Annotated in this window: 104 protein-coding genes, 1 tRNA gene, 3 pseudogenes and 1 riboswitch (1 of these 109 running past the window's edge); of the genes and pseudogenes, 49 read left to right on the top strand and 59 right to left on the bottom strand. The window is 62.6% G+C overall.

The features are described 5' to 3' along the window. A protein-coding gene (locus tag GGR38_RS13940) for a 50S ribosomal protein L11 methyltransferase (RefSeq protein ID WP_183626531.1) crosses the window boundary here: on the top strand, positions 1-791 show its 3' portion. 193 nt of this gene lie to the left of the window's left edge; 791 of the gene's 984 nt are visible here — the last part of the coding sequence; its start codon lies off the left edge, out of view; the stop codon is at positions 789-791. Positions 792-1,027: 236 nt separating this feature from the next. Here the strand turns inward: GGR38_RS13940 and GGR38_RS13935 are convergent, their stop codons facing one another. The 11 genes and pseudogenes from GGR38_RS13935 to dapA all read right to left on the bottom strand — a co-directional run bounded on the left by GGR38_RS13935 (position 1,028) and on the right by dapA (position 11,416). Further along, a complete protein-coding gene (locus GGR38_RS13935) occupies positions 1,028-1,747 on the bottom strand; it encodes a class I SAM-dependent methyltransferase (protein WP_183626529.1) in 720 nt (239 codons plus the stop codon). 96 nt (positions 1,748-1,843) lie between these two features. After that, positions 1,844-3,952, bottom strand: a complete 2,109-nt coding sequence (gene ligA / locus GGR38_RS13930) for an NAD-dependent DNA ligase LigA (protein WP_183626528.1) — start codon at positions 3,950-3,952, stop codon at positions 1,844-1,846. Between the two features lie 9 nt (positions 3,953-3,961). After that, positions 3,962-4,636 carry a GNAT family N-acetyltransferase gene (locus GGR38_RS13925; protein WP_183626526.1) on the bottom strand — a complete coding sequence of 225 codons (675 nt, stop codon included), beginning with the start codon at positions 4,634-4,636 and terminating at the stop codon, positions 3,962-3,964. Positions 4,637-4,887: 251 nt separating this feature from the next. Further along, a complete protein-coding gene (gene recN / locus GGR38_RS13920; RefSeq protein ID WP_183626524.1) occupies positions 4,888-6,552 on the bottom strand; it encodes a DNA repair protein RecN in 1,665 nt (554 codons plus the stop codon). Between the two features lie 45 nt (positions 6,553-6,597). Then, positions 6,598-6,843, bottom strand: coding sequence for a hypothetical protein (locus tag GGR38_RS13915; RefSeq protein ID WP_183626522.1), 246 nt, complete (start codon positions 6,841-6,843; stop codon positions 6,598-6,600). A 64-nt stretch (positions 6,844-6,907) separates the two neighbouring features. After that, positions 6,908-7,372, bottom strand: coding sequence for an RrF2 family transcriptional regulator (locus tag GGR38_RS13910; protein ID WP_183626520.1), 465 nt, complete (start codon positions 7,370-7,372; stop codon positions 6,908-6,910). A 157-nt stretch (positions 7,373-7,529) separates the two neighbouring features. Further along, positions 7,530-8,336 (bottom strand): outer membrane protein assembly factor BamD, encoded by an 807-nt coding sequence (locus GGR38_RS13905; protein ID WP_183626518.1) that lies wholly within the window; start codon positions 8,334-8,336, stop codon positions 7,530-7,532. An 82-nt stretch (positions 8,337-8,418) separates the two neighbouring features. After that, positions 8,419-8,805: a hypothetical protein gene (locus GGR38_RS13900; protein WP_246404675.1), complete on the bottom strand. Its 387-nt coding sequence runs from the start codon at positions 8,803-8,805 to the stop codon at positions 8,419-8,421. A 42-nt stretch (positions 8,806-8,847) separates the two neighbouring features. Then, positions 8,848-9,042: pseudogene (locus GGR38_RS24625) on the bottom strand (TetR/AcrR family transcriptional regulator); the annotation flags it as partial. A 243-nt stretch (positions 9,043-9,285) separates the two neighbouring features. Then, complete coding sequence (locus tag GGR38_RS13895; protein ID WP_183626514.1) at positions 9,286-10,194, bottom strand: CmcJ/NvfI family oxidoreductase; 909 nt, start codon at positions 10,192-10,194, stop codon at positions 9,286-9,288. Positions 10,195-10,531: 337 nt separating this feature from the next. Next, positions 10,532-11,416 (bottom strand): 4-hydroxy-tetrahydrodipicolinate synthase, encoded by an 885-nt coding sequence (gene dapA, locus GGR38_RS13890; protein ID WP_183626512.1) that lies wholly within the window; start codon positions 11,414-11,416, stop codon positions 10,532-10,534. 109 nt (positions 11,417-11,525) lie between these two features. Between dapA and GGR38_RS24550 the strand changes: the two genes are divergently transcribed. Continuing rightward, the gene (locus GGR38_RS24550) at positions 11,526-13,817 is read left to right on the top strand and encodes a transglycosylase SLT domain-containing protein (RefSeq protein ID WP_183626510.1); all 2,292 of its coding nucleotides are present in this window, start codon (positions 11,526-11,528) and stop codon (positions 13,815-13,817) included. Here the strand turns inward: GGR38_RS24550 and GGR38_RS13880 are convergent. Together GGR38_RS13880 and GGR38_RS13875 are read right to left on the bottom strand one after the other, a co-directional pair. Then, on the bottom strand, positions 13,801-14,286 hold the full coding sequence (locus GGR38_RS13880) for a DinB family protein (protein WP_183626508.1): 486 nt from the start codon (positions 14,284-14,286) through the stop codon (positions 13,801-13,803). The genes GGR38_RS24550 and GGR38_RS13880 overlap by 17 nt on opposite strands. Positions 14,287-14,326: 40 nt before the next feature. Next, the gene (locus GGR38_RS13875) at positions 14,327-15,034 is read right to left on the bottom strand and encodes a DUF2490 domain-containing protein (protein ID WP_343059104.1); all 708 of its coding nucleotides are present in this window, start codon (positions 15,032-15,034) and stop codon (positions 14,327-14,329) included. Positions 15,035-15,223: 189 nt separating this feature from the next. Between GGR38_RS13875 and GGR38_RS13870 the strand changes: the two genes are divergently transcribed. From GGR38_RS13870 to GGR38_RS13845, 6 genes are all read left to right on the top strand, one after another. Next, positions 15,224-15,664: a hypothetical protein gene (locus GGR38_RS13870; RefSeq protein WP_425497060.1), complete on the top strand. Its 441-nt coding sequence runs from the start codon at positions 15,224-15,226 to the stop codon at positions 15,662-15,664. A gap of 49 nt (positions 15,665-15,713) precedes the next feature. Further along, on the top strand, positions 15,714-16,235 hold the full coding sequence (locus tag GGR38_RS13865) for a GreA/GreB family elongation factor (RefSeq protein WP_183626679.1): 522 nt from the start codon (positions 15,714-15,716) through the stop codon (positions 16,233-16,235). 121 nt (positions 16,236-16,356) lie between these two features. Continuing rightward, positions 16,357-17,676 carry an ammonium transporter gene (locus GGR38_RS13860; RefSeq protein ID WP_425497059.1) on the top strand — a complete coding sequence of 440 codons (1,320 nt, stop codon included), beginning with the start codon at positions 16,357-16,359 and terminating at the stop codon, positions 17,674-17,676. A gap of 49 nt (positions 17,677-17,725) precedes the next feature. After that, complete coding sequence (locus tag GGR38_RS13855) at positions 17,726-18,211, top strand: hypothetical protein (protein ID WP_183626506.1); 486 nt, start codon at positions 17,726-17,728, stop codon at positions 18,209-18,211. A 46-nt stretch (positions 18,212-18,257) separates the two neighbouring features. After that, complete coding sequence (gene rlmN / locus GGR38_RS13850) at positions 18,258-19,541, top strand: dual-specificity RNA methyltransferase RlmN (protein ID WP_246404672.1); 1,284 nt, start codon at positions 18,258-18,260, stop codon at positions 19,539-19,541. Positions 19,542-19,572: 31 nt separating this feature from the next. Further along, a complete protein-coding gene (locus GGR38_RS13845) occupies positions 19,573-20,130 on the top strand; it encodes a hypothetical protein (protein WP_183626496.1) in 558 nt (185 codons plus the stop codon). A 39-nt stretch (positions 20,131-20,169) separates the two neighbouring features. Here GGR38_RS13845 and GGR38_RS13840 read toward each other — a convergent pair whose 3' ends face one another. Together GGR38_RS13840 and GGR38_RS13835 are read right to left on the bottom strand one after the other, a co-directional pair. Continuing rightward, positions 20,170-21,213, bottom strand: coding sequence for a hypothetical protein (locus tag GGR38_RS13840; protein WP_183626494.1), 1,044 nt, complete (start codon positions 21,211-21,213; stop codon positions 20,170-20,172). A gap of 73 nt (positions 21,214-21,286) precedes the next feature. Beyond that, positions 21,287-22,117 (bottom strand): PhzF family phenazine biosynthesis protein, encoded by an 831-nt coding sequence (locus GGR38_RS13835; RefSeq protein ID WP_221227105.1) that lies wholly within the window; start codon positions 22,115-22,117, stop codon positions 21,287-21,289. Positions 22,118-22,207: 90 nt separating this feature from the next. Between GGR38_RS13835 and GGR38_RS13830 the strand changes: the two genes are divergently transcribed. Beyond that, positions 22,208-22,963: an SDR family oxidoreductase gene (locus GGR38_RS13830; RefSeq protein WP_183626490.1), complete on the top strand. Its 756-nt coding sequence runs from the start codon at positions 22,208-22,210 to the stop codon at positions 22,961-22,963. Positions 22,964-23,039: 76 nt separating this feature from the next. After that, positions 23,040-24,251, top strand: coding sequence for an argininosuccinate synthase (locus GGR38_RS13825; RefSeq protein WP_172341337.1), 1,212 nt, complete (start codon positions 23,040-23,042; stop codon positions 24,249-24,251). A 283-nt stretch (positions 24,252-24,534) separates the two neighbouring features. Here the strand turns inward: GGR38_RS13825 and GGR38_RS13820 are convergent, their stop codons facing one another. From GGR38_RS13820 to GGR38_RS13785, 8 genes are all read right to left on the bottom strand, one after another. Next, positions 24,535-25,242 carry a phosphatase PAP2 family protein gene (locus GGR38_RS13820; protein ID WP_183626488.1) on the bottom strand — a complete coding sequence of 236 codons (708 nt, stop codon included), beginning with the start codon at positions 25,240-25,242 and terminating at the stop codon, positions 24,535-24,537. A 117-nt stretch (positions 25,243-25,359) separates the two neighbouring features. Then, entirely contained in the window at positions 25,360-25,635 is a 276-nt protein-coding gene (locus tag GGR38_RS13815) for a hypothetical protein (RefSeq protein ID WP_183626486.1), read from the bottom strand. Then, on the bottom strand, positions 25,632-28,544 hold the full coding sequence (gene uvrA / locus GGR38_RS13810; RefSeq protein WP_183626484.1) for an excinuclease ABC subunit UvrA: 2,913 nt from the start codon (positions 28,542-28,544) through the stop codon (positions 25,632-25,634). The genes GGR38_RS13815 and uvrA overlap by 4 nt, the downstream gene beginning before the upstream one ends. A gap of 70 nt (positions 28,545-28,614) precedes the next feature. Then, on the bottom strand, positions 28,615-29,931 hold the full coding sequence (locus GGR38_RS13805; RefSeq protein ID WP_183626482.1) for a DUF3857 domain-containing protein: 1,317 nt from the start codon (positions 29,929-29,931) through the stop codon (positions 28,615-28,617). A 79-nt stretch (positions 29,932-30,010) separates the two neighbouring features. After that, positions 30,011-30,766 carry an ABC transporter ATP-binding protein gene (locus GGR38_RS13800; RefSeq protein WP_183626675.1) on the bottom strand — a complete coding sequence of 252 codons (756 nt, stop codon included), beginning with the start codon at positions 30,764-30,766 and terminating at the stop codon, positions 30,011-30,013. Beyond that, positions 30,763-31,740 carry a FecCD family ABC transporter permease gene (locus tag GGR38_RS13795; protein ID WP_183626480.1) on the bottom strand — a complete coding sequence of 326 codons (978 nt, stop codon included), beginning with the start codon at positions 31,738-31,740 and terminating at the stop codon, positions 30,763-30,765. Before GGR38_RS13795 ends, GGR38_RS13800 begins: the two co-directional genes overlap by 4 nt. Next, complete coding sequence (locus tag GGR38_RS13790) at positions 31,740-32,576, bottom strand: ABC transporter substrate-binding protein (protein WP_183626478.1); 837 nt, start codon at positions 32,574-32,576, stop codon at positions 31,740-31,742. Before GGR38_RS13790 ends, GGR38_RS13795 begins: the two co-directional genes overlap by 1 nt. 3 nt (positions 32,577-32,579) lie before the next feature. Continuing rightward, the gene (locus GGR38_RS13785) at positions 32,580-34,427 is read right to left on the bottom strand and encodes a TonB-dependent receptor plug domain-containing protein (RefSeq protein WP_183626476.1); all 1,848 of its coding nucleotides are present in this window, start codon (positions 34,425-34,427) and stop codon (positions 32,580-32,582) included. 114 nt (positions 34,428-34,541) lie between these two features. After that, positions 34,542-34,754: riboswitch (cobalamin riboswitch) on the bottom strand. Positions 34,755-34,967: 213 nt separating this feature from the next. Between GGR38_RS13785 and GGR38_RS13780 the strand changes: the two genes are divergently transcribed. The 8 genes from GGR38_RS13780 (at position 34,968) to lpdA (ending at position 46,819) form a co-directional block, all read left to right on the top strand. Next, positions 34,968-36,236, top strand: a complete 1,269-nt coding sequence (locus GGR38_RS13780) for a cell wall hydrolase (RefSeq protein WP_246404669.1) — start codon at positions 34,968-34,970, stop codon at positions 36,234-36,236. A 203-nt stretch (positions 36,237-36,439) separates the two neighbouring features. Beyond that, positions 36,440-36,775 (top strand): hypothetical protein, encoded by a 336-nt coding sequence (locus tag GGR38_RS13775; RefSeq protein WP_183626474.1) that lies wholly within the window; start codon positions 36,440-36,442, stop codon positions 36,773-36,775. A 140-nt stretch (positions 36,776-36,915) separates the two neighbouring features. Then, entirely contained in the window at positions 36,916-38,880 is a 1,965-nt protein-coding gene (locus GGR38_RS13770) for a putative bifunctional diguanylate cyclase/phosphodiesterase (protein ID WP_183626472.1), read from the top strand. Between the two features lie 305 nt (positions 38,881-39,185). Beyond that, complete coding sequence (gene mdh / locus GGR38_RS13765) at positions 39,186-40,148, top strand: malate dehydrogenase (RefSeq protein WP_183626470.1); 963 nt, start codon at positions 39,186-39,188, stop codon at positions 40,146-40,148. A gap of 76 nt (positions 40,149-40,224) precedes the next feature. Then, positions 40,225-41,115: a succinate--CoA ligase subunit alpha gene (gene sucD / locus GGR38_RS13760; RefSeq protein WP_183626468.1), complete on the top strand. Its 891-nt coding sequence runs from the start codon at positions 40,225-40,227 to the stop codon at positions 41,113-41,115. 173 nt (positions 41,116-41,288) lie between these two features. Then, a complete protein-coding gene (locus tag GGR38_RS13755) occupies positions 41,289-44,141 on the top strand; it encodes a 2-oxoglutarate dehydrogenase E1 component (protein WP_183626466.1) in 2,853 nt (950 codons plus the stop codon). A 39-nt stretch (positions 44,142-44,180) separates the two neighbouring features. Then, positions 44,181-45,398 (top strand): 2-oxoglutarate dehydrogenase complex dihydrolipoyllysine-residue succinyltransferase, encoded by a 1,218-nt coding sequence (gene odhB / locus GGR38_RS13750; protein ID WP_183626464.1) that lies wholly within the window; start codon positions 44,181-44,183, stop codon positions 45,396-45,398. 20 nt (positions 45,399-45,418) lie between these two features. Then, positions 45,419-46,819, top strand: coding sequence for a dihydrolipoyl dehydrogenase (gene lpdA / locus GGR38_RS13745; protein WP_183626462.1), 1,401 nt, complete (start codon positions 45,419-45,421; stop codon positions 46,817-46,819). A 64-nt stretch (positions 46,820-46,883) separates the two neighbouring features. On the opposite strand, the gene GGR38_RS13740 is transcribed toward lpdA, so the two are convergent. Both GGR38_RS13740 and GGR38_RS13735 read right to left on the bottom strand, forming a co-directional pair. Next, positions 46,884-47,933, bottom strand: a complete 1,050-nt coding sequence (locus GGR38_RS13740) for a LacI family DNA-binding transcriptional regulator (RefSeq protein ID WP_183626460.1) — start codon at positions 47,931-47,933, stop codon at positions 46,884-46,886. A gap of 90 nt (positions 47,934-48,023) precedes the next feature. Beyond that, positions 48,024-48,542 carry a sterol desaturase family protein gene (locus GGR38_RS13735; protein ID WP_183626458.1) on the bottom strand — a complete coding sequence of 173 codons (519 nt, stop codon included), beginning with the start codon at positions 48,540-48,542 and terminating at the stop codon, positions 48,024-48,026. Between the two features lie 122 nt (positions 48,543-48,664). Between GGR38_RS13735 and leuC the strand changes: the two genes are divergently transcribed. From leuC to GGR38_RS13700, 7 genes are all read left to right on the top strand, one after another. Next, on the top strand, positions 48,665-50,095 hold the full coding sequence (gene leuC, locus GGR38_RS13730) for a 3-isopropylmalate dehydratase large subunit (protein WP_183626456.1): 1,431 nt from the start codon (positions 48,665-48,667) through the stop codon (positions 50,093-50,095). A 37-nt stretch (positions 50,096-50,132) separates the two neighbouring features. Continuing rightward, positions 50,133-50,318, top strand: a complete 186-nt coding sequence (locus tag GGR38_RS13725; RefSeq protein WP_172341320.1) for a hypothetical protein — start codon at positions 50,133-50,135, stop codon at positions 50,316-50,318. Between the two features lie 18 nt (positions 50,319-50,336). Beyond that, entirely contained in the window at positions 50,337-50,933 is a 597-nt protein-coding gene (gene leuD, locus GGR38_RS13720) for a 3-isopropylmalate dehydratase small subunit (protein ID WP_183626454.1), read from the top strand. Positions 50,934-51,211: 278 nt separating this feature from the next. Beyond that, on the top strand, positions 51,212-51,535 hold the full coding sequence (locus tag GGR38_RS13715) for a DUF1476 domain-containing protein (RefSeq protein ID WP_183626452.1): 324 nt from the start codon (positions 51,212-51,214) through the stop codon (positions 51,533-51,535). A gap of 58 nt (positions 51,536-51,593) precedes the next feature. After that, complete coding sequence (locus GGR38_RS13710; protein WP_168604485.1) at positions 51,594-51,827, top strand: BolA/IbaG family iron-sulfur metabolism protein; 234 nt, start codon at positions 51,594-51,596, stop codon at positions 51,825-51,827. 71 nt (positions 51,828-51,898) lie between these two features. Continuing rightward, positions 51,899-52,222: a Grx4 family monothiol glutaredoxin gene (gene grxD / locus GGR38_RS13705; protein ID WP_183626450.1), complete on the top strand. Its 324-nt coding sequence runs from the start codon at positions 51,899-51,901 to the stop codon at positions 52,220-52,222. Positions 52,223-52,549: 327 nt separating this feature from the next. Further along, positions 52,550-53,314, top strand: a complete 765-nt coding sequence (locus GGR38_RS13700) for an NUDIX hydrolase (protein WP_183626448.1) — start codon at positions 52,550-52,552, stop codon at positions 53,312-53,314. A 3-nt stretch (positions 53,315-53,317) separates the two neighbouring features. On the opposite strand, the gene GGR38_RS13695 is transcribed toward GGR38_RS13700, so the two are convergent. After that, positions 53,318-53,674: a PilZ domain-containing protein gene (locus GGR38_RS13695; RefSeq protein ID WP_281379420.1), complete on the bottom strand. Its 357-nt coding sequence runs from the start codon at positions 53,672-53,674 to the stop codon at positions 53,318-53,320. Between the two features lie 209 nt (positions 53,675-53,883). Between GGR38_RS13695 and GGR38_RS13690 the strand changes: the two genes are divergently transcribed. Next, a complete protein-coding gene (locus GGR38_RS13690; protein ID WP_183626671.1) occupies positions 53,884-55,623 on the top strand; it encodes a gamma-glutamyltransferase family protein in 1,740 nt (579 codons plus the stop codon). Positions 55,624-55,659: 36 nt separating this feature from the next. Here the strand turns inward: GGR38_RS13690 and GGR38_RS13685 are convergent, their stop codons facing one another. Beyond that, the gene (locus GGR38_RS13685) at positions 55,660-56,193 is read right to left on the bottom strand and encodes a GNAT family N-acetyltransferase (protein WP_183626444.1); all 534 of its coding nucleotides are present in this window, start codon (positions 56,191-56,193) and stop codon (positions 55,660-55,662) included. 189 nt (positions 56,194-56,382) lie between these two features. On the opposite strand from GGR38_RS13685, the gene GGR38_RS13680 reads away from it, so the two are divergent. From GGR38_RS13680 to GGR38_RS13670, 3 genes are all read left to right on the top strand, one after another. Continuing rightward, positions 56,383-58,263: a methyl-accepting chemotaxis protein gene (locus GGR38_RS13680; RefSeq protein WP_246404686.1), complete on the top strand. Its 1,881-nt coding sequence runs from the start codon at positions 56,383-56,385 to the stop codon at positions 58,261-58,263. Positions 58,264-58,389: 126 nt separating this feature from the next. Next, on the top strand, positions 58,390-58,737 hold the full coding sequence (locus tag GGR38_RS13675) for an energy transducer TonB family protein (RefSeq protein WP_183626440.1): 348 nt from the start codon (positions 58,390-58,392) through the stop codon (positions 58,735-58,737). 330 nt (positions 58,738-59,067) lie between these two features. Further along, a complete protein-coding gene (locus GGR38_RS13670; RefSeq protein WP_183626438.1) occupies positions 59,068-60,582 on the top strand; it encodes a DEAD/DEAH box helicase in 1,515 nt (504 codons plus the stop codon). A 243-nt stretch (positions 60,583-60,825) separates the two neighbouring features. On the opposite strand, the gene GGR38_RS13665 is transcribed toward GGR38_RS13670, so the two are convergent. Together GGR38_RS13665 and GGR38_RS13660 are read right to left on the bottom strand one after the other, a co-directional pair. Beyond that, on the bottom strand, positions 60,826-62,340 hold the full coding sequence (locus tag GGR38_RS13665; protein WP_183626436.1) for a helicase HerA domain-containing protein: 1,515 nt from the start codon (positions 62,338-62,340) through the stop codon (positions 60,826-60,828). Positions 62,341-62,629: 289 nt separating this feature from the next. Next, the gene (locus GGR38_RS13660) at positions 62,630-64,264 is read right to left on the bottom strand and encodes an NAD(P)/FAD-dependent oxidoreductase (protein ID WP_183626434.1); all 1,635 of its coding nucleotides are present in this window, start codon (positions 64,262-64,264) and stop codon (positions 62,630-62,632) included. Positions 64,265-64,360: 96 nt separating this feature from the next. Here GGR38_RS13660 and GGR38_RS13655 point away from each other — a divergent pair, with 96 nt between their 5' ends. Further along, positions 64,361-64,822: a DUF3237 domain-containing protein gene (locus GGR38_RS13655; RefSeq protein WP_183626432.1), complete on the top strand. Its 462-nt coding sequence runs from the start codon at positions 64,361-64,363 to the stop codon at positions 64,820-64,822. Here GGR38_RS13655 and GGR38_RS13650 read toward each other — a convergent pair. From GGR38_RS13650 to GGR38_RS13600, 11 genes are all read right to left on the bottom strand, one after another. Further along, positions 64,819-66,447 (bottom strand): MFS transporter, encoded by a 1,629-nt coding sequence (locus tag GGR38_RS13650; protein ID WP_246404659.1) that lies wholly within the window; start codon positions 66,445-66,447, stop codon positions 64,819-64,821. The two genes, GGR38_RS13655 and GGR38_RS13650, sit on opposite strands and share 4 nt — an antisense overlap. A gap of 138 nt (positions 66,448-66,585) precedes the next feature. Next, a complete protein-coding gene (locus tag GGR38_RS13645) occupies positions 66,586-66,957 on the bottom strand; it encodes a GtrA family protein (RefSeq protein ID WP_183626430.1) in 372 nt (123 codons plus the stop codon). Next, entirely contained in the window at positions 66,954-67,901 is a 948-nt protein-coding gene (locus GGR38_RS13640; RefSeq protein ID WP_183626428.1) for a glycosyltransferase family 2 protein, read from the bottom strand. The genes GGR38_RS13645 and GGR38_RS13640 overlap by 4 nt, the downstream gene beginning before the upstream one ends. Before the next feature lie 15 nt (positions 67,902-67,916). Then, complete coding sequence (locus tag GGR38_RS13635) at positions 67,917-68,861, bottom strand: NAD-dependent epimerase/dehydratase family protein (protein ID WP_183626426.1); 945 nt, start codon at positions 68,859-68,861, stop codon at positions 67,917-67,919. After that, positions 68,854-69,507: an HAD family hydrolase gene (locus GGR38_RS13630; protein ID WP_183626424.1), complete on the bottom strand. Its 654-nt coding sequence runs from the start codon at positions 69,505-69,507 to the stop codon at positions 68,854-68,856. The genes GGR38_RS13635 and GGR38_RS13630 overlap by 8 nt, the downstream gene beginning before the upstream one ends. Positions 69,508-69,513: 6 nt before the next feature. After that, complete coding sequence (locus tag GGR38_RS13625; protein ID WP_183626422.1) at positions 69,514-71,382, bottom strand: thiamine pyrophosphate-binding protein; 1,869 nt, start codon at positions 71,380-71,382, stop codon at positions 69,514-69,516. 6 nt (positions 71,383-71,388) lie between these two features. Beyond that, the gene (locus tag GGR38_RS13620; protein WP_183626420.1) at positions 71,389-72,192 is read right to left on the bottom strand and encodes an aldolase/citrate lyase family protein; all 804 of its coding nucleotides are present in this window, start codon (positions 72,190-72,192) and stop codon (positions 71,389-71,391) included. A 59-nt stretch (positions 72,193-72,251) separates the two neighbouring features. After that, the gene (gene rfbH, locus GGR38_RS13615) at positions 72,252-73,643 is read right to left on the bottom strand and encodes a lipopolysaccharide biosynthesis protein RfbH (RefSeq protein WP_246404657.1); all 1,392 of its coding nucleotides are present in this window, start codon (positions 73,641-73,643) and stop codon (positions 72,252-72,254) included. A 56-nt stretch (positions 73,644-73,699) separates the two neighbouring features. Next, positions 73,700-74,776, bottom strand: coding sequence for a CDP-glucose 4,6-dehydratase (gene rfbG / locus GGR38_RS13610; protein ID WP_183626417.1), 1,077 nt, complete (start codon positions 74,774-74,776; stop codon positions 73,700-73,702). 6 nt (positions 74,777-74,782) lie between these two features. Further along, positions 74,783-75,568 (bottom strand): glucose-1-phosphate cytidylyltransferase, encoded by a 786-nt coding sequence (gene rfbF / locus GGR38_RS13605; RefSeq protein ID WP_183626415.1) that lies wholly within the window; start codon positions 75,566-75,568, stop codon positions 74,783-74,785. Between the two features lie 143 nt (positions 75,569-75,711). Next, complete coding sequence (locus tag GGR38_RS13600) at positions 75,712-77,148, bottom strand: MFS transporter (RefSeq protein WP_183626413.1); 1,437 nt, start codon at positions 77,146-77,148, stop codon at positions 75,712-75,714. Positions 77,149-77,249: 101 nt separating this feature from the next. On the opposite strand from GGR38_RS13600, the gene GGR38_RS13595 reads away from it, so the two are divergent. Next, positions 77,250-78,029 (top strand): SDR family oxidoreductase, encoded by a 780-nt coding sequence (locus tag GGR38_RS13595; RefSeq protein WP_183626411.1) that lies wholly within the window; start codon positions 77,250-77,252, stop codon positions 78,027-78,029. A gap of 34 nt (positions 78,030-78,063) precedes the next feature. Here GGR38_RS13595 and GGR38_RS13590 read toward each other — a convergent pair whose 3' ends face one another. Further along, on the bottom strand, positions 78,064-79,974 hold the full coding sequence (locus tag GGR38_RS13590; protein WP_183626409.1) for a CocE/NonD family hydrolase: 1,911 nt from the start codon (positions 79,972-79,974) through the stop codon (positions 78,064-78,066). 378 nt (positions 79,975-80,352) lie between these two features. Between GGR38_RS13590 and GGR38_RS13585 the strand changes: the two genes are divergently transcribed. From GGR38_RS13585 to GGR38_RS13565, 5 genes are all read left to right on the top strand, one after another. Beyond that, positions 80,353-81,060, top strand: a complete 708-nt coding sequence (locus GGR38_RS13585; RefSeq protein ID WP_168604467.1) for a response regulator transcription factor — start codon at positions 80,353-80,355, stop codon at positions 81,058-81,060. Then, positions 81,057-82,370, top strand: coding sequence for an ATP-binding protein (locus tag GGR38_RS13580; protein WP_246404655.1), 1,314 nt, complete (start codon positions 81,057-81,059; stop codon positions 82,368-82,370). Before GGR38_RS13585 ends, GGR38_RS13580 begins: the two co-directional genes overlap by 4 nt. A 132-nt stretch (positions 82,371-82,502) precedes the next feature. Then, on the top strand, positions 82,503-83,198 hold the full coding sequence (locus tag GGR38_RS13575; protein ID WP_183626407.1) for a carbonic anhydrase: 696 nt from the start codon (positions 82,503-82,505) through the stop codon (positions 83,196-83,198). Beyond that, a complete protein-coding gene (locus tag GGR38_RS13570) occupies positions 83,195-84,709 on the top strand; it encodes a SulP family inorganic anion transporter (RefSeq protein WP_183626405.1) in 1,515 nt (504 codons plus the stop codon). Before GGR38_RS13575 ends, GGR38_RS13570 begins: the two co-directional genes overlap by 4 nt. A 186-nt stretch (positions 84,710-84,895) precedes the next feature. Beyond that, on the top strand, positions 84,896-88,246 hold the full coding sequence (locus tag GGR38_RS13565) for a trifunctional glycoside hydrolase family 18/polysaccharide deacetylase/glycosyltransferase family 2 protein (protein ID WP_183626403.1): 3,351 nt from the start codon (positions 84,896-84,898) through the stop codon (positions 88,244-88,246). A 1-nt stretch (position 88,247) separates the two neighbouring features. Here GGR38_RS13565 and GGR38_RS13560 read toward each other — a convergent pair whose 3' ends face one another. The 4 genes from GGR38_RS13560 to GGR38_RS13545 form a co-directional block, all read right to left on the bottom strand. Beyond that, positions 88,248-88,439, bottom strand: coding sequence for a hypothetical protein (locus GGR38_RS13560; protein WP_183626401.1), 192 nt, complete (start codon positions 88,437-88,439; stop codon positions 88,248-88,250). 21 nt (positions 88,440-88,460) lie between these two features. Next, the gene (locus tag GGR38_RS13555; RefSeq protein WP_168604462.1) at positions 88,461-88,709 is read right to left on the bottom strand and encodes an accessory factor UbiK family protein; all 249 of its coding nucleotides are present in this window, start codon (positions 88,707-88,709) and stop codon (positions 88,461-88,463) included. 127 nt (positions 88,710-88,836) lie between these two features. Next, positions 88,837-89,388 (bottom strand): TspO/MBR family protein, encoded by a 552-nt coding sequence (locus GGR38_RS13550; RefSeq protein ID WP_183626399.1) that lies wholly within the window; start codon positions 89,386-89,388, stop codon positions 88,837-88,839. Positions 89,389-89,640: 252 nt separating this feature from the next. Continuing rightward, entirely contained in the window at positions 89,641-90,468 is an 828-nt protein-coding gene (locus tag GGR38_RS13545) for a TlyA family RNA methyltransferase (protein ID WP_183626397.1), read from the bottom strand. A gap of 60 nt (positions 90,469-90,528) precedes the next feature. Here GGR38_RS13545 and GGR38_RS13540 point away from each other — a divergent pair, with 60 nt between their 5' ends. Then, positions 90,529-91,092: a hypothetical protein gene (locus GGR38_RS13540; protein WP_183626395.1), complete on the top strand. Its 564-nt coding sequence runs from the start codon at positions 90,529-90,531 to the stop codon at positions 91,090-91,092. Positions 91,093-91,609: 517 nt separating this feature from the next. On the opposite strand, the gene GGR38_RS13535 is transcribed toward GGR38_RS13540, so the two are convergent. Then, positions 91,610-92,137 carry a rhodanese-like domain-containing protein gene (locus tag GGR38_RS13535; protein ID WP_246404653.1) on the bottom strand — a complete coding sequence of 176 codons (528 nt, stop codon included), beginning with the start codon at positions 92,135-92,137 and terminating at the stop codon, positions 91,610-91,612. 67 nt (positions 92,138-92,204) lie between these two features. On the opposite strand from GGR38_RS13535, the gene GGR38_RS13530 reads away from it, so the two are divergent. The 6 genes from GGR38_RS13530 (at position 92,205) to GGR38_RS13505 (ending at position 97,918) form a co-directional block, all read left to right on the top strand. Beyond that, entirely contained in the window at positions 92,205-92,987 is a 783-nt protein-coding gene (locus tag GGR38_RS13530; RefSeq protein WP_183626660.1) for a quinoprotein dehydrogenase-associated SoxYZ-like carrier, read from the top strand. Further along, positions 92,980-93,921 (top strand): quinoprotein relay system zinc metallohydrolase 1, encoded by a 942-nt coding sequence (locus tag GGR38_RS13525; protein ID WP_183626393.1) that lies wholly within the window; start codon positions 92,980-92,982, stop codon positions 93,919-93,921. Before GGR38_RS13530 ends, GGR38_RS13525 begins: the two co-directional genes overlap by 8 nt. A gap of 147 nt (positions 93,922-94,068) precedes the next feature. Continuing rightward, positions 94,069-95,172, top strand: a complete 1,104-nt coding sequence (locus tag GGR38_RS13520) for a branched-chain amino acid aminotransferase (RefSeq protein ID WP_183626391.1) — start codon at positions 94,069-94,071, stop codon at positions 95,170-95,172. A gap of 156 nt (positions 95,173-95,328) precedes the next feature. After that, complete coding sequence (yghU, locus tag GGR38_RS13515; protein ID WP_183626389.1) at positions 95,329-96,174, top strand: glutathione-dependent disulfide-bond oxidoreductase; 846 nt, start codon at positions 95,329-95,331, stop codon at positions 96,172-96,174. Between the two features lie 108 nt (positions 96,175-96,282). Then, positions 96,283-96,357: transfer RNA gene (locus tag GGR38_RS13510), tRNA-Gln, on the top strand. A gap of 160 nt (positions 96,358-96,517) precedes the next feature. Then, positions 96,518-97,918 (top strand): tyrosine-type recombinase/integrase, encoded by a 1,401-nt coding sequence (locus GGR38_RS13505; protein ID WP_183626387.1) that lies wholly within the window; start codon positions 96,518-96,520, stop codon positions 97,916-97,918. A gap of 99 nt (positions 97,919-98,017) precedes the next feature. On the opposite strand, the gene GGR38_RS13500 is transcribed toward GGR38_RS13505, so the two are convergent. From GGR38_RS13500 to GGR38_RS13470, 7 genes are all read right to left on the bottom strand, one after another. After that, positions 98,018-99,343, bottom strand: coding sequence for a HipA domain-containing protein (locus GGR38_RS13500; RefSeq protein WP_183626385.1), 1,326 nt, complete (start codon positions 99,341-99,343; stop codon positions 98,018-98,020). A gap of 1 nt (position 99,344) precedes the next feature. Beyond that, a complete protein-coding gene (locus GGR38_RS13495; protein ID WP_183626383.1) occupies positions 99,345-99,593 on the bottom strand; it encodes a helix-turn-helix transcriptional regulator in 249 nt (82 codons plus the stop codon). 448 nt (positions 99,594-100,041) lie between these two features. Continuing rightward, positions 100,042-100,278 (bottom strand): hypothetical protein, encoded by a 237-nt coding sequence (locus GGR38_RS13490; protein WP_183626381.1) that lies wholly within the window; start codon positions 100,276-100,278, stop codon positions 100,042-100,044. Positions 100,279-100,626: 348 nt separating this feature from the next. After that, positions 100,627-101,652 carry a cation diffusion facilitator family transporter gene (locus GGR38_RS13485; protein WP_246404651.1) on the bottom strand — a complete coding sequence of 342 codons (1,026 nt, stop codon included), beginning with the start codon at positions 101,650-101,652 and terminating at the stop codon, positions 100,627-100,629. Between the two features lie 25 nt (positions 101,653-101,677). Beyond that, a complete protein-coding gene (locus GGR38_RS13480; RefSeq protein WP_183626380.1) occupies positions 101,678-102,181 on the bottom strand; it encodes a helix-turn-helix transcriptional regulator in 504 nt (167 codons plus the stop codon). A gap of 9 nt (positions 102,182-102,190) precedes the next feature. Next, a complete protein-coding gene (locus GGR38_RS13475; RefSeq protein WP_183626378.1) occupies positions 102,191-102,781 on the bottom strand; it encodes a cytochrome b/b6 domain-containing protein in 591 nt (196 codons plus the stop codon). Between the two features lie 413 nt (positions 102,782-103,194). Beyond that, complete coding sequence (locus GGR38_RS13470) at positions 103,195-103,803, bottom strand: glutathione S-transferase family protein (RefSeq protein WP_183626376.1); 609 nt, start codon at positions 103,801-103,803, stop codon at positions 103,195-103,197. Positions 103,804-103,913: 110 nt separating this feature from the next. On the opposite strand from GGR38_RS13470, the gene ftrA reads away from it, so the two are divergent. Then, a complete protein-coding gene (gene ftrA, locus GGR38_RS13465) occupies positions 103,914-104,921 on the top strand; it encodes a transcriptional regulator FtrA (RefSeq protein WP_183626656.1) in 1,008 nt (335 codons plus the stop codon). 209 nt (positions 104,922-105,130) lie between these two features. On the opposite strand, the gene GGR38_RS13460 is transcribed toward ftrA, so the two are convergent. Further along, on the bottom strand, positions 105,131-106,183 hold the full coding sequence (locus GGR38_RS13460) for an alpha/beta hydrolase (protein ID WP_183626374.1): 1,053 nt from the start codon (positions 106,181-106,183) through the stop codon (positions 105,131-105,133). Positions 106,184-107,100: 917 nt separating this feature from the next. On the opposite strand from GGR38_RS13460, the gene GGR38_RS13455 reads away from it, so the two are divergent. From GGR38_RS13455 to GGR38_RS13445, 3 genes are all read left to right on the top strand, one after another. Then, complete coding sequence (locus GGR38_RS13455) at positions 107,101-107,238, top strand: hypothetical protein (protein WP_183626372.1); 138 nt, start codon at positions 107,101-107,103, stop codon at positions 107,236-107,238. Positions 107,239-107,337: 99 nt separating this feature from the next. Further along, the gene (locus tag GGR38_RS13450; protein WP_343059111.1) at positions 107,338-109,536 is read left to right on the top strand and encodes a glycosyltransferase family 4 protein; all 2,199 of its coding nucleotides are present in this window, start codon (positions 107,338-107,340) and stop codon (positions 109,534-109,536) included. 96 nt (positions 109,537-109,632) lie between these two features. Further along, complete coding sequence (locus GGR38_RS13445; RefSeq protein ID WP_183626370.1) at positions 109,633-110,445, top strand: transglutaminase-like domain-containing protein; 813 nt, start codon at positions 109,633-109,635, stop codon at positions 110,443-110,445. Between the two features lie 147 nt (positions 110,446-110,592). Here the strand turns inward: GGR38_RS13445 and GGR38_RS13440 are convergent, their stop codons facing one another. The 5 genes and pseudogenes from GGR38_RS13440 to infA form a co-directional block, all read right to left on the bottom strand. Beyond that, complete coding sequence (locus GGR38_RS13440) at positions 110,593-110,814, bottom strand: hypothetical protein (RefSeq protein ID WP_183626368.1); 222 nt, start codon at positions 110,812-110,814, stop codon at positions 110,593-110,595. Between the two features lie 414 nt (positions 110,815-111,228). After that, a complete protein-coding gene (locus tag GGR38_RS13435; protein ID WP_183626366.1) occupies positions 111,229-111,435 on the bottom strand; it encodes a cold-shock protein in 207 nt (68 codons plus the stop codon). A gap of 195 nt (positions 111,436-111,630) precedes the next feature. Continuing rightward, the gene (locus GGR38_RS13430; RefSeq protein ID WP_168604009.1) at positions 111,631-111,831 is read right to left on the bottom strand and encodes a hypothetical protein; all 201 of its coding nucleotides are present in this window, start codon (positions 111,829-111,831) and stop codon (positions 111,631-111,633) included. Between the two features lie 73 nt (positions 111,832-111,904). After that, a complete protein-coding gene (locus tag GGR38_RS13425; RefSeq protein ID WP_183626364.1) occupies positions 111,905-112,093 on the bottom strand; it encodes a hypothetical protein in 189 nt (62 codons plus the stop codon). Positions 112,094-112,102: 9 nt separating this feature from the next. Beyond that, positions 112,103-112,346: pseudogene (gene infA / locus GGR38_RS13420) on the bottom strand (translation initiation factor IF-1). A gap of 111 nt (positions 112,347-112,457) precedes the next feature. Between infA and istA the strand changes: the two are divergent. Continuing rightward, a complete protein-coding gene (istA, locus tag GGR38_RS13415; protein ID WP_183626652.1) occupies positions 112,458-113,981 on the top strand; it encodes an IS21 family transposase in 1,524 nt (507 codons plus the stop codon). Further along, a pseudogene (gene istB, locus GGR38_RS13410) lies at positions 113,971-114,630 on the top strand (IS21-like element helper ATPase IstB); the annotation flags it as partial. The gene istA and the pseudogene istB, both read left to right, overlap by 11 nt. Positions 114,631-114,710 lie beyond the last annotated feature (80 nt).

Raw genomic sequence — 114,710 nt, 5'->3', positions numbered from 1 at the left:
GTGAACCGGACGAGGCAGATAAAAATGCCGTCGTCGCGCTATTTGCCGATACGACTCCGGAACTGATCCTCGAACGTCTGCCGGACATCGACTGGATCACGGCCAGCCAGGAAGGTCTCGAACCGATCGTGGCGGGGCGATTCTGCGTCCACACGCCCGACCATGCACCTGTGCCGGGGCTGATCCCCTTTGAAATTCCCGCCAGTCGCGCCTTTGGCACCGGCCATCATGAAACCACGGCCGGCTGTTTGACCATGCTGGGCCATATGAAGGATCAGGGTGTGATCGCGCGCAATGTCGCCGATATCGGCACCGGCACAGGCCTTTTGGCCTTTGCCGCGCTGGAATTGTGGCCGCGCGCTTATGCCACGGCCAGCGATATTGACGCTGCCTGCGTCGGCGTGGTCGAGCATAATTGCGCGGTCAACGGCTTTCCCATGGGCGCCCGCGCGGGCGAGGTCACAATGGTCGTGGCCGATGGCATGGACGATCCGGTGCTGCAGGCGCGCGGGCCTTATGACCTGCTGATCGCCAATATTCTTGCCGGGCCGCTGATCTCGCTGGCGCCCGATTTCGCCAAATCGCTGGTGCCGGGGGGGCATCTGCTGCTGGCGGGCCTGCTGGAAACGCAGGAGGCGCAGGTGCGCGCGGCCTGTCGCCGCGCAGGGATGCGCCTTGCCGCGCGGATGGTTTCGGGTGACTGGTCAAGCCTGTGGCTGCGCAAGCGGAGCTTTGCGCGGGTGCATGCTTCGCAGGTCGGGGCTTTGGCGGAGTGGTCGAAGAAGTGGTGAAAGGATGATGCGAGGGACTCGTCCCTCGCGCTCCCATGACTTTATGCGTTGCGCCATGGGTTTGGCCAATGGGTGTCGGACGCCCCGTTAGAAATTGAAAGCCTGCGGCGCTATCCGGCATAAGGCCTCCGCGCCGCAGGCTTTCCAAAATCATTACGCAATCTGGCAAATCTCTCGCCACCCCAAAACGGGATTGCCAAGGGGCGAGTCCCTTGGCCCGCCGGAGGCAAAATCCTTTACCTGGTAAACTTCAGCAAAAACTGATCCGTCTTGTCATGCAGATCGAACACCTTCTTGGTGTGATCGTCCTCTGCATTGGCCAGAGCCTTGCTTTCCCCGGCAAATTTGAACCCTGCCTTGACCACCTCGGCCTTGACCAGTTCCGGGTCGATGCGATGCAGCGCGTCCGTATCCGTGGTGCCCGAACCCGATTTCGCCGCGTGATCGCTCACCAGATAGGTCCCGCCCGGCTTCAGCGCTGCCAGCGCCGCCGCATTGGTCGGCTCAGGGCTTTTGCCGGTGTGGTGCAGGTCGTGATAGTTCTGCGTGGTCCAGATCAGATCGACCTTTTCGGGCGGCGCGATCTGCTCGCCCAACACCAGTTTCACATTGGCGAAGGCCGGGTTTTTCAGGATCGGATCGAGTCGCGCCAGACGATCAGGCGGCGTACCGGCGGGCATCCAGATATAGACCACACCCTTGGGCCCCACCGCCTTGGACAGCAGGCGCGTGAAATAGCCGCCGCCGGGCAGCAATTCGCCCACCTTCATCCCCGGCTTCACCCCGGCAAAGGCCAGCAATTCGCCCGGCTTGCGCCCGGCATCGCGCGACACATCGGCCTCGGGGCGATCCTTGTCGGCCAGAGCCGCCGCGATGGCCGCCTTGTTGCCCTGCGCCAAAACGACGCCCGGCGCCATCAGCGCCAGAGCGCCCGCGATCATCCACGCCTTCGACATATCTGATACTCCCCACCTGTTATGAGACGGGTGGGAACCTATCCTAACGCCGGGGAATGCCAAAGCTTTCGTGTGTAAGATTTTGTAAGCGGAGCTTTACCCCGCCCGCGCGACAATTTCGGCCCATTCCGCCTCGGTAATAACGGCAATGCCCAGCTTCTCGGCCTGCGCCAGCTTGGACCCCGCCCCCGGCCCGGCCACGACCAGATCGGTTTTCGCACTGACCGACCCCGCCGCACGCGCACCAAGCCGTTCAGCCTGCGCCTTGGCCTCGTCCCGGCTCATGGTTTCCAGCTTGCCGGTGAACACCACCGTCTTGCCGCCAACCTCGCTGGCCTTGGTTTCCACGACATAATCGGGCGGGCTGACCTCGCTGAGCAGATCCTCCCACACGGCCACGTTATGCGCCTCGTGGAAGAAATCGCCCAGCGCCTCGACCACAGCGGGGCCGATGCCGTCGATCCCCACCAGTTCGGCCCGCGCATCGGCCACTTCGGGCAAATCAGCCGCGCCCGCATCTTCGTCGGTGCGCAACTGGTTGGCCTTTTGCGCCACCTCGCGCAGCGCAGGCAAGGTCACGAAACGCTTGCACAAATCGCGCGCCGTTACTGCACCGACATGGCGAATGCCGAGACCAAACAACAGCCGAGCCGCATCGGGCTGCCGCTTGGCCTCAATGGCTGCCAACAGGTTATCCACAGACTTATCCTGCCACCCCTCGCGCCCAACAATATCGGCACGGCGGCGACGGAGGCGGAAAATATCCGCCGGACTTTCCAGCCAGCCAAGGTTGAAGAATTCTTGAATCGTTTTTTCACCCAATCCTTCAATATCTAACGCGCCTCTACTGACAAAATGCTTGAGGCGTTCGGTCCGCTGAGCTGGGCAGATCAGACCCCCGGTGCAACGCACATCGACCTCGCCTTCCTCGGCCACAGCTTCGCTGCCGCATTCCGGGCAATGATCGGGGAAGTCGAAGGCAGGGCGTTCAACCTCACGGGTCAGGTTTTCCACCACCTGCGGGATCACATCGCCCGCCCGCTGCAACACCACACGGTCGCCGATCCGCACGCCCAGACGCGCGATCTCATCCCGGTTGTGCAGCGTCACATTCGTCACCGTCACGCCGCCCACCAGCACCGGCGCCAGACGCCCCACCGGAGTCAGCTTGCCCGTGCGGCCCACCTGAATGTCGATGGCCTCCAGCGTGGTCTCGGCCTGCTCGGCGGGGAATTTTCGGGCGATGGCCCAGCGCGGCGCCTTGGCCACGAAACCGAGGCGGTCCTGAAGGCCGAAGTCATCGACCTTATAAACCACGCCGTCAATTTCATAAGGTAAATCAGGTCGCTGTACCTGAATATTGCGATAATGCTCGAACATCTGTGCCAGATCCTCGCAGCGCCGCAGCCATGGCGAAACCGGCACGCCCCATGCCGCGATCTGCTCCATCATCGCCCATTGGCTGCTCGCCGGAATGCTGCTGGCCGCGCCCCAGCCATGGGCAAGGAAGCGCAGAGGCCGTGAGGCCGTGACCCGCGCATCCTTTTGCCGCAAAGACCCCGCCGCCGCATTGCGCGGGTTGGCAAAGGTCTTGTCGCCCGCCAGTTCCTGCCGCTCGTTCAGTGCGGCAAAGGCGGCGCGCTCCATATAGACTTCGCCGCGTATCTCGAAAACCTCGGGCGCCTCGCCGTGCAATTCCTGAGGAATATCCAGGATATGCGCGACATTGGCCGTCACATCCTCGCCCACCTGCCCATCGCCGCGCGTGGCCGCACGCACCAACTTGCCCTGCTCATAGCGCAGCGAGAGCGAGAGACCATCGATTTTGTCCTCGGCCGTAAAGGCCACTGGCACGTCCTCGGCAAGGTTCAAAAACCGCCGCACGCGCGCAGTAAATTCGCCCACTTCCTCATCAGAAAACGCATTATCGAGGCTCATCATCCGCACCTCATGCGCCACCTTGCCCAGCGGCGAGGCGGCGACCTCATGGCCCACCTTGTTGGTCGGGCTGTCGGGGCGGATCAGATGCGGAAAGGCCGCCTCAAGCTCGGCATTGCGACGCACCAGCGCGTCATATTCCGGATCAGAAATATCGGGCGCGTCATTGAGGTGATAGGCCTTGTTCGCCCGGTTGATCTTGCGGGCAAGGCGCATCAGTTCATTGGCGGCTTCAGCTTCATTCGGCAAGGATGGGGACGTAGTCATGCCCACCTCTTAGCCCAGCGTCAGCACGCTCGCCACCATCGGGCGCCGAATGGCGAAACCGAGTTGTTCATAAAGTGCGATTGCCCCCGCGTTGCCCGCCCATGAATGCAGATAGGCCCGGTCTCCCCGCTCCGCCAGACCGGCCATCACCCGCAGGATCAACCGACGCGCCAGCCCTCGCCCGCGATAGTCGGGATCGGTGCAAACTCCGCTGACCTCGGCCCAGCCATCGCCGGGGCGCGCGCGTTCGCCCGCCATAGCGATCAGGCGCTCGCCATCGAAAAGGCCGTAAAATTGCCCGTAAAGGCGGGTCTTCGGCCCCCAAGGGCCGGGTTTCGTCGCGATGGCCAACGCGGCCATCTGATCGGCATGGGTTTCATCAAGCGGGACAATCCCGGTGAAGTCAGCCTCTGGCGGCGGGTCTTGCGATACCATCTGCACCAAAGGCGCGGTCAGTTTGGCGATCAGGCCGGGGGCAGATACTTCCCCCGGTTCGACCAGCCAGATTTCATCCTCAGGCCCGGTGAGCAGATCGGCCAGCGCGGCATTATGCCCCGGCGCGGCATTGGCGAAGGGGCCGTAATCGGGGTCGATTCGCGCCGCCATCCGCTCCGGGTTCCAGCGGGCGAGATGCGATTGGCGGGTGTTGAGGGCGGTCCAGAAGGGGCGGTCGAGGGGATGCATGGAAAGGTAGATAGTGTTGAAAATGCGAGGGTCTAGACCCTCGCGCTCCCATTACTGCCTTTGTTGCGCCATGGGTTCAGCGGATGAGGTCGGACGCAGCGTTTGAAATTAAAAACCTGCGGCGCTTTTGGCGTAAGCTCTCCGCGCCGCAGGCTTGCCAACCTCCTAGCGCCACCCCGCAAACCAAGCACCCCAAAAACGGGATTGCAAAGGGTCCAAGACCCTTTGCCCGCCGGAGGCATAAAACCCTTCTAAACCCGCTCCAACAACCGATCCGCCTGCGCTCTGGCCTCAGGCGTAATCTCCGCGCCCGACAGCATCCGCGCGATTTCCTCCTGCCGCCCGCCGCCATCAAGCAGAACAACCCCCGTCCGCGTCACCAACCCATCGGAGGATTTGGCGATAAAGTAATGCTGCCCCCCGCGCGCCGCGACCTGCGGGCTGTGAGTCACGGCCAGCAACTGCCCCGTGGAGGCAAGCCGCGCCAGACGCTCGCCAATGGCCTGCGCCACCGCGCCGCCTACGCCCCGGTCGATTTCGTCGAAGATCATCGTGGCCGCCCCACCCTCTTCGGCAAGAGCGACCTTTAACGCGAGGATAAAACGCGACAATTCACCGCCCGAAGCAATCTTGGCCAGCGGTGCGAAATCCGCGCCGGGATTGGTGGCGATCATGAATTCGACGCGATCCATGCCCGATGCCCCCCACTGGGCTTCATCAAGCCGGGCCACATCGGTGCGAAACCGCGCCGCATCCAGCTTCAGCGGCGCGAGTTCGGCCTTGACCGCCGCATCCAGCCTCAGCGCCGCTTCGCTGCGCGCCTTGCTCGCCGCCTCGGCCAGTTTCAGCCATGCCGCGCGCGCCTTGGCCGCCGCCTGCTCCAGCGCGGCGACCTCTGCCTCGCCGCCCTCAATCGCGCTCAAGGCGCTGCGCATTTCCTCCAGCTTGGCGGGTAATTCCTCGACCGCGCAGCTATGCTTGCGCCCCGCCGCGCGCAGGTCGAACAGGCGCGTTTCCACCCGGTCCAGCGCCAGCGGATCAAACGCCAGCGCATCGAGCGCCCGGTTCAGCTTGTCCTCGGCGTCGTCGGCCTCGATCATCGCCCGGTCGAGCGCCGCCAGCACTTCTTCGAGCAAGGCATGTTCACCCGCGATCCGATCAAGCCGCCGCGCCGCAACGCGCAATTCGGCCAGCGGGGAATGCGATCCGGCAAACACCTGCTGCACCGCGGCCAGATCGCCCGCCAGACGCTCGCCCTTCTGCATCGTCGCGCGTTCGCCGGCCAGTTCCTCTTCCTCGCCCGCCTGAGGCGAAAGAGCTTCCAGTTCGGCCACATGCGCCTGATAAAGTTCGCGATCTTCAGCCGCCTTGGCGATGCCGGCGCGCGTCTTGGCCAGCTTGGCCTCGGCATGCCCCCAGGCCTTCCACGCCCCCTCCATCGCGGCGGTATCCACCCGCGCATAACGGTCGAGCAAGGCCCGATGCCCGCGCGGATTGACCAGCCCGCGATCATCATGCTGCCCATGAATTTCGACCAGATAGGGCGCCACCTCGCGCAGCAGGGCCACGCTGGCAGGCTGATCGTTGATGAAGGCCTTGGAGCCGCCATCGGCCTTGATCTGACGCCGGATCAGGATCGGCTCGCCCGGCTCCACCTCCACGCCCGCATCGGCCAGCGTTTGCGCCACCGCGTCATGCAGCGCACCGGGCTCGAACGAGGCGGTCACGCTGGCCAGATCGGCGCCCGCGCGCACCAACCCGCTATCGGCCCTCATACCCAGAATCAGGCCAAGAGCATCGAGCAGGATCGACTTGCCCGCCCCCGTCTCGCCCGTAAGCACGCCAAGGCCCGGCGCGAAAGCCAGATCAAGCGCCTCGATCAACACGATGTTGCGAATGGAAAGATGGCTAAGCATGTTCGCTAGGCGTTCTAGCCGAAGCAAAGCGGCGCGTCTATGCTTTCAAAGCAGGAACCGCCAGAGCGAGACCACAATCGTGGTCAGCCAGACGCCCATGATGAGCCAGTGTTCGATATGGATGGCGCGGTCGTCCTGATGGACGTCCAGCAACTCGGGCCCATCAGGATGCAGCAGCAGCCGGGGCGCCGCGCTCTGCGCTTCCAGCACATCACGCGCCAATTGGGCGTTGGCGGCTTCATCAAACCGCTCACCTTGATCCTGCGCGGTAATCTTGCGCAATTCGCTCATATCGGACCAGCCCTTCGCCGTCGGTATGAACCATCGCGGCTTGGGCTCCAATTAGGGTAAGTCCCTATTCCGCAGCCTCGGCCGGGGATTCTTCGGGCGGGTCGGCAAAGGGCGGTTCGACCAAAATCGGGTCAGCCAAAGTCAGCCGGTCGAGCATCGCGGCCATTTCGTCGCGCACGGCTAGCATCAGCCCGCGCAAGCGGCAATCAACCTCGGGCAGGCAATTGGCGCAGTGTTCGTGGGCAAACCGGCTCGCACAGGGCACCAGCGCCAGACTGCCCCGCGTAATTCGGATGATGTCGCCATAGCGGATATCGCATGGCGCCAGCGCCAGTTCATAGCCGCCCTCGCGGCCGCGATGGCTGATCACCAGCCCTTCGCGCACCATTTCCGACAGGATCACGGTGAGGAACTTGCGCGGGATATTCTGCGCCTCGGCAATCGCGTCGAGCCGAATCGGACCCTGCTGCCATAGGTCAGCCAGGTGCTGAAGCGCGCGGATCGTATAGCGGGTTTTCTGCGATAGCATGGCGGCGGCATAACAGCGCTCATCCGAAGAAAATGTCAATCACCGGGTTAGACATTCCACGGTGTCTTACACAGATATGCCCCTCCCCCGGCGTTTCAACGCAAAAGGCCCGCGCCTTTGCGGGCGCGGGCCTTTGCAAAACCGTCGTTTCAAACGATCAGCTGACCTTGGTGCCGGGGGCATATTTGCCCATCATCGCATAGGCCTTCTCATACCACTCGCTGCCCGGATAGTTCGCGCCCAGCACGGCGGCGTATTTCTGCGCCTCAGCCGGAATGCCCAGCGCCAGATTGGTTTCCACCAGACGGAACAGCGCCTCGGCGGTGTGGCTGGTCGTCTGATATTTGTCGATCACATTGCGGAAACGGATGTCGGCGGCCAGCCAGCGGCCCGAACGCTCGTAAAAGCGGCCAATATCCATTTCCTTGCCGGCCAGATGGTCGTTCACCAGATCGACCTTGAGCCGCGCATCGGTGGCATAGCGCGTATTGGGATAGCGGCGCACCACGTCATTAAGCGCCGAGAGCGCCTGAAGCGTGATCTTCTGATCGCGGCTGACGTCGCTGATCTGCTCGTAATAGCTCATCGCGATCAGGTAATAGGCGTAAGGCGCGTCCTTGTTGCCCGGATGGATCGAAAGGAAGCGCTGCGCCGACTGCACCGACTTGGCGTAATCGCGCGCCGAATAATAGGAAAACGCGCTCATCAACTGTGCGCGGCGTGCCCAGGGGCTGTAGGGGTGCTGACGCTCCACCTCGTCGAACAGGGCCGCAGCGGTCTTGTCCTCGCCCTGATCCAGACGCTTCTTCGCCTCCAGATAGAGCGAATCGACGTCGCGCGCGACATAGGCGGTATCCTTGGGCTTCTTGCCCCGCCCGGCGCAACCGCCGGTGATCGCCATCGCGCCAACGGCACAGGCAAGGAGGACAACACGCGGCGACAGGCTGATGCTGGGCTTAGACATGGATTGGCCTATAACCAGCGTCTGGCTGAACGCCAAGTGAAAGCGCAAGGCAATCTGTCGCAATTCATGGCGCACCCATCCCTTATCTTGCGGCACGCGGGGTCGACTGCAACATCCTGCGCAGCAATTGCGCATAATGGCGCGACACCAGCTCGACTTCCTGATCGGGGCGGACCGCCACGCGGAACACGCGCGGCGCCATCACCACGCTGGCCAGCAGCATCGTGGCCCAGATCTCGGCGTCCTGAGGCAGAGCGGCGGAAGGCCCGCCCTTGCCATCCTCATGGCGCACCACTTGGGGCGAGCGCGAAGCCAGTTCAACCAGATCGTCCCAGCGGGGAAAATTGCGATGGATCGGCGTGTCATTGACCAGATCCATAACCCATTCATGCATCAATTCGGGGTTGCTCAGCGAAGAATGAACGGCCTTTTCCAGCCATGTTTGCGAATCGCCGGGCGCGACCATCATTTCGCCCAATCTTGCCCCGAACCATTCCTTGGCGGCCGCCAACAATGATTCGCGACTGTCAAAATGATAATATACCGTCGAACGGTTCATTCGGGCATCACGCGCAAGCGTTGCCACGGTTAAGGATTCGACACCATCGCGCCCTATCAGTCCCACCGCCCGCTCTACTAGCTGGCGGTGTGTTTCCTCATAATTGCGATTGCGACGCTGTTCTAAAGTCTGGCGCGTTTCCGACATGCCCCTTGGCAATTCCACATTCGTTGGGAAATCAAGCTGTTTAACCTGTTTTCCCTCTATAAGGGGTAATTTATTCAGGAACCGTTCGGATTTTTCGCACAATAGTTGAGAATTCGTCGTAAAACCAAATTTACCCCATCGCTACCATGTGATCCACTAAGGCCCGATCAAAAGCCCAGATTCGCCAATAGTTAGCGATGAGTTTATTGCCCTTTTGGGCATCGCGAAGAGCAAGATCGACCATCAATCCCAATAGGCAACCGCGCGCAATTCGATGCTCGCACGAATTTGGACACCGGGCAGACTGGTGTCGTGAAAGGCCGTGTGCGGACAGCGCCAGGTGCAGGCGTGATCGCTGTCGTGAAATTTGAACAAGAGCACATCATCGCGGCTCATATTCGAAAAATACCACCAGCGATGCGCCGGATTTTGGCGGAAAATATAGGCCGCGATCATCTGATCCTCGCCCTCCACCGGCGCGGTAAGAGCATCGCCCACCGGGAACTCATCGACCACGAAGAGCGTATTTGAGACGCCCTCGGAATCAGCCACCGAACGCCCGTCACACACCGCCAGCGGCCAATCCTGCGGCCCGGGCGAAAAGGTACGCCACAGCGAGACACAGCAGAAGCGGCGATAGCCATCGCGCGATCCGAAATGCTGTTCATGCATCCGGGCCGCTGCCTTTTGGCCAGTCAGCGTATTGTAATCGACATGGGCTTCGCCCGCGGGGGGCTGAATGCCACCGGCATGTTGATAATTTTCGGTCTTTTCTTGCGCACGAGTCGAAAGATCAGCGCTGGTGCGGATCATCCAACCCTGCGTGGCCACCCGGTCGGCCCCGGTCAGGTTGCGAATGATCTGCGCGGCCTCGGCGTGATATTTTTCGTTCACCTCGTCGCGGTTCCAGAAATCCTCGACCGCGCTGGCCCCCTTGCCGATCATGAAGCCATGCGTGTCAAAGGCGAAGTGATCGCGGATCGGCATGCCATCTCGCACCACCGCCTCGTAATCGCGATATTCGCCGGTGTTGATCTCTGCCCCCGCGCGAACATAGCGGCGGGTGACGAAATCCCCCGGCGCCAGATAGCGGATCAGGGCAGGCGCCTGCCGCTGCTGGTCCTCCAGCGCGTCATGGGTGATGGTGGCCATTATCTGCTCCTCTCTCTTGGATTCGCGCTCTTTGGCGGCGTGAGGGAGATGATAACGAATGTTAGTGAATTACACAAGTGTGTAAGAAAGGGGTAAAGATGCGAGGGTCTAGACCTCGCGCTCCCATTACTGTCTGCGTTGCGCCATGGGTTCGACGACAAAGTGTCGGACGCAGCGTTTCAAATAAAAAGCCTGCGGCCCGATCATCCCCGCGCCGCAGGCCAAAAAAGACGGCCCCGCTGCACACGCAACGAAGCCGCCCAAACCCATTCATGGGATTGCAAAGGGTCAAGACCCTTTGCCCGCCGGAGGCGCCTTAAACGCCCGCCGGATTAAATCACCTCACCAACCCGGCATGCACCAAAGCCGCATCCACCGCCTTGCGCGCACCTTCATTGCAAGGCACCAGCGGCAAGCGCAGCTCCGCGCCAAAGCCTTCGAACACCTTGGACAAGGCATACTTCACCGGTCCCGGCGAGGCATCCTCGAACATGGCATAGTGCAGCGGATAGAGCAGATCGTTCAACCGGCGCGCCTCGGCCAGATTGCCCGCCGCGCAGGCCGCCTGAAAATCGGCGCACAGGCGCGGCGCGACATTGGCCGTCACCGAAATGCAGCCGACCCCGCCCGCCGCGCTGAAGGGCAGCGCCAGCTCATCGTCGCCCGAAAGCTGGCAGAAGTCCTTGCTGATGCCCATGCGGTGATCGGTCACGCGCGACAGATCGCCGCTGGCGTCCTTGATGCCGATGATCCGCTGCGGGAATCGACGCGCCAGTTCGATCACGGTTTCCGGCTTGATATCGGTGACGGTGCGCGCCGGCACATTGTACAGCACGATCGGCAGGTCGATATGTTCGGCCAGATAGGAGAAATGGGCGAGCAACCCTTCCTGCGAAGGACGGTTATAATAGGGCGCGACGAGCAGCGCGGCGGCGGCCCCGCATTTCTTGGAAAAAGTCATGTGCAACAAGGCGTTTTGCGTATCATTGCTGCCGCAACCGGCGATCACCGGCACGCGCCCTGCGGCCTGCTCGATGCAGACCTCGATCACGCGGTGGTGTTCGGCATTCGACAGGGTGGAATTTTCCCCCGTCGTCCCGCAAGGCACCAAAGCGCTCGAACCGTTCTCGATCTGCCAGTCCACCAAACGGCGGAAAGTCGGCTCGTCAAACGCTCCATCGCGAAAAGGTGTCACCAGAGCGGGTATGGAACCGGAAAACATCGACTTTATCCTCTTTCATCGCCCACCTATAGGCGGCATGGCATTACGCCTGCCGCGCCATGGGCCGGCGCCTACTATCGCAACGCCTGATAAGGAGCCATAGGCCATCGTGTCCAGCACCATGATGCCCCGTTCGAAATCCACCTCTGCGCGCCGTCGGCGCCGGATAGCCTCGCTGGCTCTGCTGGCGATGGCGGTTCTGTCCGTGCCTGCGCAATGTCAGGAGGGCGCCGAATGGGACCGCGCCCGCGCCGAATTGAAAGCCAGCGCGCCGGGCGCTGTGGCTCCGGCCATTGCCCGGTGGAAATCGCTGATCGGCACGGAAAATCAGGGCTTTGACGCCTATGCGGGCTTTGTGCTGGCATGGCCGGGCTTTCCTCTGGAGGAGAGCTTGCGCCGCGCGGCGGAAAAATCGCTGGCGATCCAGAACGTATCCTCGGCCCGGATCGTGGCACTGTTCGATCGCTTTCCCCCGCTGACAAATCCGGCGCGCGCGCAATATGCGCTGGCGCTGGCGGCCGAGGGCCGGGCGCGCGATGCGGCCGATATGGCCCGCGCGGCATGGCGCGGCGGGGCGATGAGCGATGCGGCTGAGGCGGCGATTCTCTCGCGCTGGGGCGACAGATTCGCCCAGACCGATCATGATTCGCGGCTTGAGGCTCTGCTCTGGGACGGATCGACCGCGCAGGCCGCGCGCGCGTTGACCCGCGCATCGCAGACCCGCTGGGCCGTGGCGCAGGCCCGTCTGGCCATACAGCAGGGCGCGGGGGTGGAAACCCCGATGGTCGGCCCCGATGCGATTGAACAGGTTGCCGCCACCGCGCGCACTGCCGATGAACAGGCCGAAATGGCCCGTATCACCGCCGAGGCCAATCCCGGCCTTGTTGCTCCCTCAGCCCCAACTCCGGCCTCTGCTCCGGCGCTGATGGCCGCCACGCCCGAAATGCTCTCCGATCCGGGCTATCTGGTGGACCGGGCGCGCTATCTGATCCGGCGCGGGCGCGGGGCCGAGGCCGCCAGCCTGCTGGCCACCCGCCCGCCGCTGGCGCGCCCGGCGCTCGATCCGCGCCGCTGGACGGGGGTGCTGCTGGCCGCAGCGCGCGCGGGCGGGCCTTCCGATTCGCTGCGCATCGCGCAAGGCGCCACCGAAGGCTTCCCCGAGGGCAGCGAGATCGCGCAAATGGCCTTTGGCGTGCGCGACGATTACACCTCGCTGATGTGGCTGGGGGGCACCACCGCGCTCTGGCAATTGCGCAACCCGGAAGGGGCGGCGCAACTGTTCTATAATTACGCCCATGCGGCACGCACCCCCATGACCCGCGCCAAGGGCTATTACTGGGCAGGCCGAGCGCTGGACAGCGTGGGGCAGACCAATGGCGCGTTTGAATATTACCGCTGGGCCGCGCAATTCCCCGATCAGTTCCACGGGCTTTTGGCGCTGGAGCGTCTGGGCCTGCCGATCCCGCCGTTGCACGACGGACGCCGAGCCGCGCCCACCCATGCGCAGGCCCGCGACTTTGCCGCCCGCCCGATCACTCAGGCCGTGCGCGAAGTGGCCCGTGATGCCGAATGGCAAACCACGATCCGTTTTTTCCGCGAAATCGCCAATCAGGCCAAGGTCGAGGCCGATTTCACACTGGTGGCCGACCTGGCTCGCGCCTTGGGTCGGCGCGATCTGGCGGTGATCGTGGGACAGGCGGCGGAGAACGCAGGTTTTAACAATTTCCGCGATTCCGCTTTCCCCATCACCCCAACGCCTCCGGGCAGCGACTGGACATGGATCCACGCCATCTCGCGCCAGGAAAGCCAGTTCAGCCAGAACGCCATGTCGCGCACGGGCGCGCGCGGCTTGATGCAATTGATGCCGGGAACGGCGGCCGAGCAGGCGCGGCGGCTTGGCCTGCCTTCATCGACACAGGCGCTGATCGACGATCCTTTGTATAACACCACGCTGGGCAATGCCTATTTCCAGCGGCTGGTGTCCTCCTATCGCGGGTCCTATCCGCTGGCGGTGGCGGCCTATAATGCCGGACCGGGCAATGTGAACAAATGGATCGCATCACGCGGTGATCCGCGTATGCCGGGCGGGCCGGAATGGGTCGAATGGATCGAGAAGATCCCATTCAGCGAAACCCGATCCTATGTCGCCCATGTGCTGGAAAACGCCGTCACTTACGAGGCAATGTATCCCGACCATGCGGCCTATAAGGGCGCCAATCCGCTCAGCCATTATCTGAAGGACCCGCGCCCTGCCCCGCCTCCGCCACCTGCGGTCATGCCTGCGCCGATGGGGGTGCCTGCTCCGTCAGGGATGCCGGTGGGGACGCCCGCGCCCAGCTATGGGCCGCAGCCGAGCTTTACCTCATCGCCGGTGGTCCAGCCGGTCAGGCCGGGGCAGTAAGGAAAACCGGCATATCACTGTTCGCCATGCTGATCCCCGCCCCGTTCAGCATGGCAACGATATGGCCCCGGTGATAGGTAGCGTGATTGACGATATGGGTCAGGATGGCCTCTTGCGTCATCGCGCCATCCCCGCCGCCGATGAAAGTGAAATGGACCACCTGCGTGCGCGCCTCGGGTTTCAGCCCAGCGCCGTAATCAAGGAACCATGCATCCAGTTCCGCCAGCGCCGCGCCGATCTGCGCCATGGGCGGCGGATGGCCGGGATCGCGGCTGGTATAGCCATGGGGGCGGCCCAGCAGATGCGCCTGCCAGACCTGCGCGATCACCAGCAGATGGTGATAGGTGCGCCGGATTGAGCCGAACACGACCGGCTGCGGCGCATCCAGCACCGCGTCCGGCAGGTCGGTCAGGCGATCAATGAGGATCCGGTTGGCCCATTGGCCATAGGCAAGATAGGTTTGCAGCATGGCGTCCGGTTTGCCCGCCCCGGACGCCTTGAGCAAGTCGTCAGAAATTCGCCTTGATCTCCAGCGTCGCGGCATTGTCATTGGTATCCTTGCCGCCCGGCACAAAGCCGTGCTGGTTCAGATAGCCCAGTTCGAGATTGACCCGGCGATTGAGCGGCATGTTGAACCCCAGCGAATTGCGCATCCGCTCCTCTCCACCCAAGCGCTGAAATCCGTTGCGGTTGGCGTCGATGAAGCTCTCATGCGCGGCCACCAGCATGACCTTGCCCACCACCGGCATCGTGGCCTTGATATAGGGGCGCAAACGCCATGCCGTACCGGTGATCCCCTCGCGCCAGCGCTGTTCCACCCGCATACGGCCTGAAATCCGCACCGGGCCCAGCGTCAGCAGACGGTCAAAGCTCAATTGCTGGCGGAAACGATGCTCCATGATGGTAAAATTGCCATGGGCATATTGCGGATCATGGGTATAGCCGAGGTAGAACACCATTCCCAGCGGCCCGCCCTTGTCGCCGATCTCATGGCCCAGCATCAGGTTCTGTTCGAGTTCGTAAAAGCCGCGCGTCTGGCTGAAACGGGTGATGTTTTCCGCCGACGCGCGCCAGCCATCACCCAGATTGGCGGTCGCCGTGGCGATTTCCCAATGCTGGGCATCGCTGGCCATGGCGGCGGCGGGCGTGATCGACGCCAGGGCCAGAAGCGCCTTGGCCGCCCCCACGGCCACGGCATGAAATGTGTTGCGCTGCACTTTTGCGATTCCCGTATGTGACAATTCGGCGTCAACTATGACGCTATGATGACACTTTTATGTCAGCCGATTGTCACAAATAGGCGGCACAGGGCCGGCCGGCGGCCAAGTATCGGAAGGATTATGACAAAATATCTGTCATAATCCCCATTTTTTGACGCAGTCGAGCCGCAATGCCATGCCTGTGCCATGAACGAATCGAGCGCCCTTAACGACGAAAGTATTGAGGCCATCGCGCGCGGCATGGTCGAACGCCGCCTGCCCAAGGAGCAATGGACCCATGGCGCGCATTGGGCCGCCGCGCTCTGGCTTTTGCGCTATCGTCCTGAAATTGCTGAACCGCGGGCGATGGGGGCAGCGATCCGCGCCTATAATGAATCAGTGGGCGGGGTGAATGATGACACCTCGGGCTATCATGAAACGATCACCATTGCCTCGCTACGTGCTGCGCGCTCCGAGATGGCGCGTCATGAGAATGACACGCCTTTGTCACAAATTCTCGCCGCCCTGCTGGCAGGCGATCTGGGCAAAAGCGACTGGCCACTGGCCTATTGGCGGCGGGAGACACTGTTCAGCGTGGCGGCGCGGCGCGGATGGGTCGCGCCCGATCTGGGGGAATTGCCGTTCTGAACCCTTGCCTTGGGCGCAGGCCTGACCCTATGCCCCGCCCATGAGAAACATGCGCCCCGCCCCCAAGCCTGCCGCCCCCAAAGCCCCCGGCGAAGGCCCGCCGATCACGCCTGCGGGCATGGCGGCGCTGCGTGCGCGTTACGATCATCTGTTGGGCTCCGAACGCCCTGCGATTGTCGAAATCGTCAGTTGGGCCGCAGGCAATGGCGACCGGTCGGAAAATGGCGACTATCTCTATGGCCGCAAGCGGATGCGCGAGATCGACCGCGAACTGGCCCATCTGGCCCGCCGCATGAAGGCCTGCCGCGTGGTCGACCCTGCGCGGCAGGAGGATCGCGGCCGCGTCTGGTTCGGTGCCACCGTGGAAATTGCCGATGAAGATGACAATCGCAAGCATCTGACCTTTGTCGGCGATGATGAGCAGGATGCCAGCAAGGGGCTGATCGGATGGTCGGCGCCGATTTCGCGGGCGCTGCGCGGGGCGGGGTTGGGCGATTTGCGCCGCGTGGCCCTGCCGGGGGGCGAAAAAGAGTGGGAAGTGATGGTGATAACCTATCCCCCCGCCCCCTGAAGCGCCCGACAGGTAATAAATACTCTCCATTTTCGCTCTTGCGCGCAGGAAACTTTCGCATCTAAGGCGCCTGACGGAGGAAAGCGCCGGGATCGGATGGCGCTGGCTTAGGAGACATACCATGCGCCATCGGCCGACCGGCCTTTGGGCAAAGCATCGTCGCAGCCTTATGGCGGCTGCCTTGCTGTGCCCCACACCTGCTTTGGCCCAGACCGCAACCGGCGCAAATGCCGCCGATACGGTATGGATCCTGATCTCCAGCGCGCTGGTGCTGTTGATGTGTCTGCCGGGCCTGTCGCTGTTCTATGGCGGTCTGGTGCGGGCCAAGAATTTCCTGTCGGTGATGGTGCAGGTGGGCGTCATCACGGCGGTGGCCTCGCTGGTCTGGGTGCTGGTGGGCTATGCGCTGGCGTTTGGACCGGTGACGAATGGCTGGATCGGGGGCCTGTCGGGTCTGGGTCTGGCCCATCTGGCGCCGGTGCGCGCCGGCACGACGCTGCCGGAAAACACCTTTGCGCTGTTCCAGCTTTGCTTTGCCGCGATCACGCCTGCGCTGATGGCGGGCGCCTGGGTGGACCGCGCACGCTTTGGCTGGGTCGTGGCTTTTTGCGGGGCTTGGGGCCTGCTGGTCTATGCGCCGGTTGCGCATTGGATCTGGGGCGGCGGCTGGATGAGCACCGGCTATGGCACGCTCGATTTTGCAGGCGGCATTGTCGTCCATACCACGGCGGGCGTTTCGGCGCTGGTGGCCGCTTGGGTGCTGGGCGCGCGGACAGGTTTTCCCAAGACGCTGATGCTGCCCCATTCGCCCGCGCTGACCATGCTGGGCGCGGGTCTGCTCTGGGTCGGCTGGTTCGGCTTTAACGGCGGCAGCGCGCTGACGGGCAGCGCAGCGGCGGCCAGCGCGATCCTCAACACCCATACAGCGGCCTGCGCAGCGGCGCTGGTATGGATCGGCATCGAAGCGGCCCATGTGGGCAAGCCGACCAGCGTTGGCTTTGCCACGGGCGCCGTGGCAGGTCTGGCCACCGTCACCCCGGCGGCGGGCATGATCGCGCCCGGCGCGGCGGCGGTGTTTGGTCTGGCGGGCGCCTGCGTGTGCTATGCGATGATCCAGTTGGTCAAGCAGCGTTGGAAGATCGACGATTCGCTCGACGTGTTCGCCGTTCATGGCGTGGGCGGGATGATCGGCTCGCTCGGTCTTGCCGTGGCGATGAGCCCGGCGCTGGGCGGCACGGGATATGCCGCAGGCGGGTCGATGGGCCATCAGTTCGTGGCTCAGGCCGTGGGCGTGGGCGTGACGGCGGCATGGTCGGCGGTGATTTCCTATGTTCTGGCCATGGTGCTGGGCAAGATCATGCCGATGCGCGCCACCGAGGATGACGAGCGCGAAGGCCTCGACATCACCTCGCATGGCGAGCGGGCCTGGGAACTGGACTGACGTAACTGGATTGATCCGGTATCGCCGCATGATTAAAGGAGGCCGGGTGATGAAACGCCCGGCCTTTTTTCTTTGCCTCTTCGCCTTGGGCGCCGCGCCTGCCGATGCCCGTGATGCCTTGGGCATGTTTGGCGCATGGGGGGCGTTTCGCGATGCGGGCATTCCGCGCTGCTATGCCATCGCCATGCCGGAAAAGACCACCAAAGCCGAAGTCGACGCCTATGCCGATGTTGGCCTGTGGCCCAAAAAGGGCGTGCGCGGACAGGTCCATTTCCGCCTCTCGCGCCGGATGCAGCCGGGCGCGGGCGCGCAATTGTCGCTGGGGGGCCAGCATTACCGGCTGACCGGCGGCGGGATCGACGCATGGGCCGCCGATGCGCGGATGGAGGCCGCCATCGTGGCCGCAATGCGTTCGGGCGAGATCATGACCGTTTCATCGCGCGACGGCGCGGGGCGGCTCTTCGCCGATCAATACACATTGCCCGGCGCGGCCACCGCGATTGATGCGGCTGCGCTGGGCTGTGCAGGGCGATAAGGCGTCAGGGTAGCATTTTGACCGATTCGCCGCTATGGGCGCGGCTATGGACACCCCCCTTCCCAATTCTCCCCTGCCCACGTCGATGCCGATTGCGGGCCATATCGACCCCGTTGTGACCGCGCGCGACATTACCGCGCGCGCCGATGGCCGCGTCGATCTGCTGGGCCTGCCGCGCCCGCGCATCGCCGAAATCTTTGCCGAGGCGGGGCTTGAGCCCAAGCAGGCCAAGCTGCGCGCCAAGCAGGTCTATCACTGGATCTATCATCGCGGCGTCACCGATTTTGACGCGATGACCGATATTGCCAAGACCATGCGCCCTTGGATGGCCGAGCGTTTCGTGATCGGTCGTCCGGAAATCGTCGTCTCGCAGCACAGCGAGGACGGCACCCGCAAATGGCTGCTGCGCACCGATGACGGGCATGAATTCGAAATGGTGTTCATCCCCGATGCTGATCGCGGGACTTTGTGCGTTTCTTCGCAGGTCGGCTGCACGCTCAATTGCCGCTTCTGCCACACCGGCACGATGCGCCTGGTGCGCAATCTGACGCCGGGCGAGATCGTGGGACAGGTCATGCTGGCGCGCGATGCTCTGGGCGAATGGCCCAAGGCGGGTCAGGCCGACCTTGCCGCGCTGACCGACGAACTGGTCGATGATGAGGGCGGCTATTCGCCCGATGGTCGTTTGCTGACCAACATCGTGATGATGGGCATGGGCGAACCGCTGTATAATTTCGACAATGTGAAGGGCGCGCTGAAGCTGGTGATGGATGGCGATGGGCTGGCTTTGTCCAAGCGGCGCATCACCCTGTCCACCAGCGGCGTTGTGCCGATGATGGCCCAGTGCGGCGAGGAAATCGGCGTCAATCTGGCCGTTTCGCTCCATGCCGTCACCAAGGAGGTGCGCGACGAGATCGTGCCGATCAACCGCAAATATGGCATTGAAGAGCTGCTTCAGGCCTGTGCGGATTATCCCGGTGCGTCCAATTCGCGCCGCATCACGTTTGAATATGTGATGCTGAAGGACAAGAACGACACCGACGAGCATGCCCGCGAACTGGTGCGCCTGCTGCGTCAGTACAATCTGCCCGCCAAGGTGAACCTGATCCCGTTCAACCCATGGCCGGGCGCGATTTACGAATGCAGCACGCCCGAACGCATCCGCCAGTTTTCGAACATCATCTTCGAAGCCGGCATTTCGGCCCCCGTGCGCACCCCGCGCGGGCGCGACATTGATGCGGCCTGCGGGCAATTGAAGACCTCGGCGCAGAAAATGTCGCGCGCCGAACTCGATCGTCTGGCTGAGGAAAAGCAGGCTGCTCTGGGATAATTCCGTGGGGGTGATCCCGGTTGGGGGCTGGATGACCCCGCCCGATATGCTGGCTCTGGCCAGTCGGGTGGGGCATCATCTGGCCAGCGAGTGCGAGATCCGCAGCCAGCGCGGCAAGACCTTTCGCGAGGCCTTCATGGCCGCCAGTTTTGCCCAGCATCGCCATGCCGAGGCGGTGCGTCTCTTGCCCGAAACAGGCAAGCCCACGCCCGATTTCGAGATCCGACTGCATGGGCAAGAACTGGTCTTTGAAAATACCGAGGCGGACAATCCGCTGGTCCACCGCAACACCGCCTATGAAACCACCTGTCGGCAATTCGAGCTGGGGGCGCCCTATGTTTCGCCCACGCCGGTGATGATTGCGCCCGATGCCTATGCCGCCGAGATCGCGCGGCTGATCGCCAAGAAATGCGCGAAACGTTATGAACGCTGCGATGGTTTGCTGATCCGGTCGAACACGACATGGATCGAGGGGCTGGCCGATCCTCCGCTCGATTGGTGGCAGGAGGCCTGCGCGCAGGCAAACAACCATTTCGATGAAGTTTGGGTGTTTCACCATCGCCGCTTTTTCGCGGTGTTTGGTGGATAGAGCCCGCCCCGGCGCGATACCAGAGCGGGCCGACGGCCATTACGCCGTGGTATAGACCGAGGAAAGCCGCAGCAGCGTCTGCGCCGCCGCGCCATTGACGCATCGCACCCGAAACTGGTTCGCGCTGCCAAAGGCCCCGGTGATGGCAACGTTCAGGTCAAGCGCCGTCCCCGCCGCCATCGCCCCGCTGGCCACCACCTGCCATGTCGAACCACTGTCGAGTGACTGGTCGATATAAAGCGCGCCTGCAGCATCCGCATAGGCGCGTGCCTTGAACCGCGTGGCATAAACGAGCCCGGTGGTGGCCCGACCCGTGCCGGTATAGGTGGCGCTGGCGGCAAGAGCGGCGGTGCTGTCGGTATAGCCGGTGTTGTTGAGCGTATAGCCGACTTGCGCGCTCGACGTCGTCAGGACGGCGGCGGCGATCTGGTCAGCGACGGCGCGATTGCGCTTTTGGGTCGCGGCGATGGCAACCGTGCCGCTGCCATAGGTCGATACGCGCGCGCGGACATAGGCGGCGGTGGCGATGAAATTGAACAGGCCGGTGGCCGTAGCGGTGGTGACGGGGGCCGCCGTGGTGGCGCTGGCCGGATTGACCGGCAGGGCGATCCATGTGGCATTGTCGTTCGATTGTTCAAAAGACACGGTATTGCTGGTGCCGATGCCTGTGATCTGGAAGCTGCCCCCGCCAAAACCGGCGGTGTTCAGCGTGACGACGGTGGCCGCGCTGGTGGCGCTGCCGTTGGTGGTCGCGCCATCGCTGACCGCATCGACCAGCGCGGGGATCGCGCCCTGATCGCTGGCCAACACAACGGGCAGGCTGGCGGCGGCGGGTTTCTGACCGATGCCGGCGGGCAGTTTGCCCAGCAGGCGCTTGAACAGCGCGATCAGCCCGACGCTGGCCGTATCGGAAGAAGCTGCCGCATCGCCCATCGCCCCCAGCCCCGCCAGCGCCCCGTCGCCCAGCGCCACCGGCAGCGGATTGCCTGCGGAAACGGTGGCGGCGGTGTTGTCGGCACTGGCAAAGGCCATGGCATGGGCGGGGGTGAAGGTGGCGGGATAGCTGATTTTGGGATTGGCCATGGGAAACTCCATCATTCCGGGTGAGGATGACGGAAATTTATCCATATAGGTTATTGTAGGAAAGCCCTACATCCTAAAGAGCCAGACCCGCCCCCACGCCCACCGCGCGAACCTGCCCGCCAATCCACACGCCATCGTCATCGCGTGAGACATAAACCCGGCCATCCGCCCCGGTCATGCGCCCCTGCGCCGCGACATAATCGCCCGTGGCCAGACCGCTTTCATACAGATGGAGCGCGGCCCCGGCGTTAAAGCTGCCCGTCACGGGATCTTCAGCCAGAATGCCGCCTGGCGCGGTAAAAAAGGCGCGGACTTCCCAATCAACACCCGGTTCGTCCGAGGGACCGATCACGCCCAGATCGACCACGCCATCCGCCGCGATCACGGGCGAAACCGCCAGAACGGCCTGCGCGCTGCGCAGACGGATCAATTGCCACGGCGGGCCGTTTTCGACATGCACGGCCTCAATCACATCCTCGGGCGACAGGCGCAATTGCGCCAGAGCGGCGGCAAGTTCAGCCTTGGACAAAGGCCCGCTGCGCCGCAGCGGCGGGGCGCGAAAGGCCAGCCCGTCATCCGTCACACGCACCGGCACCAGCCCGACCCCGCATTCCTGCATGATCTGCGCGCCCTTGGCCACGCCGCCCGCCGCGCGCCAGGCATAGGCGCTGCCCAGCGTGGGATGCCCGGCAAAGGGCAGTTCGAGTGTGGGGGTAAAGATCCGCACCCGATAATCGGCCTCGGGATGCGTGGGGGTCAGTAGGAAGGTGGTCTCGGAAAAGCCGATCCAACGGGCCAGCGACTGCATCGTGGCATCCGTCATGCCATCGGCCCCATGCACCACCGCCAGAGGATTGCCCGAAAGCGCTCCATTCACAAAGACATCGACCAGATCCAACCGCATCGCCATTTCCTTTCAGAGGCATAGCATAGCGGTTCTGGCATTCCCCTCAAGCCGGGTTCCCACATCGCGCGCTTTGTGCTTGATGGGGGCATGACCCGGCCTACCCTGCTTATCACCGGCGGCGCCAAGCGTATTGGCGCGCGCATTGCTCATCGTTTTGGCGCGGCGGGATGGCATGTCGTGATCCACTATGGCCAAAGCCGAGCCGATGCCGAGGCATTGGCCGCGCAATTGCCCAGCGCCGAATGCGTGGGCTGCGATCTGGCCGATCCCGATGCGGGCGTGGCGATGGTGGAGGCGCTGGCGCAACGGCTGGAAGACTGGCGTATATTGGTCAATTCGGCCGCGGTGTTTCGCTATGACGATGCCCGCGCCATGGACCCGGATGTGTTTGCCGAGGCGATGACCGTCAATGCGCAAACCCCCACCCGCATGGCACAGGCCTTTTTGCGCCATGCCCGCGCCCGCGCAGGCCGCCGCGTGATCGCCATTACCGACATGAAACTGGCCAATCCCAACCCGGATTTCTTCAGTTACACGATGGCCAAGCACGCCTTGTCCGCCACGGTGCGGATGCTGGCCATGGGCGCGGCAAAGGCGGATGACCGCATCTATGCCATCGCGCCGGGCGCCATGCTGCCCAGTTTCGATCAGAAGCCGCAGGAGCATGAGACTTCGGGCCGGATGAACCTGCTGGGCCGCCTGACCGATCCGGCCGAGATTGCCGATGCCGCGCTTTTCCTTGCCGATGGCTGGCTGGCCAGCGGTGAAACGCTGTTTGTGGATTCGGGCCAGCATCTGCTCGCCCAGCCGCGCGATGTTCTCTATCTGGCGCGGGGCGGATAGGCCCCAAACCCTTGCCCCCCGGCCAAGGCCCTGCTAGGCGCGGCGCCAATCTCTTTCTTCCTATGCGGAGCGCCCCATGTCAGACATCAAGCGCGTCGTTCTCGCCTATTCGGGCGGGCTTGACACCTCGGTCATCCTCAAGTGGCTGCAAGTCACCTATAATTGCGAAGTGGTGACCTTCACCGCCGATCTGGGCCAGGGCGAAGAACTGGCCCCCGCTCGCGCCAAGGCCGAGCTGATGGGCGTGAAGCCCGAGCATATCTATATCGACGACCTGCGCGAGGAATTCGTGCGCGATTTCGTCTTCCCAATGATGCGCGCCAATGCCCGCTATGAAGGCGACTATTTGCTGGGCACCTCGATTGCGCGCCCACTGATTTCCAAGCGCCTGATTGAAATCGCCCGCGAAACCGGCGCGGACGCCGTCTCGCATGGCGCCACCGGCAAGGGCAACGATCAGGTTCGCTTTGAACTGTCGGCCTATGCGCTGGAGCCGGGCATCAAGGTGATTGCGCCGTGGCGCGAATGGGACCTGACCAGCCGCACCGCGCTGATCAAGTGGGCCGAAGAGCACCAGATCCCCGTACCCAAGGACAAGCGCGGCGAAAGCCCGTTCTCGACCGACGCCAACCTGCTGCACACCTCGTCGGAAGGCAAGGTTCTGGAAGATCCGTGGCAGGAAACCCCGGATTACGTCTATTCGCGCACGGTTAACCCCGAGGACGCGCCGGACGCCCCCGAATATATCGAGATCGAATTCGAAAAGGGCGATGGCGTTGCTCTGAACGGCGAAGCGATGTCGCCCGCTACGCTGCTGGCCGCTCTGAACGAGCTGGGCCGCAAGCATGGCATCGGCCGCCTCGATCTGGTCGAAAACCGCTTTGTCGGCATGAAGTCGCGCGGCATGTATGAAACGCCGGGCGGCGAAATCTATGCCCGCGCGCATCGCGGTATCGAATCGATCACGCTGGATCGCGGCGCGGCTCATCTCAAGGATGAGATCATGCCCAAGTATGCCGAGCTGATCTACAACGGCTTCTGGTTCAGCCCCGAGCGCGAGATGCTTCAGGCCGCCATCGACCATTCGCAGGCTAAGGTCTCGGGCACGGTGCGGTTGAAGCTCTATAAGGGCGGCGCCTATGTCGTGGGCCGCAAGTCGCCCCATTCGCTGTACAGCGAGCGCCACGTGACGTTCGAAGATGACGCGGGCGCCTATGACCAGAAGGACGCCGCCGGCTTCATCAAGCTGAACGCGCTGCGTCTGAAGCTGCTGGCGAACCAGAAGTAAGGTTTGCAAGTAAGCTGAATTCAATGATGCCGGGGGCCGCGAGGTCTCCGGCATTTTTGTTTTTGGAGTTTAAGAGAGTTTGCCTCCGGCGGGCAAAGGGCGACGGCACTTTGCAATCCCAATACGGGGTTACGCGAAGTTTGCCCAAAAGCGCTGTTCCGCAAAGCGGTTTACAAGGCCTGCGGCGCAGCAAGATCGGATAACGATGAAGCGATAGCGCGACAAATACATTATCGGGATTGCAAAGGAACCGAGTCCCTTTGCCCGCCGGAGGCAAACCTCTTTAACGTACCCCCGCCAGTTCCCCCCGCGCCGCCGCAACCTGTTCGGCAAGACGCGGATCAGCCAACAAACGCTCGACCACCACCATCGCCACGCCCCGGCTGGCCGAGGTATCGCTGGGGTAATGCACGCCGCAAAACCAGCGACCCATCGCATAATCATCGGCCCGCGCCAGCACCGCCTCGGCCCGCTGCGGCGCCAGACGCGCCAGCGCCCAGCCCATCGAATAGCCCACGCTGGCATGGCCGCTGGGGTAGGAACGCTTGCTCTTGCCCGGCTTCACCGCGTTGCAGGTCCGCATGGTGGAATCGGCCTGATAGGGGCGAGGCCGCGCAAAGGTATCCTTGCCCGCGCCGATCACGGCATTGGCCTCTTCCTCGATGGTAACCAGCAAATTCCATGTTGCAGGCATCTGACGCAGATCACGCCCCAGCGCTGCGCTGTAGATCGCAGGCGTCTCATCCTCACCATCGGCACGGGCACGCGCAATCCGATCCGCAGGCGTCACCGCGATCAGACGATGGAGGAAATCCAGTTCCTGCCGCGTCATCGCTTCACCCGGCGGCGGGCCAAAGATCAGACGCGGCGCGACATCGGCAGGGTTAAGGTAAAGGATCTGCGGCGGATCGGCCATTTCGCGCAAGGGTGCCCCGGCATGGGCCATGCCGCACAATCCCAAAGCCATCAGACCCCATGCCGTCAAACGCATAGCCACCTCTCCACGAAAGGCGCCCTGCTATCGCACGACAATGACAACCTTGGGACAAAACCGGGACAGAAGGAGGTGACGGGCCAACATGGCGCAAATGACATGCCCGCCCCGATGCTAGTCCGTCAGATCGCGATAGACCGCCGCCATCCACCAGACCAGAACAGCCACACCCGCAACCACCACCACCGCCTGTTGCCAATCAGCCTCTGACGCCGGCGCCAAAAACTTGGTTGCAACCACAATCCAGACCCATATCGCCGCCCATGGCATCAACCGCCGACGACGCCAGCGCCACCGGGCCGAAGGAAGAGACAACATGCCATCGATCTTTGACCAGAATGCCCAGTCGATCACAACAATCAGCGGCAATATCAGAACCGCCCAGATCACCGCGCCAGCAACGGCTTCAAATACCCCCCCGTAAAGCTGGCCGGATTGGCGGCCACCTGCTCCGGCGTCCCCTCGGCTACGACCATACCGCCGCGCACGCCGCCCTCCGGCCCCATGTCGATGATCCAGTCGGCGGTCTTGATAACATCGAGATTATGCTCGATCACCACCACCGAATTGCCCTGATCGACAAGGCGATGCAGCACTTCGAGCAGCTTGCGCACGTCCTCAAAATGCAGGCCCGTAGTCGGCTCGTCCAGCACATAGAGCGTCTTACCAGTCGAACGCCGCGCCAGTTCCTTGGCCAGTTTCACCCGCTGCGCCTCCCCGCCTGACAGGGTCGTGGCCTGCTGGCCCACCTTGACATAGCCAAGGCCGACCTCGTTCAACATATGCATCCGGTCGCGGATCGGGGGCACATTGGCAAAGAAACTCTCGGCATCCTCAATGGTCATATCCAGCACGTCGGCAATGGAATGGCCCTTGAATTTCACCTCCAAAGTCTCGCGATTATAACGCTTTCCACCGCATTCCTCACAAGTCACATAGACATCGGGAAGGAAGTGCATCTCGATCTTGATGAGGCCATCGCCCTGACACGCCTCGCATCGCCCGCCCTTGACGTTGAAGCTGAACCGCCCCGCCTTATACCCGCGCGCCTGCGCCTCGGGCAGGCCCGCAAACCAGTCGCGGATTTGCCCGAAGGCCCCGGTATAGGTGGCCGGATTGGATCGCGGCGTGCGGCCGATGGGGCTCTGGTCGATCTCGATCACCTTGTCGCAATGCTCAAGACCGACGATCTTGTCATGCGCCCCGGCAATCACACGCGCCCCGTTCAACACGCGGCTGGCCCCGGCCTGTAACGTATCAAGCGTCAACGTCGATTTGCCCGACCCCGACACACCGGTAACGCAACAGAACGTCCCCAACGGAAACCGCGCCGTCACGCCTTTCAGATTATTCGCCCGCGCATTTTCAACGACAATCGACTTGCCATTGCCCGGCCTGCGCTCGCTCGGTACCTCGATCCGCCGCGCGCCGGTCAGATATTGTCCGGTGATGCTGTCGGGATTGGCCAGAATATCCTCCAGCGTCCCCTCGGCCACGATGCTGCCGCCATGCACGCCCGCGCCCGGCCCCAGATCGACGATATAATCGGCGGTGCGGATCGCATCCTCGTCATGCTCGACCACGATCACCGTATTGCCCAGATCGCGCAGGCGCTTGAGCGTCTCCAGCAACCGATCATTGTCGCGCTGATGCAGGCCAATGGACGGTTCATCGAGCACATAAAGCACGCCCGACAGACCGCTGCCGATCTGCGAGGCCAATCTGATCCGCTGGCTTTCCCCGCCTGACAGCGTGCCGCTGGTGCGGTCGAGGTTCAAATAATCCAGGCCGACATTGTTAAGGAAACCAAGCCTTTCGTTGATTTCCTTCAGGATCGCCTTGGCAATCTGGCGTTGCTGATCGGTCAAATGCTCATTCAGCGTCGAAAACCACTCCAGCGCATCCGAAACACTCAACCGCGTCCGGCTGGAAATATCGCTGTCGGCCACTTTGACGCACAGCGCCTCGGGCTTCAAACGCTTGCCCTCGCACACTTCGCAAGGCTGCGAAGTCTGGAACTTGCCCAGTTCCTCCTTCATCCACGCGCTTTCAGTCTGCAGCATCCGACGGTTCAGATTGCCGATCACGCCCTCAAACGGCTTGGTGACCGTATAGGCCTTCTTGCCGTCGATAAAGGTCAGCGGCACCGGCGCCTTGCCCGTGCCATAGAGGACGACAATCTTCACCTCGGTCGGCAGATCGGCCCAAGGCGTTTCCAGACTGAACCCGTAATGCCCGCCGAGCGAAGCCAGCACCTGCATATAATAGGGCGAAGGCGGGTTCGATTTGGCCCATGGCACCACCGCCCCTTCCTTGATGCTCAACGCCTCGTTGGGCACCACAAGCTGCGGATCGAACAGCAATTTCTCGCCCAGACCATCGCAGGCCGGACATGCCCCCTGCGGCGCGTTGAACGAAAACAGACGCGGTTCGACCGCCTCGAGCGTGAAGCCCGACACCGGACAGGCGAATTTTTCAGAGAACACAATGCGGTTGGCCTGAACCCCAGCCCCCTTCAACTGCGCGCCCTTCTTCTTCGACCCCGCCGCAACCTCGTCCTCGCGCCCCGGCACCACGCCATCGGCCAGATCGACAAAGGCCAGCCCCTCGGCCAGCTTCAACGCCTGCTCAAACGAATCCGCCAAACGCGATTCGATGCCCGGTTTCACAGCGATACGATCGACCACCACCTCGATGTCATGCTTGAGCTTTTTATCCAGCGCCGGGACATCCTCAATCGCCATCAACTCGCCATCGACGCGCAGGCGTGTATAGCCCGCCTTCTGCCACTCGGCGATTTCCTTGCGATATTCGCCCTTTCGCCCGCGCACCGCCGGCGCCAGCAAATACGCCCGCGTCCCTTCGGGCAGAGCCATCACCCGGTCCACCATCTGCGAAACCGTCTGCGCCGCAATCGGCAATCCGGTGGCGGGCGAATAAGGCACCCCCACCCGCGCCCAAAGCAGGCGCATATAGTCGTAAATCTCGGTCACCGTGGCCACGGTCGAACGCGGGTTGCGGCTGGTGGTCTTCTGCTCGATGGAGATGGCAGGCGACAGCCCATCAATATGCTCGACATCGGGTTTTTGCATCATTTCAAGGAATTGGCGCGCATAGGCCGACAGGCTCTCGACATAGCGCCGCTGCCCCTCGGCATAGATCGTATCGAACGCCAAAGACGACTTGCCCGACCCAGACAGGCCGGTGATGACGATCAGACTGTCCCTCGGCAGAGAGATGTCGATGCCTTTGAGATTATGCTCGCGCGCGCCGCGCACAGTGATATGGGTCAGACTCATGGTGGCGGTGTTCCAGATTTGTTCGCGGGATGCAAGCCTCAATCCCCGCTAGACAAACCCTGCCCGCCGATCAAGTTCCCCTGAGGGCGCGGGCCTTACCCCTAGCGCTGCTCGTTGGTGCTCGCGCGTTGCGCATGCCGCCCACCGCCTCCAGCCCCGCCCCCATCCGCAGCGGCAAGGCCCAGCCATAACGCGGCACCGGCATCGCGGCCAGATCCAGCGCCCCGTCTTTCGCGCCCATCTCGGCGGTGGGGTCCAGCCAATAGATGCGCCCATTCACCTGCGCCCGCACGATCACATGGTCAAAGCCCGTCACGCTGGGCAGGCGGCGGTCCATCCCCTCCCCCCCCTGCGTCGCCACCAGCGCGGCCTCGGCCCTGATGCCCAACCCGTCGAGCAGGCCCAGCAACAGCGCCGTCTTGCCCTTGCAATCGGCAAAGCCGCGCAGCCACACCTGATCGGCAGGCATGGGTTTGAGATTGCCCTGCCCCAGCCCGACATAAAGATAGCGCACATCGCGCCGCGCAATGGTCAGCGCCATCCCGGCCTGCGCCAGAGGATCGCTGCTGGCCGCGCGAATATCGGCAATTTGCCCGCGCAGGGGCGAATCAGGCCCCACCCGCCGCGCCGCATCAAACAAAGGCGCAAACACCCCCGCCACATCGGCCCACTGCGCAAAATCGGACAGTTCCAGCACGCGGGCCGCCTTGCTCTCGGCCAAAGCATCGGTGACCATCGCCACGCGCCCCGGCCCCCGCTCCAGCGCGGCGGGGAGGTTCTCGGCCGCCACCCCCATAGGCCGCGCCCCATCCCATCGCGCCGCCAGCGCAAGCCGGTCGATCACCCCATGGCTGCCCGCATCGAGCGACACCTCGTGATGCCCGCCCAGCAATGGCTCGGTGCGGTCGATGGTCCAGGCGATCTCGATCACATCGCCCACCGCCATGCCTGCAATCGGCAGACCCAGCGAACGCTGCCCATCCACCCGCAAACCGCCCAGATTGCTGCCTTTATGCGCCAGCACCTCCTGCACGGCGGGCAACAGGTCATTGCTGCGATTGCCCCGCGTAAGGCGGAAGGCATGGATAGTCAGCCGGTCCGTTTCGGGCCGCCATTGCACCGACAGGCGAGCCATGCCCTGAATGCCTTCGGGTTGGTCAATGCGCAGGATGCGGCGCTGATAGAAGCTGGTCGTGCCCCCGTGAAACCACACCTGCTGATCCTGCATCACCATATGCAGCGGGGCAGCTCCGGCCGGCTGTACCGTGGCGGGCATGGCGACCGGGACGACCCACACAGGCGCGACATCGGCGCGCGGCAGTTCATCGGCGCGCAACGGCACGGCCAGCACGGCCATCAAGGCGAGGAAAGGCAGTCCCTTGTTCATGGCGCCAAGACAACCGCAAACCGCGCGCCATGTCCATTCGGTTAACCCGCAATTTGCCCGGCCGTTCCCATTTGGCACATTAGAGACTAAGCGCCCGCGCGCCCTCCGGCCCCAGCCAGCGCCCCGTTACGCCCCAGACCTGCGCGATCACATCCTCGCTTAATGCATCGCCCGGCGCGCCATCGGTCACCACCCGGCCCCGGTCCATCACCACCACGCGATCCGCATGGTTCATCGCCATCCCCAGATCATGCAGCACAAGGCACACACCAACGCCCTGCACCGCCTGTTGACGCAGAGCCGTCAGCAGGCGCAACCCATGCCCCAGATCGAGGCTGGCCAATGGCTCGTCGGCCAGCACCCAGCGCGGACGCCCGGCCAGCACCCGCGCCAGCAAGGCCCGCGCTCGCTCGCCGCCCGACAGGCGCGAGAGCGGGCGGTCGATCAAATGGTCAAGATCCATGGCAGCAATCGCCTGCGTGACCGCCTCGCGGTCCTGCGCGCCATCGGCATGGGCGCGGTGCAGGGGCGCTGCCTGCCAAGGCAAACGGCCCAGTTCGATCAGCGTGCGAACACACACATCCCACGCCGCCTCGCCCCCCTGCGGCAAGTAGCCCAGCAGGCGCGCCCTTTCGCGCGGTTGCATCGCGGGCAGGTCATGCCCATCGAGCGACAAAGCCCCCGCCACCGGCAAGACCCCAGCCATGGCCGACACCAGGCTGGATTTGCCCGCGCCATTGGGGCCGCAGATCGCCGTCACCCGCCCCGGCGAGAGGTCGAGCGAAACATCGTCCAGCCGCCCGGCCAGCGTCAGATTGCGCGCGCAAAGCATCATCGCCACACCCCGTCCCGCATCCGCCATAGCAGCACCAGAAAGAAAGGCGCGCCCAGCAAAGACAGCGCAATCCCCAGCCGCAATTCGCCCCCCGCCAGCGGCAGGATACGGCACATACTGTCCCCCACCAGCAGCAGCAAAGCCCCGCCCAGCGCCGAAGGCACGATCAGCGAAGAAGGCCTCCGATCCGTAAAGGGCCGCAACAGATGCGGCACGACAAGCCCGACAAAGCCGATGACCCCGGCCACAGCCACGCTGCCCCCCACCGCGCATCCCACGCCAAGGATCAGCAAAGCCTGCAACCGGCGCGGATCAACGCCCAGCGAGCGCGCCGCCGCCTCGCCCAGCGTGAGCGCATCGAGCGAGCGGCCCGCGACCAGAAACGCCGACAGCCCGACGGCCATCAGCGGCGCGGCCATCCACACCTCATGCCACGAACGATCCGCCAGCGCCCCCATCAGCCATGTCACGATTTCCCAAAGGGCAAAGGGTGAAGGCGACAGGCTGATGGCAAGGCTCATCAAAGCGCCCGTCAGGCTGGCGATCATCATGCCCGCCAGCGTGAACAGCGCCACGCCCCCCGACGAACGCCCCGCGATCAGCCCCAACAGCGCCATCGCCCCGCCAGCGCCCACCAACGCAAAAACCGGCAGCGCCCACGGCCCCAGCGCAAAGCCATAAGCCCCCAGCAAGATGCTGAGCACCGCGCCGAGCGCTGCGCTGGGCGCAATGCCGAACAGGCCAGGATCGGCCAGAGGATTGCGCAAATAGGCCTGCATCGCCGCCCCTGCCGCCCCCAGCCCGCCGCCCACCAGGACTGCCAGCACGCTGCGCGGAAGGCGCAATTGCATCAGGATCAGGCCCGCGCCTGGCACATCGGAATGGAACGGATCAATCCACACTCGCCCCGCCAGCAAAGAGGCCGCAAAAGCCAGCGCCAGCGCGCCGACCAGACTGGCGTTCAACCGAGTCATCAATGAGCCTCCCGGCGGATTTGCGCCAACCGTTGCGCGGCACGGATGATGGTGGGGCCGCCGCAATATTCCAGCCCTGCGTCGAAATCGAAACGCTGCATCGCGCGCAATTGCGCCAGCACCGGATGACCCAGCACCCGCCGCCCCTCGCGCCCGCCATCGGCATCGCCATGGCCGATCACCAGCAACACGCGCGGCGGATCGACCACCATCCGTTCAAGCGGCAGAAACTGCGACTGGCCCATGCCCCGGATCGCGGCAAAGGGGGTGAAACCGGTGCGGCGCAGCAGGTCGGACACCAAAGTCTCACCCCCGACAACCAGCCCGCCGCCATGCCAGATCAGCGCGGGCAAGGGTTTGGCGCCGGGCGGCGGCGCGGCATCGCGCATGGCCCGGTCGATCCGCGCAATCATCGCTTCGCCCCGGTCTGAGTGGCCCAGCAGGGCGGCCATGCGGCGGATCTGCGCCTCGCTCTCCTCGACCGTGGGCGCCATGGAAAATTCCTCCAGCCGCAGGCCCATGCGCGCATAGGCGGCGCGTGTGGCGGCTGGTGTAAAGCTGCCCGAAACCACCAGCGACGGCTGGGCGGCGATCACCTCCTCCATCGCGCCACGGGTGAAGGGATAGGTCCGCGCCCGGCCCACATCCATCGAGCTTTGCGCCGGATCGCGACTATAGGAGGAGAGCGCCCCGATCTGATCGCGGTCGGCCAGTTCGACCAGCAGCGCATCGGTGCAGGGATTAAGGCTGATGATGCGGGAGGGCTGAACCTTGGGCGCGGCGGGGGAACAGGCCCCCGCCAGCAAGGCGCCAAGCAGGGCCAGCCCCCCACGCATCAATTACAGCTTTGCCCGCAGGCCTAGGGCTGCGGTGCGGCCATAGGAATTGTAATCCTGGACCACCGCATAGCGTTCATTCGTCAGGTTTTCGATGCGGCCAAAGATTTCCGCATGATCGCCCACCGGAATGCTGGCGCGCAGGCCAAACAAGGCATAGCCCGCCAGACGGTTGCTGTTGGCCGCATTGTCAAAGCTGGACGAGACGACGCGAATGTCGCCGCCGATGGCAAGGCCCGCCAGCGGCGTTTTCCAATCCGCCGACCATGTGACCATATGGCGCGGACGACGTGCCAGATCCTTGCCAAGCGCGCTGCTGCCGGCGGTCTGGTTGGTGCTCTTCACGAAAGTATAAAGCGCGCGCAGTTGCAGCGCATCGACCGGGCGCAGGCCGGTTTCAAATTCCAGACCCTCGGCGCGCGTGCGGCCCAGATTGGCATAGGTCGAAGTGGACAGGTCATAGTCGATCTGGTTGTTGGTGTCGCGGTGGAACCATGTGACGGCGCCGTACAGCTTGCCATTGCGGTCGCCCTTTTCAAGGCCGACGTCATAGGACTTGCTGGTTTCAGCCTTCAGCCCCGTGTTGCCCGAATAGGGATCGAACAACTGATAGAGCGAAGGGGCGCGGAAACCCTCGCCATAGGAAGCGCGCAGACGGACATCGTCGATCAGGCTGTACGTGCCGTTCGCGCCAAAAGTGGTGTGGGTGCCAAAGGTGGAATGGCTGTCGACGCGCAGGCCGCCCGACAGGCTCAGCCCAAACGCCCGCCAGCCCAGCAGGCCATAACCACTGGCGATATTGGCATCATTCACCGCGCCGGGCGTGAAATAATACGAGCGCGCATGGTTCCACATCGCCTCGCCGCCCACATCGGCGGAGAAGAAATAAGGCAGATCGACATGGGCCGCGCCATCGATACGCGTGCTGCGGCCCAGATAGGAGCTGTATTCGGTGCTCTGAACCGTGGGATCGATATAGCCCCGGCGCAGCGAGGACTGGCTGATGCCCAGACGCGCCGAATAGGTGTCGGCCGCATATTCCAGACCCACGCGGCCCGAAACCTGCTCGCTCGATTGCTGCTCGCCACGGTTCACATAGCCCAGCACCCAGTCATAGGAATCCACACCCACCTTGCCGTCGGCATATCGGGCCGTGGCCACAAGGTTTAGCCCCTGGGCCAGACGCAGGCGGGCACGGGTGGACAGGCGGGTCTGGTGGAAACCATTGTTGCGCGTGTCGGTGGTGCGGGTGGGGATGCCGTCGGTGCTCAGGTATCCGCCGTTGAGCGTGATGGCATAGGCATCCTTCGACAGGCCCAGCGTGGCGCCCGCGTCAAAGGTGTTGTTGCTGCCGCCTTCGAAATTCAATTCCGCGCCGTTCAACTCGCGGCTGGTGATGGCGATCACGCCGCCGATGGCATTGCTGCCCCACACCACGCTGTTCGATCCGCGCAGCAATTCGATGCTGCCTACGCCGCCGCTGACCAGATTGGCGAAGTCATAGCCGCCCGAGGGGGCCGCCGTGTCTTCAACCTTAACCCCGTCGATCATCACAAGCGTCTGTTCGGAATTGGCGCCGCGCACGAAAAAGCTGGTGGTGGCGCCAAGGCCGCCCGCGCGGGCAAAGGAAACGCCCGGCAGGCGGGTCAGCACGCGGGTCAGGTCCGGCCCCTGGATCGACTGGATCTCAGCCAGATCGACCACGCTGATCGACTGGCCGGTCTCATCGACCGGCTGGCTGTGGCCCGTGGCCAGTACGGTGATCGCGCCAGCATCGTCGGCGGCGATGGCGGGCGCGGACAGGGCCAGCGCCACCAGCGACGAAGCGGCGGCAAAATAACGAATGTTCATAGCTCTTTCCCTCACGAAGGCTATTTGCCGTTCGTGGCGGGAGAGGCCGCCCCACACGCCCCTTGCGCATGGAAACAGACGGCATCGCGCTGCATCCGGTCTTCCCCGCCCGGCGCTGAACGACAACCACCGGCAGGTCTCCTGGCTCTCCGGGGTCATCACGCATCCGCCGCCTTCCCAGACCATAAACGGCCCAGTGGCATGTGGCAGTACGCTCGCCCGGAAACAGTTGCGGGGGCAGCTTTGCATCTGTCCTTGCCGGGGCAAAACAGGCAAATTCCCTTTTCAGCCTCCCTTTTGGAAGGCACCGTTGGCGTGCGTCGCGCCCTAGCCCCACATGGCGCGGGGTGCAAGGGGCAGGACAGGCACGCGGTGCGGCGCAAGGCTTTTTTAAGCATGATCGAGCGGGCCAAATTAAGGCGTTAAGGATTATCCGCCCCATCAGTGCCGCAATGAGACGGCCCCAATTCGGCAGGTGCAGCTGCGGCGATTGTGTGTTTTGCCATGATCGCCCGCTTTGCCAAAGGCCGAGAAGTCAGGATGAACAACCCGCGTGCCGCTCTTGCGTTCGATGCCCAATTTGCCCCCCTGCCCGCGCGCGACCAAGGAACGCCGCAGCAATGCGCGCGCTTGCGCCGGGGCAATGGCATGAGGATCAACGGCCTGCTCACCGCCGATCTGCGCCGCGCCACAATGCAGCGGGTGCTGGCGGTGATCTGCGCGTTGCTGGCGATGCTGGCGGTGCAGGCCTGGCGCGGGCAAGGCACCGGCGCGCTGGCGCTGGCGGCCACCACCGCCCATGACGAGGCCGATCCGGTCGATGGCCAGAGCAGCACGGCCCCGATGCCCTTTGAACAGCCGGGCGACAGTTGGCCGGGTGCGGCCTATTATTATGTCAGCCGCGAAGTCGAACAACCGGCCCCCGCGACCGGTTGGCGCGGGGCGCTGGCCGCGATTGCGCCGGGGCTGCATTGGGATGGCGCCGCCGCGGAGCAGGCTGATGATGATACGCCCCTGCCCGGATCAGGCCCTGCGGCACGGGCGCTGTCGGGTCTGGCCAATGCGGTGGATCGCGAGCGCGCGCTCTCCTGCCTGACCGCTGCGGTCTATTACGAGGCCGCCAGCGAACCCGACGATGGCCAGCGCGCCGTGGCGCAGGTCGTGCTCAACCGCATGGCCCATCCCGCCTATCCCAAAAGCGTGTGCGGCGTGGTGTTTCAGGGTTCTGAACGCGCCACTGGCTGCCAGTTCACCTTTACCTGTGACGGCGCGCTGATGCGCAAGCCCAGCCGTTATTTCTGGAGCCGCGCCGAAACCGTGGCCCGCGCGGCGCTGGCCGGTTATGTCTATGCTCCGGTAGGCCTTGCCACGCATTATCATACATTTGCCGTCCACCCCTATTGGGCCGACAGTCTGAATTTCATCGGCCAGATCGGTGCGCATCGCTTTTACCGCATGCATGGCCCGGCGGGCGACACCGGCGCTTTCCGCTTCGTTCACACGATCAGCGAACCCCTGCCCGTGCGGCATCAGCGCGTGGCCTTTGCAAATCGCGAACTGGTGGATGACCCCATCGCCATTGAACGCGCTTATGCCGCCAAAATAGGCCAGACGATCAGCGCTGCGCCCCATGGCGGTGCGCCGGTTGCCTCCCCCTCGGCCGCCTATGCCAATGCGGCGCCGCAATATACCGCCGAAGCCCTGCGCCATGGCGGCGAAAGCGCCTATCGCGCGGCCATTTTGCCCGGCAGCGACAACGTGCGCCCAGAATATCAAAACAGCGGCCGCTGGATCGGCGATCCTCAGTAAACCCTGTTTTTCCCGCCAAGCCCGCCCCGGCGCACCGTTTTCATAGCGGCGCGGCGGGGTGTTTTAACGTTCCTGTATCCCGGTTGGGGGTAAACTCGGTTAACCCAAGGCAAGCATATGATAACCAAGGCAACATACGAAGGCTTAGCCCGGCTGTGCTAAACCCGTGCCGGATTCAAGACGAGATTGAGGAATTTTCAGGCATGTCGATCCGATTTGCAGCGGCAGGCGCTGGTGAATGCGGCGCGGTGGCGCGCGTGTTGCGCCGCCCCCGACTGCGCGCTCCGGCCAACGACCATGACAATCAGGCAGAGAGCGACACCATGCTCCATGAGGCTCTGCAACACTTCGCCCGCCATGGGCTGGGCGCGGCGGAACGGGCGCGCAACATCGCCCTGCGCGCCTTTTTCGAAGGCAACCGCGAACAATACCGCCACTGGCTGGGCATCTGCCGCAAGCTGGACCGGCAAATGGCCAACCGGCTGGCCACGGCGCACGGCGCGGTGGAGGAATTCGAGCCGCTGATCCTGCCCGAATGAGGCACGATGGCACTCTCGCTAAAATTTGTACAAATGCGACAAAGGTCGCAGCGCGAAGCTCTGCGTTAACCAATCTGTGACGAGTTCTCCCTAGGCTGACCTTGTCCAACGGGAGTTGTCCGATCCGTCCTTTATTCGACATGTTGCGGGTTTTGTTCAAAACCCATGCTGCTGATGACCGGGCAAGAGCCATTCTGGTCACCACGCTTTATACGCAACCGTCGTCTCTGGCGATTGGCGCGCTGTGCGGGATTCTGACCAGCGCGACCGCTGCGATTGAATCGGGCCATCGCGAAATCACCGTCGCCGCATGGGTGATGTCGGCCATCGCGCTGATGCGCGTGGCCAGCGCGACGATCCTGCCCCGATGGATGGGCAACAAGCCGCGCGCGCTTGAAATCATTTATGAATTGGGCGCGTTCTCCTATTCGATCATGGCCGGGCTGATTGCGGCTCTGACGTTTTTCCATTCTGTACCGGGGCCCGTGCGCACGCTGATGGTGGGCAATGCGATTGCCTATTCGGTGGGGATTGCCGCGCGCAATGCCGGGCGGCCTGCGATTGCCATCGGGCAATTGTCGCTGGCGCTGCTGCCTGTGATCGTGGCGGCCGGGATGCAGGAGGATCTGGCGAGCCGGTTGCTGGCCTTTACGCTGTTCCTTGTGCTGCCCGCGATGATGTCGATCACGCTTAACGTGTTCCGCACCTTGCGCGATTCGATTTCCAGCGCGGAAACCAGCCAGCGCCTTGCCGAAAAAATGCAGCATCTGGCGCGCACCGATATTGTTACCGGATTGCTCAACCGTGCGGGGCTCAATCATCATCTGGTCGAACGCCTTGTGGCGATCCCGGAAGGCAACAAGCTGGCGATCCTGTGGCTCGATCTGGACCGGTTCAAGGAAATCAACGACACGCTGGGCCATCAGGTGGGCGACCGCTGCCTGGTCGAGGTGGCAGCCCGGCTGCGCCGCAGCGCGCCGGTGGGCGCAGGCATCGGGCGCTTTGGCGGCGATGAATTCATTATCGCTTTTGAAGCCGGGCCCGAAACCGATATCCAGTCGATTGCCGATGCGATCCTGACCGACATCCTGCGCCCGCTGCGCATTGATGATGACCGGCTGGAAATCGGCTGCTCGATCGGCATCGCGGTCCTGCCCGAACATGGCACCGATCTGGAGGCCGTGCTGCAGGGGGCCGACCTGGCGCTCAACCACGCCAAGCTGAATGGCCGCAAACAGATCGTCAGCTTCAACCCCTCGATGACGCGCGACCTGATCCGCCGCAAGGAGATCGAGGCCGAGCTGCGCCTTGCCCTGCAACGCGACGAGCTATCGGTTCATTTCCAGCCGCTGGTCGATCTGGAAACCGGGCGCATCCGGGCGTTCGAGGCGCTGGTGCGCTGGTTCCACCCGGAAAAGGGCGAATTGCGCCCCGACGAATTCATCCCCGTGGCCGAGGAAAGCGGGGCCATCATCACGCTGGGCAACTGGATCACCGCCAAGGCGGCCCGCGTTGCGGCCGAATGGCCCGATGATGTGACGCTGGCGGTTAACCTCTCGCCGCTCCAGATCCGGGCGCCGGGCGCGGCACTGGGCATCCTCAATGCTCTGCGCGAGGCGAAATTGCCGCCCAGCCGTCTTGAGCTGGAAATCACCGAAACCACGCTGCTTGACCACAGCCCCAATACCTCGGCCTTCATCAACGAGCTGGCCGGGGCCGGCGTGCGTTTTGCGCTGGACGATTTCGGCACAGGCTATTCGTCCCTCGGTTATCTTGATCGCTACCCCTTCAAGAAGATCAAGATCGACCGCAGTTTCATCTCCGGACTGAGCGCCGGGACCACCAGCCATGCGATCATTTGCGCTGTGGCGGCGATGGGCAAGACGCTGGGGATGGAAATCGTGGCCGAGGGGCTGGAAACGCTGGAACAGGTGCAGGCGGTGCGCGACACCGGCTGCACGCTGGGTCAGGGCTGGTATTTCAGCCGCGCCGTGCCCGACTATCTGGCGGCGATGCTGTTGGCGCAGGAGCGCCGCCGGATCGGGACGGACGCCCCGCCCGCGACTCCGGAACAAGACTCTCCCCCCCTTCGCAAGCTCGCCTGAACGCTTCGTTCATCCCGGATGGTTACGTATGCCAAACCGGATATAGCATAGCTTTGTCAATTTTATTGCCATATCGGTTATCGGGCAAAGCCTTTCCGCTATTGCGAATTAGTCGCGCAAACTCTTTCGTCTTATATGCTTTTCCCGCCTTGCAAAGCAGCAAAGACAGGAATAGGGCCACCCCCAATTCGGTTAAGGGCCACCTGCGCGCTTGCGGGACTGCGTATGATGGTCAGTGAAACACCCGCTATCCTGCGGCCACTCCCGGCCAAGGGGAAGCCCCGCAAGTAGGGAAGGATTGGTTCATGGCTCGCAAGAAGATTGCCCTGATCGGCGCCGGCAACATTGGCGGCACGCTCGCTCATCTGGCTGCGCAAAAGGAACTGGGCGACATCGTCCTGTTCGACGTTGTCGATGGCGTGCCTCAGGGCAAGGCTCTTGACCTGTCGCAGTGCGGCCCGGTCGAAGGCTTTGACGCCAAGATCACTGGTACGAATGATTATGCCGACTTGGCCGGCGCCGATGTGGTGATCGTCACCGCCGGCGTGCCGCGCAAGCCCGGCATGAGCCGCGACGACCTGCTCGGCATCAACCTGAAGGTGATGAAGGCTGTCGGCGAAGGCATCAAGAACAACTGCCCCGACGCTTTCGTGATCTGCATCACCAACCCGCTCGACGCGATGGTCTGGGCTCTGCGCGAATTCTCGGGCCTGCCCGCGAACAAGGTCGTCGGCATGGCCGGCGTGCTTGACTCGGCTCGCTTCACCACGTTCCTGGCCTGGGAATTTGGCGTGTCGGTCCGCGACGTAAACACCTTCGTTCTGGGCGGCCACGGCGACACCATGGTGCCGGTGGTTCAGTATTCGACCGTCAACGGCATCCCCGTGCCCGACCTCATCAAGATGGGTCTGACCACGCAGGAAAAGATCGACGCCATCGTGGCCCGCACCCGTTCGGGCGGCGGCGAAATCGTCGGCCTGCTCAAGACCGGTTCGGCTTTCTATGCGCCCGCCGCCTCGGCGATCGCCATGGCCGAAGCCTATCTCAATGACCAAAAGCGCATCCTGCCTTCGGCCGCCTATGTGAACGGCGAATATGGCGTGAACGACCTGTATGTGGGCGTTCCTGTCATGATCGGCGCCGGCGGCGTGGAAAAGGTCATCGAGATCGAGCTGGACGAAGAAGCCCGCAACAACCTGAACGTCTCGGTCGAGGCGGTGAAGGAACTGCTGGTGGCTTGCAAGGGCATTGATCCTTCGCTGGCCTGATCCAAAAGAATACGGCCCCGGTTGCAAGCCGGGGCCTAAAAAATAAGACGACCTCCTCCCCATCTCGGAGAATCCAATGTCGATCCTGATTGACAAGAATACCAAGGTCATCACCCAGGGGATGACCGGCAAGACCGGCACTTTCCACACCCAGCAGGCTCTGGCCTATGGCACGCAGATGGTTGGCGGCGTCACCCCCGGCAAGGGCGGCACGATCCATGCCGACACCAACCTGCCGATCTGGAACACGGTTGCCGAAGCCAAGGCCGTTTCGGGCGCGACCGCTTCGGTCATCTATGTTCCGCCGCCATTCGCTGCTGACTCGATCCTCGAAGCCATCGACGCGGAAATCGAGCTGATCGTGGCGATCACCGAAGGTATCCCCGTGGCCGACATGGTCCGCGTGAAGCGCGCCCTGTCGGGTTCGAAGTCGCGCCTGATCGGTCCGAACTGCCCCGGCGTGCTGACGCCGAACCAGTGCAAGATCGGCATCATGCCCGGTTCGATCTTCAAGGAAGGCTCCGTGGGCGTGGTTTCGCGCTCGGGCACACTGACCTATGAAGCGGTGTTCCAGACCACCAACATCGGCCTGGGTCAGACCACCGCTGTCGGCATCGGCGGCGACCCGGTCAACGGCACCAACTTCATCGACGTCCTCGAACTGTTCCTGGCCGACGAAGCCACCAAGTCGATCATCATGATCGGCGAAATCGGCGGCGACGCGGAAGAACAGGCTGCGCAGTTCCTGATCGACGAAGCCAAGAAGGGCCGCAAGAAGCCGATGGCCGGCTTCATCGCGGGCCGCACGGCGCCTCCGGGCCGCCGCATGGGCCACGCCGGCGCGATCGTGTCGGGCGGCAAGGGCGATGCGGAAAGCAAGATCGCCGCGATGGAAGCTGCCGGCATCAAGGTGTCGGCCAGCCCCAGCCTGCTCGGCGAAACGCTCGCCGAAGTGCTTAAGGGCTGAATTTAAGTTCAATACCGGGCGGGATTGGCCATCTGTGGTTAACCCCGCCCGGTGTTAGAAGAATGCCATGTGCCGGCCATTCCTCCCCGGGGCCAGAGGCTCTTTCGGAACCAGCCGCCACAATAAACCCCCACCAGCGCGCAAAATGCGCCGGTGCGAAAATAGGTGAAGCCATGGGTAGCGAAAGCCAAGATTTTCTTTCCGACCCAGCACAGGACGGGCCGCAGCCCGGACCTAGCTGGCAGCGACGCAACTGGCCGCAGGTAGGCGGCGCAGCGGAGGACGAGCTGACCCGCGCGCTCGACCCCACCACGCTGAGGGAAGGGATCAAGGCGGCGGCGAAAAAGGCGGGCACGCCCGTCAGCGACGCTTCGGTCGAAGAAGCGGCCAATGACACGCTGCGCGCGATCATGCTGATCCGCACCTATCGCGTGCGCGGCCATCTGGCGGCGGATCTCGATCCGCTGGGCCTGCACCATTCCGATCTGCCCGCCGATATGACGCCGGAATATTACGGTTTCACCGGCGCCGCGCTGGATCGCAAGATCTATCTGGGCGGCACGATGGGCCTGCAATGGGCAACCATCCGCGAACTCGTCGCCATCCTGCGCGCAAACTATTGCGGCAAGGTGGGCCTGGAATACATGCACATCACCGATGTGGAAGAACGCCGCTTCCTGCAGGACCGCATGGAAGGCGCCGACAAGCACATCGAATTTTCCGCCGAGGGCAAGAAGGCCATTCTGGGCGCCGTGGTTCGCGGCGAGCAATGGGAAAAGTTCTGCGGCAAGAAGTATGTCGGCACCAAGCGCTTCGGCCTTGATGGCGGCGAGTCGATGATCCCTGCCCTCGAAGCCGTCATCAAGTATGGTGGCCAGCTGGGCGTGAAGGAAATCGTTTATGGCATGGCCCACCGTGGCCGCCTGAACGTGTTGGCCAACGTGATGGCCAAGCCTTACAAGGTGATCTTCCACGAATTTTCGGGCGGCACCGCCAATCCCGAAGACGTGGGCGGCTCGGGCGACGTCAAGTATCACCTTGGCACCAGCACCGACCGCGATTTCGACGGGATCAAGGTTCACATGAGCCTGATGCCGAACCCTTCGCACCTTGAAACGGTGGACCCCATCGTTCTGGGCAAGGTTCGCGCCTATCAGCAGATCCGCGACGACATCGGCACCGACATCGGGCCGGGCGCCAAGCACAAGCAGGTGCTGCCGGTTCTGATCCATGGTGACGCGGCCTTTGCGGGTCAGGGCATCGTGTGGGAATGCTTCGGCCTGTCGGGCGTGAAGGGTTACAACACCGGCGGTTGCATCCACTTCATCATCAACAACCAGATCGGCTTCACCACCAGCCCGCAGTTCTCGCGCGGCTCGCCGTATCCTTCGGACGTTGCCAAGGGCATTCAGTGCCCCGTGCTGCACGTCAATGGCGATGATCCGGAAGCGGTGACCTTCGCGTGCAAGCTGGCGATCGACTATCGCCAGACCTTTGGCCGCGACATCGTGATCGACATGTGGTGCTATCGCCGCTTCGGCCACAATGAAGGCGACGAGCCTGGTTTCACCCAGCCGCTGATGTATCAGAAGATCCGCGCGCATAAGCCCGTGTCGGAGCTCTATGCCGAACGCCTCCAGCGCGAAGGCGTGGTGCCCGCCGGCTTCCTTGGCGAACAGGTTGCCGCCTTCAATGCCCATCTGGAAGAACACTTCGACGCCGCCAAGACCTATAAGGCCAATCAGGCCGACTGGTTTGGTGGTCGCTGGAGCGGTTTCAACCAGCCGATGGACCCCGAAAGCGCCCGCCGCAACGTGCCCACCGGCATCGAGCAGAAGCTGTTCGACAGCCTTGGCCGCACGCTGACCTCGGTTCCGGGCGATCTGACGATCCACAAGACGCTGGGCCGCGTGCTGGATGCCAAGCGCGAGATGTTCAACAGCGGCGAAGGCTTCGACTGGGCCACGGCCGAGGCGCTTGCCTTTGGCTCGCTGCTCTCGGAAGGCTATTCGGTCCGCCTGTCGGGTCAGGATTGCGGGCGCGGCACGTTCAGCCACCGCCACGCCGTCTGGGTCGATCAGACCAACGAAAACAAGTATGTTCCGCTGACCACGGTGCCGCATGGCTTCTTCGAAGTCTATGACAGCCCGCTCTCGGAATATGGCGTGCTGGGCTATGAATATGGCTATGCCAGCGCCGACCCCAAGACGCTTGTCCTGTGGGAAGGCCAGTTCGGCGACTTCGCCAATGGCGCCCAGATCGTGATCGACCAGTACATCGCTTCTTCGGAATCGAAGTGGCTGCGCGCCAACGGCCTCGTGCTGCTGCTGCCCCATGGCTATGAAGGTCAGGGTCCGGAGCACTCGTCGGCCCGTCTGGAACGTTATCTCCAGCTCTGCGCCGAAGATAACATGCAGGTGTGCAACATCACCAGCCCGGCCAACTACTTCCACGTTCTGCGTCGTCAGATGCACCGCAGCTTCCGCAAGCCGCTCATCATCATGAGCCCGAAGAGCCTGCTGCGTCATCCTCTGGCGAAATCGAGCGCCGAGGAATTCGTGGGCGAAGGCCACTTCATGCGCATTCTCTCGGACGTCAACGGCGCCGCCGACAAGGATACGCGCCGCGTGATCCTGTGCTCGGGCAAGGTTGCCTATGACCTGTTCGAAGCGCGCGATGCTGCCGAACTGGCCGATACGCAGATCATCCGTATCGAGCAGATCTACCCCTTCCCCGGCGAACCGCTTGCGGCGCGTCTGGCCAAGATGCCCAATCTGGAAGAGGTCGTGTGGTGTCAGGAAGAACCCAAGAACAACGGTTCCTGGTTCTTTGTCGAGCCGCTGATCGAGGAAACGCTGACCAACGCCAAGGCGAAGGTTTCGCGCGCTCGTTATGCGGGTCGTCACGCTTCGGCCTCGCCCGCCACGGGCAGCGCCAAGCGTCACACGCTTGAACAGAACGCCTTGGTGGCCGACGCGCTGGGTCTTTCGGCCCGCAGCGAAATCCGCCGTAAGAAGAAGAGCTGAGCCGCAGCCTCCTCCCAATTTCTTTAGGATAAGCAAGTCATGTCCACGGAAGTCAAAGTCCCCACTCTGGGTGAATCGGTGAGCGAGGCCACGATCGGCCAGTGGCTCAAGCAGCCGGGCGAAGCGGTCGCTCTGGACGAACCCATTGCCAGCCTCGAAACCGACAAGGTTGCGATCGAAGTCAACTCGCCGGTCGCCGGTGTGCTCAGCCAGCAGCTCGCCGCTGTTGGCGACACGGTGACGGTCAGCGCGATCATCGCGGTGATCGAAGAAGGCGCAGCGGGCGCTGCTGCCCCCAAGGCGGCGGCTCCGGTTGCGGCGGCTGCTGCCCCCGCTCCGGTGGCTGCGGCTCCGGCGGCGGCTGAGAGCAACGATCCGGCTGTGCTCAGCCCGGCGGTTCGCCGCGCGGTGCTGGAATATGGCATCGATCCGGCCACCATCAAGGGCACCGGCAAGGACGGCCGCATCACCAAGGAAGACGTGGTGGCAGCCGCCCAGACCAAGGCCGCCAGCGGCGCGCCGACGGTTCCGGCCGCTGTTGCAGCGCCTGCCAACGAGCGTCGCGAAGAGCGCGTCAAGATGACCCGCCTGCGTCAGACGATCGCCAAGCGTCTGAAGAGCGCGCAGGAAAATGCCGCTCTGCTCACCACCTTCAACGACGTTGACATGTCGGCGGTGATGGAAGCGCGCAACCGCTTCAAGGACTCGTTCGAAAAGAAGCATGGCGTGAAGCTGGGCTTCATGTCCTTCTTCGCCAAGGCTTCGGTGCTGGCTCTTAAGGACATCCCGGCCGTCAACGCCCAGATTCAGGGCGATGAAATCGTCTATCACGACTATGTCGATATTTCGGTCGCCGTTTCGGCCCCGAACGGTCTGGTCGTGCCGGTGGTGCGCGATGTCGACAAGATGTCCTTCGCGGGCATCGAAAAGGCGATTGCCGACTATGGCAAGAAGGCCAAGGAAGGCTCGCTGACCATGGCCGACATGACGGGCGGCACGTTCACCATCTCGAATGGCGGCGTGTTCGGCGGTCTGATGTCGACCCCGATCATCAACCCTCCCCAGTCGGCCGTGCTCGGCCTGCACCGTATCGAGGACCGCCCGGTGGTTCGGGGCGGTCAGATCGTGATCCGCCCGATGATGTATATCGCGCTGTCCTATGACCACCGCATCATTGACGGTCGCGAAGCCGTGACGGCCTTGAAGACCATCAAGGAAGCGATCGAAGATCCCACGCGTCTGTTGATCGACCTTTGATCGGATAGGGGACGAATATCATGGCTGAATATAATTACGACGTCCTCGTCATCGGTGCGGGTCCCGGCGGTTATGTCGCCGCGATCCGTGCGGCGCAGCTTGGCCTGAAGGTCGCCTGCGCCGAAGGGCGCGCAACGCTGGGCGGCACCTGCCTCAACGTGGGCTGCATTCCCTCCAAGGCTCTGCTGCATGGCTCTGAGCTGTTCGAGGAAGCGGCCCATGGCACGCTGGCCAAGTTTGGCGTGAAGACCGGTCCGGTCGAGCTGGACCTGTCGGTGCTGCAGGGCGAAAAGTCGACGGCGGTCAAGGAATTGACCGGCGGCATCGAGTTCCTCTTCAAGAAGAACAAGGTCGACTGGAAGAAGGGCTACGCCAAGTTCAAGGACGCCCACACGGTTGAAGTGGCTGGCGAAACCGTCACGGCCAAGCATATCGTGATCGCCACCGGCTCGTCCGTCACCCCCCTGCCCACCGTGGCGGTGGACAATGACGCCGGGATCATCGTGGACTCGACCGGCGCTCTGGCGCTGGACCGCGTGCCCAACCACCTCGTCGTCATCGGCGGCGGCGTGATCGGTCTGGAGCTTGGCTCGGTTTGGCGCCGTCTGGGCGCCAAGGTCACCGTGGTCGAATTTCTTGACCAGCTGCTGCCCGGCATGGACGGCGAAGTGCGCAAGGAAGCGGCCAAGATCTTCAAGAAGCAGGGCATGGAGCTCAAGCTTTCGACGAAGGTCACGGGTGCTGTGGTCGAAGGCAAGACCGCCAAGCTGACGGTTGAACCGGCCGCCGGCGGCGAAGCCACCACCATCGAAGCCGATTGCGTGCTGGTGGCCATCGGTCGCCGCCCCAATGTTGACGGTCTGGGTCTGGAAAACATCGGCCTTGCCCTCAACGGGCGCGGTCAGATCGAAACCGACCATGATTTCCGCACCGCCGTCGATGGCGTGTGGGCGATCGGCGACGTGATCCCCGGCCCGATGCTGGCGCATAAGGCTGAGGACGAAGGCATTGCGGTGGCGGAAAACATCGCGGGCCTGACCGGCATCGTCAACCATGACGTGATCCCGGGTGTGGTTTACACCACGCCGGAATTCGCGGGCGTGGGCCTGACCGAGGAAGCCGCCAAGGAACGCGGGCCCATCAAGGTCGGCAAGTTCCCCATGCTGGCCAACAGCCGCGCCAAGACCAACCGCGAGCCGGACGGCTTCGTCAAGGTCATTGCCGATGCCAACACCGACCGCGTTCTGGGCGTGTGGTGCATTGCCAGCGTGGCGGGCACCATGATCGCGCAGGCGGCGCAGGCCATGGAATTTGGCGCCAAGAGCGAAGACATCGCCTATACCTGCCACGCTCACCCGACCCATTCGGAAGCGATCAAGGAAGCCGCGATGGCTGTGCTGGGCAAGCCGATCCATATGTGATCGGCCTGCCAAGGGCAAAAAAGGGGCGGGAAGGCATTGCGCTTTCCCGCCCCTTTTTGTTGGTTCAGGCAGGTGTCGCCACTCGCCCCAAGGCGCTGCCCCGCACGACAAGGCGGACCGGCACGCGGCCCTGCGGCCCGTCCTCGCCATCGACCAGCGCCTGAAGTCGATTCACCAGAGCTTTACCAGCCACGGCGAAATCAGGCTCGATGGTGGTCAGCGGCGGCACGCTGAACTGGCCCGCCTTCACCCCGTCAAAGCCCACCACACCGACATCGCCCGGCACATTGAGCCCGCGCTCTTCGAGCAAGGCCATCGCGCCCAGCGCAATATCGTCGCAGGCGGTGAACAGCCCGTCAAAAGGCTCGCCCGCCTCCAGCAAGGCCGCAGCCGCCCGCCGCCCCTGCTCATGGCGTGACAGCCCCGGCTCCAGCGTCATGATGCGCGGGGCAAGCCCTGCGGCCTGCAAGGTTTCGGCATAGGCGTCATAGCGCTCGGCAAACTGGCGCTGCGGGCAATCGGCCTCGCCCACATAGACGATGCGGCGATAGCCATGGTCGAGCAGATGTTCGACCGCCGCCCTCGCCCCGCCGTGATTGTCGGCGCGCACCCATGGCAATTCATGCGCTGGCGCAGGCGCGCCCCAGCACACGACATGGCAGCCATCATCGGCCGAGGCCTGAAAATAGTCCCACGCCGCGCGGTTTTCGCTGGTGCCGAAAACGATCATGCCGATGGCGCGACGGCTGCGTTCGAAATGGTCGTCCAGCCGGTCGGGCGCGCCCTGAAACGAAACGATGGTTTCCATGCCCCGCGCCGAGGCCGCCGCGCAAATCCCGCCCAGCAGCGCATAGTGGAACGGGTTAAAGGCCCGCACATCTTCATCTTCGGGACAGATCACCACCACGGCAATCGTGTTCAACCGCCCGCTGCGCATGCGCGAGGCGGAGGAATCGATGTGATAATTGAGCCGCCGTGCCGCCTCGACAATCCTCTCCCGCGTGGCCGCCGCGACGATGGGGTCGCCGCTCAACGCGCGCGAGACGGTGGACTGGCTGACGCCTGCTGCTTCTGCCACATCATAGGACGTGGCGCGAAAGCGCTGTTTGACCATGGCCTCTCCCTTCACGACCTCTTTGCAAATCTGGGCCTCTTTTGCAAAGCTGAGCCCAAAGCGCAAATGCCATGAGCCGTAAATACGGTTTCAGACCTCCTCAGCCTCGCGCAGCACGGCGATTCCAGCCTTGCGCTGCTCGGCCAGCTCTCTTTTCAAAGCTGCAGGGTCGCGCGCGATGACAAAGCCGAAGGAGACGCCCCCCTCCTTGCCCACCGTGGCATGATGCAGCCGGTGCGCCTGAACCAGCCGTTTGGCATAGCCGCCGCGCGGGACGTAATGGAAATAGCGCTGATGAACGAGCCCGTCATGGATCAGCGAATAGACGACGCCGTAGCACAGGATGCCGGTGCCGATCCACGTTCCGGCCTCCCACGCATGCGCGCCCATGATCAGCGGGCTGCCGATGGCGAAGGCCGAAATGCTCATCGCCGCGCCGAACAGGGCATAGAGGTCGTTCTTTTCGAACATCCGGTCATGACGCTCGTGATGGTCGCGGTGCCAGCCCCAGCCCCAGCCGTGCATAATATATTTATGCGCGCTCCACGCGATGCCTTCCATGGCGAAAAAGCTGATGATGACGATGGTGATGGCGGCAAAAGGACTCATGAGAACCCCTATAATGCGCAACGCACGATTTCGCCACTGGCCCGAATGTCCATGTGTAATGTCCATGGTGCGACCATTCGCCTCTTGTTTTTGCCGCCCCCCATGCCTAGGTCGGATTTATTATGACCGGACCCAAGACGCTCTACGAAAAGATCTGGGATGCCCACACTGTGGAATCCCGCGATGATGGCACCAGCCTGATCTGGATTGACCGACACCTTGTGCATGAGGTGACCAGTCCGCAGGCTTTTGAGGCGCTGCGCGCTGCGGGGCGCAAGGTGCGCCGCCCGGATCTTACGCTGGCTGTGCCCGATCACAATCTGCCCACCACCGCGCGCCGCGATGCGGCCGGACATCGTATTGCCATCAAGGACCCCCAGAGCGCGCAGCAATTGGCCGCGCTGGAAATCAACGCGCCCGAATTCGGCATTCGCCTGATCGGCGATGCGGATCGTGAACAGGGCATCGTCCATGTCGTCGGCCCGGAACAGGGCTTCTCGCTGCCCGGCGCGACGATTGTCTGCGGCGACTCGCACACGGCCTGCCACGGCGGTCTGGGCGCGCTGGCCTTTGGCATCGGCACGTCCGAGGTCGAGCATGTGCTGGCCACGCAGACCTTGCAACTCAAGCGTTCCAAGACGATGGAAGTGCGCGTTGAGGGCGAGCTGGGCGCGGGCGTGACCGCCAAGGATCTGGTGCTGCACATCTGCGGTACGCTGGGCGCCAGCGGCGGCACCGGCTATGTCATTGAATATACCGGTTCGGCCATCCGCAATCTGTCGGTCGAGGGCCGCCTGACCGTTTCGAACATGGCGATTGAGCATGGCGCGCGCGCGGGCCTGATCGCGCCCGATGAAAAGACCTTCGCCTATGTGCAGGGCCGTCCCTATGCGCCCAAGGGCGCCGATTGGGACAAGGCCGTGGCATGGTGGAAGAGCCTGACAACCGATGCGGGCGCGGTCTATGACAAGGTCGTGGTGATCGACGCTGCCGACATCGCTCCCACCGTGACCTGGGGCACCAGCCCCGAGGACACCGTGGCGATTGGCGGCGTTGTGCCCGCACCCGAAAGCTTTGCCGATCCCAGCAAGCAGGAAGCCGCGCGCAAGAGCCTGGCCTATATGGGCCTGACGCCGGGTCAGAAGATGACCGATGTCGAAGTGCAGAACGTGTTCATCGGCAGCTGCACCAACAGCCGCATCGAGGACATGCGCGCCGCCGCCGCCATTGTGAAGGGCCGCCGCAAGGCCGACAATGTGCGCTGGGCGATTGTCGTTCCCGGTTCCGGTCTGGTCAAGGAACAGGCCGAGGCTGAGGGGCTGGACAAGATCTTTATCGAGGCGGGCCTTGAATGGCGCGAGCCGGGCTGTTCGGCCTGTCTGGCGATGAACCCGGACAAGGTGCCCTCGGGCGAGCGTTGCGCCAGCACGTCGAACCGCAATTTCGTGGGCCGTCAGGGTCCGGGCGCGCGCACGCATCTGGTCTCGCCCGCGATGGCGGCCGCGGCGGCGGTGACGGGTCATCTGACCGATGCCCGTGAATTTTTGGCCTGAACTGGCCTAAACTGCCTCGAACTTGGAGGGTGAAGGGATGAGCGAAGAGAGCGGAAAGAAGGTTTCGGGCGAGCGTTCGAGCTGGGCCGGTGTTGCGACCATCGCGGGCGCGGCAGCGATTGGCTCGGCCGCGCTGACGGCGGCGCTGATTTTTGGCAGCCGCCGCAAGCCTAAGCCGACCGATGCTCCCGCTCATCCTGAAGATGCGCCCGAAACTGACTGATCCGAAAGATATTTTCTGATGAAACCGATCAACCACGTGGCCGGCACGGCGATCCCCTTTGGCGCCAAGAATGTCGATACCGACGTTATCATTCCGGCCCATTGGCTCAAGACCATCACGCGTGAAGGCCTTGGCAAGGGCGCGTTTGAGGCGATCCGTGCCGAAGAAGGCAATATTTTCGACACGGAGCGCAACAAGGGCGCGCCGATCCTGATCGCGGGCGACAATTTCGGTTGCGGGTCCAGCCGCGAACATGCCGCATGGGCGTTGCTCGACATGGGCATCACCTGCGTCATTGCGCCCAGCTTTTCCGACATTTTCTCGGGCAATGCGTTCAAGAACGGCATCCTGACCGTGGTTCTGCCGCAGGAAGCCATCGACCGCCTGCTGGTCGTGGCGGTTGACCAGCCGATCGATGTAGATCTGGAAAGCCAGACCGTGACCACGCCGTTTCAGGATCGCTTTTCCTTCGAAATCGACCCGTTCCGCAAGCATTGCCTGCTGGGCGGGCTTGATGAAGTGGGCCTGACGCTGTCGCGCGATGCCGCCATCAAGCAGCATGAGGCCAAGATTGCGGCTGACCTGCCGTTTCTGGCCACAGCATCGGCGGCCTGAGAGCAGCATAAAAGCAGCGGCGGGAAAGATTTTCTCGCTTTTTAAGGAAAACTTCCCCGTTTTTGAGCAAGCGCAAAGATCGACCGCTGCCGATATGCTGAAAAAGCCCTGTCGCAGCGGAGGTCGCGCCAAATCGGGGGATTGAACCACCGCCGCTGCGACACATATACATTGGCGCGCGATTTTCATCGCGATATGGACGGCAGGCTGAAAAAGCGCCACATTGCGCCATTGATTTCAAAAACCCAGAAACCTCAAATCCACGCGGGAGACGCATCATGACCAGCTTTCAAGATCGCGAGCGGGGCGAAGAAGCCAAGTTTGCCCATGACGAAGAGCTGGAGTTTCGCATCCACGCGCGCCGCAACCGCCTGCTGGGCACCTGGGCGGCCGAACGGATGGGCCTTTCTCCGGCCGAAACCGAAGCCTATGCCAAATCGGTGGTGCAGGCCGATTTCGAGGAAGCGGGCGATGAGGATGTCGTGCGCAAATTGCTGGGCGATCTGATCAGCGCGGGCGTCGATGCCGACGAGGCCGAAGTGCGCACTGCCATGAAAGCCAAGGAAGCCGAAGCCCGCCGCGCGATGATCGGTCAGGTTTGACGCTATTTTTCGGGCGCGGGGCATAAAGTCGCGCGCCCTTTTTCACAGGACACCCCCGATGCCCATGCCCGCCGACCAGATCGAGGCGCTGATTCGCGCCGCCATTCCCGATGCCGAGGTGACGATCACCGACCTTGCCGGCGATGGTGACCATTATGCCGCCCATGTCACCTCGCCCAGCTTTGCCGGAAAGCCGCGCATTGCCCAGCACAAGGCGGTCTTTGCCGCATTGGGCGATCGCATGGGGGGCGAACTTCATGCCTTGCAACTGACCACCGGCATACCCACCTGAGCAATTGACGAAACAGTTTTCCTTCGCAAAAAGGACCTGTTCCCCCGATTGGTTGCAGAAAGTTTCAAGCCATGTCCGACGTCCAGACCCGCATTGCCGATATTGTGAACACGAATGACATCGTGTTATTCATGAAGGGCACCGCGCTTTTCCCGCAATGTGGCTTTTCCAGCCGCGCGATTGCGATCCTTGAGCATTTGGGCGCGACCTATCATACGGTCGACGTGCTTCAGGATATGGAGATCCGTCAGGGCATCAAGGCCTATTCGGATTGGCCCACGATCCCCCAGCTCTATGTGAAGGGTGAGTTTCTGGGCGGCAGCGACATCATGATGGAAATGTATGAAGCCGGCGAGCTTCAGGCCCTGCTCAAGCTGAACGGTCTGGTCGCCTAAGCGCATCGTCTTTTCTGATAGCAAAAGGGCCGCTTCCCCATGGGGAGGCGGCCCTTTCGTTTGGGAAATGGTGGGGTCGGGAGACTGGGAAGACCGACCCCACCTTTATGCTCGAAACGGGAGTGAGGCGGGACTGCGGAGACCGGGAAGCAGCCCGCCTCTATTCGAGACTGCCATTACTACAACCCTTTATGCATAGCCCGTGCCAGTTTTAGAAATCGTGAGATTTCGGCCATATTCAATCGAGTGCATCACCCATTCCCGGCCCAGACTGTCAATTTCCCCGACACCTCTTGCCAAGCCCCATTCGCGCCCTATCAAAAGAACATGGATTCCAGCCCGCCCATCATCCTGCGCCCCGCAGCCACCTTGGTCATCTTTCGCCAGAGCGTTGCGGAAAAGCCGCCCGAACTGCTGATGGTTGAACGTTCAGAAGCCATGCGTTTTGCCGCCGGGGCCACGGTTTTTCCCGGCGGCAAGGTCGACCCGCAGGACATCGAACTGGCGCAAAGCCTGACGAACGAGGAACCGACCGACATTGCCGCACGCATCGCCGCGATCCGCGAAACGCTGGAGGAAACCGGGCTTGGTTTGGGCTTCACGCGCGGGCTGAATTATGACGAAGCCGTCGCCGCGCGCACGATCCTGCAATCAGGCGGGGCGATGGGCGATGTCCTCTCCCGCCTCGGTCTGGCGCTGAATCTGGAGGCGCTGACACCCTTTGCCCGCTGGCGGCGCGAGAGTGTCGGAGGATTTGACACTCGCTTTTATCTGGCCAACATCGGCACCGGCGCGGTCAATCTGGCGGTGGATGCCACGGAAAACAGTCGTCTTTTCTGGCAAAGCGCCCGCGACAGCCTGAGCGGCGCGGCGCAAGGCACGCTCAAGATCATCCTGCCGACCCTGCTCAATCTGGAACGGCTCGCGCAATTCGCCGATTTCCATCAGGCGGCAGCCGATGCCAAAGCCCACCCCATCGCCCCCATCAGCGCCCGCCGCATGATGCGCGACGGCGAGGAATGGCTGACGATCCCTGAAGGTCTGGGCTATCCGATCACCGCCATGCCCTTCAGCGCGGCGCGGCGCGGATAGGCCTTATCCCGAACAAACGCCCCGCGTGCGGGCGCGATAATCCTGCACCTCGCCGTTCATCTGCACATGCAGGCGGCACAGATGCTCGACCACGGGTTCATAGATCGGGCGTTCGAATTGCAGCCCGCACTGACCGCTTTCCACCCAGCGCACCGTGCAACTGATCGCCTCCAGCCCGTCCAGCTTGAGCATCACCCGCGTCCCCACGGCAAGCGAAAGCGTGCGCGTGGTGATCCGGCAACCATGGGTGGAAAGGTCGCTGACCGTGACATTATCCTGCAAACCGCTCATCAGGCGGCAGCGGGCCGACATGGTCAGCGGCCTTCGGATGGCCTGTCGGTTGGTCTGGCGGGATCGCATGGCATAGGTAGCATAGCGGAACGCTGGTTAACCTTTCGTTTTCACTTGGCCCGGCGCCGCAAATTTCCGCCACCGCCGCCCGTCAAGGCAGCAATCGTGAAAGATAATTCATCAGCATGCGCAAAAAGCCCCTTTGACTTTGCCCGCCAAAGCGCAAACACCGGGGCCAAGGCCATGGATTACAATCCCGGAGTATCATCTTGTCTGTAATGCTTTCTTGCCGCGCGCTGTTCCGCATCGGCGCCGCCTCGCTCGCCCTTTGCGCGCTGCCCATCGTGGCCAACGCCCGGCCGGCACCTGCCGCCCCGATCACCGTTGCCCCGGCCAAGGGCGACGCCAAGGCCGGTTTTGCCAGCCATGCCATGATTTCGGCGGCCAATCCGCTGGCGGTGCAAACGGGCCTGCGCATCCTGCAAAAGGGCGGCAGCGCGGTGGACGCAGCGGTCGCGGTGCAGGCGGTGCTGGGTCTGGTCGAGCCGGAAAGTTCGGGTCTGGGGGGCGGTTCTTTCCTGCTCTATTATGACGCCAAGACCAAGCAGGTCATCGCCTATGACGGGCGCGAAGTGGCGCCCAAGGGGGCCAGCCCGCGCCAGTTCTACGGCCCCGACGGCAAGCTGCTGCCCTTCCCCGTGGCCGTGGTGGGCGGGATCGCCACGGGCGTTCCGGGCGCTATCGCCATGCTGGAAATGGCGCAGAAAGAGCATGGCCGCCTGAAATGGAACCAGTTGTTTGGCGAGGCGCACAAGCTGGCCAGCGATGGTTTCGAGGTCACGGGCAAGCTGGCCCGCGCCATCGTCAGCCAGGCTCCGCAGGCCAAGGGCGCCGATGCCCAGGCCTATTTCCACAAGGCCGACGGCACGCCCTATCAGGCGGGCGAGCATATCGTGAACAAGGCCTATGCCGCCACGCTTGACCGTATTGCCGCGCAGGGTTCCAAGGGGCTGCTGACCGGCCCGGTGGCCGAAAAGATCGTCGCCAAGGTGACGAGCGGCACGCTGCCCAGCACGATGACGCTGGCCGATCTGGCCGCGTATAAGCCGCGCAAGACCGAGGGGCTTTGCATGCCCTATCGCACCCATCTGATCTGCACCCCGCAGGCGCCCTCGGGCGGCGTGGCGGTGCAGGAGGCGATGGGCATGCTGGCGCATACCGACATTGCCACGCGCAATGCGCAGGACCCCAAGGGCTGGCTGCAGATCGCGCAGGCAAGCCGCCTCGCCTATGCCGACCGCGACCGGTATGAAGGTGATCCGGCCTTTGTGCCCTTCCCCACCGGCCTGCTGGCGCCCGATTATATTGCCGAGCGGGCCAAGTTGATCGGCGAGACGATCCAGCCCGTCACCTTCGGCATGCCCAAGGATGCGCCCAAGGTGGGCAAGGACGCCACCCATGAGCCGGGCGGCACCACGCATATGGTGATCGTGGACACGGCGGGCAATGTGGTGTCGATGACCACCACGGTGGAAAGCATCTTTGGTTCGGGCCGGATGGTGGACGGGTTCTTCCTCAACAACCAGTTGACCGACTTCTCCTTCAGCACCACCGATGCCGATGGCACGCCTGCGGCCAATGCCGTGGCGCCGGGCAAGCGGCCGCGTTCGAGCATGGCGCCCGCCATCGTGCTGACGCCAAAGCGCAATTTCGAACTGGCCGTGGGTTCGCCCGGCGGCACATCGATCATCGCCTATAATATCAAGGCGCTGGTGGGCATGCTCGATTGGGGAATGAAGCCGCAGGATGCGATCAGCCTGCCCAATCTGGTGGCGCGCGGCGATATTTTCAGCGCCGATACGTTCCCCGCGCCGGTAGCCGATGCCTTGGCCGCCAAGGGCCTGCCGCTGTTGACCGCGCGGGGGGAAAATTCGGGGCTGCATGTAATCGTGCGCCGCGCCAAGGGCTATGAAGGCGGAGCCGATCCGCGCCGCGAGGGGGTCGCCCGCGGGTTCTGAGATTCAAAGGGCGGAGGGCAAAACCTTCCGCCCTTTTTATTTCCGGCGCATGATGAATTCTTCGTCGCGCCAATCGCCCACGGCAAATTTATACTCGCCCACGATCTCAAACCCGCGCCCGGCATAGACATGCTGGGCCTTCAGATTGCCTTGCCACACGCCGATCCAGATCGGGCGGCCCCATGAGGCCAGTTCATCCAGCGCCAGATCGAGCAATTGCTTGCCCAGCCCTGCGCCTTGCGCCTCGCGGCGCAGATAGAGCTGATAAAGCTCGCCATCGCCATCCTCGCGTTCGGGATGCGGCAATTTGCTCGGCCCGATATGGACATAGGCGATCAGCGCGCCATCCGCGTCCTGCACCACCCATGTGCGATGGGCCGGATCGGCCAGTTCGCGCGCCACGGTCGGCTCGCCATAGGAATCGGCCTCAAACAGGGCCAGATCGGCGGGCGGATAGGGAATGGCAAAGCCGGTTGGCCCGAACGTATCGCGGAAACAATGCAGTTTGAGCGCGGCCAACGCGGGAACATCGTCGGCGCTGGCGGGGCGAATGGTGATGCTGGCAGTCATGCATTGGCCCTATACCAGCGCGCCGGGCGCGGCAATCGCCCCATTATCGTAAACCGAAATCGACACTTTATGCCGCTGCGATAGGTAAGATTTCGGATCAACCCATAAGCCCAAATGCTGACTAAATAGAGAGAAAAGCATTCCTTCGCATCTTCATGAATGACGCGGGGGAGATCTGCCTTGTTGCGTATGGGTATTTCGGCCAAGTTTCTGGCCGCTTTTGCAATCCTTCTGGCGGTCATGGCCGCGATGGGGTCCTTTGCAGTGGTCAAACTGGGCGAGGTCAACGCGATCTCGACCGAATTGCGCGAGCGCTGGCTGCCCGGCTCGCAGGCGCTGGGCGATGTGCACGCCTTCGTCTCGCAATATCGCATCAAACAGAGCGCCCATGTCGGCGCCAGCGCCGAGGGGATGAAGACCCGTCAGGCCAAGCTGATGCGCGCGGCCCAGACCGCCATTGCCACCCGCATGGAAGATGCCGCCAAGCTGAGTCAGAGCCCGGAGGAAAAATCCGCCTTTGCCAAGCTGAAAGGTGATTGGCAGACCTATCTGGGCCAGAACGAGCAATTGCTGAACCTGTCGAACAGCGATGCGGCGGCGGCCAAGGCGATGTTCGACGGCGATTCCCTGACCGCCTTCTACACGGTCGAGGATGATCTGCTGGCCCTCATTGATCTCAACACCAAGGGCGCCAGCGCGGCTTCGGCCCGTTCGGCCGCGATTTATGATCAAGGGCGCAAGGTCATCATCGGCGCAGTGGTGGCCGGGCTTGCCGTGGCGTTGGGGCTGATGGGTCTGATGATGGTCTCGATCGCGCGGCCCGTTGCCCGGATCAGCGAGGCCGTGGGCCGGTTGGTGCAGGGCGACATGCACGTCGAAATCCCCGCCCTTGGCCGTCAGGATGAAGTGGGCAGCCTTGCCCGCGCGCTCGACAGTTTCAAGGCTCTGTTCGCCGCCGACCAGCAGCGCACGCAGGCCGAACTCGAACGCGCCCGCGAGACCCAGATCACCATCGACGCCATCGGTTCGGGCCTGTCCGAACTGGCGCGCGGCAACCTGACGCATCGCGTGCCGGAAAATGGCGCGGGCGGCCTGGGCCAGCTCCATGTCAATTTCAACGAAGCGGTGAGCCAGTTGGCCAGCGTGATGCGCGAGATCGTCGACGGTTGCGACGCCATTCGCCGCGGCACCGACGAAATCGCGGCCGCCAGCGGCGACCTTGCCCGCCGCACCGAGCATCAGGCCAGCTCGATTGCCGAAACCAGCCGCACATTGAATGAATTCAGCGGCACCGTGCGCGTGACCGCCGACAATGCCCGCCAGACCAGCAGCCGCCTTGCCGTGGCGCGCCATACCGCCGAGGCCGCCGACCAGCAGGCCGAGCAGGCGGTCCACGGGCTTCAGGCCATCGAAGCGTCGAGCCGCGAAATGGCCGATATCGTCAGCGTAATCGACGGCATCGCGTTCCAGACCAACCTTTTGGCGCTGAACGCGGGCGTCGAAGCGGCGCGTGCTGGGGATGCGGGCAAGGGCTTTGCCGTGGTTGCCAACGAGGTGCGCGCTCTGGCTCAACGCAGCGCGGACGCGGCCAAGGACATTCGCGCGCTGATCACCACATCGAACGATCAGGTCTCGACCGGCGTGGCTCTGGCCAGCGCCAGCGGCGATGCGCTTCGCCAGATCGTGGGTGAAGTCTCGCAGATTTCCGAGCTGGTCGAACAGATCGCCGAGGCGGCGCAAAAGCAGTCGTCCAATGTCGAGGAAATCTCGGCGATGATGAATTCGATGGATCAGTTCACCCAGCAGAACGCCTCGATGGTCGAACAAAGCACCGCCAGCACTCATACGCTGTCGGGCGAAACGCAGCGGTTGGTCGAACAATTGCGCCGGTTTGAAATGAACCGGACGGGCCGCGGCACCCCTGCGCGTGCGCAGAGCAAGGCGATCACACCGCGCGCGCCGATGCCGGTCAATCAGGATGATCTGGCCCTGCCCTCCTTCTCGGCGCGGCGTGCGCCATCGGTGGGGGCTACGGCATTGAAAATAGAGGACGACTGGTCGGAGTTTTAAGCGATCCGGTAAATCCACCTAAGACCATGGTAGAGTAGCAAAAAGCATAAACATCAGCCCGACCTTATCCAATTACCGGCAATATTGGCTCATCGAAAAGAATAGTTTGGAAAGAGAAAGCCGACCATGATCAAGACTATTGCCAAGATCTCGCTCGCCCTGACCGGCACTGTTCTCCTCAGCACGTCGGCTTTTGCTCAGTCGTCGGACTGGACCCGTTCGGTCACCAATATGTTCGCCTCGAAACAGACCTATCCCTCGACCGCCCAGATGCGCGGCGAGGAAGGGACCGCCAAGGTCAAGGTCTATATCGGCGCCGATGGTGCGGTGCAAAAGGCCGAGATCGTGTCCGGTTCGGGCTCGGCGATCCTCGACAAGGAAGCGCTGTCCGTCCCCACCAAGGTGGGCAAAGTGCCCGCCCCGCCCGCCGGCCCGACCACGCTGACCGTGCCGATGACGTGGAAGCTGGCATAATATTCAAGCCATGATGCAAGAGGGGGCCGGGCGCACAACCGGCCCCTTTTTTGCGTGAATCGCCCGCGATTTTGCTGCAATGCGCAAAAAACTTGGCATTTGGCTGATCGTGCTGTATGGGCCATTTCCAAGCAAGTCGGCGCGCCGCATGAGGCAGCGCGCAGGACCGGGCAGCGTGAGGGCAGCCATTTATGGCCGCCCGCCCCGGATCTCACGGATTTGCAGTCCGTTTTTCGCTTCCTCCTCACGCAGGGTCGCGCTTTTTGAGCCACCCTGCTTGCCGCGCCGCTTACGCTGGTGTGCGCTGTGAAGCCTGTTTGAAAGTTTCCCATGTCGTATTTTTCCGAGCTTGGCCTTGCCGAACCCCTGCTGCGTGCGTTGGAGGCCAAGGGTTATAACGACCCCACGCCGATCCAGCGCCAGTCGATTCCCGCGCTGATCGAAGGGCGCGACCTGCTGGGTCTGGCCCAGACCGGCACCGGCAAGACGGCGGCCTTCGCGCTGCCCTCGCTGCACCGCCTGATCAACGATCCCAAGCCGCGCAAGCCCGCCTCGTGCCGTATGCTGGTGCTCAGCCCCACGCGCGAACTGGCCGCCCAGATCGCCGACAACATGCGCGGCTATGCCAAATATGTCAGCCTGAACATTCAGTGCATCTTTGGCGGCATTCCCGCCGGCAAGCAGGCCCGCGCTCTGGTGCCGGGCTGCGATGTGCTGGTGGCGACGCCGGGCCGCCTGCTCGACCTTATTGACCAGCGCGCGCTGACGCTGCGCGACGTTGAAATCTTCGTGCTGGACGAAGCCGACCAGATGATGGATCTGGGCTTCATCGTGCCTTTGAAGCGCGTTGCCCGCCTGTTGCCGCCCCAGCGCCAGAGCCTGTTCTTCAGCGCCACCATGCCGCAGGCGATCGAGCAACTGGGCAAGCAGTTCATCCAGAACCCGGTCAAGGTCGAGGTTGCCCCGCAATCCACCACCGCCGAACGCGTTGAACAGCGCTCGATCTTCATCAACCAGGCCGAAAAGCAGGCCCTGCTGACGATCCTGCTGCGCGATGGTCTGGCCAAGGAAGAAGGCGATGCCGACCGCATCGACCGCACCATCGTGTTCACCCGCACCAAGCATGGCGCGGATCGCGTTGTGCGCTTCCTGACGCCCGCCGGCATCCCGGCCGCCGCCATCCATGGCGAAAAGAGCCAGGCCCAGCGCACCGCCGCTCTCAAGGGCTTTCGCGACGGCACGGTCAAGGTGCTGGTCGCCACCGACATTGCCGCGCGCGGGATCGACGTTTCGGGCGTTTCCCACGTGTTCAACTTTGAAATCCCCAATGTGGCCGAACAATATGTTCACCGCATCGGCCGCACCGCGCGCGCGGGCGCCGATGGCATCGCCATCAGCCTGATCGCCGAGGACGAACGCCCCTACATCCGTGGGATCGAGCGCCTGACCGGCGTGAAGCTGACGCCGATGCCGCTGCCGCCCGAATTCCAGAAGGAAGCCTCGCGCCTGCCCGCCCCCGCCAAGCGCGGGACCGGCGACAATGGTGCGATCAAGGGGCGTCCTCAGGGTGAAGGCCGCCGCGATGGCGGTGGACGCCGTGACGGGGCCCGCGATGGCGGCCGTGAAGGCGGGCGCCGCGAGGAAGGCCGCCGCAACAATGACCGCCGCCCCAACGCGGGCCGCGACACCCCCCGCGATGGCCAGCGTTCGCGCACCCAGCGCGACGGCGACCGCGCCCGCGCCGAGCGCCGCGAACAGCATGGCCGCGCGCGTCCTGCCGCCACCGGCGCTTCGCAGTTCGATCCGCTGCGGGAAAATGTCGATGTGAAGGCGCGTCGTCGCTGAGGGGTGATCGGGGGCTTATGCCTCCGGCGGGCAAAGGGACTCGGTCCCTTTGCAATCCCGTTAATGGGTTTGGGTTCGCAAGGTTTGCTTGTGGATCATGAAAATAAAGCCTGCGGCGCTATGATAGGCACTGCAGGCTTTTCATTTTTGAACGCTGCGTCCGGCACTCAATGTCGAACCCATGGCGCAACGCCGATAGTAACGGAAGCGCGAGGGACGAGTACCTCGCATACCTTCTGACTTTTAAACCGCCGCCGTCGACACACCCAGATCCGGAATCCCGATCGACCGCCGCCCGCTGTAATCGGTCTTGACCACGATCAGGTTCGACTTCTCCAGATGTTCGAGCAACCGGCGGATACGTCCGGGCGAACTCGTCCCATAAGCGCGGGCCAACGCTTCATCATCGGGGCATGGCGCCTCATCCATCGCGGCACGGGCGATGACAAGGAACGGCGTCAGCAGATCATCGGGCACGCTGCGTGACAATTGCAGCAGCGGCGCCCATTCTTCGTCCGTCGGGCGATAAATACCCGCCACGGCCAGAGCAAAGCGACGGCGGAACTGAGTGGCATCGCCAACATGCTGACCGATCTTTTTCATCCGGCAGCGAGTGGTAAAATCCTGAAACAGCGATGAAATCGGCTGATAGGTGCAATCACGCTCGGCGGTGATATCCTCCATGATCCCGGCCATGATCGACTGCACCTCTTCGGGCGGCAGGCTGGGCGGCGCAGGAACGCTGGCGGCGGAAAACAGGTTGGGGCCGCTGTCATCGACCAGCGGTTCCTCGCCGGGCGCCGGGGCCATGACATAGGTGCTGATCTGATCCATCAATTCGCCGGCATCCGGGCGCGGCAGACCGGCGAGCAGCGGCGTTTCCTCCGCCGCCAGTTCCTCCGCCGTGGGCGCGGCGTGGAGCAGCGCGTGGAGATCGTCGCCCGTCACACTGGGCGGGGGCAGCAGGCCGGTGGACACGGCCTGACTTCGCGTTTGCACGCCCCCGATGCGGACCGACAGAGGCCGCCGCGTGATCGCGGGGCCAAGCGCCAGAAACTGCCCACGTTGCAGATCGCGGATGGTCTCGGCCTGACGCCGATCCATGCCCAGCAGGTCGGCGGCGCGCTGCATATCGATGTCGAGGAAAGTGCGGCCCATCAGGAAGTTCGACGCTTCGGCCGCGACATTCTTGGCCAGCTTGGCCAGACGCTGGGTGGCGATGATGCCCGCAAGGCCGCGCTTACGCCCGCGACACATCAGATTGGTCATGGCCGACAGCGACAGGCGGCGCACCTCATCCGTCACATCGCCAGCGGCGGCGGGTGCAAACATCTGCGCCTCGTCGACCACCACCAGCGCGGGATACCAGATCTCACGCGGGGCATCGAAGAGCGCATTGAGGAACGTGGCGGCGCAGCGCATCTGCGCTTCGATCTCCAGCCCATCAAGGGCCAGCACGACACTGGCGCGATGCTGACGAACCCGATTAGCAAGCCGCACCAAGTCATTGGTATTATAGGCCGCACCATCCACCACAATATGACCAAACGGCTCGGCCAGCGTGACGAAATCACCCTCCGGATCGACCACGACCTGTTGCACCAGCGGCGCGGATTCCTCCAGCAAGCGGCGCAGCAGATGCGATTTTCCCGAACCCGAATTGCCCTGCACCAACAGGCGCGTAGCCAGCAGTTCCTCGATATCGATCGGCACCGCTTTGCCGTTCGTTTCCTCGCCTATGATGATGGATGCAGTCACGGTTGGCCTAGTAGCGTGTGGGGGGCGTTGGGCAAAGGGCTGGGGGTGGAGTTTTCCAGAAGATAAGGGGGAAATGCGAGGGTCTGAACCCTCGCGCTCCCGTTACTGTCTGCGTCGCGCAATGGGTTCAACGTCAGGTGTCGGACGCACTGTTTGAATTTGAAAGCCTACGGCGCCCATAGCTAGCGCCGCAGGCTTTAATCCTATGATCCACAAGCAAGCCCCGCAAACCCAAACCCATTAACGGGATTGCAAAGGGCCCCCGCCCTTTGCCCGCCGGAGGCAAACCTTACTTCAAAACCTCAACCGCCAAGGCCTCTGCCACCTTGATCCCATCCACCGCCGCAGACAAAATCCCGCCAGCATAGCCCGCCCCCTCACCCGCCGGATAAAGCCCGCGCGTGTTGAGCGACTGGAAATCCTTGCCGCGCGTGATGCGCAGGGGGCTGGAGGTGCGCGTTTCCACGCCGGTCATGATGACATCGGGGTGGTCATACATCGGGATCTGGCGGCCAAACACGGGCAGTGCCTCGCGGATCGCGTCCAGCACATAATCGGGCAGGCAGGCAGACAGATCGGTCAGCTTCACACCAGGTTGATAGGACGGCTTCACCGCCCCGAAATCGCCCGAGGAGGCGCGCCCGGCCAGAAAATCGCCCACCTTCTGCCCCGGCGCGCAATAGTCACCGCCGCCTGCGGCAAAAGCGAGGCTTTCCCATTTGCGTTGAAATTCAATGCCCGCCAGCGGGTCGGCGGGATAATCCTTGCCCGGATCGACCGTGACCACGAGGCCGGAATTGGCGTTGAATTCCGCGCGCGAATATTGGCTCATGCCATTGGTGACAACCCGGCCCTCCTCGCTGGTCGCCGCCACCACGCGCCCGCCCGGACACATGCAGAAGCTGTAGACCGCCCGCCCGTTCGATGCCTGATGCGAGATCGCATAGGCCGCCGCGCCCAGCACCGGATGGCCCGCGCAGGCGCCATAGCGCGCCTTGTCCACCCAGCTTTGCGGATGTTCGATGCGCACGCCGATGGCGAAGGACTTGGCCTCCATAAACACGCCGCGCTGGTGGAGAACCTCGAACGTATCGCGGCTGGAATGGCCGGGGGCAAGGATGCAATGGTGCGCGGGCAGATAGCTTTGCGCACCATCCTTGGTGCTGACCAGATGCAGGCCCTGCAAGGCCCCATCCTTGATGTCGAAGTCGGAAACGCGGGTCTGGAACCGGTATTCCCCGCCCAGCGCCTCAATGGTTTCGCGCATGGAAATCACCATCGTCACGAGACGGAAGGTGCCGATATGGGGATGCGCCTCATAGAGAATATCGTCGGGCGCGCCCGCTTTAACAAACTCCGTCAACACCTTTCGCGACAGGTGGCGCGGGTCCTTGATGCGGCTGTAAAGCTTGCCGTCAGAGAAGGTGCCCGCCCCGCCCTCACCGAACTGGACGTTCGATTCCGGGCTCAACTTATGCTTGCGCCACAGCGCCCAGGTGTCCTTGGTTCGCTCACGCACGGCGGTGCCGCGCTCGATGATGATAGGCTTCAAACCCATCTCGGCCAGAATCAGCGCCGCCAGCAAGCCGCAAGGCCCCGCCCCGATCACCACCGGACGCGTGCCATCCTTGTCCCCGGCCCAACCCTCGGGCGCGACCACAGGCGGGCGATAGGCGGTGTCGGGCGCGGGGCGGACATGGCTGTCACCGCTCATCCGCGCCAGCAATTCGGCCTCATCATCCAGTTCGATGTCAAAGACATAGACCAGTTTGATCGCGCCACGCTTGCGCGCATCATTGCCGCGCCGGACCATAGCCTTGCGCAAAATACGCTCCGGCGCCACGCCCAGCCTGTCGGCAATGGCGGCGTCAAGCGCATCAGGCGTGTGGTCAAGCGGCAGGGCGAGGTCGGAAAGGCGGATCATGCTCGCCCCATAATCCCAAGGCGATCATTTTGCCACCCCGCGCTTGCGCGGATCGGACGTAGCGCTATTCTCCATAGCAAAATTGGGAGAGCCTGCATGATCAAGCCCGAACTGGAATTCGTCTATGAAGCCACCGGCGAACTCGAACCGCCCCGCCCGATTGGCGAAACTTACGATGGAACGCGGCGGATCATCCCCATCGTCGGCGGCGGGCGGGTCGAAGGGCCGCTGATCAAGGGCCGCCTGATCGGCAATGCCGCCGACTGGCAGGTAACGCGCCCCGATGGCGTGACCGTGGCCGATGCAATCTATGCCATCGAAACCGACGATGGCGCGGTGATCCAGATCCGCAACAAAGGCCTGCGCCACGGCCCGCCCGAGGTGATGCAAAGGCTGGCGGCGGGCGAGATCGTCGATCCGGCCGAATATTATTTCCGCACCGTGCCCGAATTCATCGCGCCCAAGGGACCGTACGACTGGATGAACCGCTCGATCTTCGTCTGCTCGGGCGCGCGCTATCCTTTGGGCATCAAATTGTGGGTGTGGCGGGTGCTCTAAACCGGCTCACCCGCCGCACGGGCGCGGAGCAACACCGCGCCCTCATCACCGCGCACCCGCATGGCCAGCGCGATCAGCACCAGCACCAAAGGCACCGCCACCAGATTGATCGACAGGATCGCCCGGCCCAGATCGCCATGCGTGGCATCCGAAATCATCCCCACAATATACGGCCCCACGCCCAGCCCCGCGATGGTCATCACCACGATATAGGTCGAGGCCGTCAACCCGCGCATCCGGGGCAGGACCTGATCATACATCACCGCATAGAGCGGCGGCATCCACATGGTCAGCACGAAACTGTAGAGCACAAAGCGCGCATAAAAGCCCCCCGCATCGGGTGCATGATAGACCCAATAGGCCAGACAGGGCGACACGCCCATCGCAAACAGCGCCAGCAGCACGCGCCCGACGCCGGGCAAACGCTGGCCCGCCCAGTCGGTCACCGGCCCGGCCACCATCGGCCCCACCACGCCCAGCCCCGCCGAGAGCAGGCCGAATTGCAGGCCCGTCTGCGCAGGCGTCAGGTGATAGGTCTTCATCAGGAAGGCAGGCGTAAAGGCCATGCAGCCGTAGTTGATCATGCTCTGCAACGATCCGGCGGCGATGCACAGGATCAGCGAGGGGCTGCGCATCACCGCATGGGCCGGAGCATCGGTCAGGCGCACTGCTTGCACCAGATTGAGCGTGGCGAACAGGCCCAGCCCCACCACCGCCCATTGCAGCGTATGGGGCGACAGGCTGACCACGCCAAGGTTGAGCAGCGGGCGCGGGCTGAACGCCGCCCCCGCGCGGGCCAGCGCCACCATCGCGCCCACGATCACGAATGTGCCCACCAGATTGACCGTCCAGACCCGCGAGGAAGCCCTGCGCCGCGCCAGCATCACCCAATTGGTAAACGGCACAACCGACATCAGCACGTCAAACGAGGCCGCAAAGGGGCGCGGATCGGGGGGCGTGGTGATGCCCTCAATCGCCCCGCGCACCGGCTCGGCCAGACGCCAGAGCAGAGCGGCCAAAGGTAGGCCCGGCACCGCCGCCAGCAGGAAAGCAAACTGCCACCCGCGCAGGCCAAAGGGCGCGCCGACCGCGGCAAAGCGCCCATCCCACCAATCGGCCGCCACCCCGCCCAGCACGCTGGACAAGCCAAGCCCGATGGCAATCGCCGCCGCCATCACCGCCATGGCAAGACCCCGCCGCGCCTTGGGGAAATAGTCATAGATCAGACTGGTGCCCGCTGGCTGGCTGGCCGCCTCGCCAATGCCGACGCCAAGGCGCGAGAGGGCGAGCAGGGCAAAACCGCTGGCGATCCCGGCAAGACCCGTGGCCAGCGACCAGAAGGCGATGCAGATGGCCAGCAGCCAGGTCCGCCGCCAGCCATCGGCCAAACGCCCCAAAGGCAGCGAAAAGACCGCATAAAACAGCGCAAAGACCGTGCCATAGAGCAGGCCCATCTCCGCATCGCCAATGTTCAGATCATGTTTGATGCGCGGGGAAAGGATCGCCAGAATGTTGCGATCAAGCAGGCTGAGCAATTGCATCGCGCAGACCAGAAGCAAGGCATACCACCCGCCCTTGGCCACGCGGGTTGATGAGGGCGCAATTCTCCCCGTCTGCATATGCATCGCAATCCTCTCTCCCCCGGCTGGGCGGCCCCGGCTGAGCGGTTTGTCCGCTCCATCTCTGTCCGGGATTTATGGCGGGAGGATAACGGGGAGGTCTGGCCTTGCCTAGCGAAAAAGAGACGTATTACTTACAATTTTTCAGGCCCGGAACACCAATCGTTTCAGCACCGCATAGTTGAGCAGGACCACGGCAAAGGTCGTGACGGCACCCGCCAGATAGGGATCGGCGATAAAATGCGAGGCAAGTTTCAGCCCCGCCAGATTGATGAGATAATTGCCCGCATAGGACAGCGCAAAACGCATTTTCGCCGGGCCCGCGCCGGTGAACACCCCGCGCGAATAGGTGATATAATTGAACCCCGTACCCAGCACATAGCCGATGGCCTGCGCCAGATAACGGTCCAGCCCCAGCCAGATCAGCCCCGCATAAAGCCCATAGCCAAAGGCCGTGTTCAGCGCCCCCGCGATCAGAAAGCGCAGGATTTCGGCGGCGCGATCCCGCGAGATCATCCGTAATCCTCAGGGAAATTCACCCGCTCGCGCTCCAGTACCAGCGGCGTGCCGCGTGTGCGTTCGGAGATCTGGCGAATATGGTCGCCCATCAGGCCCATAAAGCCGAAGATCAGCGCGAATTGCGCCTGAAGCACCATGCCGATCAGCCAACCCGCAATCGGACGCCCGGTGAAAAACGCAATCGCCGCGCCCACCAGCATCAGCAAGGACACCAAGGCCCCCAGCACGCTGAGATAAAGCGGCGCGCGCAGCAGGCGTTTCGACGAACCCGTCAGGCCCGCGATGGCGAAATCGAGCAGGGTGAAGAAGTTGTTCTTCGATTTGCCCCTTGTCCGCGGCGGGCGGACGTAATTGATCGTCTCCAGCGGAAAGCCCGTTTCGACCAGCAGCCCGCGATAGAACGGCTCCGGCTCGTTCAGCGCCTTGATCGCATCGACCACGCGGCGGCTGTAAAGGCCAAAGCCGGTGGCGTTGGGGATTGTCTGGAAATCGCCGAAATTCTTGGCCAGCCAATAGGACAGCGCCCGGATGACCGAGAGCATGAGGCCCGATTTTTCCCGCTCGCGCACGCCCAGCACGATATCGACGCCCTCCTGCCAGCGGCGCACGAAATGGGGCAGAAGCTCGGGGCTGTCCTGAAAATCGGCGCACATACCGATCACCGCCCGCCCCCGCGCGGCATAGATGCCATGGGTGGGCGAGCGCATTTGTCCGAAATTGCGCGTGTTGGCGATCAGCCGGATGCGCGCATCGCGCTGACACATCGCCTTGATGATCGCCACGGTATTGTCGGTCGAATGGTTGTCGATAAAGATGATGTCAAAGCTGACGCCCATCGGCTCCAGTTGCGCGATCACCGCCTCGGCAATCGGCCCGGCGTTCATCTCCTCATTGTAACAGGGGATGACCACCGAGACATCAATGTCGGCACTCTTCGTCATGAATTACCTTCCCGCTCAAGAGGAGCGTTGTGCCCACGCAATCATCTCGGCCACCTGCGCGGCCAGAGGGACGGGCGCGATGCCATAATCGGCCAGCAAGGCGCGATAGGCCGCATCGTCGCCGTGATAGATATCGGCGGGGCCGGTGGTGATCTGGGCGCGCTGGACGCTGGTGCCGGTTTGCGCGGCGACCACGCCTGCGATCTCGCCCAGTTCCATCCCCTCGCCGCCGCTGTCGAACCGCAGTACGCCCGAAGGGGCCAGAGAGGCGGCAAAGGCAAGGCTCATCAATTCGCGGATGGCGACATAGGCGCGCACGACCTGACGCGGCGCGCGCACCTCTACCGGGCGGCCCGCGATGGCGTCGTCAATGAAGCTGGCGATGGCATAGGCGCCCGGCTTGTTGATATAAGGCCCGGTCAGCGCAAAGATCCGGGCGATGACGGCGCGATGGCCCGTTTCATCGGCCCATGCGGCAAAGCGTTCCTCATCCTCACGCTTGAGCGCGCCGTAGAGGCGCATCGCTGCGCTGGCATCGGGATCGTCAGCCTTGGCCGCTGCCCCGCTGCTGGCCACGAAGATCGCCTCGGCGCCGATCGGGTTCAGTGCTTTGAGCACGCTTTCGCTGATCGCGCGATTGGCGGCGATATAGGCCGCCTCATCCATCGCCTCGGCGCGGTCTTTGGTCAGGAAGGCGGTGTGCAGCACGATGGTCGGCTCTTTGGGCAGCCATGCCATATCGGCCAGCGGGCGCTGCAACACCTGCGATCCATCGGCAAGGCGCAGCGCGCGGGTGTTCGAGCCAAACGGGCGCACCCGCTTTTCAAACTTGTCGCCCAGCGCGGCGGCCAGCAGATCGAGCGTGGCAAGCCCAATCCAGCCCCCCGCCCCGGTGATGACGATGCGCCGCCCGTCCTCGACCAGCGCCTGCACCACTTCGGGAGCCAAACCTTCAGCCATGCGCCCGCTCCATCACCGCGCGGGCCAGTTCGCCAAAGCAATCATAGCTCATCGCCGGATCAGGCTGATAATCGGGGTCGGCATAGCCATGGGTCAGGAACAGGAAAGGCATGCCGCGCGCATCGGCCACGGCATGGTCCAGTTCACTGTCGCCCACGAAAAGGCAATGATCAGGCGAGGCGTCCAGGTCGGCCAGCACCAAATCGAGCAGATCGGGCGCAGGCTTGGGCGCCACCCCCGCGCGCGATCCCACCACGCTTTGAAACAGCGGGGCAAGGCCAGTATCCTCCAGCACCTTGTCGACCAGATTTTGCGGCTTGTTCGAACAGATCGACAGCACAAAACCGCGCCCATGCAAGGTGCGCAGACTGGTGGCAACATGGTTGAACAGCGTTTCCACCCGCGTCTGCGTCACCGCATAGCGGCGGCGGAATTCGGCCAGCTCCTCGGCCGGATCGCCGCAATCATCGCCCAGCAGCGCCATCACCATCTTTTGCCCGCCATGGCTCATCCATGGGCGGGCAAATTCGGGGTCAATCTTGCGGGCATTACCACGCTCCGCCAGCATCCCTTCAAGGATCTCGACACAGATCGCGCAGCTATCGACCAGCGTGCCGTCGAGATCGAAGATCAGATGGCGAAGCATGGCCGCTTAACGCAAGGTGGCGCAGGGCGCCATTGCGCTCGCCAGTTCCTCGTCCGACAGGAAGGGCGAGAGATCCTCCAGCGGGGGCGAGACCATCGTGCCATCGGGCAGACGGCGGCTCGACAGCTTGGGCTCGAACTGCTGGGCCTTGTCGATCATCACCTCGCACAATTGCGCGCCCTCGCCATCCAGAGTGGCGCGGATCGCGGCAGACAGATCGCCATCCTTTTCCGCCTTGCGCGCGGGGAAGCCGAAACCGGCGGCCAGACGCGCAAAGTCGGGGAAGGTCAACCCGCTGTCCGGCCCGCAACCGACCGAGAAGCCCTTGAAATGGGCCACCTGCGACTGGCGGATCGAGTGATAGCCGTCATTGTTGAGGACAAAGATCTTGATCGGCAACGCTGCGCCCACGATGGTCTGCAATTCCTGCAGGTTCATCATGATCGAGCCATCGCCCGCCAGACAGATGATCCGACGACCGCCACCGGCATAATAGGCCCCGATGGCGCCCGGCAGGTCATAGCCCATGCTGGCACAGCCGGAATTGGTGTAGAGCCGCTGGCCCGCCTTGAGGTCGGCGCATTGGAAGATCGTGACGCAGGCCGTGCCGTCGCCCGAGACGATGATGTCGCCTTCTTCCAGCTCGTTGAACAGCGCCTCGCCAAAGACATAGGGGTTGATCGGGCCGGTCTCGCTGCGAAATTCATCGCGCACGGTGGGATATTGGGCGCTGCGCTCGCGGCTGCGCGCCAGATAGGCGGCGCGGTTCTCCGCGCCTTCGCCCGAAACGCCCAGCGCATCGACCGCATCAAAGAAATCGCGCAGGTCGGCATGGATCGCACGATGCAGGCTAAGCGTCGGCTTGCCCAGTTCGGCCCGGTCAATATCCACCATCGCCACCCGCGCATTGCGGGCAAAGCTCTGCCAATTATAGCTGATCTGGCGGATATTCAGACGGCTGCCCAGCACCAGCACATAGTCGGCGCCCTGCACGGCGAAATTGCCGCCGCGGTCGCCCACGCTGCCCGGACGGCCGACATAGAGCGGATGGGCATTGGGCAGCGCATCATGCGCGTTCCAGCCCGTCACCACCGGCGCGCCCAGCTTTTCAATCAGCGCAAGAAACCGCTCATGCGTATTCGAAAGGCGCACGCCCGCGCCGACAAACACTACAGGCCGCTCCGCCGCACAGAATTCGGCCAGCATCGCGCCGACCTCGGCCTGCAAATCCGCGCCGGTCAAGGCCCCGGTTTCGGCGGCATTGTTGGGCGCGTTCCACTCACTTGCCGTATCCACATCTGCCGAAGGATCAAAAGCCTCCAGCGCATCAGGGTCCACGGGCGCGGCCTGAACGTCAATGGGAACATCGATCCACACCGGGCCGGGCCGCCCGCGCGTGGCAAGGTAGATCGCCTTTTCCACCACCTTGCGCGCCTGCGCCGGGTCTTGCAGCACGACCGCATATTTGGTGATCGGCCGCACCATGCCGACAATATCGACTTCCTGATCGCCCAACTGGCGCAGCGGGATATGCGGGAAATTGCCCGCAATCGTCTCGCGCTTCACCTGACCCGACACCACGATCATCGGGACCGAATCGACATAGGCGCCATAGACGCCGTTGAGCGTGTTCACGCCCCCCGGCCCCGTGGTGACATTGACCAGCGCAGGCTTGCCACACAGACGAGCATAGCTTTCCGCCGCGATGGCGCTGGCCTGCTCGTGGTGGTTGAAGATCTTGCGCAGGCCCGCTTCGCGCCCAAAGGCGTCGTTCAAATGCATGGCCCCGCCGCCCGTCAGCATAAAGCAGTCAGAAACACCGCTTTGCACCAACAGGCGGGCGATCAGGTCCGCGACCCGGATAGTCTCAGCCATGATGGTTTACGCAGGCTCGGCGGTCTTGATGGTGGCCTGACGCGCCTCCATCATGGCGATGCGGGTGGCGTCTTCCTCGGCAATGCCGCGATAGAAATCACGCTTGTTCTTCAGCCAGAGCAGCTCGAACTCAATCGCCAGTTCCATGCCCGCAGCCGCGCGGCCATCCTCGACCACGGCGGCGTCGAACACGACCTTGCGCGTTTCGAACCGGTCCAGACGATGGGCGCGGGCGCCCGCCAGCAGCGACACCGAATCCGGGCTGACCCCGCCGCCCACGACCAGTTCAAGGCCGCGTTCATGCGCCACCTTGGCCACGGCATTGACATAGTCAGCCATCGCATCGCTGTTCACAAACGAACGGTCATGGCCCAGCGAGCCGGCGAAATCGACCCGCCCGAAGACAAAGCCGACATTGCCCGCCTGCGCCACTTCGCCCAGCTTTTCCAGCGATTCAAACGTAGTGGCAGTTTCCACGTTGAACAGGAACGACATGTCCGCCTGCTCGTCCTTGGCAAACACCTTGTCCTTGGCGGCGATGAATTTGGACAGCGCATAGGGCGTCTCGACCATCGGAGCGATGATGTAATCGACCCCATACTGGCGCGCCTCGATCAGATCGCGGATCGCCTCGCAACCGCCGATCTTGAGCGCGACCTTCAAACCGGCGCGCCGCGCCAGTTCGAGCAGGCGCAGGAATTCATCGCTGCGCGTGCCCTCGGCCTCAAACTCGGCCTTGACCGAGACAAACCCGTATTTGGCCGCGCCCTCGGCCAGAATCGCCAACATGCGTTTTTCGTATGCGTTCACGTCTAAACCTCTTCGGCTGGCTTTTCCGACCCTGCCCGTGCGTATCAAACCTTGATGGCTTAGCCCTTAGCCGATCCGTAATGATCCGCAAGGAAGACACCAATCTGCTCGGCGGTATAACTAAGGTGGTCATCCGTCAAACCCGGATAGATGCCCAACCAGAAAGTATTGGTCGTCACCAGATCGGCATTGGCCAGATCGCCCACCACGCGCACGCTGCGGCCCTTCATATAGGGCTGGTGCAAAAGGTTGCCGCCAAACAGCAGGCGCGTGCCAATCTTCTGCTCGGTCAGGAATTCGACCAAGGCCTCGCGGTTGATGCCGATTTCGGGGCGGATGGTGATGGGATAGCCGAACCACGAAGGCTGTGAACGCTCGGTGGCCTGCGGCAGGATGAAGATATCCTCCAGCGGTTTGAGCAATTGCGTCAGCTTGTCAAAATTGCGCTGGCGCGCGGCGATGAAGCCGTCCAGCCGGTCAAGCTGGGCAAGGCCAACGGCCGCCTGCATATCGGTGATCTTCAGATTATAGCCAACGTGGCCATAGGTATACTTGTGGTCATACCCATGCGGCAACGTGCCCAGCTTGCGGTTGAACCGCTTGCCGCAGGTGTTGTCCTGACCCGGCGCGCACCAGCAGTCGCGGCCCCAGTCGCGGAACGATTCGACCACGCGCTTCAGGCGCGGCTTGTCGGTGAACACCGCCCCGCCCTCGCCCATGGTGATATGATGGGCCGGATAGAACGAAAGCGTGCCCAGATGGCCGAACGTGCCCACCGGCTTGCCATCAAACGTCGCGCCCAGCGCGTCGCACGTATCCTCGACCACCCAGAGGTTGTATTTTTCGGCAACACGCATCACTTCGGCAATGTCGAAAGGATTGCCAAGCGTATGGGCGATCATGATCGCGCGGGTCTTGTCCGACACCGCCGCTTCGATCATCTCGGGCTTGATATTATAGGTCGGGATATCGCAATCGACGAAAACCGGCACCAGCCCATATTGCAGCGAAGGATTGACCGTGGTGGGGAAACCCGTCGCCACGGTGATCACTTCATCGCCCGGCTTCAACGCATCGCTGCGATGATAATGCGAGGTCAGCGCCGCCAACGCCAGCAGATTGGCCGACGAACCCGAATTGGTCGTCAGCGCATGGGCTACGCCCAGACGCGCCGCCAGCTTTTCCTCGAACTGCGTGTTATAACGCCCCGTGGTCAGCCACATGTCGAGGCTGGCATCGACCAGATTGCGCAGCTCGCCTTCGCCCACGACCTTGCCCGACACCGGCACCACGCTCTCACCGGGCAGAAACGCGCGCGGGCTGTGATAGCGGCGCGCATATTCCTCGGACAGGCCAAGGATCAGTTCGCGCAATTGCCCTTCGTCGCTGTCCTTCACCATGCCCGCCACGGCGGAGGAAAGGTCGAGCATCGGATTATCGATCGTGGCCATAGAAACTGTCTGCCTGTAAACTGTCTTCTGAAGATTTCAGACGTGTTGAAACATTTTTAGTCTTGATGGAACAGGGCCCGATAGGCGGTCAATTGCGCCAGCGAAATCGCCTGCGCATTGCCGCCCTGGGCCACGCTCTTATGCCATTCCACAATCCGGCCCAAGGCCTCGCCCAGACCCCATGCCGGACGCCAGCCCAGATAATTGCGCGCCTTGGCGCAGTCCAGCTTGAGAATCTTGGCCTCATGGGGGCCGGAGACCTGTTCGGGCTGGTCCCAACCGGCATCGCCCCAGCGCTGCGTGATCCGGTCGGCGATCCAGCTTACCGGCTGGGTGTCATCATCGGCGGGGCCGAAATTCCAGCCCTCGGCCGCCCATGCCTCACCCTTGGCCAACGTCTCGGCAATCAACAGATAGCCGCCCAGCGCCTCCAGCACATGCTGCCACGGGCGGATCGAATGGGGCGAACGGATCATCGGACGCTCTCCGGCAATCAGCGCGCGGATGATGTCGGGCACCAGCCGGTCGAGCGCCCAATCGCCCCCGCCGATCACATTGCCCGCCCGCACCGAGGCCAGCAGCGGCGCGCCCAGCTCGGAAAAGAAACTGCGCCGATAGGCCGCGATCACCAGTTCGGCCGCGCCCTTGCTGGCCGAATAGGGATCATGCCCGCCCATCGGATCGCTCTCACGATAGGGCCAGACCCATTCGCGATTCTCATAGGCCTTGTCCGAGGTGATCGCGACAATCGCCTTCAGATTCGGCGCGCGGCGACAGGCGTCCAGCACATGCACCGTGCCCTGGACATTGGTGGCGAAGGTTTCCACCGGCGTTTCATAGGACAGGCGCACCAGGGGCTGCGCGGCCAGATGGAACACCACCTCCGGGTCGGCCTGCGCCACGGCGGCCTCGACCACGGCCATGTCGCGGATATCGCCCTCGATATGCGTCAGCAGGCCCTCGACCCGCGCCTGACGAAACAGGCTGATCTCCTCGGCAGGCAAGGACAGGCCCGTCACCACCGCGCCCATCTGATGCAGCCAGAGCGCCAGCCAACTTCCCTTGAAGCCGGTATGCCCGGTCAACAGAACCCGGCGGCCCGCCCAGAAGGATGGATCATGCACGACAGCCATAATCGCTTACCACGTCTTCCACGGCGCAGCGCCCTGCGCCCACAGCCGTTCCAGATGCTGCTTGTCGCGCAAAGTATCCATCGGCTGCCAAAAGCCATCATGGCGGAAGGCCACCAGTTCGCCGCTATGGGCCAGCGTTTCGAGAGGATAATCCTCCCAAACCTGATCCGGGCCGGAGATAAGGTCGATCACCGAAGGGTCCAGCACAAAGAAGCCGCCATTGATCAGGCCGCCATCGCCCGCCGGCTTTTCTTTAAAGCTGGTGACTTCATGCCCGCCCGAACCATCGCCGAATTCCAGCGCGCCAAACCGGCCCGGAGGCGCAACGGCGGCAATCGTCGCCTTCTTGCCATGGGCACGGTGAAACGCCAGTTCGGCCGAAATGTCGATGTCGGAAACGCCATCGCCATAGGTGAAGCAAAATGGTTCGCCATCGGTCAGGAAACGGCGCACTCCCCACAGGCGCCCGCCCGTCTGGGCCGTCGGCCCGGTGTCCACCAAAGTCACCGTCCAAGGCTCGCTTTTGACCTCGTGAACGGTCATCTTGTTATTGGCAAGATCGATGGTCACATCGGCGGCATGAAGGAAGTAATTGGCGAAAAATTCCTTGATGACATAGCCTTTGTAGCCAAGACAGATGATGAAGTCATTGACGCCATGCGCGGCATAGATCTTCATGATATGCCACAGGATCGGCATACCACCCACCTCAACCATCGGCTTGGGTCGGCTCGACGTCTCCTCGCCCAGCCGCGTTCCCAAACCACCCGCTAGAATTACTGCCTTGGTCAAGTGACCCCCGAAAATGTTGATCAGGTAAAATCAGGACGTAAAAAGTCGGATCGGGCCATGGGCTGGTTGCCCCGCAACGTCAAGCGTTCTGCCCATCGGCGTCCCAAAACGCGCCCTTGCGGCGCGAATGCGTCAGTATCGCGTCATTCCGTCTCGGTCAGGCGCGATCCGGCATCGGGGGCAAAGGCCAGATTGGGAATGATCGCGGTAAAACTGATCGCGGCGATGATCCAGAAGGCCAGCGCAAAATCGCGCAATTCGGGGTGATTCACGCCGTGCGCGGCGGTGCTGATCTGCAGGATCGTGGCCGCCATGCACACGCCCAGCGACAGGGTGAGCTGCTGAAACGTGGTGTAGAAACTGGTCGCGCGGCTCATTTCCTCGCTGGCCAATCCGTCATAGGCGATGGTGTTATAGGCGGTGAATTGAAACGACATCAAAAATCCGGCCAGCACCAGCACGCCCCAGATCGCCCATTCCGGCCATGCGGGCGAGAAGAACCCGCAGGAAGCATAGACCACCGTGCCCGCCGCACCCATCAGCGTCAGCCCCCGGCGAAAGCCCAGCCGCCGCAGCACGGGTCCTGCCAGCCCCTTCATCACGATGGACCCCACCGCCGTTGCCAGCGTGATCGTGCCCGCCCGCGCGGCGGAAAAGCCAAAGCCATATTGCACCATCAGCGCCAGCAGAAAGGGCTGTGCGCCCTGCAACAGGCGGGTGATGGACCCCGCAATCCACGACAGGCGGAAATTGCGATGGCGCAGCAGCGCGAAATCCATGATCGGCGCGGGATGCCGCCGCGCATGGGCCCAATAGGCCAGCGCCATCACCACACCCAGCCCCAGCGGCAACAGCGCCACCGCGCCCGCATGGATCGGCCCCGCCGCCTCAAACCCCACCATCAGCGCGGCCAGCGCCACAGCCGAAAGCACAAAACCCACCGCATCGAACACCGGCGGCTCCTGCGCGCGGATATCGGGAATGTTGCGCCAAACCAACACCAGCGCGAGCGCGGCAATCGGGATGTTGATCCAGAAGATCGCCCGCCAATGCATATAGGTGACGATAAAGCCCCCCAGCGGCGGCCCCAGAATCGTCCCCAGCAGGCCGGGCATCAGCATCCAGCTGGTCGCATTGACCAGATCGCGCGGGGGCACCGTGCGCAGCATCACCAGACGCCCCACCGGCAGCATCATCGCCCCGCCCACGCCTTGCAGGAAACGCGCCGCCGCCATGGCTTCCAGCCCATTCGTCAGCGCCGAGCCCAGTGAACCGAGCGCGAACACACCGATCGCCGCGCAAAACACCCGCCGCGCGCCAAACCTGTCGGCCATATAGCCCGAGACCGGCACGAACACCGCCAGCGCCAGCAGATAGGACGTCACCGTTACCGAGAGCGCCGGGGGCCGCACGCCGAAATCACGCGCGATGGTGGGCAAGGCCGTGGTCAGCACCGTGCCGTCGAACTGCTCCATGAACAGCGCGCAGGCCACGATCAGACCGATCAGGCGATAATCGCTGGAGCCGCCTGCCTCTTCGATAAGGGCTGCATCAGCCGCCGGGGGAGTCGTTTGCTGCATTTGCGAAAGGCTCTAGGCCCATGATTCAGGCGGGGCAAGAGCAGGACTTGCCCAAAAATCCGACTGGCGGCAAAGCAGGGCGCCAAGATTAAGGAGCACTCATGGATCTGGGAATTGCCGGTCGCCGCGCGATAATTTGCGCTTCTTCCAAAGGGCTTGGTCTGGCCTGCGCTACGTCTTTGGCGCGTGAGGGGGCGGTTGTGTGGATCAACGGGCGCGATGATGGTCGGTTGCAATCCGCCGCGCAGAGCATTTTCGAGGCCACGGGGGCAACGGTCCGCCGCGTGGTGGGCGACATGAACACAGCCGATGGCCGCGCCGCCGTGCTGGCTGCCTGCCCCGATCCTGATATTCTCATCAACAACAATCATGGCCCCCGCAATGGCCATCAGGAAGAATTGAGCGACGAGGACTGGTTGAGCGCGGTCAACAACAACATGCTCTCGCCCATCGCGATGATCCGCGCGGTGGCGGGCGGCATGCGGGCACGCGGGTTTGGCCGGATCGTCAACATCACCTCGGCACAGGTAAAATCGCCCACGGTCGATATGGGCCTGTCGGTGGCGGCGCGCGCGGGGCTGATGGCGCTGGCCAAGGCGGCGCAGTTCGACACGGTGGCCGAAAACGTGACGATCAACAATTTGCTGCCCGGCCCCTTTCGCACCGACCGTCTGGCCGGATTGGCCCAGCGGCGCGCGGCATCGGAAAATATCGACATCGAGGAAGCCTATCGCCGCATCGGCCAGCGCGGTCCGGCAGGGCGCATTGGCGATCCGGCCGAATTTGGCGATGCCTGCGCGTTCCTCTGTTCGGCGCAGGCGGGCTATATTTCGGGGCAAAGCCTTGCCATCGACGGCGGGGCCTATCGCGGGCTGTTCTGAGAAAGGGGGCGGCCCGAACCGCCCCCTGCCCCGGTTAATCCTGCACGATGGGCAACAGGACGGCGCTGGCCGTGGCCCCACCGCGCTGGATGCTCTGCGTGGCAGCTTTGTAATCGCCGGGCTTGGCGTTGAAGATATTGGCGACATAGGTCTGCGGATTGCGGTCATAGAGCGGGAACAGGCTGGATTGCACCTGCACCATCAAGCGATGTCCGGGCAGCAGCACATGGTTGATATGCGGCAGTTCAAAGCGGACATTTTCCACCTTGCCAGGCTTCCACGCACCGGGCGTGGCGAAACCATGGACATAGCGGCCCCGGAAAATCTCGATGCCCAGCGGCAGCTCGAAACCGGGATTGGCAGGCTTGGCGCCCTGTGATGTGGCCTCTGGCGTGGTGTCGGGGGCCACGTCGATCAGTTTGACCACCCAGTCGGCATCCGTCCCCGTTGTCGCCGCATAGAGGTCCACGCGGGGTGCGCCCTTGATATGGATCGGCTTGTCCAAAGGCGCGCTTTTATAGGTCAGCACATCGGGGCGATCCTCGACAAAGCGCTGATCATGGACCAGCCATGTCGTCCATTGCTTGCGATCCGCCATGGACAGCGGGCGCGGCATGAAGGGCACCGGATGGGCAGGATCGGACACGTAATCGTCATGCCCCGCAGCGCCCGGCGTAAAGGACAGACTGCCCGCAGCGCCCAGATAGAGCGGGGTCAGCTTCGCATCATCCCATTTCTGCGAGACCTCCCACTGGTTCACGCCCGTGGCATAGGTCAGCACCGGCGGCGTGTGAGGATCGGGCGCATCCTTCAGCCAGTGGTCGAAGAAGGGTTTCAGCCATTTGACGCGGAATTCATGCGCCGTGTCGCCGGTAAAGGTTACGTCGCCCAGTTCATAGCCATAGTGATTGACCCCCGAATGCCGCCACGGCCCAATCACCAGCGAGAGCTTGTCATTAGCGGTGTCCTTGGGCTCCAGCGCGCGATAGACCGCCGGGGCGCCATAGGAATCCTCCTGATCCCATTGGCCCACGACCAGCATGGTCGGCACGGTCAAAGGCCGCGCGGCCAGCCATTTGTCCACCGCCTGAAGCGACCAGAACGGGGTATAGGCAGGGTTCTCCATCAGCTTGCGCACGCCGGGGATGGTTTCAATGCCCCATTTACGCGCGAAATCGCCCGCAGAACCTGCCTCCAGATAGGCATTGTAATCATCGCCTGCGCCACGCGGGATTTTGGCGTCGCTGTCGCCCTTGCCCACGCTCATATCGACCATATAGTCGAAGCTGTTCACCCGGAACGCGCCATTGTGAAACCAGTCATCGCCCATCCAGCCGTCGACCATCGGGCTTTGCGGCACGGCGGCCTTTAACGCGGGATGCGGGTTGATCAGCGCCATCAGCGAGGTGAAGCCCAGATAGGAGCTGCCGATAATGCCCACCTTGCCATTGCTTTCGGGCACATTCTTGACCAGCCAGTCGATCGTGTCATAGGCATCGGTCGCCTCGTCGATGCCGCTGTTGTTCAGCGGGCCGACGATGGGGCGGTTAAGCACCCAGTCGCCCTCGGATTTGTGCATGCCGCGAATGTCCTGATAGACGCGGATATAGCCGTCTTCGGCAAATTCGGCATCCATCGCGGGCAGGATCTCGGTGATCTTCTGGCTGGCCGTGCGCGTCACGTCGCCATGCGCGTTATAGGGGCTGCGCGAGATCAGGATGGGGGCGTTCTTCGCGCCCTTCTTAAACACGATGGCGGTGTAGAGTTTCGTGCCGTCGCGCATCGGGATCATCACCTCGCGCAGGGTAAAATCGGCATCGGGCCGCACCGCGCCATAGGATTTGACCACATCGGGCGTCATGGGCGTAACGGCATTTTGCGCGCCTGCCGGCGCGGAAAGAGCGAAGGCCAGCGCTAGGAACGCGCCGGAACGAAGCAGTTTCATGGGAAGGCCCCTTTGTGCAGATGCAATAGGCCCAGAATGTCGTCATTGCGCCCCGCCCGCAAGCAGCCTGCGCAGAAACATTTTATCACAAACCGGCACTTAACCCGCAAAATGGGCGCTTTAGATCAGCATCATCGAATGCATAGAGGACGAAATGATCCGGTTACCTGCCAGACATGGAACAGCGCTGATCCCCGCCCCGCATTGATCCGTTTTACGCGTTCCGGCCGAAGATCCCCAAGAACCCTCCTGAGGCCGGTTCATGCCGCAGGCGCCACTCCATCCGCGCCTGCCCCCTTGCGATCGGGGCAAGAGGTCTTTACCTCGCGCCCCGATCGCCTTTACTGTTCGCCGTTCCACGGCCAGGTTCAAAATATCATGACAGCAAAATCCATCCTGCTTGTAGAAGACGATCCGGCGCTGCGCCTGCTGACGGCGCGGGCGCTGCGCGCCAATGGCTATGACGTGCGCACGGCCAGCACGGGCGCGGAAATGTGGGTGATGCTCGACAGCGCCCCGGCCGATCTGATCGTGCTGGACATCATGCTGCCGGGCACTACGGGCATCGAACTCTTCCGCCGGTTGCGCAAGGAATCGGACACGCCCGTCATCTTTGTTTCCGCGCGCGGCAGCGAGGAGGACCGCGTGCTGGGCCTCGAACTGGGCGCGGATGATTATCTCGCCAAGCCTTTCAGCACGCGCGAGCTGATCGCGCGCATCGGCGCGGTATTGCGACGCGGCGGCAGCGACGAGGAACGCGCGCCCGTTCAAAAGATGCTGACCTTCGATGGCTGGTCGCTCTCGCTCTCGCGCCATGAACTGCGCTCGCCCGAAGGGGCGTTGGTCGATCTGACGGGCGCCGAATTCGATCTGCTCGCCACGTTCCTCGGCCAGCCCCAGCGCGTGATCGGGCGTCAGCGCCTGATCGAACTGTCGCGCACGCGCCTGTCTGACAGCTCTGACCGCAGCATCGATGTGCTGGTCAGCCGCCTGCGCCGTAAACTGTCCAACCCCAATGGTCAGGCCCCGATCGCCACCGTGCGCGGCATCGGCTATATGTTCACCGCCGAGGTTGCGCGCCATTGAAATGGCTTCATGCTCTGGGCCTGCCCGCGCGGATGCTGGCCATTCTGGCGGTGGTCATGCTGGTGGACATCGGCGCCAATGCGATCCTGTTCGAGCGCGCCAATGAATTCGCGCTGGAGGCCGAGGAGGCCGACAGTCTGGCCGACCGGCTGGCGATTGCCGCGCGGTTGCTGGAGGAAAACGTGCCCGCGCGGCGCGACGGTCTGGCGCGCGAACTGAGCAGTCCGGGCCTGAAAATCCGCTGGAAGCCGACCGGGGCCGACCGCCCGCTGGCTGCCCTCGATCTGGGCACGTTGCAGCATCAGCTGATCGCCTATCAGCCGCAATTGAACCAATACCGGCTGCAACTGCATCTGGCCCCGCTCCATGCCCGCCATGAGGTCGACGGCTCGATGGTTTTGACCGACAATTCGCTGATCACCTTCCACAGCGAGGCGCGCGACATTTTCGCCCTGCGCGCGGGCTATGTGCTGCGGATCATTCTGCCCACGCTGCTGCTGGTGCCGCTGGCATGGTTTCTGGTCTATGCCTCGCTGCGCCCCCTGCGGCGGCTGGTGCGGGCCAGTCGGCATGTCGGCACGCCCCATGCGCGCCCGATTGAAATGGACGGCCCGGCCGAGGTGCGCGAACTGATCGGCGCCTTTAACGCGATGCAGGGGCGGATCGACGATCTGCTCGACGCCAATACCCAGACCATGCTGGCCATCGGCCATGACATGCGCACGCCGCTGGCGCGAATGCAGTTGCGGCTGGATGGCGTGCCGATGGACATTGACGAGCGCGATGCGATGGATGGCGATCTGTCGGAAATGCGCGACCTGCTCTCCTCGCTTCAGGATTTCGTCGCGCTGGACGAACCCGGCCCCGCCAAGGAGCCGGTGGACCTTGCCGCGATGGCGCAAACCTTGGTCGATGGCGCGCAGGATCGCGGCTATCCGGCCGACTATGAAGGGCCGGACCGGTTGATCGTGATGGCACGCGCGGTATCGCTGCGCCGGGCCATGTCGAACCTGATCGAGAATGCGCTGCATTATGGCGGCAATGTCATGGTGCGTGTCGAGATCGAAAAGGCCAGCGTCACGCTGGCGGTCGAGGATGATGGGCCAGGCATTCCCGAGGAGCATTTGGGCAAGGTGCTGCAGCCCTTCATCCGGCTGGACAGCGCGCGGGCGCGCAATACGGCGGGCATGGGGCTGGGCCTGCCCATCGTGGTGCGGGTTCTGCGCAGCGAGGGGGCAGAACTGATCCTGTCGAACAAGCCCGAGGGGGGCCTGCGCGCCCTCATCCGCCTGCCCCAGCCGCCGATGTAAGCGGTTCATGCGGCGCTCAGTTTTTAGCAACACTTCCTTACATAGCCGCGCGGTCATAGCAAAATCGGACACATAAATTGGTCTCATCAGCCAGCCCCCCTTGCGGCAGGCAACAGATCGAAAGGTGTGACCATGAACGAACTGATTGGCCGCGTATTCAGCTTTGAAAAGACCACTTTTCCGGCCAGTGGCGAGCTGTTCAACAAATTGACCACCCATGGGCAATTCCCCAAGGCGCTGATGATTTCCTGCGCTGACTCGCGCGTGGTGCCCGAACAGATCCTTCAGGCCCAACCGGGCGACCTCTTCGTATGCCGCAACGCGGGCAATATGGTGCCCAGCTACGGCACCCAGCTTGGCGGCGTGTCGGCCACGGTGGAATATGCAGTGGCCGCTCTTGGCGTGCGCGACATCATCGTGTGCGGCCATTCGGATTGCGGCGCGATGAAGGCGCTGTCCAACCCCGTCGGCCTTGAGCGCATGCCCAATGTGAAGGCGTGGCTGGATCATGGCGCGGCGGCCGAACATATCGTTTCGACCTGCAAGGGCCATTTGCAGGACAAGGAACGCGTCCGCGCGATCACGCTGGAAAACATCATCGCCCAGATCGCCCATCTGCGCACCCACCCCTCGGTGGCCTCGGCCATTGCGCGCGGCGAAATGGCGCTGCACGGCTGGTTTGTCGATATTCATGCCGGGCAGGTGCTGGGCCTTGATGGCGACACCGGACATTTCGTGCCCCTGCGTGAAGACAGCCCGCTGCCCGTCGCCATGCCCGCTTCGCGTCGGATCGCCGACGAAACCCTCGTCGCGGAGGCGGCCGAATGAGCCAGACGACACAAAAGAGCGGGATCGGCGCGTTTCTGGCGCGCGATTTCACCGCCTCCATTGTCGTCTTTCTGGTGGCGATGCCTCTTTGCATGGGCATCGCCATCGCCTCGGGCGTGCCGCCGGAGAAAGGCCTGGTAACGGGCCTGATCGGCGGCATTGTCGTGGGCGCGCTGGCCGGTTCGCCCTTGCAGGTGTCGGGCCCGGCGGCGGGTCTGGCGGTGATCGTGTTCGAATTCGTGCGCGATCACGGGCTGTCGGCGCTGGGGCCGATGCTGGTGCTGGCGGGCGCGATTCAGCTGGTGGCGGGCGTGGCGCGCCTTGGCGGCCTGTTCCGCTCGATCAGCCCGGCGGTGGTCCATGGCATGTTGGCGGGCATTGGCGCGCTGATCGTGCTGGGCCAGTTCCACATCCTGTTCGACGCCAAGCCGATGTCGAACGGGCTGGCCAATCTGGCGGCCATTCCGGGGCGCGTATTGGGCCTTTCGCCTGACATTCGCTCGACCGAAATGGCGCTGGGCCTTGGCCTGACCACAATCCTTGTCATGCTGGCATGGGAAAAGTGGCGTCCCAAAAAGCTCGCTCTGGTTCCCGGCGCGCTGCTGGGCGTGGGCGCGGCCACGATCATCGCGGCCAGCTTTGGCATGAACGTCACGCGCATCGCGGTGCCCGAATCGCTGGCCGCCGCCTTTGGCACGCCGGGTGCGGGCTTCTTTGCTCCGCTGGGCGATACGGCGGTCATTACCGCCGCCATCGCCATCGCCTTTATCGCCAGCGCCGAAACGCTGCTGTCCGCAGCTGCAGTGGATCGTATGCATGATGGCGTGCGTACCAATTACAACAAGGAATTGTGGGCGCAGGGCATCGGCAACATGCTGTGCGGCGCGGTGGGCGCTTTGCCGATGACGGGCGTGATCGTGCGTTCGTCGGCCAATGTGCAGGCGGGTGCGATGACCCGGCTTTCGGCCATCCTGCATGGCGTGTGGATTCTGGCCTTTGTTGCGCTGCTGCCCTGGCTGCTGCGCGAAGTGCCGATGGCGGCTCTGGGCGGCGTTCTCGTCGTTACCGGCTGGCGTCTGGTCAGCCTCAAGCATGTCACGCATCTGTTCCACAACTATGGCGTGATCCCGGCGGCAATCTGGGTCGTGACTTTCGCGCTGGTGGTGGGCAAGGACCTGCTGACGGGCGTGATCGCGGGCCTGCTGCTCTCGCTGGTGGAACTGATCCCGCTGGCCAAGGGGCTGCGCTTGGGCGTTGAGGAAAAGCACACTGACGATGGGCATCACGTTGCCCTTCAGGGCTCGGCTACTTTCCTCAGCCTGACCAAGCTGACCAACCGTCTGGAAAGCGTGCCTGCGGATCGTGCGGTCCATCTGGACCTCAAGGATGTGCATGGCATCGACCATACCACCGCTGAAATGCTGGGCGAATGGATCGCGCGCCGGCGTCGCGGCGGGGCTGCGGTGCGGTTGAGCGGGCCAGACCCGATCCTCAACACTCTGGCCGCCTGATTTCCCCGGAACGGCCCGAGACGCCCCTCTTGGCATCCGCCAAGGGGGGCGTTTTCGTTGAATTGGGGAAGAATGCGCGCAGGGGTGATTTCCGCCGCTTTCCGGCGAAGGCTGGCGATGCTAGAGACGGCCCAAAGGGCGCTCGGGATGAAGCGCCTGTCTTCGCAGTGTAAAGGTGGGGCGGACTTGTCCAGACCAGTATTTTTCGATCCCTCGGGGCGCCGTCGGCGCTGGACGCGGCGGTTGACCTTCTTCGGGCTTATCGCGCTGGTGGTGGCCGCCATCGCCTTTGCCACGACCGTGGTGCATATTCCTGCACCCTCTCCGCTGCCTCTGGGATTTGAACGGCGCACAGCGCTGCCCATGCGCACACAGGTCTCGCGCTTGTCGCATTCCTTCTCGCGCATGTTCAGCACGCCGCCCAAACAGCGCGCGAACAGCAAGGGTCAGACGATCACCGTCGCCTTTTATTCGAACTGGTCGGATGCCTCGGCGCCATCGCTGCTGCGCCATATCAATCAGGTCGACTGGGTGGCCCCCACCTCGCTCAACATCGACATGGCGGGCAACCTGCATGTCAGCGAGGATCGCCCGCTGCGGCGCATCCTGCTTTCGGCGCTGCATCGCCCGCTGGTGGTGCCGGTGCTGCAGAATGTCGATGACAAGGGCTTTTCCCGCCCCGCCGCCATCGCGCTTTTCGCCAGCAAGGCCAAGCGCAAGGCCTTGATCGGCCAATTGATCGATTACCTGAAGAAATCGGGCGACGCGGGCATCATCTTCGACTTTGAAGACCTGCGCCCCAGCGACATCCCCGCCTATCGCTCGATGATCGCCGAGGTCGAGCGCGCGCTCGATCCCACAGGGCAAGTTGTTGCCGTCACCCTGCCGATGGAAGGCGATGGCTGGTCGCCTTCGCAGTTTGCTGCGGTGGCCGACAAAATCATCCTGATGGCCTATGACGAACACTGGGCCAGCGGACAGCCCGGCCCGATTGCCTCGAACGACTGGTTCGCCAGCAAGGTACGCAAGGCCATCGGCAATATGCCCGCCGACAAGGTGATCATCGCGCTGGGCTCCTATGCCTATGACTGGCACCCCGGCCCCGACGGCAAGAATGGCGCCGAGAGCCTGACCGTCGAAGAAGCCTGGCTGTCGGCCCATGATTCGGCCACCACGCCCACCTATGACAAGGCCAGCGGCAACACCGGCTTCTCCTTCCTCGAAAATGGCCAACGCCATGACGTGTGGATGGTCGATGCCGCGGCCAGCTGGAACCAGATGCGCATTCTCTCGCAACTGGGCGTGGGCAATATCGCGCTCTGGCGTCTGGGCACCGAGGACCCCGGTTTCTGGCAGGCGCTGCAAAGCTGGCGCAGCGGGGGAAAGCAAAACCCTTTTCCCGATCTGAGCCATATCACCCAGACCGCCAACGCCGACGTTGAGGGCGCAGGCGAAATCCTGCGCATCACCTCGACCCCGCGTGAAGGCGAACGCAGGGTCAGTTTTGACCCCAAGACCGGGCTGGTTTCGGGCCAGACCTATGACAGCCTGCCCACGCCCTATAAGGTGCAGCGCACAGGCTATGCGGAAAAAAAAGTCGCGCTGACCTTTGACGATGGGCCGGACGCGATCTGGACACCCAAGATCCTCTCGATCCTTGAGCAGTACAAGGTGCCGGCCACCTTTTTCGTCATTGGCGAAAACGGGGTGTCGAACCGCGATATCCTGCAACGGATGGTTGCTTCGGGAATGGAGATCGGCAACCACTCCTATACCCACCCCAACATGGCCAATTCCTCGGAAACCGGCATAAGGCTTGAACTGAACGCGACCCAGCGGCTGGTCGAAGCCTATACGGGCCGCTCGATGCGCCTTTTTCGCGCGCCTTATTTCGGTGACGCCGAACCTACCACTGCCGACGAACTGGTGCCCGCGCAAATCGCTCAGGAGCATGGCTATACGATCGTAGGCCTGCATGTGGACCCCGATGACTGGATGCGCCCCGGCGTACAGCATATCGTTGATTCCACGCTGGCGCAGGTCAAGGAAGGCCGCCCCGGCTATTCGGGCAATATCATCCTGCTGCACGATGGCGGCGGCGACCGCGAGCAGACCGTCACCGCCCTGCCCGGCATCATCGTCGCGCTGCGCCAGCAAGGGTACAAATTCGTCTCCGTGGCCGAACTGGCCGGACTGACGCCCGATCAGGTGATGCCGCCGGTCAAGGGCTATGACCTGATGGCGGTGCGCGCCGACGTTTTCGCCTTTACCTCGATCGGCGTGATGATCGTGGTGCTCAACTGGTCGTTCTTCTTCGCCATCGCGCTGGGCGTGCTGCGCTCGGTCACGCTGGTGGCGCTGGCCATGCTACCGGCCAAGCGCAAAGCGCCCACGCCCGATGCCACCTTCCGCCCCAAGGTCACCGTCATCATCCCGTGTTTCAACGAGGAGAAGGTGATCGAGACCAGCGTCAAACGCATTCTGGAATCGACCTATCCCTATCTCGATGTGATCGTGGTGGACGATGGATCAAAGGATCAGACCAGCGCTATCGTCACCGAGAAATTCGGCGACAATCCGCGCGTGCGGTTGATGACGCTGGTCAATGGCGGCAAGGCGAGCGCGCTTAACAAGGCGCTCAAGGAAGCCACCGGCGAGATCATCGTCGCGCTGGACGCCGATACGCAGTTTGAGAAAGAAACGATCCTGCGCCTTGTCCGCTGGTTCATCGATCCGAAAATCGGCGCGGTGGCGGGCAATGCCAAGGTGGGCAACCGGGTCAATCTGGTCACCCGCTGGCAGGCGGTGGAATATACCACGGCTCAGAATATCGAGCGCCGCGCGCTGACCCGCTTTGATGCGATCATGGTGGTACCGGGCGCGGTGGGCGCATGGCGGCGCACGGCCTTGGAAAGCGTCAATGGCTATCCCGAAGACACGCTGGCCGAGGATCAGGATCTGACCATCGCCATCCAGCGCAAGAAGTGGAAGGTCGCCTATGACGAGGAGGCCGTGGCATGGACCGAGGCGCCCGAGAGCTTTGGCGCCCTGTCCAAGCAACGTTTCCGCTGGTCCTATGGCACGCTGCAATGCCTGTGGAAGCACCGCAAGATCATGCGCCGGGGCAAGCCGGGGGGCCTGGCCTTTATCGGCGTGCCGCAGGCCTGGGTGTTCCAGATCCTGTTCGCGGTCATTTCGCCCACCATCGATCTGGCGCTGGTCGTCTCGATTCTGGGCACGATCACCCGCGTGATCCAGCATGGCTGGGCCCAGACCCAGACCGACGTGCTGCGTATGGCGGTCTATTGGGCGGCGTTTTCGTCCATCGACCTTGTGTGCGGCTGGATCGCCTATCGCATGGATGTGCGCGACAAGAAGTTCCGCCCCTTCCTGTTGCTGGCTCAGCGCTTCGTCTATCGCCAGTTGATGTATTCGGTGGTGATCCGCGCGGTGGCTGCTGCCGTGCGCGGGGTGGGCACCGGCTGGGGCAAGCTGGAGCGGACGGGCCGCGTTTCGGCGCCGGAAGGCGGGGTTTAATCTAAACGGACGGGTGGGCGCGTTCCACCCGCAACACCCGCATCCCCTTGGTCCGACTGGTCAGATGATACTGGCGACAAATCGCACAGCGATAGGGGCGCAGCGTGATGGCGGCGTTTAAGGCTGCCGCCACCGCCTCAGCCTCGCTGGCATAGCGGCGTTTACGCGCGCAGATGCCGGGGCGGGTGCGCATGATCGCCCCGCCCTTTATGCTTCAGCCGCCGATCTTGGCTTCAAGCGCGGCCAGCTTTTCCTTGAGCACTTCGACTTCTTCGCGGGCCGTGGCGGCCATGGCTTTCACCGTGTCGAATTCTTCACGGCTGACGAAATCGAGACCGCCAAACGCCTCGCGGAAACGTTCGCGGGCGGCATCACGCGCCTCGCGCGTGGCCCCGGCAAAGGTCCCGGCGGCGCTGTTCATCAGCTTCACGAAATCGGCAAGGAAGGGGTTTTCGCTCTGCATGGCGCGCATATCCGTCTTAGTTCTTGGCGCCCCCCGCCCGCATGGCAGAAGGGTCCGCTTGCCGCCTAGATGGCGCGCAAAAGGGCAAGGATCAAGGGCCGGAGCGAAATTCTAAAGGCGCGAAATTCTAAAGCTGGATATGCACCGCAGCGGGCGCGTCCTGCCCATCGGCATCGGGGTTGAGCACGAGGAACTGATAATTGAGCACACTGGCAAACAGCACCCATGCCAGATAGGGCACCATCAGCCCCGCCGCCACCGGCCGCACCCGCCAGAACAGCGCGATCACCGCCACCAGCGACACCGCCATGGCAATGATGATCCCCAGCGCCAGCGCGATCCGGTGCAGCCCGAAAAACACCGGCGACCATGCCAGATTAAGCACCAGATGAGCGGCAAACAGCGTAATCGCCGCCCCGCGCCCCGGCGCCGAACGCGCCGAAACCACAATCGCCAGCGCCACGCCCATGATCACATAAAGCGCGGTCCACACCAGCGGAAAGACCAGCGACGGCGGATAGATCCCCGGCTTGATCAGCGAGACGAACCAAGGATTGTTCGGCCCCGACAGCGAAACGCTGGCCGAGAGAAAGCCGAGCAGATTGATCCCCGGCACCAGCACCAGCACCCAGCGCGCCAGTCCCGCCCGCAATTGACCCGAGGAGGCAATTTCCGTCATCTTCGTTCAGAACCCCGTCTGATTGCCGCCGCGCCGTGCCGCGCCGCATTACCTTCATAACCCGGAGCGATGGCATTCAGCCAGCCCCGTGTGGCGCTATATGAGCCATTCGGGTGAAACGACTGGTTAACGCAGCCCCATGATTCGCGCCTGCTTCGGCGCTCTTGTGGCGGGGGCCAACCCGGCGCGCAATGGCGCAAAGAGCGCTGCTTCCGAAACGGAGACAATCGCGGGAACCCCCTTGCAACAGGGTTAATCCTCGTCTTTATCCGCCGGTCCCGCCTCACGCCACGCCGAGATCAGGAATTCGACATTGCCCTCCGGCCCGGTGATCGGGCTTTCGACAATGCCCTGCACGGCAAAGCCCAGCCCTTCGACCCAAACGCGCACCTCTTCGCAAACGCGCGCGTGCAAGGCCGCATCGCGCACCACGCCGCCCTTGCCCACTTCGCCGCGCCCGACTTCGAACTGCGGCTTGATCAGCGCCACCAGGCGGCATTGCGGCGCGGCAAGCCGCAAAGGCACCTCCAGCACCTTGGCCAGCCCGATGAACGAAGCATCGCACACCACCCAACCACAGGGCGCATCAATCTCAGCATCCGTCAGAATACGAGCCGAGGTCTGCTCCAGCACGGTGACGCGCGGGTCCTGCCGCAATTTCCACGCAAGCTGGTTGGTGCCGGAATCGACCGCGAACACCCGCTCCGCCCCATGGGTCAGCAAGACATCGGTAAAGCCGCCGGTTGAACTGCCAATGTCCATCGCCGTGGCGCCCGCCGGGTCCAGCCCGAAATGCGCGATGGCATGGGCCAGCTTGATCCCCCCGCGCGACACCCACGGATGATCGCGCCCTCGCGTTTCGAGCGGCGCATCCTCGGCAATCTGCTGTCCCGGCTTGGCAATCTTCGTCTCACCACTGAACACCAATCCGGCCAGCACCAGCGCGCTCGCCCGGCTGCGGCTTTCGGCAAGGCCGCGATCGACCAGCAATTGATCGACGCGGATCTTGGCGGGTTTTTTGGGCGCAGGAGTCCTGACACTATTGAGGGCAGCGTCTGGTCGGTTTTTGGAACTGTTCATCGTCTCGGTTCTGTTTGGCGGCTTGTCTTGGCCGCTCCCCCATTCCATAGGGAGGCGATGATGGCAATCGCGCGCGCCCCTTTCTTCGCCACAAGGCGCTCTCCGGCTCTTTGGGGGCTGTGCGGTTCGCTCGCCATGCTCCTGCTGTCGAGCTGCGCGCCAATACCTCCTGTCGCCCCGCCCCCTCCCGCCCCGGTGGTCAGGCCCGCCCCGCGCCCTATGCCCGCGCCACTGGCCACGCCCACCGATTGGCGCGACCTGCCGATCACGCCGGGCGCATGGCGCTGGAGCCTGTCGGGCGGCGTATCGCAGGCGGTGTATGACGCACAGGGCGGCGCGCGCCAGATCATCATGGCCTGTCAGAGCGGCCAGGTGCGCCTGATCGTTCCGGGCGCGGCGGGCGGCGTCATCCAGATCACCACCGCTACCCAGACCCGGCAGGCCAGCACGCAGAGCGATACTGCAGGGGCTGTGCTGGCACTGTCTGCCAGTGACCGCCTGCTCGATGCCATCGCCCTGACACGGGGGCGCTGGGAGGTCGAGGTGACGGGCCATACCCCGTTGCTGCTGCCCGCTGACGCTTCGGCATCGCGCGTGGTCGAGGATTGCCGCGCGCCGCGCTAAATTGGCCGCACGCCGCGTTGAAAAATCGGGTGATAAAACCTGCGCGACTCAGGCCCATGCCATCACCGCTGGGGATAATTCCGCAAACGCACACTGGCCCCGCGCAAGATGACAGGCCAACGGCAGCAATAAGACAGGTTTTCGCGGGATTTTCCCAGACTCGCCGCCTGAGGAGCCAAGATTGTGACAGCAATTTTTTCCATTTCAAGACTTGTTGTGCGGCGCGAAATACACCACCTTTGATCCAAGGCGAGCGCGGTTGAACAGACCCTCGCCCCGTCGTCTGGACTGGGTATTGCGCCCCCCGGCGGCTCCCTATGGCTCAACAGCGCGAAAGGAGGTGATCCGATGTCTCATGGTTCAGCAGAGAGGTCGGCAATCCGTATCGCGAGGCATTATCGCTGAGTTTAACGATTAAGCGATAGAGGCTTCGTGAGCGGCACTTTTGCGGCCGCTGACCATGCGAAGGGCTGCGATAGCTTAGGCCGTCGTGGCCCTTCTCATTTTCGGGCTTGGCTCATTTTGCGGGTTCCGGTTTTGCAGGCGTCAAAGTACCGCCCATATCGCGCCACCCTTCCACGCCCTCGGCCAGCCAATAGACATCGCCCACGCCTTCGCGTGCAAGGCGGCGGGCCGCATTCCACCCCATCCAGCAATCCATCCGGCAGAACAGCACCACCGGCCCGCCTGGATGCCCACGCCGCCACGCAGCAATCGCCCCGCGCAAGCCCGCCCACAGCGCCGGATCAACGCCGGGCCGCCCGACCTCTGGCCGCCAGATCGCGCCTGCAATCGTGTCATGCTGCTCGGTCTGGACCCATTGCCCGGCGGTGCGCGTCAAAGGCAGCGCATCAATAAACAAAGCATCGCGCCCCGGCGCCAAGCCTCGCGCCGCCGCCAGCGCCATTCGGGCCGCCGGGGCCGGATCGCGGTCCACCGGCGCGCGATAGGAGGAGGCGCGATAGCCGTCCGCGTTGAAAAGACCGGCGTCGAACAATGCGGGTTGCGTCGCCGTCAAAACCACGCCCGCCATCAGCCCCAACATGCCATGCTCCTTATCCCAAGGTAGCATATACCGGCCCGCGCAGGGGTGCATAGTCGCCCTTGGTATGATGCGCAAAGCAGCCCTCACGGTCTTGTCCGCCCTCCTTTTGCCCGCCTGCGCATGGGCGGCGCCTGCCCTGCCTAAAGATCCGCTGGGATCGCCCATGTGGACCTATCACGCGGCGCGCCTGTTCAAGGGAGCGCCGGTGGTGTTCGACCCACGCGTGCGGCTGCAAGTGCCGATGATCGCGGAAAACCAGCATCAGTTTCCCGTGACGGTGGATGCGCGCACTATCCCCGGCGCCTCGCGGATCATCATCTTTGCCGATCTCAATCCGCTGACGCAGGCGGTTGATTTCCGCCCCCTCCATGCTGCCCCTTTCCTGTCGCTGCGCATCAAGCTGGACCAGCGGACCCCGGTGCGCGCGGCGGTGATGGGGGCCGATGGGGCGTGGCATGTATCGGGCGTGTGGGTCGATGCGGCGGGCGGAGGATGTTCTGCGCCCCCGGTCAGCAGGGCCAAGGGCGACTGGGCGCTGCATCTGGGCGAAATGCGGGGGAGCGCGTGGAAGGAAGGCGATGATCTGCGCCTGCGCGTTTCGCTGCGCCATCCGATGGACACCGGGCTGGTGGAAAATATTCCCAGTTTTCATATCGAAACCATCCATCTGCGCGATGCCGCCGGGGTGGAACTGGCCAATATGACCGTCGAAGGATCGGTCAGCGAGGACCCGGCCTTCACCTTTTTGCTGCGCCCGACGCGCGAAGGCCCGGTCAAGGTGCAGGCCCGCGACAGCGAGGGGCGCGATTATCAGGGCGTAATCGGCCCACAGAGCCGCCCGCATGGGTAACGGCTTTACCCGCCGCGCGATGATCGGCGCGATGATGGCCGCACCTTTGGCCGCAAACGCGGCGCAGTACTATACGCTCAAGCCCGATCTGGTCGCCCCCGGCGTCTGGGTGGTGCGCGGGGCGGATGAGGCGATTGCCTTTGCCAATGGCGGGGCGATTGCCAATTGCACGATACTGGCGGCCAAGGGCGGCGCGATCCTGTGCGATTGCGGGCCGTCGCTGGCCTATGGGCAGGCGCTGGCCAGATTGGCGCAGAAGCTGACCGGGGGGCCGGTTTTGCGGGTGCTGATTACCCATCTGCACCCCGATCATGCGATGGGGGCGGCCGCCTTCGATCCCGCCATCATCGCCGCTTTGCCCGAAACGCGGCGCGAGTTGGAGCGCGATGCTCGGGGTTTTTCCGATGGCATGTATCGCCTGCTGGCCGATTGGATGACGGGCACGAATGTCGTGCTGCCGGGGATGGATGTGGCACCGGGGCCTTTCGAGATCGGCGGGCGGGCGCTGGAGGCCATTGCGCTGTCGGGCCATTCGGGGGGCGATCTGGCGATCATGGACCGGACGAGCGGGACATTGATCGCGGGCGATCTGGTGTTTCACAACCGCGCGCCCGCAACGCCCGACGCCGACCTTTCGGCATGGCGGCGCAGTCTGGACGCGCTGGACGGGCGGGAATTTGCGCGGCTGATCCCCGGCCATGGCCCGGTGGACGCCACCCATGGTGCGATTGTCCAAACGCGCGACTGGCTGACATGGCTGGAAAGCGCGCTGGCCGATGCGGTGGCGCGCGGACTGGATATGAGCGAGGCGGGCGACATCCCGATCCCGGAGCGTTTCGCGGGCGTGGCGCTGGCACGCTATGAGTTGCAGCGCTCGGTTTCGCATTTTTACGCAAGGCTTGAGGCCAACGAATTGCCCCGCATCGACAATTGATGGGTTTCAGGCGGTTTTCCCGCGCCAACAACCGTGCTATCAGCCGTAAAACCAATGGGTCTTGTGATTTTTAATTTCAAGACCCTTGCCTTGCGCGTAATTTTCGTTCAAAGGCAGCCGCATTCACCCCATGAGGAGTCGTGTATCATGGCGACCATCGCCGAGCCTGTCCTGTCCTTCACCCGCCTGCCCCACCCCGCCCCCGTGGCCGATGAGGTACGCGAAGGGATTCTGGCCGCGCCCGGTTTCGGCACGCAATTCACCGATCATATGGTGGTGATTGAATGGACCGAAGGGAAAGGCTGGCACGATGCGACCATCGGCCCGCGCGGCCCGATCCCGCTCGATCCGGCGGCCAGCGTGCTGCATTATGCGCAGGAAATCTTTGAAGGTCTCAAGGCGTATAAGCACGCCGATGGCTCGATTGCGCTGTTCCGCCCGCAGGCCAATGCGCAGCGTTTCAACGCCAGCGCAACCCGGCTCGCCATGCCCGAATTGCCCGAGGACGTGTTTGTCGAAGCGGTGCGCCAGTTGGTTCTGGCCGATCAGTCGTGGATTCCGGGTCAGGAAGGCGCCTCGCTTTATCTGCGCCCCTTCATGATTGCCACCGAGCCTTTCCTGGGCGTGCGTTCGGCCAAGCAGTATAAGTTCATCGTGATCGCCAGCCCGGCCGGCAATTACTTCAAGAGCGGCGCGCCCGCCGTGTCGATCTGGGTTTCCGAATATACCCGCGCGGCGCCGGGCGGCACGGGCGCGGCCAAGTGCGGCGGCAATTACGCCGCCTCGCTGGTCCCCACCGCCGAGGCCTTTGCGCGCGGCCACGATCAGGTGCTGTTCCTTGACGCCGCCGAGCATAAGTGGGTCGAGGAACTGGGCGGCATGAACCTGTTCTTCGCCTTTGAGGACGGCAGCCTGCTGACCCCGCCGTTGTCCGGCACGATCCTGCCCGGCATCACGCGGGCGAGCCTCATTGAGCTGGCGCGCGAAGAAGGGCTGACCATTCGCGAGGAACGCTATTCCATCGACCAGTGGCGCGAGGATGCGGCCAGCGGCAAGCTGCTGGAAACCTTCGCCTGCGGGACGGCGGCGGTGGTGACGCCTGTGGGCCGCGTGGCCTCGCCCGATGGCACCAGCTTTACCATCGGCAGCGGCGGCCCCGGCCAGACCACGGCCAAGCTGAAGGACCGCCTTGTGGCCATTCAGCGCGGGCAGATGGCCGACACGCATGGCTGGGTGATGAAAATCGCTTAAGACCTGAGTCAAATGAGAATGCGTCAAGCGGGGGCCTCAAACGCTCCCGCTTTTCTTTTGCCCGATCAAAACTTTCTTGTGGCTGCTAGTTCTGGCGGATCGCGCGGGGCGTTCCTATCTTGCCCAAGCAATCAACCCCCGCAGGAGCCTGTCACGATGAGCGACACCTATACCCCGCCCAAGGTCTGGACCTGGGACAAGACCAACGGCGGCCAGTTCGCCAGCATCAACCGCCCCGTTTCCGGCGCCACGCATGACAAGGTGCTGCCTGTGGGACAGCATGGGCTGCAGGTCTATTCGCTGGCCACGCCCAATGGGCAAAAGGTGACGATCCTGCTGGAGGAACTGCTGGCCGCGGGCCATGCTGGTGCAGAATATGATGCATGGTTCATCGACATTGGCGCGGGCGATCAGTTCGGCTCGGGCTTTGTCGAGATCAACCCGAATTCCAAGATCCCCGCCCTGCTCGACCGGACCGAGGCCAAGCCGGTGCGCGTGTTCGAATCGGGGGCGATCCTGATCTATCTGGCGGAAAAATTCGGCGCATTTTTGCCCACCAGCGGCGCGGCGCGCGCCGAAACCTTCAGCTGGCTCAACTGGCAGATGGGCAGCGCCCCCTTCATCGGCGGCGGCTTTGGCCATTTCTATTTCTATGCGCCGGAAAAATACGAATATCCGATCAACCGCTATGCCATGGAAACCAAACGCCTGTTCGACGTGGCCGACAAGCGTCTGGCGCAAAGCCGTTTTCTGGGCAGCGACGATTATTCGATCGCCGATATGGCGGCCTATCCCTGGCTGGGCAATCTGTGGCGCGGCGAGGCCTATGGCGATGCCAAGACCTTCCTCGGCCTTGAGGAATATGAAAATGTGGGCCGCTGGGTGCGCGAGATCGATGCGCGTGAGGCAACGCAGCGCGGGCGGCTGGTGAACAATCGCAAGGGCTTGCTCGAGCGCCATTCGGCGGAGGATTTTGCCGCTCTTGTCAACGCGACCGTCTGATTGCGCGCCCAAAGAGGCAATTTGCGCAAAAAGCTCAAATTGCCTCTTTTCTTCCCCGCGCAATGTGGTTATGCGACGCCTCCCGGCCCGATGCGGCCGAGGCGATGCTGGGGTGTAGCCAAGCGGTAAGGCAGCGGTTTTTGGTACCGCCATGCGGAGGTTCGAATCCTCCCACCCCAGCCAGTCGAGTTCTCATGATTCGGCTTTGACGCAATGCTTTACGGCAGAAACCTCAGAAAATTGGCTAGACAGGGCAAGACCCGGCCCGACTGGGCTGGACGCCTATTCTGCCATGATTTCTGCCATGATTTTATATGCGCCAAACGCCGATGGAATCGGAACTATGGCCAAAAAAATCACCTTCTCACCTGCCATGATTGACGCCCTTTGCGAGGGAAGCCTTGCAGATCCCCTAACCCCGGGTCTGGCGATCGAAGTTCTCAAGTCCGGCAAGAAACGCTGGCGCTACCGACGACAGGTCGCGCGTCAGAAAGTAGTCGCCACGATCTTCGGCGGCCTCTTTCCCGCACAGTCCATGGCTGAGGCCCGGGAATGGGCACGAGAGCTCAACTCCCAGACTGAAGCCGGAATTGACCCGCGCGCTGTCCAGCGCGCCGAGAAAGTCCGAAACGAAATGACAGTGGCCAAAGCGCATGGCCTCTACATGATCGCCGTTCATGAAGGGCGGTCATCGCGCGCAAAGCGGATCAACAAGCCGCGAACCATCAAGGATAAGATGGATGTCTACAACCACGACATCGGCCCCGCGCTTGGCAATCGCAACATCTATGAGGTCACAGAACGAGACCTCATCAAGCTGGTGGAAGCCAAGGGCAAGACCGCCAAGGTCAGGGCCAATCGCCTGGCCGCCGAACTGAAGGTTATTTTCGGCTGGGCGGCTTCACTAAGAGGTCTTGAAGTTGGATTGGAGACGGATCCGTCAAAGCGCCTGGGCGACCTGCGCTTTCCAGAGAAAGCGAGAACCCGCAAACTCAGTCATCTCGAACTCGAATGGTTTCTTCAGGCTCTGGCCGAGGAAGAGCGTGATTTTCAGCGAGGCATGTTGCTTTGCCTCCTGTCTGCCGCGCGCATTTCCGAAATGGCCAGAGCCAGAAGCGACGAGATCGTCAACGGCGTGTGGGTCATTCCCTCAGCCCGCGCAAAAAACTCCTTCGAACATAAAATCGCGCTCGGGCCTTGGGGACGCTCCCTGATGCAGACGAATCACGAATGGATATTCCCGGCCCTCACCATCGACGGGCCTCGCAACAATTCGGTCTGGTACAAATGCCGTGACCGGGTGCTTGCCCGTATGGAAAAGCTGGCCGGACACCCGATCGAGCGCTTCACCCCGCATGATTTCCGCCGGACGGCGCGCTCCAATACAAAGCGACTTAAGGTCGATTTCGAGACGGCCGAAGCCATGCTCAATCACGTCAAAAAGGGCATGGAAAGGACCTATGACCTTTATGAGATGGAAGACGAAAAGCGAAACTGGTTTCTGAAATGGGAGGAGGAAGTCGCTTCCATCGCGAAGCGCGTGGGGGTCGCTGCCGCACTAGGCGCGCCAGGCGCACAGACTTCGATTGGTTATTCCTTTACGGTGCGGATCACAAAGGGAGCAGGTGGCAGGCCATCGTATAATTTCGATACCGCCAAATCTCGCTCAGGTGAGAAATCTTCCCAAACCAATGCCAGAATCACATTCCCCCAGATGCCGGAAAAAGGGCACAGACCAGACTGAAGTCCTGGCGATCAGGGTAGAAACACGACGCGCAGGATAATGCAGACCTCCTGCGCGTCTTCCCCCCCTAGATATGCCGCAAGCCTCGCGTTTCGTTGCTCAAAGCTCTTCAAGGGCGCTCGCAAGATGCGGCAGGCGTCTGGCAATTGCAGCGGCAACACTTTCATGGATGCTCTGTGCAAAGTCATCCGGCATCTGGGCCAGTGCAGCATCGGTCGCATGGGCTGCGCGATCGAGCAATTCCACGATCGCGTCGCGCATGGTGACAGTGCCAAGACCAGCTGCCTTGCCCGTCTGCACAAAATGCCGCCCCATCACTTCGGCGATCCGGTAATGGCGGCTCCTACCCACTGACATCGCCAGACGGAATTTATTCTGGGCGATCTGTCCTTTATCAAAGGCCGACTGCGCCGACAGAACATCATAGAATGGGGTCAAGCTGTAACGCCCCCCCGGCTTCAGAAAGATACTGAAATTTTTCGCGTGACCGTCAGTTGCTCCGATCAGCCAGAATACAATCTGGCTTTTGAAGAAGGCGATCTGATCGGACTGCGCGTCATCCGCGCCTTTCAGCAATGCCAAAATGTCGCGCATGCCGGGGCCACCATCACTTTGATACTTGAGCATAGGCGGCATACCGAGCGCCTGACAGCCATCTTCCTGCGGCAACCTGATGATATGTTGAGCGTTGCGCCATTGGCGATCAAATCTCTCGACCACCAGCACGCGGCGCGCACCAAACGACGCAATCTGCGTCTGAGCTACCTTGAGGCCAAACGCCTCCATAACCTTCATGCAATAATGCTCATTATCCACGCTGTCGGACATGTCGATCATGCCGTCTGATGTAGGTATCTGGCCAAGCTGGGGCTTGAGAATATGCGTCGTCGGCGTGCTTCCCATCGGACGAAGCCAGCGCCCGTCCAAACGCAGCAACGCGGTTTTTTCCTGCGCGCCCGCCACCGAAATGCGGAACTCGCGATCCTTGTTCAATCCGAGCGGCGCCTGAGCGAGGTCGGCCAGCATCGCTTCAATGTCCGAATCGCTGACCGCATCGCCCCTGATGGTCAGATCACCGCCCTCTTCATCCTCTGGCCGAAATTGCATCGCACCGACGCAATCGCGCCCAATGGCTTCGAGAAGGCTATAGAAGTCTGTTCCTTGCGCCCCCATACGTTCAGCCACGCGGCGGCGAACCGCATCGCGATCCGGGAGCAGATTATCGAACACTGCGGTCACTTCAGCACCGCGATAGGCGTTAGGGATCAAAGGAAGCGACAGCGACACTGCAAAGCGATGCTCCCATTCGAGCCAGCTTGTCGCATATTGAAAACTGATCGCGCCATTGGCCGCCTTTTCCAGACGGCCGATGCAACGGCCATTGATCAGCACATCCAGCGGAACGTGAGTTTTCCTGCGCGCCACGTCAGAAAACGTCCGCTATATCTTTGCCATCTTTTCGGCGCGATATGATCTGGAGATCGAGGTCAAGCACCGCGATCACCTGGAGCAGCGTATCGAGCTTGGTTCCGTCATTGCCGTTTTCAATGGCCGAAATGGTCTTTTGCTGCTTGCCGATCAGGCTTGCCAGTTGTTGCTGCGTCATGTTGCGCCCCAATCGTGCGCTGCGGATGAGCGCGCCGAGCTGATTGGGCAGTCGAACAATCTGATCCATGGGGAACCTCCGTCGATCACGGAACATACCCCCAAAGGTATAAATTTGCAATATACCCTACAGGGTGTACCTTTGCGATATCCCTTTCAGGGTGTAATCGAGCCCTACACCTTGCGGAGTATCGCGCCGTCGGCAATGGATCTGATTCCAATGTTGGCCGCCCCTCCGTCAACGTCGCTTATACAAGCGCAAGCAAGCTACCAAAGCGATCGGGAATCCAGCCAACGTTCAACCTCCGCTCGACGGAATCTTGGGCAGGTGTGAAACTTGCTCAGGCCACTGCCAAGATCATATTCCCTCGGAAAACCGGGCAAACGACGCTTGCGAAGCCGATCAATTTGACGGCGTGACAATCGTGCGAGAAGAGCAAATTCATCCGCAGTGATGAATTCCGTCCCTGATACTCCATCATGGGCAACATGCCTGCTCGTGGCATGAGTGCCAATCTTCACGACCAGCATCCTCGTTTCGCCGCCCCATAGTCGCTTGCGAGGAAAACCACGAACGTGGTCGGAGCCGGAATGAGCCCCCTCACCAGATTCATTGGGTTATGATTGAGCATCTTGCTGAGCTTTCGCTCAACTACGGTCACGACATTAATGCTGGCAACGCCGGATTCGCCAAAAGCGCGGCAAATCAAAAAACCTGATATCATCAGATCAAAGCGGAAAAGTGCTCTAAACATGTATTAGGCCTCCGTTTCCGGAAACCTCGCGAGTATCATGAAGCAATTTTATTGTACGCTCACGGCAAAACGGTGGCAAGGAGCATAATATGCTGACCAGGCGAAAAGATTGGATAGCCGCGAGAGCCGGACACCATAAATCCAAAAAATGAGCGCAGAAATCATTTATCCGAAGGTCGCCTCTCTTACGGTATGATTCGCCGCGATAGTCGCCATTCTCGCCTCCTGATCAGCAGACCTAAACATGCCTTCTGTTCACGTCGACTGGGTAGCCCGAATCGCCCGGGCCTGGAACAAAGCCGCTGTTTGAAAATGACTAGTCAGACGTAGCATCTGCCTGAGCAAAACTCATTCAGGCTTCCAAGGGTCGGCATGTGCAATCATGCCCAGCACGCTGTGGCGCGCGCGCACGGCATCCTCGGCAGACTGGATGATAGTATGGCCAGCCTCTACAGTGATGTGGGCGTCGATATCGATATGCACGTCTACCACCAGCATGTCGCCCATCTTGCGTGTGCGCAAATTGTGGCAGCCACGCACCCCAGGTGAGGACAGAATAGTGGCACTGATTGCCTCAACCTCCTCGTCGTTGGCCGATTGATCCATCAGGTCATGCAACGCTTCCCATCCGAATTCCCAACCCATTTTCAAGATCATAAGCCCTACGATCAAGGCTGCGATGGGATCCAGCATCGGGTAACCCTTGAGATTGCCGACAATGCCGCAGCCCACCACCAACGATGATGCCGCATCCGATCGCGCATGCCAGGCATTGGCAATCAACATGCTGGATTTGACCCGTTTTGCCGCCGCCAGCATATAGCGGAACAGCATTTCCTTGGCCAAGAGCGCCACCCCTGCCACGTAAAGTGCGGTAATCTCAACCTTGGGGATGGCCTCATGGTGCTCGATTTTGACGACTGCGCTCCACAACATGCCGATGCCGACACCCGCCAGCAGCAAGCCCAGTGCCAATGAGGCGCCATTCTCGAAACGCTGGTGGCCATAAGGATGCCGCTCGTCGGCGTCAGATTTGGAATGGGTGGATACGAACAGCACCAGAAAATCCGCCACCAGATCGGACAGCGAATGTATACCGTCCGCGATCAGGCCCGACGAGCCTGAGATCATCCCCACCGCCACTTGCAAGGCTGACAGTGTGGTGTTGACCGCCACGCTGACCCATGTGCTGCGCGAGGCGGCCTGCGCCTTGGCTACCGGGTCGATGTCGGCCTCTTCAAGCGCCAGCATGGGGTCGAGGTTGTGCATATAAAGAGGCCTTTTGCTGAATGTCTGCGCGATAATGCTTTGCCCCGCGATTGTGAACAATGGGCGATGGTGAATGCGGTCGCACGGACGCAGATGGCGGTGCATCAGCGCGATATCAGCCTTGGAGCCCCTAACTCAGTGTGGCGGCTGGATCGATCAACTCGTCCATGAACAGCGCGATCAGGCCAGTCTGCGATGTCGTGCCCGCCTTGGCATAGATCCGCGTCAATTGCGCCCGCACGGTTCCCTGCGCCGATCCGCGCAGGGCGGCGATCTCGGCCACGTCCAGCCCCTTTATCGCGAACAGCGCTACATCGGCCTCTGCCGCGGTCAATCGCCATTCAGCAAACCGGGCGCGGATCAAGGCCCCCATCGCCCCGCGCGCAGCGGAAATCAGCGTCTGATCCTGCCGCGCTCGTTCGATCAGGGAGCGGACATGAATGGCGCCCACCACCACCCCGGCGGCCAGCGCCAGAGTGGCGAGCAATTCTATTGACAGGTGCCAGCCCAACCCCGCCTCGGCAATGTCACCTGCCACATCGAGAGCGAAGAAGATCGCAGCCAGCACCTGACAGCCCAGTACCAACGTCAGGATCAGGGCTTTGCGTTCCAGTGATCGGGTGGCAGGCTGCATCGCGCCAGCTTACCGCCGACCGGGCAACATGGCCAGCACCAGCCCACGCCCGGAGCGTCGCGTTTCAAAGATAACGCCGCCCAGATGCAACACGATCAGCACGTAGAGCAGGTTGACAGCGGCCTCATGTGTTTCACCCAGCGGGCTTTCTTCACCTTCGCGCTCATCGTCATCATGCGCGGCAACCTGTTCCACAGCATAGTGTTCATGTGTCACCGCCCTGGGCGGCAGACCCGCCATGGCGATGCCGCTGGCGATGATAATCCCGAGCGTGCCCCAGATGGCATAGACCATCAACGCACCCAGCGGATTGTGCGAGGGCTGATCGCGGACCTTGCCCGCCCTGATTTCGCGAATATGGATCAGCGCGCGGGACAGGCTGGGTGGAAAGGCTGAAAAGCGGGCTTCGCTTGGCCCTACCAGTCCCCACAGTAGGCGCAACGCCAGCATCCCGGCCAGAGCATAGCCTACCCAGATATGCGGCCAGGAACCGCCTTCGGTGAGAGCGCCATTGGCGAGCACCGCCGCCACGATGCTCCAATGCGTCAGCTTGACCACAGGATCCCAGTTGCGCGGCGGTTTGGTGAGGGCAATATTCATGTGGATGCTCCTGAAGAGGTGCCAATGACACCTGACCTGAACTGCCTTGGCCGAAAGCGCCATTGGAGCGGCGCTTACTCAGGCCGCTGTAAGCGCCTGCTTATCCATGCTGCCGGACGGTGGCGCCCCAACATTATTGAGATTCGCCTGAATGACCGTCCGCTTCCTGCGGGAAGAAAGGTCCCCAGGGTGTTTGGAATTGAGGTAGCGGCCTGGCAATCTCCACCTGCATAGCCAGCCCCTCTTGTCGGGTTTGGATGTTCGCGCCATCAGAAGCTGAGGACTTGATCTGGTCGACTTCTACCGTTTCCTGTGGGCGGGCGTTGTCGCCGCCATTCCAGCCATTCCCGAGGCTGGAAGATCCTCCAAACCCGCCGTTTGTTCAGGAGGTTTCGCCCACCCAGCCGTTTCCCCTAATTGAAGGGCAAAGCGAGAAAGGCAGCGCTCTCCTCTGCTATCCGTGAAAGGCGTGACAAGGATGGCAGCGCCTGCCCCTCAACTGCCTCGGGCACCATTTCTCTGGTGAAGCGCCAGGCCACCGCAGTGGTGATGTCGGCCTGAAGCGGATGGTCGCCAAAGCACCACGGCTGAGCGCGGCTGACCTCCTGTTCAAGAAGATGGAGCGCCTGCGCCAATTGCCCATGGATACGATTGAGCCAGACTTGATGGCGCTTCTCCTCGGGCCGCAGATTGTGTTCGTAGACAATCTGCACCGCCTTCTCGCAGACCGCCAGCGCCAGGCCGATGATCCGTTGGGACAGCGCATGAGCCGCCGGATCGGCGGGGGACAGGCTGTATCCTGCAAGCCGCTCGACGTGTGCGAGGATGAGGCCGGAGTCCATCAGCACGATCCCATCGTCGGTCACCAGCGTGGGCGCCTTGACCACCGGATTGATCGCGGCAAAGGCATCGAAAGTGGAAAACACCGACAGCGTCTGATGCTCGAAATCCAGACCCAACAGGCGGAGCGAAATGGCAACCCTGCGTACATAGGGCGAATCCAGCATTCCGATCAGTTTCATCTTGTCCTCCTTGACCCGGCCGCCGCAACAGGCCGAAATCCGTTAAAGGGAGGGATAAAGCACCACCCGGATCGTTGCCATTGGCAGGTATGACAAGTATCGAAAGTATCATGCCAAACACCAAGCCTCTGGTCGTCATCCTCGCCTATGATGGACTCTGCACCTTTGAATTCGGCTGCGCTTTTGAAGTCTTTGGCCTGCCGCGCCCGGAGATGGGAAATGACTGGTATCGCTGCCTTACCGCCGCCGCCGAGCCCGACCCCTTGCGCGGCGCAGGCGGTGTGCAGGTTATGCCCGACGGCGATCTGGACCTGCTGGATCAGGCCCATACGATCGTCATTCCCGGATGGCGTGGCCCGCGTGAACCAGCTCCTGCCGCTCTGCTCGAAGCATTGCGACGGGCCCATGGGCGCGGCGCAAGACTTGTGGCAATCTGCGCCGGAGCCTTTGTGCTGGCGCAAGCCGGACTGCTCGATGGGCGGCGAGCCACCACCCATTGGCGCCATTTGGCAAGCCTTGCCGATCAGGCCGGTAAAACAGTGATCGAACCCGACGTGCTCTATGTCGATGAGGGCGATATTCTGACCTCGGCAGGCAGTGCTGCAGGACTGGACCTGTGCCTTCATGTGGTGCGCAAGGATTTCGGCCGGAACGCCGCCAACAGCGTGGCGCGCCGCTTGGTGGTGGCACCGCATCGCGACGGCGGGCAGGCCCAATTTATCGAGCGAGCCCTGCCGCCGCCCTCCGGTCACCGTCTATCCGGATTGCTCACAGCCATTCAGGCAAAGCCCGGCGAGAACTGGAGTGTGGAGCGCATGGCGGCGGAGGCTCATCTCAGCTCCCGCAGTCTGCACCGCCATCTGTTGGGCGCGACGGGCCTGACGCCGGGCGCATGGCTTCAACAGCAGCGCGTGGCTTATGCCCGCATGCTGATCGAGGAGACGCATCTGTCCATCGAAGCTGTAGCCGAACGTGCGGGCTTCGGCACCGCAGCCAACTTCCGTCAACAATTCCGGGCTTCAACGGGCCTGTCGCCCAGAGCGTATCGCAACACTTTCGGTTCGCGACCCGGCGCGAGGGCGGGCAATGTCATTGTCAGCGGGGGATCCACATCTTGACGACTACAATTTCATTCTGGTTCGCCCCAAAAGCCGCCCTTCAGCCGCCTGGGCTGCGGCGTCGAAACCCGTCGTCGGTTCAGTTTCATCGCTGCGTGCTGAAATGCCGGGGCCTGGGACATTCCTCAAGCTCCGGCGAGGCAACTTAAATGTCGGCTACCGCCAACAGCGCAGGTTAAGCGATTGAGTCCACAACAGTTGCATTTAAGTTATGCAAACGCCCGACGCAAAGCTGTTACCTTTGACGCTGTGAAATCCTTTGCCACTTGGGTCGATGCCCCAATTCCATCGAAGCCATGAAAAGCACCGGGAACGACTTCCAACTGTGTTGGAACGCCAGCGTCGATCAGGCGATTGGCATAGGCGATGTCCTCGTCGACAAACAGATCGATCGCGCCCACGCCGATGAAGGTTGGCGGCAGGCCAGAAAGATCACGATAGCGTGCCGGGACGGCCTCTTGGGGGGTCTTGTCCGTTCCCGGCGCCATGCCCAGAAACGACTGCCATCCAAAACGATTTTTCACCACATTCCAGACAATCGTGCCGATGGGAGCTTGTGGCGTCTTTGTGGTGCCGGTGCGGTCATCCAGCATCGGATAGATTAGAATTTGCGCCACTAATGGGATCTTGCCAAGGTCGCGTGCCTTCAACGCCAACAATGCCGCATGGCCACCGCCTGCGCTTTCGCCCATCACGGCAATGCGGCCAGCATCAACGCCCAAGGACTTGGCCTCGTCATGGAGCCATTGCAAAGCCGCGTAATTGTCTGCGGTAGAGCCACGGAAATTGACTTCCGGGGCGAGGCGGTAATCTACCGTCACGATGGTGCAATCCAGCTCCAGCGCCAGGCGCTGGAGATCGGCCATCATGCTGATCGCCTTGCCACTGATGAAACCACCGCCGTGGGTATGAAGAATGGCCGGACGCCGTTTCGTGTCGTCGCTGTTGATGACGAAGACACTGACATCGGGGTTCCCGGGCAAGCCCTTAATAGCGCGTTGGTGCCATTTGGGATGTTCGAGCGGAGGTTGTGCCCAACCGCCCATGGCTTGGCGTGTGATAGCGAGCGTTTCTGGCGAGATTTCTGGCATGGAAGCTACCAGTTGGAGCAACTGCTTGGCGGCTGGGCGCAGTTCGGGATGCACGTAGCCTAATTCACCAGATTCGCCTGCAAAGGCCGCTTGGGGGAGGCCGCCAAGACCCAGTGAAGTTGCTGCAACCGCTACGAGGCGATGCAGATCTCGCCGTGATAGTCCGTCCATCCTTGTTTCTCCCCTTGTTTTATGGATCGATACTGCCGCCCTCTCGTATATTCAATTATAATGATTTTTTTGATATCCATAGGTTGAAGCTATGAATATCCGGCAATTGAAGAAGACGAACTCCAATTGGCTGCTGCGCGCGTTGGGCTCTATTCGGCGGGAGTAGACATTCAAAAATCTGCTGCGGAATACCGGGACCTGGTCGGCTGCTGCCAGTAAGGGATGGTAGGCGCTGCCCGCCGCCAAAGCGGACGAAAGCGGTGCAAAGCAGGCCCTGCGGAAGCGGTCGTCGGTTCACCCCTTCGATGAGGAGGCGGCGATAGGGAAACCCAATTTCAGCGATGAGTGCGTGGGTGATGCGGTGACCCAGATTATCAAGCGCGGTATCCTGTAGAGGATGTGTCGAAACGCCTCGGTGTCAGTCTGCATCTATCCCATCACTTTTCAGCTGTAAGTAGCGCAGATGCCCCGAAGCTTGCGTTGCATGATCTGGCGGACATTAGACTTGGACGCAAATTCGCACATGCCACCGACAATGGCTGTAATGCCTGCTGTGCCAGAACCCAATTTTCGCAGATCCTTTGCACTATGGTAAATGGGTAGCGACGTCCCATTGAGCATCGAATTGATGCAGAGTTATCTGCAATCCATGCTAAAGGCGGATCTGTCGCGAATTTCGACGTCGAGCCACTCGTGAGCGAGTTACCTGCTGTGCCCCCGCTTAACGAAGGCGGACGCGTCATGTGCCGGAACGAGATCTTCTAAGCCGAATTACGAACCATCACACACGGCGCATTGGCGACAGGGGTTCTGCCCCACCCGCAATCCCGTGCGCTTCGCATCAGCAACGAAGCGAATTCTCGCGCAAATAGCAGGCCCAATGCCTGGGTCACACACCAACCAAGGACACAACCGACATGGCCAAATCACAAAAACGCAGCAATCGAGAGATCCGCAAACCCAAAGCCACAAAGGGCAAAACCATCGTGCCGCTGGCACCGCTGGAAAGTTCGCCCTTATTGGCTGCGACGCGCAAGCCGAAAGGCAAACTCTGAGACAATTTTCAGAATCAACCGCTTCGGGTTGCCTTCGTCGGTAACGCCCTGCCCCGCCGGTGTGGCATCGCAACCTTCACTACTGATCTTGAATTGGCCGTGCGCCACCTTGATGACGTGGCCCAGACCGCAATCATTGCGATGTGTGATCAGGGTGGGCAATATGCCTATCCACCCCATGTTCGCTGGTCTATCGCGCAGGAGGACGCGGGCGGCTATCTGGCAGCGGTCGATTTCATCCATGAACAAGACTTTGATGTCGTTTCGCTCCAACATGAATTCGGCATCTATGGCGGCGAGGCCGGAGACTATGTCCTTGGCCTGATTTCTGCGCTGCGTATTCCGCTTGTCTCAACATTGCATACTGTTCTGGATCGCCCATCGGACGCCCAGCGCAGGGTCATCATGGCCATTCTGGCTGCTTCAATGCGCGTTGTGGTCATGGCGCAGAAGGGGCGCTCCATCCTGATCGATGTTTACGGCGCTGATCCTAAAAAGATAGTCGTCATTCCCCATGGCATTCCGGACATGCCGCTGATCATTCCGCAACAGGCCAAAGAGAAGCTCGGATTTTCCGGGCATCGCATCGTTCTGACATTTGGCCTGATCAGTCCAAATAAGGGGATCGAGGCAATGATCGCGGCGATGCCGGTGGTTTTGGCTGCTGCGCCCGATACAGTCTATGTGGTGATGGGGGCCACTCACCCGACCTTGCTCCGCGAAGCTGGCGAGGCCTATCGCGAGAGCCTGATCGCGCTGGTCCATAATCTGGGGCTGGAAAGGCATGTGGTGTTTCTCAACCACTTTGCCGATCGGCCCGAACTGCTCCAGCATATTGCCATGTGCGACGTTTATGTGACGCCCTATATGGTCGAAACCCAGATGACATCTGGGACGCTGGCCTATGCGCACGGACTTGGGCGACCGGTGGTATCGACGCCTTACTGGCATGCCCTCGAATTGCTGACTGATGGTTCTGGCGCTCTGGTGCCCTTTGGCGATGCGGCCAGCCTTGGCGAGGTGGTCGCCGATCTGCTGACCAATGAAGCCTCCCGTCTGGCCATGGGGCGCCGGGCCTATGTAGCCAGTCGTGCGATGACGTGGCGCAATACCGCTCTGCATTATTGCGAAGCCTTTCGCGCAGCATGCCGCAAGCCGTCGCCCGAATTGCCGGCCATGCCGCTCGATCACTTTGCAGCGCTGTGCGACAGCACCGGCCTTATTCAGCACGCGGTTCACGACATTGCAGACCGAAGTCACGGCTACTGCATTGATGACAATGCCCGCGCCCTGCTGCTGTGCTGCGGCATGGAGATGCGGGGAGACCCGAACCGGCACAACGAGTTCATCAAAACGGCGCTGCCCCGATTTGCCAGCTTTATCCAGCATGGATGGAACCCGGACCAAAGCCGGTTTCGCAATTTCATGGGCTTTGATCGCCGATGGCTGGAAGATATCGGATCCGAGGACAGCCACGGTCGCACACTCTGGGCCCTGGGCGCCTGTTTGGCGCAAGGTCGGGAAACGCCGCGGGGCCAGTGGGCTACCGCTCTGTTCGAAAAGGCACTGCCCCCCATTAAAGCCTTCACTTCAGCGCGAGCGTGGGCCTTCGCGCTGCTGGGCTTGTCTTTCTATTGCAGCGCCAGGCCAAACAATCACGATGCGCGAAGGCTGCAACTGACACTAGGAGGTCGACTTCAGGCGCGATTGCTTGCCTGTGAAAGCGATGATTGGGTTTGGTTCGAAGATGGGCTGGCCTATGATAACGCCCGCCTTTGCGAGGCGCTTATCGTAACCGGCAGAAGCTGCGGATCGCGCGACCTGATCGATGCCGGTCTGCGCAGCCTGCGCTGGCTGCTTGAACGCCAGACGGCACCGGAGGGTCATTTCCGCCCGGTCGGTACGCAAGGGTTCCTGTTGGCGTCGCGCGAAACCCCGCCATGCTTTGACCAACAGCCCGTTGAAGCCTGCGCCACCATCGCGGCCTGCCTCGCCGCCTCGTTCGTCGATCCATCGCCATCATGGCATGTCGAAGCGCACAAGGCCTTTGCATGGTTTACCGGCGCCAATGATTTGGGCCTGCCTCTGGTTGATATCGCAACCGGCAGTTGTCGCGATGGCCTGCATCCTGATCGTGTCAATGAAAACAGGGGGGCCGAATCCCTGCTCTCCTACCTTCTGTCTCTTTCCGACATGCAGCAATTTGAGCGAGACCTGCCATGGCCAACGGCCATTCGCCTGCCGGATGCATCGTCATTCACTCTTCATGGTGAAGCGGAGGCAGGCTTCCGTCGTTAACACGAAGGTCGTCCGGCGCTCATTCCTTGCCGCATTTGTCCCCCCAGTGCCGGGATTCCGGCAGATGGCTCTGTCCTCCGATGAAAGACATTCAGCATGCTGATCCGCGCCGGATATAACATTGGCTTTACCTGTGAGCAGCCCGTTCCAATGTTGGCCAAGCTCAGTGTACATGCATCGCGCAACAAGGACCTGCGCACCGCACAGCGTATCTTCACCACACCCGATGTGCCGATGTACGATTATGTCGACAGCTTCGGCAACATCTGCACCCGACTGACCATGCCGGCAGGCGGCTTGACCATTTCCTGCGGTTTTGTGATCGAGGATTCCTTCGAACCGGACCGGGTGGATGTTCATGCCCGGCAGGCGCCGTTGGCAGAATTGCCCGATGATGTGCTCCACTATCTTCTGAGCAGTCGCTATTGCGAAACCGACCGCCTTACCGAACTGGCCTGGGGCCTGTTTGGCCAGGTTCCGCAAGGTTGGGGCCTTGTCCAGGCGATCGTCGATTATGTCCATGGCGCGATTCGCTTTGACTATATGGCCGCTCGCCCGACCAAAACGGCGTGGGATGTGTTTCATGAGCGCACCGGGGTATGCCGCGATTACGCGCATCTGGCGATTGCCCTGTGCCGCTGCATGAACATTCCCGCGCGCTATTGCACCGGCTATCTTGGCGATATGGATCTGCCTGCCGCCGTGGGCGACATGGATTTTTCCGCCTGGTTCGAAGTATGGCTGGGCGATCGCTGGTATGTCTTTGACGCGCGCCATAACTTTCCCCGACGCGGGCGCATTTTGATGGCGCGCGGGCGCGACGCGGCTGATGCAGCGCTTACCACAACTTTTGGTCTGGTTACGCTATCGCGCTTTGAGATCTATACTGACGAGGATCGGTTGGGATAGATCGTCATACATGTTATCTGGCTTGCCGCCGGTTCAGCACCATACCGGCGCGGTTTTAAGGCAAAGAATGCCAATGACTTTGGCCCGATTTCCGCACTAAGGTTATATTTTATTGCCGGAATGCGTCCAGGCCATCACGCAGCACAATCACTCATCAAGCGGGTTTTCATCGTCGGGCAAGCGATCGGAGATCTCGCGCTCCTGGCTCTCGCGGCGATTGACCTCTATCTTGGCCACACGCTCTGCCATCGCCTGCCATGCCGCCGCCGAATGCAAATGGCGTTCGCGGACATTGGCCAGAATACTTGCCTCGGCATGGCGCAGACTTTGTTCGGCGCAATGCCGGTAATATTCGCTTGAGTTGGCCATGGTGATCCTTTCCCGACGGGATAAGCTGTCGATCAATCCACCATATCAGCCACCAACCGCTGCATTTCGGCGACAGTGAGGACGCCCGATGGCAACCGATGCGCAAAATAAGGATGAACCGAAGTGGATTTCACAGAGAAAGCGATAAATTTCAGAATGGTAAGCATATGGATTGTCAAAAATTCAGGTAAGCGGCGGCCTCTCGGCCGTATAAGGACGGGTTGGGTTGAATAGGCAGCAGCCCTCCCGAACCCGAGGTGCGGAAGGAGGCTTCAAAGGCGGCATTTCCCGTGCCCGACCGCGATCACGCAGAGCGGATCAAGCAGGCCAGACACGGGCCGCCGCGCCGAAAGGAAACCCTTCATCGCGACGGACAGTTCCCGGTGCCCCTGCAGACACCGGCGAACACTTGAATCAGGCAGAAACCAGATTGACTGCGGACTGCTTGCCGCGACGATCGGTTTCGACCTCATAGCTGAGACGCTGGTCCTTGTTCAGCGTGGCCATTCCGGCGTGCTGAACCGCGCTGATGTGGACAAAGCTGTCCTTGCTGCCGTCATCAGGCTGAATGAAGCCATAGCCCTTGTCTTCGTTGAAAAATTTTACGGTTCCGATGGTCATGGTCGTTTCCTTTCAAGAAACATTGGTGGACGTCAGCGATTGCTGACGATGTCAGGCTTCAAGTCGTCCATTGAAAGGAAGTCGTCGTCTTGCAGGAATGGGAACACAGCCCCAGATCCGAAACCAATTCGTCGATACCTGTCGAAGTTCGACACAAGCAGGATAGGTGCGCCGGCATTCACTGGCGCGGTTGCATCAGGCGCTTGCCGGCGCCGAACAATGAGTAATGCTCCAGGCACAGGCGGCAGCAGCGCCGAGTTGGCGCTGGACAGCGCTTATCCGGCCTGCAATCGACAAGGCTTGAGCAAGATGTGCCCGGCGAACGTCATTGCAGACCGAATGATCGGCCCGCATCAACGCTTGCTGATGAGCGGCATATTCTTTGTTGATATCCATAGGACATCTCCTGCTGGACGCGGCCCGGCCCAACGCAAGTCCGCGCCAGGCCTTTCCGCGAGGGTCTTCCTGATCAGTCGACCATCGCCGCGACGATGCGTCGCAGTTCGAGGGGCGAAAGCATGGCGGTGGAAGTCATGTTCCTGTCCATGGATTCGTCTGCCGCCGAGTTCTTGCGCGGCGAGTTTGTGTGGCGCTTGAAAGCGCCAGTATACATCAAAGTCATTTTATCCTTGCGGGCAGCGATGCGCTGCCGCCTCATGAAATCAGATTAGCGCCTGATCACACGCCTACGGACACCGCCTGGCCTCTGGCCGGGCGTCCGTTCGCGATAGATGATCCGACCTTTGGCCAGGTCGTAAGGCGTCATTTCCAAGTGTACGAGGTCGCCAACGACCGAGGCGGATCCGGTGACGGCGCATTTTACCTGCCGTGTAGGCGATAATCCGATACCCATTGTCGAGTGTCACGCCAAAGCGTCCATCGGGCAGGATCTCGTCGATCCTGCCTTCCACCTGTTGAGTAGCGCCGAGAATTGACCCGGGAGGGGCAGAAATTATCACTGAGAATTGACCCATGCTTTCCTCGCCTCCGGCTGACAGTCGGGAGGCATCGGAGTGATCGACATGGACCTACTCAGTGTGATCCGCCGCTGGCATTTTCGGCAAGGGATAGCCATTCACGAGATCAAGCGGCGTACCGGCTTGTCACGCAACACGATCCGCAAATATCTGCGTGCCGACACGGTGGAGCCGGTTTTCAAGGTGCCCGACCGGCCAAGCAAGCTGGACCCGTATGCCGAGAAGCTGACGGGTTGGCTGCGGGTTGAGGCAGGCAAGTCGCGCAAGCAGAAGCGGACGGCCAAGCAGCTTTACGCTGATCTCGTCGCGCTGGGGTATGAAGGGTCCTACAGCCGCGTGGCGGTCTTCGCGCGCGATTGGAAGCGTAACCGCCAATATGAGCAGCAGACCAGCGGACGCGGGACCTTCGTTCCGCTGGCCTTCCAGTCTGGCGAGGCCTTTCAGTTCGACTGGAGCGAGGATTATGCGGTGTTGGGTGGCAAGCAGGTCAAGCTGCAGGTGGCCCATACCAAGCTGTCGCACAGTCGAGCCTATATCGTTCGGGCTTATCTTCTCCAGACACATGAGATGCTGTTCGACGCGCTGACGCAGGCGTTCCGGGTGCTGGGCGGCGTTCCCCAGCGTGGGATCTTCGACAATATGAAGACGGCGGTCGATAAGATCGGCCGCGGCAAGGCTCGGCAGGTCAACGCGCGCTTTGCGGCGCTCGCCAGCCATTATCTGTTCGAGACGGACTTCTGCAATCCAGCCTCGGGCTGGGAGAAGGGGCAAGTCGAGAAGAATATTCAGGATGCCCGCCACCGCCTGTGGCAACCCATGCCCAGCTTCCCAGACCTCGCCGCCCTCAATGACTGGCTTGAGGGGCAGTGCATCGCGCAGTGGGCTGACATTCAGCACGGCGTACTACCCGGCACCATCGCCGATGTGCACGCCGATGAGGTAGCCAGCCTGATGCCCGTGGGCCGCCCCTTCGACGGCTTCGTTGAGCAGACCAAGCGCGTGTCACCCACCTGCCTGATCGCCTTCGAGCGCAACCGCTACAGCGTGCCGGCCTCCTTCGCCAATCGGCCCGTCAGTCTGCGCGTGTACCCCGAGCGGCTTGTCATTGTCGCGGAAGGGCAGGTCCTGTGCGAGCACGGGCGGATCATTGATCGGTCCCACCAGAAGCCGGGACGTACGATCTATGACTGGCGGCATTACCTCGCTGTCGTTCAGCGCAAACCCGGCGCTTTGCGCAACGGCGCTCCCTTCCTCGAGATGCCTGAGGCATTCCGGCGATTGCAGGCCCAACTGCTCAAGCGGCTTGGCGGTGACAAGGAAATGGCCGAGATCCTCTCCCTTGTCTTGCACCATGACGAACAGGCCGTCCTGCGCGCCGTCGAACTGGCGCTTGAGGATGGGGTTGTAACCAAAACTCATGTTCTCAATGTGCTGCACCGCCTGATCGACGGTAAGGCGGCGCCACCGGCACCGCCCATTGATGCCCCTCAAGCCTTACGCCTTGGTCAGGAGCCCAAAGCCGATGTTGGTCGCTACGACACGCTGAGGGAGATGCGTCATGCGTCATGACCCCGCCAGCGCTGCCGTGGTTGTCATGCTGCGCGGCCTCAAGATGTATGGCATGGCTCAGGCTGTAGGCGACCTGATCGAGCAGGGTGCGCCAGCATTCGACGCGGCCGTTCCTATGCTGTCCCAGTTGCTCAAGGCTGAGATGGCCGAGCGCGAGGTCCGCTCGATCGCCTATCAGATCAAGGCTGCCCGCTTCCCGGCTTACAAGGATCTGGCCGGCTTCGACTTTGCCGCCAGCGAGATCAACGAAGCCTTGGTGCGTCAGCTCCACCGCGGGGACTTCATGGACAGTGCCGACAATGTCGTGCTGATCGGCGGGCCCGGCACCGGCAAAAGTCACATTGCCACCGCCCTTGGCGTCCAGGCTGTCGAGCACCACCGCAGGAAAGTACGCTTCTTCGCCACCGTCGATCTGGTCAATGCGCTCGAGCAGGAAAAGGCGGCCAACAAAGCGGGACAATTGGCCGATCGGTTGCTCAAGCTTGATCTCATCATATTGGATGAGTTGGGATATCTCCCGTTCAGCCCGTCAGGCGGGGCCCTGCTGTTCCACCTGCTCAGCAAACTCTACGAGCGCACCAGCGTGGTGATCACCACCAACCTCAGCTTCAGCGAGTGGGCCAGCATCTTCGGTGAGCTGAACGTTTCATGATACCTTCCTCCTTGATGGGCTGATGCGTGGTGTGGTGACCCGGAACTGTGCAATTTGGTCGTTGGTTAGGTCTATCT

This window comes from Novosphingobium sediminicola (assembly GCF_014196525.1).
GTDB classification, from domain to species: Bacteria; Pseudomonadota; Alphaproteobacteria; order Sphingomonadales; family Sphingomonadaceae; genus Novosphingobium; species Novosphingobium sediminicola.
The sequence above is the reverse complement of the archived record's forward strand: the minus strand, read 5'-3'. Positions and strand labels throughout refer to the sequence as shown.

Excerpts from the sequence above, each read along its gene's own strand:
- GGR38_RS13630 (WP_183626424.1), bottom strand. The coding sequence starts at position 69,507 with ATGCTTCGCCATCTGATCTTCGATCTCGACGGCACGCTGGTCGATAGC.
- GGR38_RS13695 (WP_281379420.1), bottom strand. The coding sequence starts at position 53,674 with ATGCGATCCCGCCAGACCAACCGACAGGCCATCCGAAGGCCGCTGACC.
- GGR38_RS13540 (WP_183626395.1), top strand. The coding sequence starts at position 90,529 with ATGGCAATCGCGCGCGCCCCTTTCTTCGCCACAAGGCGCTCTCCGGCT.
- GGR38_RS13600 (WP_183626413.1), bottom strand. The coding sequence starts at position 77,148 with ATGCAGCAAACGACTCCCCCGGCGGCTGATGCAGCCCTTATCGAAGAG.
- GGR38_RS13495 (WP_183626383.1), bottom strand. The coding sequence starts at position 99,593 with ATGGATCAGATTGTTCGACTGCCCAATCAGCTCGGCGCGCTCATCCGC.
- GGR38_RS13670 (WP_183626438.1), top strand. The coding sequence starts at position 59,068 with ATGTCGTATTTTTCCGAGCTTGGCCTTGCCGAACCCCTGCTGCGTGCG.
- GGR38_RS13735 (WP_183626458.1), bottom strand. The coding sequence starts at position 48,542 with ATGAGTCCTTTTGCCGCCATCACCATCGTCATCATCAGCTTTTTCGCC.
- yghU (WP_183626389.1), top strand. The coding sequence starts at position 95,329 with ATGAGCGACACCTATACCCCGCCCAAGGTCTGGACCTGGGACAAGACC.
- GGR38_RS13800 (WP_183626675.1), bottom strand. The coding sequence starts at position 30,766 with ATGATGCTTTGCGCGCGCAATCTGACGCTGGCCGGGCGGCTGGACGAT.
- GGR38_RS13715 (WP_183626452.1), top strand. The coding sequence starts at position 51,212 with ATGACCAGCTTTCAAGATCGCGAGCGGGGCGAAGAAGCCAAGTTTGCC.
- GGR38_RS13835 (WP_221227105.1), bottom strand. The coding sequence starts at position 22,117 with ATGCGGTTGGATCTGGTCGATGTCTTTGTGAATGGAGCGCTTTCGGGC.
- GGR38_RS13655 (WP_183626432.1), top strand. The coding sequence starts at position 64,361 with ATGATCAAGCCCGAACTGGAATTCGTCTATGAAGCCACCGGCGAACTC.
- GGR38_RS13825 (WP_172341337.1), top strand. The coding sequence starts at position 23,040 with ATGTCAGACATCAAGCGCGTCGTTCTCGCCTATTCGGGCGGGCTTGAC.
- ligA (WP_183626528.1), bottom strand. The coding sequence starts at position 3,952 with ATGACTACGTCCCCATCCTTGCCGAATGAAGCTGAAGCCGCCAATGAA.
- GGR38_RS13690 (WP_183626671.1), top strand. The coding sequence starts at position 53,884 with ATGCTTTCTTGCCGCGCGCTGTTCCGCATCGGCGCCGCCTCGCTCGCC.
- ftrA (WP_183626656.1), top strand. The coding sequence starts at position 103,914 with ATGCCAAACACCAAGCCTCTGGTCGTCATCCTCGCCTATGATGGACTC.
- GGR38_RS13780 (WP_246404669.1), top strand. The coding sequence starts at position 34,968 with ATGAACAACCCGCGTGCCGCTCTTGCGTTCGATGCCCAATTTGCCCCC.
- GGR38_RS13570 (WP_183626405.1), top strand. The coding sequence starts at position 83,195 with ATGAGCCAGACGACACAAAAGAGCGGGATCGGCGCGTTTCTGGCGCGC.
- GGR38_RS13700 (WP_183626448.1), top strand. The coding sequence starts at position 52,550 with ATGGATTCCAGCCCGCCCATCATCCTGCGCCCCGCAGCCACCTTGGTC.
- GGR38_RS13740 (WP_183626460.1), bottom strand. The coding sequence starts at position 47,933 with ATGGTCAAACAGCGCTTTCGCGCCACGTCCTATGATGTGGCAGAAGCA.
- GGR38_RS13915 (WP_183626522.1), bottom strand. The coding sequence starts at position 6,843 with ATGAGCGAATTGCGCAAGATTACCGCGCAGGATCAAGGTGAGCGGTTT.
- GGR38_RS13585 (WP_168604467.1), top strand. The coding sequence starts at position 80,353 with ATGACAGCAAAATCCATCCTGCTTGTAGAAGACGATCCGGCGCTGCGC.
- lpdA (WP_183626462.1), top strand. The coding sequence starts at position 45,419 with ATGGCTGAATATAATTACGACGTCCTCGTCATCGGTGCGGGTCCCGGC.
- GGR38_RS13675 (WP_183626440.1), top strand. The coding sequence starts at position 58,390 with ATGATCAAGACTATTGCCAAGATCTCGCTCGCCCTGACCGGCACTGTT.
- GGR38_RS13775 (WP_183626474.1), top strand. The coding sequence starts at position 36,440 with ATGTCGATCCGATTTGCAGCGGCAGGCGCTGGTGAATGCGGCGCGGTG.
- GGR38_RS13770 (WP_183626472.1), top strand. The coding sequence starts at position 36,916 with ATGTTGCGGGTTTTGTTCAAAACCCATGCTGCTGATGACCGGGCAAGA.
- GGR38_RS13555 (WP_168604462.1), bottom strand. The coding sequence starts at position 88,709 with ATGCAGAGCGAAAACCCCTTCCTTGCCGATTTCGTGAAGCTGATGAAC.
- GGR38_RS13425 (WP_183626364.1), bottom strand. The coding sequence starts at position 112,093 with ATGAGGCGGCAGCGCATCGCTGCCCGCAAGGATAAAATGACTTTGATG.
- GGR38_RS13845 (WP_183626496.1), top strand. The coding sequence starts at position 19,573 with ATGACCCCGCCCGATATGCTGGCTCTGGCCAGTCGGGTGGGGCATCAT.
- GGR38_RS13635 (WP_183626426.1), bottom strand. The coding sequence starts at position 68,861 with ATGGCTGAAGGTTTGGCTCCCGAAGTGGTGCAGGCGCTGGTCGAGGAC.
- GGR38_RS13590 (WP_183626409.1), bottom strand. The coding sequence starts at position 79,974 with ATGAAACTGCTTCGTTCCGGCGCGTTCCTAGCGCTGGCCTTCGCTCTT.
- GGR38_RS13685 (WP_183626444.1), bottom strand. The coding sequence starts at position 56,193 with ATGACTGCCAGCATCACCATTCGCCCCGCCAGCGCCGACGATGTTCCC.
- GGR38_RS13905 (WP_183626518.1), bottom strand. The coding sequence starts at position 8,336 with ATGTCTAAGCCCAGCATCAGCCTGTCGCCGCGTGTTGTCCTCCTTGCC.
- leuD (WP_183626454.1), top strand. The coding sequence starts at position 50,337 with ATGAAACCGATCAACCACGTGGCCGGCACGGCGATCCCCTTTGGCGCC.
- GGR38_RS13470 (WP_183626376.1), bottom strand. The coding sequence starts at position 103,803 with ATGAAACTGATCGGAATGCTGGATTCGCCCTATGTACGCAGGGTTGCC.
- GGR38_RS13545 (WP_183626397.1), bottom strand. The coding sequence starts at position 90,468 with ATGAACAGTTCCAAAAACCGACCAGACGCTGCCCTCAATAGTGTCAGG.
- GGR38_RS13475 (WP_183626378.1), bottom strand. The coding sequence starts at position 102,781 with ATGAATATTGCCCTCACCAAACCGCCGCGCAACTGGGATCCTGTGGTC.
- istA (WP_183626652.1), top strand. The coding sequence starts at position 112,458 with ATGGACCTACTCAGTGTGATCCGCCGCTGGCATTTTCGGCAAGGGATA.
- GGR38_RS13805 (WP_183626482.1), bottom strand. The coding sequence starts at position 29,931 with ATGAACAAGGGACTGCCTTTCCTCGCCTTGATGGCCGTGCTGGCCGTG.
- GGR38_RS13455 (WP_183626372.1), top strand. The coding sequence starts at position 107,101 with ATGGCCAAATCACAAAAACGCAGCAATCGAGAGATCCGCAAACCCAAA.
- GGR38_RS13525 (WP_183626393.1), top strand. The coding sequence starts at position 92,980 with ATGGGTAACGGCTTTACCCGCCGCGCGATGATCGGCGCGATGATGGCC.
- GGR38_RS13865 (WP_183626679.1), top strand. The coding sequence starts at position 15,714 with ATGCGCCCCGCCCCCAAGCCTGCCGCCCCCAAAGCCCCCGGCGAAGGC.
- GGR38_RS13660 (WP_183626434.1), bottom strand. The coding sequence starts at position 64,264 with ATGATCCGCCTTTCCGACCTCGCCCTGCCGCTTGACCACACGCCTGAT.
- GGR38_RS13925 (WP_183626526.1), bottom strand. The coding sequence starts at position 4,636 with ATGCATCCCCTCGACCGCCCCTTCTGGACCGCCCTCAACACCCGCCAA.
- GGR38_RS13645 (WP_183626430.1), bottom strand. The coding sequence starts at position 66,957 with ATGATCTCGCGGGATCGCGCCGCCGAAATCCTGCGCTTTCTGATCGCG.
- GGR38_RS13550 (WP_183626399.1), bottom strand. The coding sequence starts at position 89,388 with ATGACGGAAATTGCCTCCTCGGGTCAATTGCGGGCGGGACTGGCGCGC.
- GGR38_RS13435 (WP_183626366.1), bottom strand. The coding sequence starts at position 111,435 with ATGACCATCGGAACCGTAAAATTTTTCAACGAAGACAAGGGCTATGGC.
- uvrA (WP_183626484.1), bottom strand. The coding sequence starts at position 28,544 with ATGAGTCTGACCCATATCACTGTGCGCGGCGCGCGCGAGCATAATCTC.
- dapA (WP_183626512.1), bottom strand. The coding sequence starts at position 11,416 with ATGTTTTCCGGTTCCATACCCGCTCTGGTGACACCTTTTCGCGATGGA.
- GGR38_RS13575 (WP_183626407.1), top strand. The coding sequence starts at position 82,503 with ATGAACGAACTGATTGGCCGCGTATTCAGCTTTGAAAAGACCACTTTT.
- rfbH (WP_246404657.1), bottom strand. The coding sequence starts at position 73,643 with ATGGCCACGATCGATAATCCGATGCTCGACCTTTCCTCCGCCGTGGCG.
- GGR38_RS13860 (WP_425497059.1), top strand. The coding sequence starts at position 16,357 with ATGCGCCATCGGCCGACCGGCCTTTGGGCAAAGCATCGTCGCAGCCTT.
- GGR38_RS13725 (WP_172341320.1), top strand. The coding sequence starts at position 50,133 with ATGAGCGAAGAGAGCGGAAAGAAGGTTTCGGGCGAGCGTTCGAGCTGG.
- GGR38_RS13505 (WP_183626387.1), top strand. The coding sequence starts at position 96,518 with ATGGCCAAAAAAATCACCTTCTCACCTGCCATGATTGACGCCCTTTGC.
- GGR38_RS13595 (WP_183626411.1), top strand. The coding sequence starts at position 77,250 with ATGGATCTGGGAATTGCCGGTCGCCGCGCGATAATTTGCGCTTCTTCC.
- odhB (WP_183626464.1), top strand. The coding sequence starts at position 44,181 with ATGTCCACGGAAGTCAAAGTCCCCACTCTGGGTGAATCGGTGAGCGAG.
- GGR38_RS13680 (WP_246404686.1), top strand. The coding sequence starts at position 56,383 with ATGGGTATTTCGGCCAAGTTTCTGGCCGCTTTTGCAATCCTTCTGGCG.
- GGR38_RS13480 (WP_183626380.1), bottom strand. The coding sequence starts at position 102,181 with ATGCAGCCTGCCACCCGATCACTGGAACGCAAAGCCCTGATCCTGACG.
- GGR38_RS13640 (WP_183626428.1), bottom strand. The coding sequence starts at position 67,901 with ATGACGAAGAGTGCCGACATTGATGTCTCGGTGGTCATCCCCTGTTAC.
- GGR38_RS13710 (WP_168604485.1), top strand. The coding sequence starts at position 51,594 with ATGCCCATGCCCGCCGACCAGATCGAGGCGCTGATTCGCGCCGCCATT.
- GGR38_RS13895 (WP_183626514.1), bottom strand. The coding sequence starts at position 10,194 with ATGGCCACCATCACCCATGACGCGCTGGAGGACCAGCAGCGGCAGGCG.
- GGR38_RS13870 (WP_425497060.1), top strand. The coding sequence starts at position 15,224 with ATGAACGAATCGAGCGCCCTTAACGACGAAAGTATTGAGGCCATCGCG.
- GGR38_RS13910 (WP_183626520.1), bottom strand. The coding sequence starts at position 7,372 with ATGCTATCGCAGAAAACCCGCTATACGATCCGCGCGCTTCAGCACCTG.
- GGR38_RS13445 (WP_183626370.1), top strand. The coding sequence starts at position 109,633 with ATGCTGATCCGCGCCGGATATAACATTGGCTTTACCTGTGAGCAGCCC.
- GGR38_RS13830 (WP_183626490.1), top strand. The coding sequence starts at position 22,208 with ATGACCCGGCCTACCCTGCTTATCACCGGCGGCGCCAAGCGTATTGGC.
- GGR38_RS13650 (WP_246404659.1), bottom strand. The coding sequence starts at position 66,447 with ATGCATATGCAGACGGGGAGAATTGCGCCCTCATCAACCCGCGTGGCC.
- GGR38_RS13430 (WP_168604009.1), bottom strand. The coding sequence starts at position 111,831 with ATGGATATCAACAAAGAATATGCCGCTCATCAGCAAGCGTTGATGCGG.
- GGR38_RS13520 (WP_183626391.1), top strand. The coding sequence starts at position 94,069 with ATGGCGACCATCGCCGAGCCTGTCCTGTCCTTCACCCGCCTGCCCCAC.
- recN (WP_183626524.1), bottom strand. The coding sequence starts at position 6,552 with ATGCTTAGCCATCTTTCCATTCGCAACATCGTGTTGATCGAGGCGCTT.
- GGR38_RS13485 (WP_246404651.1), bottom strand. The coding sequence starts at position 101,652 with ATGCACCGCCATCTGCGTCCGTGCGACCGCATTCACCATCGCCCATTG.
- GGR38_RS13790 (WP_183626478.1), bottom strand. The coding sequence starts at position 32,576 with ATGCGTGGGGGGCTGGCCCTGCTTGGCGCCTTGCTGGCGGGGGCCTGT.
- GGR38_RS13935 (WP_183626529.1), bottom strand. The coding sequence starts at position 1,747 with ATGTCGAAGGCGTGGATGATCGCGGGCGCTCTGGCGCTGATGGCGCCG.
- GGR38_RS13785 (WP_183626476.1), bottom strand. The coding sequence starts at position 34,427 with ATGAACATTCGTTATTTTGCCGCCGCTTCGTCGCTGGTGGCGCTGGCC.
- rfbG (WP_183626417.1), bottom strand. The coding sequence starts at position 74,776 with ATGGCTGTCGTGCATGATCCATCCTTCTGGGCGGGCCGCCGGGTTCTG.
- GGR38_RS13900 (WP_246404675.1), bottom strand. The coding sequence starts at position 8,805 with ATGATGGTCGCGCCCGGCGATTCGCAAACATGGCTGGAAAAGGCCGTT.
- GGR38_RS13855 (WP_183626506.1), top strand. The coding sequence starts at position 17,726 with ATGAAACGCCCGGCCTTTTTTCTTTGCCTCTTCGCCTTGGGCGCCGCG.
- GGR38_RS13460 (WP_183626374.1), bottom strand. The coding sequence starts at position 106,183 with ATGGACGGACTATCACGGCGAGATCTGCATCGCCTCGTAGCGGTTGCA.
- GGR38_RS13820 (WP_183626488.1), bottom strand. The coding sequence starts at position 25,242 with ATGCGTTTGACGGCATGGGGTCTGATGGCTTTGGGATTGTGCGGCATG.
- GGR38_RS13840 (WP_183626494.1), bottom strand. The coding sequence starts at position 21,213 with ATGGCCAATCCCAAAATCAGCTATCCCGCCACCTTCACCCCCGCCCAT.
- rlmN (WP_246404672.1), top strand. The coding sequence starts at position 18,258 with ATGGACACCCCCCTTCCCAATTCTCCCCTGCCCACGTCGATGCCGATT.
- grxD (WP_183626450.1), top strand. The coding sequence starts at position 51,899 with ATGTCCGACGTCCAGACCCGCATTGCCGATATTGTGAACACGAATGAC.
- GGR38_RS13530 (WP_183626660.1), top strand. The coding sequence starts at position 92,205 with ATGCGCAAAGCAGCCCTCACGGTCTTGTCCGCCCTCCTTTTGCCCGCC.
- GGR38_RS13795 (WP_183626480.1), bottom strand. The coding sequence starts at position 31,740 with ATGACTCGGTTGAACGCCAGTCTGGTCGGCGCGCTGGCGCTGGCTTTT.
- leuC (WP_183626456.1), top strand. The coding sequence starts at position 48,665 with ATGACCGGACCCAAGACGCTCTACGAAAAGATCTGGGATGCCCACACT.
- GGR38_RS13880 (WP_183626508.1), bottom strand. The coding sequence starts at position 14,286 with ATGCTGCAAACCTATCTTGCCTATGGCCAATGGGCCAACCGGATCCTC.
- GGR38_RS13535 (WP_246404653.1), bottom strand. The coding sequence starts at position 92,137 with ATGTTGGGGCTGATGGCGGGCGTGGTTTTGACGGCGACGCAACCCGCA.
- sucD (WP_183626468.1), top strand. The coding sequence starts at position 40,225 with ATGTCGATCCTGATTGACAAGAATACCAAGGTCATCACCCAGGGGATG.
- GGR38_RS13490 (WP_183626381.1), bottom strand. The coding sequence starts at position 100,278 with ATGTTTAGAGCACTTTTCCGCTTTGATCTGATGATATCAGGTTTTTTG.
- GGR38_RS13560 (WP_183626401.1), bottom strand. The coding sequence starts at position 88,439 with ATGCGCACCCGCCCCGGCATCTGCGCGCGTAAACGCCGCTATGCCAGC.
- mdh (WP_183626470.1), top strand. The coding sequence starts at position 39,186 with ATGGCTCGCAAGAAGATTGCCCTGATCGGCGCCGGCAACATTGGCGGC.
- GGR38_RS13440 (WP_183626368.1), bottom strand. The coding sequence starts at position 110,814 with ATGGCCAACTCAAGCGAATATTACCGGCATTGCGCCGAACAAAGTCTG.
- GGR38_RS13625 (WP_183626422.1), bottom strand. The coding sequence starts at position 71,382 with ATGGCTGAGACTATCCGGGTCGCGGACCTGATCGCCCGCCTGTTGGTG.
- GGR38_RS13755 (WP_183626466.1), top strand. The coding sequence starts at position 41,289 with ATGGGTAGCGAAAGCCAAGATTTTCTTTCCGACCCAGCACAGGACGGG.